Origin of the sequence: Streptomyces apricus, from assembly GCF_008369065.1 — a bacterium.
In the GTDB taxonomy this organism is placed as follows: Bacteria; Actinomycetota; Actinomycetes; order Streptomycetales; family Streptomycetaceae; genus Streptomyces; species Streptomyces apricus.
The window spans coordinates 102,954-184,175 of the sequence record NZ_VDFC01000047.1; the positions used below are offsets into that span (position 1 = coordinate 102,954).

General features: G+C 72.6%; 61 protein-coding genes. 35 read left to right on the forward strand and 26 right to left on the reverse strand.

Annotation, left to right across the window (positions count from 1 at the left end):
- Together FGF04_RS26930 and FGF04_RS26935 are read right to left on the reverse strand one after the other, a co-directional pair.
- On the reverse strand, positions 1 to 747 hold a 747-nt coding region (locus FGF04_RS26930; RefSeq protein ID WP_149514378.1), incomplete at its 3' end, for a class I SAM-dependent methyltransferase.
- Between the two features lie 153 nt (positions 748 to 900).
- Positions 901 to 2,391 carry a bifunctional phosphatase PAP2/diacylglycerol kinase family protein gene (locus tag FGF04_RS26935; RefSeq protein WP_149513947.1) on the reverse strand — a complete coding sequence of 497 codons (1,491 nt, stop codon included), beginning with the start codon at positions 2,389 to 2,391 and terminating at the stop codon, positions 901 to 903.
- A gap of 99 nt (positions 2,392 to 2,490) precedes the next feature.
- On the opposite strand from FGF04_RS26935, the gene FGF04_RS26940 reads away from it, so the two are divergent.
- Complete coding sequence (locus tag FGF04_RS26940; RefSeq protein ID WP_149513948.1) at positions 2,491 to 4,110, forward strand: ABC-F family ATP-binding cassette domain-containing protein; 1,620 nt, start codon at positions 2,491 to 2,493, stop codon at positions 4,108 to 4,110.
- Between the two features lie 141 nt (positions 4,111 to 4,251).
- Here the strand turns inward: FGF04_RS26940 and FGF04_RS26945 are convergent, their stop codons facing one another.
- The 4 genes from FGF04_RS26945 to FGF04_RS26960 form a co-directional block, all read right to left on the reverse strand.
- Positions 4,252 to 4,929, reverse strand: a complete 678-nt coding sequence (locus tag FGF04_RS26945; RefSeq protein ID WP_149513949.1) for a response regulator transcription factor — start codon at positions 4,927 to 4,929, stop codon at positions 4,252 to 4,254.
- The gene (locus FGF04_RS26950; protein ID WP_149513950.1) at positions 4,926 to 6,149 is read right to left on the reverse strand and encodes a sensor histidine kinase; all 1,224 of its coding nucleotides are present in this window, start codon (positions 6,147 to 6,149) and stop codon (positions 4,926 to 4,928) included. Before FGF04_RS26950 ends, FGF04_RS26945 begins: the two co-directional genes overlap by 4 nt.
- A gap of 6 nt (positions 6,150 to 6,155) precedes the next feature.
- The gene (locus tag FGF04_RS26955) at positions 6,156 to 8,402 is read right to left on the reverse strand and encodes an MMPL family transporter (protein ID WP_149513951.1); all 2,247 of its coding nucleotides are present in this window, start codon (positions 8,400 to 8,402) and stop codon (positions 6,156 to 6,158) included.
- Between the two features lie 209 nt (positions 8,403 to 8,611).
- Complete coding sequence (locus FGF04_RS26960) at positions 8,612 to 9,160, reverse strand: type 1 glutamine amidotransferase domain-containing protein (protein ID WP_149513952.1); 549 nt, start codon at positions 9,158 to 9,160, stop codon at positions 8,612 to 8,614.
- A gap of 355 nt (positions 9,161 to 9,515) precedes the next feature.
- Between FGF04_RS26960 and FGF04_RS26965 the strand changes: the two genes are divergently transcribed.
- From FGF04_RS26965 to FGF04_RS26980, 4 genes are all read left to right on the forward strand, one after another.
- Positions 9,516 to 10,325, forward strand: coding sequence for an RNA polymerase sigma factor SigF (locus FGF04_RS26965; protein ID WP_149513953.1), 810 nt, complete (start codon positions 9,516 to 9,518; stop codon positions 10,323 to 10,325).
- A gap of 204 nt (positions 10,326 to 10,529) precedes the next feature.
- The gene (locus FGF04_RS41875) at positions 10,530 to 11,426 is read left to right on the forward strand and encodes a hypothetical protein (RefSeq protein WP_223146409.1); all 897 of its coding nucleotides are present in this window, start codon (positions 10,530 to 10,532) and stop codon (positions 11,424 to 11,426) included.
- Between the two features lie 114 nt (positions 11,427 to 11,540).
- Positions 11,541 to 12,857: an aminotransferase class I/II-fold pyridoxal phosphate-dependent enzyme gene (locus FGF04_RS26975; RefSeq protein ID WP_149513954.1), complete on the forward strand. Its 1,317-nt coding sequence runs from the start codon at positions 11,541 to 11,543 to the stop codon at positions 12,855 to 12,857.
- Entirely contained in the window at positions 12,854 to 13,978 is a 1,125-nt protein-coding gene (locus FGF04_RS26980; protein WP_188114258.1) for an MBL fold metallo-hydrolase, read from the forward strand. Before FGF04_RS26975 ends, FGF04_RS26980 begins: the two co-directional genes overlap by 4 nt.
- A 153-nt stretch (positions 13,979 to 14,131) precedes the next feature.
- Here FGF04_RS26980 and FGF04_RS26985 read toward each other — a convergent pair whose 3' ends face one another.
- Positions 14,132 to 14,758 carry a DedA family protein gene (locus FGF04_RS26985; RefSeq protein ID WP_235882526.1) on the reverse strand — a complete coding sequence of 209 codons (627 nt, stop codon included), beginning with the start codon at positions 14,756 to 14,758 and terminating at the stop codon, positions 14,132 to 14,134.
- Positions 14,755 to 15,594, reverse strand: a complete 840-nt coding sequence (locus FGF04_RS26990; protein ID WP_149513955.1) for an MBL fold metallo-hydrolase — start codon at positions 15,592 to 15,594, stop codon at positions 14,755 to 14,757. Before FGF04_RS26990 ends, FGF04_RS26985 begins: the two co-directional genes overlap by 4 nt.
- 85 nt (positions 15,595 to 15,679) lie before the next feature.
- Here FGF04_RS26990 and FGF04_RS26995 point away from each other — a divergent pair, with 85 nt between their 5' ends.
- The 4 genes from FGF04_RS26995 to dnaK all read left to right on the forward strand — a co-directional run bounded on the left by FGF04_RS26995 (position 15,680) and on the right by dnaK (position 21,262).
- The gene (locus FGF04_RS26995) at positions 15,680 to 16,105 is read left to right on the forward strand and encodes a hypothetical protein (RefSeq protein WP_149513956.1); all 426 of its coding nucleotides are present in this window, start codon (positions 15,680 to 15,682) and stop codon (positions 16,103 to 16,105) included.
- Between the two features lie 255 nt (positions 16,106 to 16,360).
- Complete coding sequence (locus tag FGF04_RS27000) at positions 16,361 to 18,394, forward strand: alkaline phosphatase family protein (RefSeq protein ID WP_149514382.1); 2,034 nt, start codon at positions 16,361 to 16,363, stop codon at positions 18,392 to 18,394.
- A gap of 266 nt (positions 18,395 to 18,660) precedes the next feature.
- Complete coding sequence (locus FGF04_RS27005) at positions 18,661 to 19,086, forward strand: OsmC family peroxiredoxin (RefSeq protein WP_149513957.1); 426 nt, start codon at positions 18,661 to 18,663, stop codon at positions 19,084 to 19,086.
- 181 nt (positions 19,087 to 19,267) lie between these two features.
- Complete coding sequence (gene dnaK / locus FGF04_RS27010) at positions 19,268 to 21,262, forward strand: molecular chaperone DnaK (protein WP_149513958.1); 1,995 nt, start codon at positions 19,268 to 19,270, stop codon at positions 21,260 to 21,262.
- Between the two features lie 66 nt (positions 21,263 to 21,328).
- Here the strand turns inward: dnaK and FGF04_RS27015 are convergent, their stop codons facing one another.
- Positions 21,329 to 22,192, reverse strand: a complete 864-nt coding sequence (locus tag FGF04_RS27015) for a helix-turn-helix domain-containing protein (protein ID WP_149513959.1) — start codon at positions 22,190 to 22,192, stop codon at positions 21,329 to 21,331.
- Positions 22,193 to 22,573: 381 nt separating this feature from the next.
- Here FGF04_RS27015 and FGF04_RS27020 point away from each other — a divergent pair, with 381 nt between their 5' ends.
- Together FGF04_RS27020 and FGF04_RS27025 are read left to right on the forward strand one after the other, a co-directional pair.
- Positions 22,574 to 22,879, forward strand: coding sequence for a 4a-hydroxytetrahydrobiopterin dehydratase (locus FGF04_RS27020; RefSeq protein ID WP_149513960.1), 306 nt, complete (start codon positions 22,574 to 22,576; stop codon positions 22,877 to 22,879).
- A 7-nt stretch (positions 22,880 to 22,886) separates the two neighbouring features.
- Complete coding sequence (locus tag FGF04_RS27025) at positions 22,887 to 23,624, forward strand: class I SAM-dependent methyltransferase (protein WP_149513961.1); 738 nt, start codon at positions 22,887 to 22,889, stop codon at positions 23,622 to 23,624.
- 19 nt (positions 23,625 to 23,643) lie between these two features.
- Here FGF04_RS27025 and FGF04_RS27030 read toward each other — a convergent pair whose 3' ends face one another.
- On the reverse strand, positions 23,644 to 24,159 hold the full coding sequence (locus tag FGF04_RS27030) for a hypothetical protein (RefSeq protein ID WP_149513962.1): 516 nt from the start codon (positions 24,157 to 24,159) through the stop codon (positions 23,644 to 23,646).
- Between the two features lie 62 nt (positions 24,160 to 24,221).
- Between FGF04_RS27030 and FGF04_RS27035 the strand changes: the two genes are divergently transcribed.
- Together FGF04_RS27035 and FGF04_RS27040 are read left to right on the forward strand one after the other, a co-directional pair.
- Complete coding sequence (locus FGF04_RS27035) at positions 24,222 to 25,175, forward strand: helix-turn-helix transcriptional regulator (protein WP_149513963.1); 954 nt, start codon at positions 24,222 to 24,224, stop codon at positions 25,173 to 25,175.
- Positions 25,176 to 25,263: 88 nt separating this feature from the next.
- A complete protein-coding gene (locus tag FGF04_RS27040) occupies positions 25,264 to 27,159 on the forward strand; it encodes a rhamnogalacturonan lyase (RefSeq protein ID WP_149513964.1) in 1,896 nt (631 codons plus the stop codon).
- A gap of 69 nt (positions 27,160 to 27,228) precedes the next feature.
- Here FGF04_RS27040 and FGF04_RS27045 read toward each other — a convergent pair whose 3' ends face one another.
- Both FGF04_RS27045 and FGF04_RS27050 read right to left on the reverse strand, forming a co-directional pair.
- Positions 27,229 to 29,880, reverse strand: a complete 2,652-nt coding sequence (locus FGF04_RS27045) for a cellulose binding domain-containing protein (RefSeq protein ID WP_149513965.1) — start codon at positions 29,878 to 29,880, stop codon at positions 27,229 to 27,231.
- A gap of 140 nt (positions 29,881 to 30,020) precedes the next feature.
- Positions 30,021 to 32,933: a glycoside hydrolase family 48 protein gene (locus FGF04_RS27050; RefSeq protein WP_149513966.1), complete on the reverse strand. Its 2,913-nt coding sequence runs from the start codon at positions 32,931 to 32,933 to the stop codon at positions 30,021 to 30,023.
- A gap of 488 nt (positions 32,934 to 33,421) precedes the next feature.
- Between FGF04_RS27050 and FGF04_RS27055 the strand changes: the two genes are divergently transcribed.
- The 3 genes from FGF04_RS27055 to FGF04_RS27065 all read left to right on the forward strand — a co-directional run bounded on the left by FGF04_RS27055 (position 33,422) and on the right by FGF04_RS27065 (position 37,071).
- Positions 33,422 to 35,146, forward strand: coding sequence for a glycoside hydrolase family 6 protein (locus FGF04_RS27055; protein ID WP_149513967.1), 1,725 nt, complete (start codon positions 33,422 to 33,424; stop codon positions 35,144 to 35,146).
- A 196-nt stretch (positions 35,147 to 35,342) separates the two neighbouring features.
- The gene (locus FGF04_RS27060; protein ID WP_149513968.1) at positions 35,343 to 36,254 is read left to right on the forward strand and encodes a class I SAM-dependent methyltransferase; all 912 of its coding nucleotides are present in this window, start codon (positions 35,343 to 35,345) and stop codon (positions 36,252 to 36,254) included.
- A 115-nt stretch (positions 36,255 to 36,369) separates the two neighbouring features.
- Positions 36,370 to 37,071, forward strand: coding sequence for an SDR family oxidoreductase (locus FGF04_RS27065; RefSeq protein ID WP_149513969.1), 702 nt, complete (start codon positions 36,370 to 36,372; stop codon positions 37,069 to 37,071).
- A 16-nt stretch (positions 37,072 to 37,087) separates the two neighbouring features.
- Here the strand turns inward: FGF04_RS27065 and FGF04_RS27070 are convergent, their stop codons facing one another.
- The 4 genes from FGF04_RS27070 to FGF04_RS27085 form a co-directional block, all read right to left on the reverse strand.
- Positions 37,088 to 37,780 carry a glycoside hydrolase family 75 protein gene (locus FGF04_RS27070; protein WP_149513970.1) on the reverse strand — a complete coding sequence of 231 codons (693 nt, stop codon included), beginning with the start codon at positions 37,778 to 37,780 and terminating at the stop codon, positions 37,088 to 37,090.
- Between the two features lie 151 nt (positions 37,781 to 37,931).
- On the reverse strand, positions 37,932 to 38,720 hold the full coding sequence (locus FGF04_RS27075) for an aldo/keto reductase (RefSeq protein WP_149514383.1): 789 nt from the start codon (positions 38,718 to 38,720) through the stop codon (positions 37,932 to 37,934).
- Positions 38,721 to 38,973: 253 nt separating this feature from the next.
- Positions 38,974 to 40,800 carry an AMP-dependent synthetase/ligase gene (locus FGF04_RS27080; protein WP_149513971.1) on the reverse strand — a complete coding sequence of 609 codons (1,827 nt, stop codon included), beginning with the start codon at positions 40,798 to 40,800 and terminating at the stop codon, positions 38,974 to 38,976.
- Between the two features lie 130 nt (positions 40,801 to 40,930).
- Positions 40,931 to 41,797 (reverse strand): LysR substrate-binding domain-containing protein, encoded by an 867-nt coding sequence (locus FGF04_RS27085; protein ID WP_149513972.1) that lies wholly within the window; start codon positions 41,795 to 41,797, stop codon positions 40,931 to 40,933.
- A gap of 141 nt (positions 41,798 to 41,938) precedes the next feature.
- Between FGF04_RS27085 and FGF04_RS27090 the strand changes: the two genes are divergently transcribed.
- On the forward strand, positions 41,939 to 42,985 hold the full coding sequence (locus tag FGF04_RS27090; RefSeq protein WP_149513973.1) for a bile acid:sodium symporter family protein: 1,047 nt from the start codon (positions 41,939 to 41,941) through the stop codon (positions 42,983 to 42,985).
- Here the strand turns inward: FGF04_RS27090 and FGF04_RS27095 are convergent.
- The 7 genes from FGF04_RS27095 to FGF04_RS27125 all read right to left on the reverse strand — a co-directional run bounded on the left by FGF04_RS27095 (position 42,924) and on the right by FGF04_RS27125 (position 52,830).
- Positions 42,924 to 44,150, reverse strand: a complete 1,227-nt coding sequence (locus FGF04_RS27095) for a DUF4185 domain-containing protein (RefSeq protein WP_149513974.1) — start codon at positions 44,148 to 44,150, stop codon at positions 42,924 to 42,926. The two genes, FGF04_RS27090 and FGF04_RS27095, sit on opposite strands and share 62 nt — an antisense overlap.
- Before the next feature lie 10 nt (positions 44,151 to 44,160).
- Positions 44,161 to 46,116, reverse strand: a complete 1,956-nt coding sequence (locus tag FGF04_RS27100) for an exo-alpha-sialidase (protein ID WP_149513975.1) — start codon at positions 46,114 to 46,116, stop codon at positions 44,161 to 44,163.
- Positions 46,117 to 46,331: 215 nt separating this feature from the next.
- On the reverse strand, positions 46,332 to 47,195 hold the full coding sequence (gene fdhD, locus FGF04_RS27105) for a formate dehydrogenase accessory sulfurtransferase FdhD (protein WP_149513976.1): 864 nt from the start codon (positions 47,193 to 47,195) through the stop codon (positions 46,332 to 46,334).
- 7 nt (positions 47,196 to 47,202) lie between these two features.
- Positions 47,203 to 48,063: a 2Fe-2S iron-sulfur cluster-binding protein gene (locus tag FGF04_RS27110; RefSeq protein ID WP_149513977.1), complete on the reverse strand. Its 861-nt coding sequence runs from the start codon at positions 48,061 to 48,063 to the stop codon at positions 47,203 to 47,205.
- Positions 48,060 to 49,883, reverse strand: a complete 1,824-nt coding sequence (locus FGF04_RS27115; RefSeq protein WP_149513978.1) for an NAD(P)H-dependent oxidoreductase subunit E — start codon at positions 49,881 to 49,883, stop codon at positions 48,060 to 48,062. Before FGF04_RS27115 ends, FGF04_RS27110 begins: the two co-directional genes overlap by 4 nt.
- A 6-nt stretch (positions 49,884 to 49,889) precedes the next feature.
- Entirely contained in the window at positions 49,890 to 51,815 is a 1,926-nt protein-coding gene (locus FGF04_RS27120; RefSeq protein ID WP_149513979.1) for a molybdopterin oxidoreductase family protein, read from the reverse strand.
- A gap of 43 nt (positions 51,816 to 51,858) precedes the next feature.
- Positions 51,859 to 52,830, reverse strand: a complete 972-nt coding sequence (locus FGF04_RS27125) for a 2-dehydropantoate 2-reductase (RefSeq protein WP_149513980.1) — start codon at positions 52,828 to 52,830, stop codon at positions 51,859 to 51,861.
- Between the two features lie 362 nt (positions 52,831 to 53,192).
- Between FGF04_RS27125 and FGF04_RS27130 the strand changes: the two genes are divergently transcribed.
- The 5 genes from FGF04_RS27130 to FGF04_RS27145 all read left to right on the forward strand — a co-directional run bounded on the left by FGF04_RS27130 (position 53,193) and on the right by FGF04_RS27145 (position 57,395).
- Positions 53,193 to 54,524: an OFA family MFS transporter gene (locus FGF04_RS27130; RefSeq protein ID WP_149513981.1), complete on the forward strand. Its 1,332-nt coding sequence runs from the start codon at positions 53,193 to 53,195 to the stop codon at positions 54,522 to 54,524.
- On the forward strand, positions 54,496 to 54,657 hold the full coding sequence (locus FGF04_RS40245) for an MFS transporter small subunit (RefSeq protein WP_188114259.1): 162 nt from the start codon (positions 54,496 to 54,498) through the stop codon (positions 54,655 to 54,657). Before FGF04_RS27130 ends, FGF04_RS40245 begins: the two co-directional genes overlap by 29 nt.
- 239 nt (positions 54,658 to 54,896) lie before the next feature.
- Positions 54,897 to 55,835, forward strand: a complete 939-nt coding sequence (locus tag FGF04_RS27135) for a beta-ketoacyl-ACP synthase III (protein ID WP_149513982.1) — start codon at positions 54,897 to 54,899, stop codon at positions 55,833 to 55,835.
- A 150-nt stretch (positions 55,836 to 55,985) separates the two neighbouring features.
- Positions 55,986 to 56,666, forward strand: a complete 681-nt coding sequence (locus tag FGF04_RS27140; RefSeq protein WP_149514384.1) for a GntR family transcriptional regulator — start codon at positions 55,986 to 55,988, stop codon at positions 56,664 to 56,666.
- A gap of 48 nt (positions 56,667 to 56,714) precedes the next feature.
- Positions 56,715 to 57,395: a TetR/AcrR family transcriptional regulator gene (locus FGF04_RS27145; protein ID WP_149513983.1), complete on the forward strand. Its 681-nt coding sequence runs from the start codon at positions 56,715 to 56,717 to the stop codon at positions 57,393 to 57,395.
- Positions 57,396 to 57,462: 67 nt separating this feature from the next.
- On the opposite strand, the gene FGF04_RS27150 is transcribed toward FGF04_RS27145, so the two are convergent.
- The 3 genes from FGF04_RS27150 to FGF04_RS27160 form a co-directional block, all read right to left on the reverse strand.
- The gene (locus tag FGF04_RS27150) at positions 57,463 to 59,082 is read right to left on the reverse strand and encodes an FAD-dependent oxidoreductase (protein ID WP_149513984.1); all 1,620 of its coding nucleotides are present in this window, start codon (positions 59,080 to 59,082) and stop codon (positions 57,463 to 57,465) included.
- 53 nt (positions 59,083 to 59,135) lie between these two features.
- Complete coding sequence (locus tag FGF04_RS27155; protein WP_149513985.1) at positions 59,136 to 60,104, reverse strand: AurF N-oxygenase family protein; 969 nt, start codon at positions 60,102 to 60,104, stop codon at positions 59,136 to 59,138.
- A 79-nt stretch (positions 60,105 to 60,183) separates the two neighbouring features.
- The gene (locus FGF04_RS27160) at positions 60,184 to 61,719 is read right to left on the reverse strand and encodes a flavin-containing monooxygenase (RefSeq protein WP_149513986.1); all 1,536 of its coding nucleotides are present in this window, start codon (positions 61,717 to 61,719) and stop codon (positions 60,184 to 60,186) included.
- A gap of 403 nt (positions 61,720 to 62,122) precedes the next feature.
- Between FGF04_RS27160 and FGF04_RS27165 the strand changes: the two genes are divergently transcribed.
- From FGF04_RS27165 to FGF04_RS27225, 13 genes are all read left to right on the forward strand, one after another.
- Positions 62,123 to 63,304 (forward strand): ROK family protein, encoded by a 1,182-nt coding sequence (locus FGF04_RS27165; protein WP_149514385.1) that lies wholly within the window; start codon positions 62,123 to 62,125, stop codon positions 63,302 to 63,304.
- Between the two features lie 254 nt (positions 63,305 to 63,558).
- Positions 63,559 to 65,076, forward strand: a complete 1,518-nt coding sequence (locus FGF04_RS27170) for a sugar ABC transporter ATP-binding protein (RefSeq protein WP_149513987.1) — start codon at positions 63,559 to 63,561, stop codon at positions 65,074 to 65,076.
- On the forward strand, positions 65,073 to 66,092 hold the full coding sequence (locus tag FGF04_RS27175) for an ABC transporter permease (protein WP_149513988.1): 1,020 nt from the start codon (positions 65,073 to 65,075) through the stop codon (positions 66,090 to 66,092). The genes FGF04_RS27170 and FGF04_RS27175 overlap by 4 nt, the downstream gene beginning before the upstream one ends.
- Positions 66,093 to 66,248: 156 nt before the next feature.
- Positions 66,249 to 67,286 (forward strand): substrate-binding domain-containing protein, encoded by a 1,038-nt coding sequence (locus FGF04_RS27180; protein ID WP_149513989.1) that lies wholly within the window; start codon positions 66,249 to 66,251, stop codon positions 67,284 to 67,286.
- Positions 67,287 to 67,454: 168 nt separating this feature from the next.
- Positions 67,455 to 68,687, forward strand: a complete 1,233-nt coding sequence (locus FGF04_RS27185) for a Gfo/Idh/MocA family protein (RefSeq protein WP_149513990.1) — start codon at positions 67,455 to 67,457, stop codon at positions 68,685 to 68,687.
- 15 nt (positions 68,688 to 68,702) lie between these two features.
- A complete protein-coding gene (locus tag FGF04_RS27190; protein ID WP_149513991.1) occupies positions 68,703 to 69,707 on the forward strand; it encodes a sugar phosphate isomerase/epimerase family protein in 1,005 nt (334 codons plus the stop codon).
- Positions 69,708 to 69,844: 137 nt separating this feature from the next.
- A complete protein-coding gene (locus tag FGF04_RS27195) occupies positions 69,845 to 72,367 on the forward strand; it encodes a PQQ-dependent sugar dehydrogenase (RefSeq protein ID WP_149513992.1) in 2,523 nt (840 codons plus the stop codon).
- 35 nt (positions 72,368 to 72,402) lie between these two features.
- Positions 72,403 to 73,809 carry a ThuA domain-containing protein gene (locus tag FGF04_RS27200; protein ID WP_149513993.1) on the forward strand — a complete coding sequence of 469 codons (1,407 nt, stop codon included), beginning with the start codon at positions 72,403 to 72,405 and terminating at the stop codon, positions 73,807 to 73,809.
- 223 nt (positions 73,810 to 74,032) lie between these two features.
- On the forward strand, positions 74,033 to 75,214 hold the full coding sequence (locus FGF04_RS27205; RefSeq protein ID WP_149513994.1) for an inositol-3-phosphate synthase: 1,182 nt from the start codon (positions 74,033 to 74,035) through the stop codon (positions 75,212 to 75,214).
- Positions 75,211 to 75,393 carry a hypothetical protein gene (locus FGF04_RS27210; RefSeq protein WP_149513995.1) on the forward strand — a complete coding sequence of 61 codons (183 nt, stop codon included), beginning with the start codon at positions 75,211 to 75,213 and terminating at the stop codon, positions 75,391 to 75,393. Before FGF04_RS27205 ends, FGF04_RS27210 begins: the two co-directional genes overlap by 4 nt.
- 304 nt (positions 75,394 to 75,697) lie before the next feature.
- The gene (locus tag FGF04_RS27215) at positions 75,698 to 78,556 is read left to right on the forward strand and encodes a PQQ-dependent sugar dehydrogenase (RefSeq protein ID WP_149513996.1); all 2,859 of its coding nucleotides are present in this window, start codon (positions 75,698 to 75,700) and stop codon (positions 78,554 to 78,556) included.
- A gap of 17 nt (positions 78,557 to 78,573) precedes the next feature.
- A complete protein-coding gene (locus tag FGF04_RS27220) occupies positions 78,574 to 80,355 on the forward strand; it encodes a ThuA domain-containing protein (RefSeq protein WP_408055671.1) in 1,782 nt (593 codons plus the stop codon).
- 6 nt (positions 80,356 to 80,361) lie between these two features.
- Positions 80,362 to 81,222: sugar phosphate isomerase/epimerase family protein (locus tag FGF04_RS27225; protein ID WP_149514387.1), on the forward strand; the 861-nt coding region annotated here is incomplete at its 3' end.

Here is an 81,222-nt window from a genome sequence, read left to right on the forward strand (position 1 = left end):
CTCCCGCCACGCCCCGGCCACCGCGTCGAGCCGCGCAGCGCTCGCGTGCCCGCCCCCGACGGCCCGGTCCGCGTAGGCGGAGGCGACCGTACGGTCGGCCCACAGCCCGCTCCACCACTCCACCTCCTCCGCCGAGGAGTAGCACCAGGTGCTCGACGAGGCGGTGACGTCGGAGAAGCCGGCCGCCCGCGCCCACGACTTGAGGCGCCGCCCGGCATCCGGCTCGCCCCCGTTGGCGCGGGCCACCCGCCGGTACAGGTCGAGCCAGTCGTCCATCCCCGCGACCTGCGGGAACCACGTCATCGCCGCGTAGTCCGCGTCCCGTACGGCGACGAACCCGCCCGGCTTCGTGACCCGGTACATCTCCCGCAGCGCCGCCACCGGATCGCCCACGTGCTGCAGCACCTGGTGGGCGTGGACGACGCAGAAGCTGTCGTCCGGGTACTCCAGCGCGTGCACGTCCGCGACGGCGAAGTCGACGTTGTCCAGACCGCGTCCGGCGGCCGTGGCACGGGCCCGGTCCAGGACGTCCGGCGCGCGGTCGACGCCGGTGACGTGCCCCTGCGGGACCAGCGCGGCCAGGTCGGCGGTGATGGTGCCGGGCCCGCAGCCGATGTCCAGAATCCGCATGTGCGGCTTCAGCGAGCCGAGGAGGTAGGCCGCCGAGTTGGCGGCCGTGCGCCAGGTGTGCGAGCGCAGCACGGACTCGTGGTGGCCGTGCGTGTAGACGGCGGTCTCCTCCGGCATGGCGGCGTCCCTTCCCTCGTACGGGCCCGGCGGAGCACCTCCGTCGGGGGTACGCCTCAACCTACGCCGCCATGCCGAATGATGAGACCCACGTCTCGCGATACGGACGAACGATCGCCGGCGGCCGAGCGGCCCGGGCCGATCAGCGGCCGGTCAGCGCGGTCCGCCCGGACGGTAGACCGTCAGCGCCTCCGGCAGCTTCTGGATCGTCACGTCGCCCTCCACCTCGACGACCTCGCCGTCGTAGGCCAGCCAGGTGCCCGGCTCGACCCCCTGGACGCGCAGCCCGCCGACGCGCAGCGCCGCGTGCACGGGGGAGCGGGTCAGCGGTCCGGCCACGGCCGCGGCGAGGAGGCGCACGGCCGGGAAGCGCCCGCCGTGCACGACCCGCACGTCGAGCAGGCCGTCCGCGAGGTCGTAGCGGCGGGCGGGGATCGGCCCCATCCGGTGGTAGGTGCCGTTCCCGGCGAACAGGAGCCACAGCGGCCGCTCCCGGCCGTCGAAGTGTGCGCGCAACGGGTGCCGGCCCGCACGCACGACCCGCAGGGTCGAGACGACCCCGGCCGGCCAGCTGCCGATCCGCCCGGACCAGTGGTCGCGCTCGCGCACCAGCTCCGGATAGACGCCCAGGCTGCAGTTGTTGAGGAAGTAACCCTCCTGGTCGCCGGCGGAGAACCGACCCACGTCGACCCGGACCGCCTCGCCCTCCGCCAGGGCCCGGCTCAGGGTCCGTACGTCCTCCACGCCCAGGTCCTGCGCGAAGTGGTTGAGCGTGCCGCCGGGCAGCACGGCGAGCGGCAGGTCGTGGCGCAGGGCCACCGTGGCACCCGCGTTGATCGTGCCGTCGCCGCCGCACACCCCCAGCACCTGGGCGCGCGCCGCGGCCTTCTCCAGCTCGGAGAGCAGGTGCTCCGGTTCGCACTCCACGACCTCGGCCAGCGGCAGCGCGTCCGCGACGGCGCGCATCCGGTCCGCGGTGCCCGCCCCCTTGTTCACCACGAGTACCAGCCCCTCGCCGTCCGGCAGCGCGGGCACGTCCGCGCGCGGACGTCCGGGAGGCGGCAGCTGGTCGCGCGTGGGCACCAGCGCGCGTACGGCGAAGGCGGTGCCCGCGCCGAACGCCGCCCCGGCGAGCACGTCGCTCGGGAAGTGCGCACCCGTGTAGATGCGGGACAGCGCCACCCCCGCGGCGACCGGGGCCACCACCGCGCCGAGCGAGCGGGACTCCAGCGCCACCCCCGTCGCGAAGGCCGCGGCCGACGCCGAGTGGCCCGACGGGAACGAGGTGGTGATCGGCTGGCGCTTCAGCTGCCGCATCACCGGCACGGCGTCCAGCCGCGGGCGCGGGCGGCGCACCGAGCGCTTGCCCACCGTGTTGATGGTGGCCGAGGCCACGGCGAGCGAGGCGATGCCGCGCACGGCCGCACGGCGCGCCCGCGGCGAGCGGGTCGCCGCCAGGGCCGCCGCCGCGCCGAACCACAGCACCCCGTGGTTCGCGCTGCGGCTCAGCCGCGGCAGCAGCGGGTCGGCGCCCGGCCAGTGCCGGGTGGCGACCGCCTCGAAGAGGCGGTGGTCGAACGCCATCAGTCGGTCGAGCAGGCCGTGGGCGGCCCCGGTGGCGGTGAGGTCTACGTCTGCGGTCATGCTCCATCGTCTACCCCGGCGCCCGGGAACGTGACGGCAGGGCCCCGGCACGCATATCGGTTTGCCCCGCCGCTGGTGCGACCCGGAGAATGCGCGACCATGGGACATCTCGAAGCCGCGCACCTTGAGTACTACCTGCCCGACGGGAGGGCGCTCCTCGGGGACGTCTCCTTCCGGGTGGGCGAAGGGGCCGCGGTCGCCCTCGTGGGACCCAACGGCGCGGGCAAGACGACCCTGCTCCGGCTGATCTCCGGCGAGCTGAAACCGCACGGCGGCACCGTCACGGTGAGCGGCGGGCTCGGGGTGATGCGCCAGTTCGTGGGCTCGGTGCGGGACGGGACGACCGTGCGCGACCTGCTCGTGTCGGTGGCCCAGCCGCGCATCCGCGAGGCCGCGCAGGCGGTGGACCGCGCCGAGCACGCCATCATGACCGTCGACGACGAGGCCGCGCAGATGCAGTACGCGCAGGCGCTCTCGGACTGGGCGGAAGTCCAGGGCTACGAGGCCGAGACCCTGTGGGACATGTGCACCACGGCCGCGCTCGGCGTCCCGTACGACAAGGCGCAGTTCCGCGAGGTGCGGACCCTGTCGGGCGGTGAGCAGAAGCGGCTCGTCCTGGAGGCGCTGCTGCGCGGCACGGACGAGGTGCTGCTCCTCGACGAGCCGGACAACTACCTCGACGTCCCCGGCAAGCGCTGGCTGGAGGAGAAGCTGCGGGAGACCCGCAAGACGGTCCTGTTCGTCTCGCACGACCGCGAACTGCTCGCCCGCTCCGCCGAGAAGATCGTCAGCGTGGAACCGGGGCCGGCCGGCGCCGACGCCTGGGTGCACGGCGGCGGCTTCGCCACGTACCACGAGGCCCGCCGGGAGCGCTTCGCGCGCTTCGAGGAGCTGCGGCGGCGCTGGGACGAGAAGCACGCCCAGCTCAAGAAGCTCGTGCTCAGCCTGCGCCAGGCGGCCTCCATCAGCCATGAGCTGGCCTCGCGGTACCAGGCCGCGCAGACCAGGCTGCGCAAGTTCGAGGAGGCCGGGCCGCCGCCGGAGCCGCCGCGCGAGCAGGACATCACGATGCGCCTGCACGGCGGACGCACCGGGGTGCGGGCCGTGACGTGCGAGGGGCTGGAGCTCACCGGCCTGATGAAACCCTTCGACCTGGAGGTCTTCTACGGCGAGCGGGTCGCCGTGCTCGGCTCGAACGGCTCCGGCAAGTCGCACTTCCTGCGGCTGCTCGCGGGCGGCGACGTGGCGCACACGGGGCTGTGGAAGCTCGGGGCGCGGGTCGTGCCCGGGCACTTCGCGCAGACCCACGCCCACCCCGAGCTGGAGGGGCGCACCCTGCTCGACATCCTGTGGAGCGAGCACTCCCAGGACCGGGGCGCGGCGATGTCGCGGCTGCGGCGGTACGAGCTGACGGCGCAGGCGGAGCAGCGGTTCGAGCGGCTGTCGGGCGGGCAGCAGGCGCGCTTCCAGATCCTGCTGCTCGAACTGGAGGGGTCCACGGCGCTGCTCCTGGACGAGCCGACGGACAACCTCGACCTGGAGTCGGCGGAGGCGCTGCAGGAGGGGCTTGAGGCGTACCAGGGGACGGTGCTGGCCGTCACCCACGACCGGTGGTTCGCGCGGTCCTTCGACCGGTACCTGGTGTTCGGGAGTGACGGGCGGGTGCGGGAGACGGCGGAGCCGGTTTGGGATGAACGCCGGGTCGACCGCCAACGCTAGCGTTGACGGGTCTCCCGGCGTTCCGGGCCGGGGGCCGGAGCCGGGGGCCTGCGGCGTTCGTCGGGTGCCGGCCGGTGGGGGCTGGTCGCGCAGTTCCCCGCGCCCCTAAAAGACAAAAGATTGCGCCGTTCCCCGCGCCCCTTACGGGGCTGTGCGGGCCAGGCCCGTTTGGTAGGCGATTACTACCAGTTGGGCTCTGTCTCTGGCTTCCAGTTTGGTCATCGCGCGTTGTACGTGGGCGCGTACCGTGAACGGGCTCAGGAACATCCGCTCGGCGATCTCCTGGTTGGACAGGCCCGTCGCGACCAGCGCCACCATCTCGCGTTCGCGCGGGGTGAGCACGGCGAGCCGTTCGGGACGGTGCGACGGGACGTCGTCCGGGGTGGCCAGGAACCGGGCCACCAGGGAACGGGTCGCGGCCGGCGACAGGAGGGTGTCCCCGGCCGCGACCGTGCGCACGGCGTCCAGCAGGTCCTCGGCGCCGATGCCCTTGCCGATGAAGCCGCCGGCCCCCGCGCGCAGCGCCTGGGCCACGTACTCGTCGGTCTCGTACGTGGTGAGGATCAGGATGCGGGTGGCGCGCAGCTCCGGGTCCGCGCAGATCTCCGCCGTGGCGGTCAGGCCGTCCGTCCCGGGCATGCGGATGTCCATGACCACCACGTCCGGCCGCAGCCGGCGGGTGAGCCGCACCGCCTCCCGGCCGTCGGCGGCCTCACCGACCACGGTGATGTCGTCGGCGGTGTCGAGGAGCATCCGGAAGGCGCCCCTCAGCAGGGCCTGGTCGTCGGCGAGCAGCACCCGCAGCGCCGGCGGCGTCATGCCGCGTCCCCGGCCGCCGCGTCGCCCGTCCGCGCGGGCGGCAGGGGCAGCTCGGCGCGGACGAGGAAGCCGCCCTCCGGGCGCCCGCCCGCGGAGAGCCGGCCGCCGACGGCGGTGGCACGCTCACGCATCCCGATCAGCCCGTAGCCGGGCGGACGGTCCGGTGCCGCGGCCGTACCGGCGCCCCCTCCGTCGTCGGCGACGGTCACGGTGACGCGGTCGCGGCCCCAGGCGAGGCGCACCCGGGCGCTGCGGGTACCGGCGTGCTTGGTCACGTTGGTCAGGGCCTCCTGGACGATGCGGTACGCGGTGAGGTCAACCCCCGGCGGCAGCGGCCTGGCCGTGCCCTCCTCGTGCACCGACACCTCCAGCCCCGCGCGGCGGAAGGAGTCGACGAGCGTGGGGAGCCGGGACAGCCCGGGCGTCGGCTCCGCGGGCGCGGCCGCGTCCCCGGACTGGCGCAGCAGACCGACCGTGGCCCGCAGGTCGTCGAGCGCGTCGGCGGTGGTCGCGACGAGTTCCCCGAGGCTCTTGCGGGTCTGCTCCGGGCGGACGTCGAAGAGGTGGGCGGCGACCGTGGCCTGCGCGTTGGCCAGGGTGATCTGGTGGGCCACCAGGTCGTGCAGCTCGCGGGCGATGCGCACCCGTTCCTCGGCCACCCTGCGGCGCGCCTCGCTCTCCCGGCTCTTCTCGGCCCGCCGGGCCCGCTCCTCCACGGCCGCCAGGTAGGCCCGCCGGTTGCGCACCGAGTGCCCGAGGAGGCCGGCCACCAGCGGTGACGCCGCCATCGTGACCACCCTGCTCGCGTCCTGCCACGAGAGGTCCCCGGACAGCGGGACGGAGGAGGCCAGCAGCACCGCCGAGGCGAGCGACACCGCGCCCGCCGCGTGCCGTTCGGTGCGCGCGGCGAGCGCGTAGGAGTACGCGGAGATCAGGGCGGGGGCCACGATGAGCGGGCTCAGCAGGAGCCCCAGCGGCTGCACCAGCGCCCCGCACGCGGTCGTGGCCGCCAGGGCCGCCAGGGGCGCCCGGTGCCGCAGCGGCAGCACGGCGCAGGACACCACGGCGACGGCGTACGCGGCGGCGGAGGGCGCCGACAGGGTGTCGTCGACCTGCACCACACCGCCGAGCAGGCAGAGCACGAACGCCGCCGCCGTGACCGCGGCCTCCCGCCGCCCCGTGCGGCGCGGCGGCGGGGTGCCGTTCCCCGTGTCCGGCACGGCCGTTCAGTCCCGGCCCACGGGCAGCCGCGGTATCACCGCGTCCGCCGGTCCGGTCGCCGGGGCCGGGACCCGCCCGTCCAGTGCCCCACCCTCGATGTCCACGTTCGGCAGCACGCGGTTCAGGATACGGGGCAGCCACCAGGCCCGGTGGCCGAGCAGCGCCAGGACCGCGGGGGCGATCGCCATCCGCACCACGAAGGCGTCGAAGGCGACGGCGGAGGCCAGGCCGACCCCCATCGTCTGGATGGTGAGGCTGCTCATCCCGATGAATCCGGCGAACACGCTGATCATGATGACCGCCGCCGCGGCCACCACGCGTCCGCTGTGCCGGAACCCGCTGACGACCGCCTCGCCGGGGGACGCGCCGTGGACGTGGGCCTCCCGCATCCGGGAGAGGAGGAAGACCTCGTAGTCCATGGCGAGGCCGAACACGATGCCGATGACGAGGATCGGCATCAGTGACATGACCGGCCCGGTCTGCTCGATGCCGATCAGGTCCGCCGCCCAGCCCCACTGGAAGACGGCGACGAGGACCCCGAAGGCGGCCCCCACCGACAGCAGGAAGCCGAGCGCGGCCTTGACCGGGACCAGGAGCGAGCGGAAGACCACCGTCAGCAGGAGCACCGCCAGACCGATGACCACGCTCAGATAGGGGAGCAGGGCGTCGGACATGGCTTCGGAGATGTCGATGTTCAGCGCGGTGGTGCCGGTCACCAGGACGTCGGTGTCCGTGCCGGCCCCGGCGCCGGGGACCGTGTCCCGGATCGTCTGCACCAGGTCCTTGGTCTCGCCGCTGTTCGGCGCGGTCCGCGGGACGGCGGTGAGGACGGCCGTGTCCTCGGCCCGGTCGAACACCGGATCACCGACCGACGCGACCCCGTCCACCTCCCGTACGGCCTCGGCGACCCGGTCCGTGGCGGCCCGGGCGTCCTCGGTCCCCGACAGGTCCACGACCACGGTCAGCGGGCCGTTGAAACCGGGGCCGAACCCCTGCGACAGCAGGTCGTAGGCGCGCCGCTCGGTGGTGTGCACCGACTTGGACTCGTCCCCGGGAAGTCCCAGCTCCAGGCTGAGCGCCGGCAGGGCGACGGCCCCGAGCCCGAGCACGGCGACCACCAGCACGGCCACCGGCCGGCGCAGCACGAACCGCGCCCAGCGCACGCCCAGCCCGGCCCGGCCCGGTGTGCCGGGCACCGGGTGCGGGTGCCCGTCGCCCCGCCGGGCGGCCCTGCGGGCGGAGCGGGACAGGACCCGCCGGCCGAAGAAGCCGAACAGCGCGGGGACCAGGGTCAGTGCGACGAGCACGGCAAGGGCCACCGCGCCCGCGCCGCCCAGCCCCATCTTGGTCAGCTCGGGGATCCCGACGACCCCCAGCCCGGCCAGGGCGATGACGACGGTCGCGCCGGCGAAGACGACGGCGGAGCCGGCCGTGCCCACCGCCCGGCCCGCGGCCTCCTCGGGGCCGTGGCCCCGGGCGCGCTCGTCGCGGAAGCGGGAGGTGATGAAGAGCGCGTAGTCGATGCCCACGGCCAGTCCCAGCATCAGCGCCAGGATGGCGACGGTGGAGGTCAGGCCCAGCGGCACGGCCAGCGCGGAGACCAGGCCGAAGGCCGTGGCCACGCCCAGGAAGGCGGTGAGCAGGGACAGCCCGGCCGCGACCAGCGACCCGAGGGTGAGGACCAGCACCACCGCCGCCACCGCGACACCGATGATCTCCGTCGTTCCGCCCGGCTCCTCCTCGGACTCCAGGGCCGAGCCGCCGATCTCCACGGTCAGCCCCGCGTCCCGGGCCCGGTCCGCGGCGTCCTCCAGGGCGCTCTTCGCCGGCCCGGTCAGGTCCACGGCGTCCACGGTGTAGGTGACCGTGGAGTAGGCGATGGTGCCGTCCTCGCTGACGGCACCGGTCCCGTAGGGGTCGGTGGCCGACGCGACCTGCCGGCCGCCGTTCAGGGTGCCGAGAGCGTCCTCGACGGCCGCCCGGTTCTCCCGGGCCGTCACCCGCTGCCCGTCCGGGGCCCGGAACACCAGACGGGCCTCGGCGCCCTGGGAGTTGCTCTCGGGGAACCGCTCGTCCAGCAGGTCGAACGCCTGCTGGGACTCGGTGCCGGGCATGGCCAGCTCCTCCTCCTGGCCCGACGGCGCCACCGCGGCGGCGACCCCGGCCAGCACCAGGACGCCCAGCCACACCGCGCCCACCGGCCGGCGGCGGCGGAAGGCCCACCGTCCGATCCGGTAAAGAAAAGTCGCCACCTGTCGATCACTCCAGACACCGTCGGGAAGGGGAAGGACGCGTGTGATCCACGCGCCCTCCACACTCCCGTCCGGCGCCCCGCCGGGCATCGTCCCCCGTTGCCGTCCTGCCCTGGTGCACCCGGACCAGCCGCGGCCCGCCCTGGTGCGTACGCACCAGGCCCCCGCTCAGGACGAGCGGGGGCCTGCGAGGTGCGGAGCCGGAGGTGTCAGGCGGGGCGGGACTGCTTCAGGAACTCCCCGACGAACGTCTCGCAGAAGGCCTTCAGGTCGTCCGGCTTGCGGCTGGTGACGAAGGTCGAGGGCTGTGCGTCGCAGACCGACACCTGCTCGTCGACCCAGGTGGCGCCCGCGTTGCGGAGGTCCGTCTGCAGACTCGGCCACGAGGTGAGGGTGCGGCCGCGGACCACGTCGGCCTCGATGAGCGTCCACGGGGCGTGACAGATCGCGGCGACCGGACGGCCCTGCCCGACGAAGTCGCGGACGAAGGCCACCGCCTTCTCGTCCGTGCGCAGCGCGTCCGGGTTGGCCACGCCGCCGGGCAGCACCAGGCCGTCGAAGGAGTCGGCCGAGACCTCGCCCACGACCTGCTGCACGGGGAACGTGTCCGCCTTGTCGAGGTGGTTGAACGCCTGGATCTCACCCGCCTCCGTCGAGACCAGCACGGGCTCGCCACCCGCGTCCACGACGGCCTGCCAGGGGTCGGTGAGCTCGACCTGCTCGACGCCCTCCGGTGCCACCAGAAACGCGATACGCATGGGGTTCTCCCGTTCTTCCGTCAGGGCAGGCGCTGTTCCCGCCTCGGACATGTGTGCGGTGCGGGCGACACCCGCACCGGGTCCCGGAGTACCCCTGTGCCGCCGGGCCAAGCATCCGGCGGCTCGGCCGCGGACACCGCCGCGGTCGCGGACGCGGGCGCAGGATTCCCACGAGTCCGTACGGCCACACGTGTTTGCTCCGCCCGGACAGGGGCACGCGAACGGCAGTGCTTCGGACAGGAGGCACGTCCGTGGGAGTGGAACCGACCCCCCACGGGTGTGCCCGTCCGGATCAGGGTGCGCTCCCGCGGTTGACCGTCCGACCGAGCACCCCCTTGAGGGAGTTGTACGCCCTATGCCCACTCACGCCCCCACCCGGCACCATCCGCACGACGACGCCCCCGACACCGCGGCGGACTTCCACACCCTCGCCTCCCTGCCCCCGGGCCGCTCGCGCGAGGCCCTGCGCAACCAGATCATCGAGGCCTGGCTGCCCATGGCCGAGCGGCTGGCCGGCCGGTTCCGCAGCCGCGGCGAGAACCTCGACGACCTGCGTCAGGTCGCCGCCCTGGGTCTGGTGAAGGCCGTCGACCGCTACGACCCCGAGCTCGGCAACGCCTTCGAGAGCTACGCCGTGCCCACCGTCACCGGCGAGATCAAGCGCCACTTCCGCGACCACATGTGGACCCTGCACGTGCCGCGCCGGGTCCAGGACCTGCGCAACCGCGTCCGCTTCGCACGCCAGGACCTCTCCCAGACGATCTCCGGCCGGCAGCCCACCGTCGCGGAGATCGCCGCCCACGCGCAGATGAGCGAGGACGACGTACGCACCGGTCTGGGGGCCCTGGAGAGCTTCACGGCGCTCTCGCTCGACGCCGAACTGCCGGGCAGCGACGACGGGTACTCCCTGAGCGACGCCATGGGCTCCGCCGACCCGGCCCTGGACGTCGTCGTCGACCGCGAGGCGGTCAAGCCCCGCCTTGAGGCCCTGCCCGAACGCGAGCGGGCCATCCTCTACATGCGCTTCTTCGCCGACATGACGCAGAGCCGGATCGCCGAGGAGCTCGGCATCTCGCAGATGCACGTCTCCCGGCTGATCAGCCGCTGCTGCGACCGGCTGCGGGAACAGGTCATGCGCGACGCCGGGGCCTCTCCGGCGGCCTGACCGCGGGACCTGGACCGGGATCGGGGCCCGGCCCCGTCGTGTCACCCGCTCGGGTGTCCGCGTGGCACGAATGGTGTCCGGCCGCGCGCGCCCCGGCCGGGCGCGGGCTCTGATGGACCGCGGGGCATGCCGGTCGTGCCCCGCCTCCGCGGCCGTACCGGGATGTGGGGGTCCCCAGCCCACGGCCGAAGGAGACCGAGCCCCATGCCGTTGCGCCGTACCGCTCGCGCACTGTCCGCCACCGCCCTCACCACCCTCGCACTCGGCACCGCCGCGGGGGCCGCCGCCGCGGACCCGGCCGCCGAGGTCAGCCCGCGCACCGTGGCCCCTGGGGGCACCGTCACGGTCTCCGTCACCTGCGAACGGACCGGCGGGCATCCGCCCGGGACCGTCGAGGCCACCTCGCAGGCCTTCGAGCACGGCACCGTGCGGCTGCACAAGGACGGGCACGGGGACGGGGACCACCCCGGCCGGGACGGGGAGGGGCTGCGGGACGAGGAGGACCTGATCCCGGACGGGGACCCGCTGGGTGAGGAAGACCTGCTGGACGAGGAGGAGCCGCTCGGCGAGGACGAACCGCTCGCCGACGAGGGCCCGGCGGACCGGGAGGGCCCCACGGGCGCGGACGACCGGGCGGGCGCGGACCGCCTGACGGCCAAGGACGACGTGACGGGCACGGACGACCTGGCGGCCGCGGACGACGTTACGGGTACGGACGACCTGAAGGGCGTCCCGGGTCCGGAGGGCCGTGTCACCTACCGCGGTACGGCCCGTGTCGCACCCGCCGCGGACTTCGAGCATGGCGGGAACGGCCGCGAGGGTGGCGGGAACAGCGGTGGCGGCAGTGGCCCCTCCGAATGGAGCGTCGACGGCGTCTGCCCCGCGGCGCACGGCGGCACGGGAGAGCCGTGGAGCGCCTCCTTCACGGTGTCCCGCGACCCCTCCCACCACACCGGCACCCGGCACGGGGTGCACGCCGGCACGGGCGGCACCTTCGACGACTCCCCGGTCGCCCTCGCCGCCGGCGGCGTCCTGATCACGGGCGCGCTCGGCGCGGCCGTCCACCGGCTGCGCCGCCGGGAGCCGTCCCGGAACCGCTGAGTTGGTCGAACGGCTCCGTGGGTACTGGGACCCCAGGGGCGCGATCGGCGCCGTGGGAAGCACGACGGCCCGTGAGCCGGCAGGTCCGGGGGACCACTGCGCGGAGGTACACAGATGTGGCGGACCGATCCGGCGGGGCACGGCCCCGTCCGCTACGGGCCCTCGCTCCCGGACCACGGCCTGCCCCTGCCGCCCGGACTCGCCGCCGCCGCGGCCGGCGCGCACACCGAACCGGTCGGCGGCGGCCCCGCGCTCCTGGACGCCGCCCGCGGTTACTGGGCCCGGCGCGGCCTGCCCGCCCGCCGCGGGCGGACCGTCGCGGCCCCCGGCGGCCCCGCGCTGCTCCTGGCGCTGACCGCCGCGCTCGGCGGCGACGTGCTGGTGCCCCGCCCCTGCGCCGCCTGGTGGGCCCCGCAGGCACGCCTGCTCGGCAGCTCCGTCTTCCCCGTCGCGACACCCGCCGAGTGCGGCGGGCTGCCGGACCCCTACGCCCTCCTGGAGACCGTGCGCCGGGTGCGGGCCGAGGGCGGCGACCCGCGGCTGCTCGTCCTGTCCGTGGCCGACGACCCCACCGCCACCGTCGCGCCGCCCGAGGTGGTGCACGAGACGATCGAGGCGGCCGCGGGCGAGGGCCTGCACGTGGTCAGCGACGAGACCTGGCGCGACACCCTGCACGAACCGCACGAGAGCGTGCTGCTGAGCCCCGCCGAGATGCTGCCGGAGCGGGTCACGGTGCTGACCGACCTCTCCGGCCCCTTCCTCCCGGCCGGCTGGCCCGCCGCCGTCGCCCGCTTCCCCGACAACGACACCGGCGGCCTGCTGCGCGAGCGGGTGCTCGACGTGCTCACCGCGCTCGGCGCTCCCGTGGCAGCGCCGGTCGCCGCGGCCGCCGCGTACGCGCTCGGCGAGCCCGACGAGATCACCCGCCGCCTCGCCGGGTCCGTACGGCTGCACGCGGCCGTGGCCGCCGCCGCCCGCCAGGTCCTCGTCGGGGCGGGCGCCCTCGTGCGGCCCCCGCGGGCGGGGCGCCACCTGTACGCCGACCTGGACCCGCTGCGCCCCGCGCTCGGCGCGCTCGGGGTGGGCGACGCGCAGGAGCTGGAGGACCTCCTGACCGCCCGGCTGGGCATGCCGGCGCCCGGCGGCCACCGCTTCGGCGACGACCTCGGCGCCCTGCGCGTACGCCTGGCCACGGGGCCGTTCCTCGGCACGACCGACGAGGAGCGCAGGGCGTCCCTGCCGGCGCCGGAGCCCCTGGAACTGCCGCACGTGGCGGGCGCCCTGGGCCTGCTGCGGTCGGCCCTCGACGACCTCCGCGACGCGCACGGCGACCACGACCGGCGCGACGGCCACACACAGCACCACCAGCAGCATGCGCAGCACCACGCGCACGACGATCACGACGCTCGGCGACGGGAGTCCCCTCGATGACGCAGCAGTCCGAGTCGGCCACGGCCATGACGGCCACGACGGTCACGACGACGGCATCCACCACCCCGACGACGGACGCCGCGCTGTCCGCGGCCCTCTCCGCGCCCGCCACCGGTGCATCGGCTGTACCAGCTGTACCGGGTGCACCGCTCACCGAACCCCGTCCGCCGGGGGAACGGCGCGTCTGGCCGCGGTCCTTCGCCGACCGGCTCACCACACCGCTGCCCGGCCTCAGGGGCTACGCGCGGTTCGCCCGCGAGGGGGCGATCCGGCCGGGGCCCGAGGGCCTGGCCGACATCCCCCGACTGCCGTACGAGCCGCAGCCGCTGCCCCGGGCCGACGCGGACACCGTCGCCGTCTCCTGGGCGGGGCACGCCAGTTGGGTGGTCCGGATCGGCGGGCTCACCGTCCTCACCGACCCGGTCTGGTCCCGCAGGATCCTCGGCACCCCCACCCGGATCACGCCCGTCGGGGTGCCGTGGAGCGCGCTGCCGCGTATCGACGCGGTCGTCATCAGCCACAACCACTACGACCACCTGGACGCCCCGACCCTGCGCCGGCTGCCGCGCGACACCCCGGTGTTCGTGCCGGCCGGGCTCGGCCGCTGGTTCCGGCGCCGGCGCTTCACGCGCGTCACCGAGCTGGACTGGTGGGAGGCGGCGCAACTCGACGGCGTGCGCCTGGACTTCGTACCGGCCCACCACTGGTCCAAGCGCAGTCTGCACGACACCTGCCGCACGCTGTGGGGCGGCTGGGTGCTGACCGCGCCCGACGGGCGGCGCGTGTACTTCGCGGGCGACACGGGGTACGGGCACTGGTTCGCGCGGATCGGCGAGCGGTATCCCGGGATCGACCTGGCGCTGCTGCCGATCGGGGCGTACGAGCCGCGCTGGTGGCTGCGCGACGTGCACTGCGATCCCGAGGACGCGGTGCGGGCGTTCCAGGACCTCGGGGCGCGGCGGATGGCTCCGATGCACTGGGGGGCGTTCGTGCTGTCGGCGGAGCCGGTGAGGGAGCCGCTCGTGCGGGTGCGGGCCGCGTGGGAGGCGGCGGGGTTGGACCGGGAGCTCTTGTGGGATCTCCCCGTGGGGGGCTCCCGGACACTGCCTGCCGTGACGTGATCTGCGGGGCGGTGGGGGCTGGTCGCGCAGTTCCCCGCGCCCCTAAAGGATGCGCCGTTCCCCGCGCCCCCAAAGACAAAAGACTGCGCCGTTCCCCGCGCCCCTGAAGGGTGCGCAGTTCCCCGCGCGCCCAGCCAGGGGTGCGGGGCGTGGTCAGTGGGCTGTGCTTCTGATCTTTCGCCACAGGCCCGGGGTCACGCTGATCAGGATCGTCAGGAGGATCGCCGCGGCCACGCCCTCCCAGGGCTCCTTGAAGAGGGAGCCGCCCAGCACGCCGATGAGCTGGTAGGTCGCGGCCCAGGCCAGGCAGGCCGGGCCGTTGCCGTGGGCGAAGCGGCGTACCGGCCACTTCGCCATCAGGCAGGCGAGCATCACCGGGATGCGCCCCGCGGGGACCAGCCGGGACAGGACGAGCACCGCGACCCCGTGGTCGGCGAGCTTGCCCTGGGCCTGTTCGAGCCGGTCCTCGGGCGCGCGGTCGCGGATCGCGGCCAGCCAGCGCGAGCCGTTCTTCGACCGCATGCCGCGCCTGCCGAGCCAGTACAGCGCGATGTCCCCGAGGAACGCCGCCAGCGCCGCCACCAGGAAGACCATCGCCATCGAGAAGGGCGCCGTCTGGTGGAAGGCCACCACCGCCGCCGAACTCACCAGCGCACCGGTCGGGACCACCGGCACCAGCGCGCCGATCAGCACCAGCAGGAACAGCGACGGATAGCCGAGCGCCTGCTGCGTGGCGACCGTCGGCACGCTCGTCACCGCGGCGGCGAACACATGTGTCACCGGGCTTCGCCCTCCCCCTCGTCGTCACCCCGGCCGCCCGGCGCGTCCCCAGGTGAAGAGCGGTACCCCGCGACCTGCGGTCGCACACTTTCCCCCTGGTCGAGCAGGTGCACCCGCACCTCCGGCGCCCGCTCGGCGGACAGGCGCGCGAACTCGGTGCCGGGGGTGTGGAATTCGTGGGGGCGCACGGCGTCCATCCCGATGGGCCAGAACGTGCCGTAGTGCACCGGCACCGCGCTTCCCGGCCGCAGCCGGGCCAGCGCCTCGGCGGCCCGCCCCGCGTCCAGGTGCCCCTCGCCCAGGTGCGGCCCCCAGCCGCCGACCGGGAGCAGCGCCACGTCGACGGGCCCGACCTCGTCGGCCATCTCGTCGAACAGCCCCGTGTCCCCGGCGAAGTACGTCCGCGACTCGCCCTCGACCACATAGCCGAGGGCGGGCGCGCGGTGCGGTCCGACGGGCAGCCGCCGCCCGTCGTGCCGGGCCTGTACGACCCGTACGACCAGGCCGCCGAGGTCGATCCTGTCGCCGGGCGCGACCTCGGTGAGCCGCAGCCGGTCGAGCCTGCGCAGCCCCGGCACCGCGCGCAGGGCGCCGCGCGGGACCAGCAGCCGGGTGCCCGGGGCGAGCCGGGCCAGGGACGGGAGGTGCAGGTGATCGGCGTGCAGGTGTGAGACGAGCGTCACATCGGCGACCGCGGCCTCGGGGGGCGGCGGCGCACCCCGGCGCCTGCGCAGGTGCGCGAGCCGGCGCGCGAAGAGGGGGTCGGTGAGCAGGCGTACGCCCGAGTCCTCGACCGTACAGGTGGCGTGACCCCACCAAGTGATCTCCACCGGCACTCCTTTGCCTCCTTCGCGCGACTCCCCCCGAGCCTACGGGCAGGGGTAGGGTCGGCGACGAAACCCGGAGGTGAGGGGGGACGTCATGGGAGACACACGCCGTGCGTCCGGCATGCTTCGCGCGACGACGATCGCCAGCCTGACGCCGTTGGAGGAGCTCGACGACGACCCCTTCCTGGTGGACTCGCGCAGCCAGCACGCCATGTGCGCGCGCTGGGCGGCCGAGCAGGGGTACGTGGTCACGCGGGAACTGCTCCTGCGCGGCCTGCGGCCCGACCACTGCGCGCTCTGGGAGGACGCCGAGGCCGGTCTGGTGGACCTGTTCGTCGCGCCCAGCCGGCGGGTCCTGGAGCGGGCGATCGCCTCGGTCGACGAGTTCACCGCCGAGTGCGCCCGGCGCGGGGTCCGCGTCGAGACAGTCGGTCACGCGGAGCCCGCGTACGACGCGCAGATGAAGGCCCACGTGCATCGGCGGCTGTCGATGCCGACGGCCGGCTACGACGGTCGCTGAGCGCGACTCACGCACCCGCCGTCGCCCGTTCTCCGTCCGGTGGGGGCTTGTCGCGCCCACGCGGCGGAGCCGCACATGGATACAGCCCCGCGCCCCCTGCGGGGCGCCCCCACAGGTCGGCGGAGCCCGCTGTCGGCGTGTGGCAGGGTGGGCCCGGGTTCGTCGGCAAGAGGGCGGGCGCGGATGTGAGGCGGGTGTGACGTGGGCAAAGAACGCTGGCGGAGGGTGGGCAGCGCGGTCTGGCGGAGTGTCGCCGTGTGGGCGGTCTCCACGGTCACCATGCTGGCGCTGGCCGGGATCCTGCCCGACTTCCGGCTCCAGTCCGCCGACGGGGACAGCGCCACCACCATCGCCGCCACCGCCGCACTCGGCGCCGGGGCCTTCGGCGTGCTCTCCTCCGTCGTGTGGCCCCTCCTCGTGCGGGCCCTGCTCCTCGTCCCCGCCCTCGTCCTCGGCGTACTGGTCTTCTTCCTGAACGGCTCGCTCCTGCTCGTGGCCCTGCGCCTGGACCCCTCGGGACAGAGCGAGGCGGCCCCGGAGACCGCCGTGGTCGTCGCCGCCGTGATGTCGGCGGTCGCCTCGGCCACCGGAGGCGCCCTGGCCGTACGGGACGACGACGCCTACCGGCGCAGGCTGTACCGGCTGTCCGACCGCCGCCGCGACGCGGTGCCGCCCTCCGGCGCCCCGTCGACCCCCGGCACGGTCTTCCTCCAGTTCGACGGCGTCGGCCACGACGTGCTGGTGGACGCGGTGGCCCGCGGGCTCATGCCCACCGTGGCCACCTGGCTCGGGAAGGGCCCGGAGCCCGGCGCCACCCACCGGCTCGTCCCCTGGCGCACCGACTGGTCCAGCCAGACCGGCGCCAGCCAGCTGGGCATCCTGCACGGCTCCAACCACGACGTCCCCGCCTTCCGCTGGTACGAGAAGGACACCCAGGAGATCGTGGTCTGCAACCGGCCCACCAGCGCAGCCGAACTCCAGCGCCGGGCCGTCGAGCGCACCGGCGACGGCGGCCTGCTCACCCTGGACGGCGCGAGCCGCGGCAACCTCTTCAGCGGCGGCGCCGACCAACTCGCCCTGGTGCTCTCGGTGGCCGCCCGGCGCGGCCGGGAGAACCGCTCCCGGGCCGGCTACTTCGCGTACTTCTCCGACCCGGCCAACGCGGTGCGCACCGCCCTGTCCTTCGTCGCGGACGTCGGCCGGGAGATCGGCGAGTCCACCCGGGCGCGCCTGAAGAAGCGGCGCCCGCGCGTCGGCCGCGGCGGCCTCTACCCGTTCATCCGCGCCTTCGCGACCGTCGTCGAGCGGGACGTCGTCGTCGCGGCGGTCATCGGGGACATGCTGGCCGGACGCTCCGCGGTCTACGCGGACCTCGTCGCCTACGACGAGGTGGCCCACCACTCCGGCCCGCGCAGCCGGGACGCGGACAAGGTCCTGCAGCGCCTGGACCGCTCGCTCGCCCTGATCGAGAAGGTCGCCGAACACGCCCCGCGCGCCTACCGCGTCGTGCTGCTCTCCGACCACGGGCAGAGCCCCGGCGAGACGTTCCGCGCCCGCTACGGACTGGGCCTGGGCGAGCTGGTCCGGGCCGGCTGCGGGCTGCCCGTACCGCGCAAGGTCCGCCGCACGCACAGCGGCGCCGAGGCCAGGGTCGCCGTACGGGCCGCCCTGCGCCGGCCCGTCGAGGAGCGCGGCGAACCGCGGCGGCCGGCAGGGCCCGAGTCGGAACCCCTGGTGCTGGCCTCCGGCAACCTGGGCCTGGTCTCCTTCCGCGACGTCGCGCACCGGATGAGCCGGGAGGAGATCGACGCCCGGCACCCCGCGCTGCTGACCACCCTCGCCAACCATCCCGGCATCGGGTTCGTGCTCGTGCGCAGCGAGGAGCACGGCGGGCTCGTGCTGGGCGCGCACGGCGCGGCGATCCCGCTGGACGAACTGGACGAGAACCCGGGCCCGCTGGCGGACTTCGGCCCGGGCGCCGCCGACGCCGTACGGCGCACGCACGCGTTCCCGCACGTCGCGGACATCATGGTGAACTCCTGGTACGACCCCGAGGACGGCGAGGTCCTGGCGTTCGAGGAGCAGATCGGCTCGCACGGCGGACTCGGCGGGGCGCAGGGCAGGCCCTTCCTGATGTCGCCGCTCTCGTTCTCGGCGCCGGTCGGGGAGGGGGAGGAACTGGTGGGCGCGGAACGGGTGCACGGGGTGCTGCGCGGGTGGCTACGGGAGTGCGACGGGCCGCAGGTCCCCTTGGCGGCCGCCCCCACCGACGACGAACGGGTGGCTTGAGCCGGGACGTTCGTCCGCGGCCCGGTGGGGGCTTGTCGCGCAGTTCCCCGCGCCCCTCAAAGGCAGGGGCTATCGCCCCCGATGAAAGACAGGGGCGCAGCCCCGTCTTTCAGGGGCGCGGGGAACTGCGCGAACGGCCCCCACCGGCCCGCGGACGAAGAGCACGGGGGCCGGTCCTTCGCGTGCGGTGAGCCCGGGCGCGACCCGAGTGTGATCGGATGGTGCCACGGACCCCGGAACCGGGACCTCGTCGAAAGGGAATCATCGTGGCAACCACGCGCTCCGCACACACCGTCTGGGAAGGCAACCTGCTTGAGGGCAACGGCGTCGTCACCTTCGACTCGTCGGGCATCGGCGAGCAGCCGGTGTCGTGGCCGTCGCGCGCCGAGCAGGCGAACGGCAAGACCAGCCCCGAGGAGCTGATCGCCGCCGCCCACTCCAGCTGCTTCTCCATGGCGCTCTCGCACGGCCTCGCCGGTGCCGGCACCCCGCCCACCAAGCTCACCACCTCCGCGGACGTCACGTTCCAGCCGGGTGAGGGCATCACGGGCATCCACCTGACGGTGGAGGGCACGGTGCCGGGCCTCGACGAGGAGGCGTTCGCCGCCGCCGCCGAGGACGCCAAGAAGAACTGCCCGGTCAGCCAGGCGCTGTCGGGCACGACGATCACGCTGACGGCGAAGCTCGCCTGACATCTCGTCACCCTTCCGGTGCCGCGCCCTGCCACAGGGCGAGGCACCGTCGTGTCCGGGGCGGAACAGGGCAGTCCGGTGCACACACCCCATTGACAGCAACGCACTCAAGTTTTGTGATGGAACACGGTGATGGAGTACGGCGGGGAACGCAGGAAGGCCCGGGKGGAAGGGGACGGACATGGCACGTGCGGTCGGGATCGACCTCGGTACCACGAACTCGGTGGTGGCCGTACTGGAAGGGGGTGAACCCACGGTCGTGGCGAACGCCGAAGGGGCGCGCACCACCCCCTCGGTGGTGGCCTTCGCCAAGAACGGCGAGGTGCTCGTCGGCGAGGTCGCCAAACGGCAGGCCGTGACGAACATCGAGCGCACCGCGCGCTCCGTGAAGCGCCACATGGGGGACCCCGACTGGCGGTTCCCCGGCAGCGACGGCGGCACCATCGACGGCACCCGCTTCCGCGCGCAGGAACTCTCCGCGCGCGTCCTGCAGAAGCTGAAGCGCGACGCCGAGTCCTACCTCGGCGAGGACGTCACGGACGCCGTGATCACCGTGCCCGCCTACTTCGACGACACCCAGCGCCAGGCCACCAAGGAGGCCGGTGGGATCGCGGGCCTCAACGTCCTGCGCATCATCAACGAGCCGACCGCCGCGGCCCTCGCCTACGGACTGGACCGCGGCGAGGAGCAGACCGTCCTCGTCTTCGACCTGGGCGGCGGCACCTTCGACGTCTCCCTGCTGGAGATAGGCGACGGCGTCATCGAGGTCAAGGCCACCAACGGCGACACCCGGCTGGGCGGCGACGACTGGGACCAGCGCGTCGTCGACCACCTCGTCACACGCTTCAAGGGCCAGTACGGCATCGACCTCGGCCAGGACAAGATGGCGCTCCAGCGGCTGCGGGAGGGCGCGGAGAAGGCCAAGATCGAGCTGTCCTCGTCCACCGAGACGACCGTCAACCTGCCGTACATCACCGCCACCGGCGACGGCCCGCTGCACCTGGACGAGAAGCTGACCCGCGCCCAGTTCCAGGAGCTGACGGCGGATCTGCTGGAGCGCTGCAAGGCGCCCTTCCACCAGGCCGTCAAGGACGCCGGGGTGAAGCTCTCGGCGGTCGACCACGTCATCCTGGTCGGCGGCTCCACCCGGATGCCGGCCGTGACCGAGGTGGTCAGGGAACTCACCGGCAAGGACCCGCACAAGGGCGTCAACCCGGACGAGGTGGTGGCCCTGGGCGCGGCGCTCCAGGCCGGTGTCATCCGCGGCGACGTGAAGGACGTCCTGCTCCTCGACGTCACCCCGCTGTCCCTGGGCATCGAGACCAAGGGCGGCATCATGACCAGGCTCATCGAGCGCAACACGACCATTCCCACCCGGCGTTCGGAGATCTTCACCACCGCCACCGACAACCAGCCCTCGGTCGGCATCCAGGTCTTCCAGGGCGAGCGGGACATCGCCGCGTACAACAAGAAGCTGGGCGTCTTCGACCTCACCGGGCTGCCGCCCGCGCCGCGCGGGGTGCCGCAGATCGAGGTCGCCTTCGACATCGACGCCGACGGGATCATGCACGTCTCGGCGAAGGACCTCGCCACGGGCCGCGAGCAGAAGATGACCGTCACGGGCGGTTCCGCGCTCGCCAAGGACGACATCGACCGCATGATGCGCGAGGCCGAGCAGTACGCCGAGGAGGACCGCAGGCGGCGCGAGGGCGCCGAGACCCGCAACCAGGCGGAGCAACTCGTCTACCAGACCGAGAAGTTCCTCCACGAGAACGAGGAGCGGATCCCGGACGCCACCAGGGCGGAGGTCGGGTCCGCGATCGACGGGCTGAAGGCCCTCCTGGAGGACCGCGACGGCACCGACACGAACACCCTGCGCGCGGGTGTCGAGAAGCTCGCCGCCGTCAGCCAGCAGATGGGCCAGGCCATGTACGCCCAGGCCCAGCAGTCCGCCCAGCAGTCCGCCCAGCAGTCCTCCGAGCAATCCGCCCAGGAACCGCCCCCGCACGCCTCGCGGCCGGAAGGACAGGACGGGCCGGGCGGCGGGCAGGCGCGGGCGGCGGACGAGGAGGGCGTGGTGGACGCCGAGATCGTCGACGAGGAGAAGCCGGGGCCCGCGGGCCGGGACGCGCAGGACACCGGGGACGGCCGGGGAGCGGGAAGCGGTTCCGTCTGAGAGGCGCCGGGGGAGCGGTTCCGTCCGAGCGATGCCGGGGGAGTGGCTCCGCCTGAGCGGCGCCGCTCAGAAGTCCGCCCGGCGCTCCAGGATCAGGTCCCTGGTGCGCCGGGCGGAGGCCGCGCCGGTCGTCATGTGGTCCAGCACCTCCAGGTGCGCGGCCACTTCCTTGCGGGAGTCCAGGTAGAGGGCCCCCGTCAGGTACTCGCTGTACACCATGTCCGGCAGCTCGGGCTCCGGGAACCGGAACAGCACGAAGGGCGCGTACGTCCCCGGATGCGGACCGGACGCGAACTCGGCGATCTGCAGCGTGATGCGGTCGTTGTCGAAGGTGTCCAGGAGGCGGTCCAGCTGGTCCGCCATCACCTCGGAGCGCATGCTGACCGGCCGCCGGAGGACCGTCTCCTCCATGATCACCCACAGGTGCGGCGGGCGGTCCCCGGTGAGCAGCTTCTGCCGGGCCATCCGCAGGGAGACGTGCCGGTCGATCTCCTCGGACCCCATCCGGCCGACCGTGCCCGCCTCCAGCACGGCGCGGGCGTACTCCTCGGTCTGCAGCAGCCCGGGCACGAAGTGCGGCTCGTACGACCGGATGATCGAGGCCGCGCCCTCCAGGCTGACGTAGAGGCTGAACCAGTCCGGCAGGACGTCGTGGTAGCGCTGCCACCAGCCGGGCCGGTTCGCCTCCTCGACGAGCCGGACGAAGGCCGCCGTCTCGTCCTCGGGCACGCCGTACGTCGACAGCAGCAGCTGCACGTACGGGATCTTGAGCGCGACCTCGGCCGTCTCCATCCGCCGGACGGTCGCGCCGGCGACCCGCAGGATGCGTGCGGCCTCGTCGCGCCGCAGGCCGCAGGCCTCCCGCAGCTCCTGCAGCCGTCTGCCTAACACAACCTGCCCCACCGTGGGCGCAGGACGCCGTTCACTCACCCCACGCCTCCCCGAGCGCCTAGCAACGGCCAGAAGTGTGCCACGTCCGGGGGAACCGCGGAGGGTGTGCCCCGCCAGAAGTCCGCGGCACTGTCCGCGCAACCCCCACCGAACCTGCACAAGAGCACCATCGGAGGCGCCCTGTTCAGGCACCGGCGCGCCGCCGCGGGTCGCTGTCGGGCCACCGCCGACCGCAGGTACCCGGCCGTCGCCGGGTCGGCCGGCCGGGAGCGACCCTCCCCCCCCGGGAGCGACCCTCCTGACCAGGGACGGGGGAGCCGGTCTGTGGGACGCTGAGGGCGCCGGGAACGCGAAACCCCCGGACGCCGCCGAACGTCAGGGCCGGACCTCGGGACCGGACCTCAGGGAAGGAGCGCGACCATGCCCCTCGAACCGCTGTCGCAGAAGGACATCGAGGACCGGCTCGCGGAGCTGCCCGGCTGGTCGCTCGACGGCGACAGGATCAGCCGCACCTACCGGCTCGGCTCGCACTTCGCGGCGGTCGCGCTGGTCGTGCACATCGCCCAGGTGCAGGAGGAGCTGGACCACCACTCCGACCTCACGCTCGGCTACGACTCCGTCGTCCTGGCCGTGCACACGCACAGCGTGGGCGGTGCCGTCACCGAGAAGGACTTCGAGCTGGCCGTCCGGGTCGAAGGGCTCGCCGCCGGGCACGGCGCGAGCTGAGCGGCCGGTGTTCGACTACGACGAGGAGGCCGAGCGGTACGACGCGTCCCGCGGCGGCGAACCCCGGGCCGCCGCGGCCGCGGCCGCCGTGCTCGGGCTGATCCCCGAGGGCACGGCCACGCTCCTGGACGCGGCCTGCGGCACCGGCACCGTGACCCGCCGGCTCGCGGCGGCCGACCTCTGCGTGATCGGCGCCGACGCGGCGTGCGGCATGCTGCGGCGGGCCGCCGAACGGGTGCCGGGCCGGATCGTGCTCGCCGACGTGCGCCGCCTGCCCTTCCCCGCCGCCTCGTTCGACGCCGTGTCGGCGATCTGGCTGCTGCACCTCATGGACGACGCCGAACGGGCCGTCGCGGAGGCGGCCCGGGTGCTGCGCCCCGGCGGTGTCTTCGTCACCACCGTCGACAAGGCCGCCTCGCACGACGTGGGCAGCGACATCGACGCCGTGATGGCGCCGCGTCCGCGCCGCACCGCCCGCGACCGCCCGGACCTGGTGGCGTCGTACGCCGGCCGGCACGCGCTGCTCCCCGCGGGGGCGGCGAGCTTCCGCGGCCACGGCCAGGGCCGGACGCCGCTGCAGGCGGCGGCCGACGTGCGCCGCGGCTGGTACACCCTGCTGCCGCCGGGCGAATCGCTCACCGAACGGCTCGCGGCCCGCCTGGAACAGCTCCCGGACCCGCACGTCCCGCGCGCGGAACCGGAGTTCCGGCTACGGGCGTTCCGCAAGCCGGGCCCGCCCCGGTAGCCAGGATCCGGGCCGGCGGTCAGGGTCCGGGCCGTCGGCCCGAGCCCAGCCCGGCCACGCCCGTGTCTCCCGTCGTGCCCCCGGGCAGACTGTCGGCCAGGTAGGCGTCCAGGTCCGGGACGCCGGGCGCGAGCATGTGCCGTACCCAGGCGTCGCGTTCGTGCAGGATCGGCGGCAGCTCCCAGACACAGCCGATCCACGGCCGCTCCAGGACGACGAAGTGGGTGGGGTCGCGGTCCGGGCAGTCGAGCACGGGCTGCCCCGCCACGGCGGCCCGGAAGTGCAGGACGTTGTCCCACACCCAGCTGTACGCGTTGAGGTACGCGCCGTCGTCGCCGCCCCGGTGCAGGACGACGAACGTGGCGGGCGGGGTGCCGTCCGCCACCGGAAGCAGCTTCGGCAGCATCGCGTACGCCGCCCTCTCGACGTCGGGCGCGATGCCGGCCGGGTCGGCGGTGACGTGGTAGCGCTTGATCCGCCGGCCCGCCACCTCGACGGGCGGCGGCACGGTCAGCAGTTTCTCCTGGAAGGCCATGGGGGGACGCTAGGCCCGTTCCACTGACACCTCCTGTCAGTGGAACCTGTCAGGGTGGTGCGATGAGATCGGCCCGCCTCGTCTCCCTCCTGCTGCTGCTCCAGACCCGGGGCCGGATGACCGCTGCCGAGCTCGCGGCCGAGCTGGAGGTCTCGGTGCGCACGGTCTACCGGGACGCCGAGGCGCTGGGCGCGGCCGGTGTCCCGCTGTACGGGGACGCCGGGCACGCGGGCGGGTACAGGCTCCTCGACGGCTACCGCACCCGCCTGACCGGCCTCACCGCGGGCGAGGCCGAGGCCCTGTTCCTGGCGGGTGCGCCGGGTCCCGCCGCCGAACTCGGACTCGGCCCGCTGCTGGCCGCAGCGCAGCTCAAGGTGCGGGCCGCGCTCCCGAAGGAGCTGCGCGCGCACGCCGACCGGATCAGCGGCCGCTTCCACCTGGACGCGCCCGGCTGGTACGCCGACACCGGCGGCGCGGCCCTCCCGCACCTGCCGGCCGTGGCCGACGCCGTCTGGAACGGCAGGGTCCTGCACGTCCTGTACCGCCGCTGGCGCGAGCCGACCGACGTGCGGCGCCGCCTCAAACCGTACGGACTGGTCCTGAAGGCGGGCCGCTGGTACGTGGTCGCGGGCCCGGGACCGCGTACGTACCGGGTCGACCGGATCCTGCAACTGGAGGCGTCGGACGAGGAGTTCGAGCGGCCGGCGGGGTTCGACCTCGGCGCGTACTGGGCCGGGTACCAGCGGGACTTCCACGAGCGCCTGCACCGGGCCGAGGCGGTGGTCCGGCTGGCGCCCGGCGCCCGCCTCACCGGGGCGGCGGGGGAGGCGGTGCGCGCCCGCGGGGTCACGGAGGCCGACGGCTGGACCCGGGCGACCGTGCCGATCGAGTCCGTCGAGCACGCCCACGGCGAGTTCCTGCGGCTCGGTACGGACGTCGAGGTGCTGGAGCCGGCGGAGCTGCGCGCGCGGATCGCGGCCACGGTGGCGGCGCTGGCCCGCACGTACGGAACGTAGAGAGCGCTTGCCGAAAGGCGGCAACTCCCGTGCCCGCGGCGGCGACCGAGGGGACAGAACCCGTCTGCCCCCCAGGGAGGTACCCACCGTGCAGCACCCGCACCGCAGACACGGCACCACCCGTCCCCGCTTCCTCCTCTTCCCCCGTCCCCTCCTCTCCACCGTGCTGGCCGGCGCCCTCGCCGCCGCCGGGCTCACCACGCTCACCGCTCCACCGGCGCAGGCCGCGACCGCGCGCCAGGCCGAGAAGCTCGACCGGGGCGTCGTCAGCGTCCACACCGACGCGGGCAACCTGGTCGGTTGGCGCTGGCTCGGCACCGACCCGGACGACGTGTCGTTCAACGTCTACCGGGCCGGTACGAAGGTCAACGCGTCCCCGGTCACGGGCTCGACGAACTACTTCCACTCCGGCGGCCCCGCCCAGGCCGACTACACGGTCCGCGCGATCGTCGGCGGCGTCGAGCAGGCCGACTCCGTGCACGCGATCCAGTTCCGCACCGGATACAAGGACGTGCCGATCAGCCCGCCCGCAGGCGGCACCACCCCCGACGGCGTCGCGTACACCTACGAGGCCAACGACGCCTCGGTCGGCGACCTCGACGGCGACGGCGCGCTCGACTTCGTCCTGAAGTGGCAGCCCACCAACGCCAAGGACAACTCGCAGTCCGGCTACACCGGCAACACGATCCTCGACGGGATCAAGCTGGACGGCACCCGGCTGTGGCGTCTTGACCTCGGTCGGAACATCCGCTCGGGCGCGCACTACACGCAGTTCCAGGTGTACGACTACGACGGCGACGGCAGAGCGGAGGTTGCCGCGAAGACCGCCGACGCCACGGTCGACGGGACGGGCGCGGTCATCGGCAGCGCCTCCGCCGACCACCGCAACTCCAGCGGATACGTCCTGACCGGCCCCGAGTACCTGACCATGTTCAACGGCCAGACGGGCCGGGCGATGGGGACGGTGGACTACGTCCCGGCGCGGGGCACGGTCTCGTCCTGGGGCGACTCCTACGGCAACCGCGTGGACCGGTTCCTGGCCGGCACCGCCTACCTGGACGGCGCCCGCCCCTCCCTCGTCATGGCGCGCGGCTACTACACGCGCTCGGTGATCGCGGCCTGGGACTGGCGGAACGGGGCATTCACCCGGCGCTGGACCTTCGACACCAACTCCTCGACCAACACCGGAAAGGGCTACGACGGCCAGGGCTCGCACAGCCTCTCCGTCGGGGACGTCGACAACGACGGCAAGGACGAGATCGTGTACGGGGCGATGGCCGTCGACGACAACGGCAACGGCCTGTGGACGACGCGGACCGGGCACGGCGACGCCCAGCACCTGGGCGACCTCGACCCGGCGACGGCCGGCCTCGAATACTTCAAGGTCTCCGAATCCACCTCCCAGCCCGCCGAGTTGTACATCAACCCGGCCAACGGGGCGATCCGCTGGCAGCTCGCCGCCTGCTGCGACAACGGCAGGGGAGTGGCCGGGGACGTCTACGCGGGCAACGACGGCGCGGAGGTGTGGTCGGCCTCCGACACCTCGATCCGCGACGAGGCGGGCGCGACCAAGGGCCGCGAACCGTCCTCCGCCAACTTCCTGTCCTGGTGGGACGGGGACACCACGCGCGAACTCCTCGACGGCACCCACATCGACAAGTACGGCACGTCGTCCGACACCCGCCTGCTGACGGGCGCCTCGGTCCACTCCAACAACGGCACCAAGGCGACCCCGGCCCTTTCGGGCGACCTCTTCGGCGACTGGCGCGAGGAGGTGGTGTGGGCGACCACCGACAACACGGCCCTGCGCATCTACTCGACCCCGACCGAGACCACGACACGCATCACGACCCTGCTCCACGACACGATGTACCGCACGGGCATCGCGTGGCAGAACACGGCATACAACCAGCCCCCGCACCCGAGCTTCCACATAGGCAACAACATGCGAACGGCCCCCCGCCCGACGATCTACACGCCGTAGGAGGCAGAACACACAAGGAGGGCGCGGACCTGATCGGGTCCGCGCCCTCCCCTCCGTCCTGCCCGGGTGTCAGGGCGCCGGGCAGGACCGGTCTTCGAGTGTGAACGTCCGTGGTGCGGTGTTCGTGGTCGTCCAGGTGCCGGTGAAGCCGAAGGACACGGACGAGCCGGGCGCCACGTTCGCGTTCCAGCTCAGGTTCTTCGTCGTGACCGCCGTTCCGGATTGGGTGGACGTGGCGTTCCAGGCCCGGGTGACGGTCTGGCCGTCGGGGAACGACCAGCCCAAGGACCAGCCGGTCCACGCCGTCGTGCCCGTGTTGGACAGCCGGACGTCCGCCTGGAAGCCGCCCGGCCACTGGTTGGTGATCTCGTACGTGACCGCGCAGGCACCGGTCGGCGTCGGGTCCGTACCGCCGCCCTCGCCGTCCCCCGCGTCGCCGTAGACGACCCCGCGGCCGTTCGTCGACACGTACACGCGGCCGTAGACGCGCGGGTCGCCCGTGATCGCCGCGCCCGTCCAGCCCCACTGGTGGGCGTCGTCGTTGATGCGGGTCCAGGTCGCGCCCTTGTCGGTGGAGCGGAAGATGCCGCGCACCCCGCCGATCTTCGCGCTGGTGTAGAGCGTCTGGTACGAGGCGCCGGCCGCCGCCTTGCCGAAGCCGATCGTGTCCGCCTGCTCGACGCCCGGCAGCTTGGCGAAGGTCGCGCCGCCGTCCGTGGAGTGCCACAGCCCGTACGCCCCGTCGCTCGCCCCGCCCGCCAGCCAGACGTCGCCCTTCGTGCCGGGCAGCGCCTTGAAGCGGACGCTGTCGCCGCTCGGCAGCCCGGTCGCAGAGGAGGCGGTGAAGGTCGCGCCGCCGTCCGAACTCACGTAGAACTTTCCGGATTTGAAGCCGTAGAACGTCTTCGGGTCGGACCGGTCCGACTCCACGACCGCGCCGGCCGGGATGCCGCTGGACGCCGACCACGAGGTGCCGAACCCGGTCGTGTGGTGCACGCCCGCGCCCTCCGGGCTCCACACGAACCGGCTCCCGTCGGAGGCCGCGGCGACCGTGCCGCCGCCGCTCACGCCCGAGGGGTCGGTGCCCGCGAACCAGTTGGCGCCGTTGTCCGTCGAGAACGCCACGTGCGGCCCCGAGTCAAGGTTGCCCGCCCGCACCACGATCCCCGGGTTCGACTCCGCGAAGTCGAGGCTCGTCGTGGTGGTGAAGTTCGGCGAGGTGAACATCATCGAAGGGACCTCGGTGAGGTCCGTGTGCCGGAAGCCGCCGATGTCACCGAGCGCGCTGAGGAGTTGGGCGCCGCCGGACGGGGGAGCGGCCAGGTCGTTGACCGCCGTCTCCTCCAGGCCCCGCACCATCGGTTTGATGGTGAACCGGCCGCCGCTGTCCCACTGGCCCAGGTCCTCGGTCCCGTAGATCGTCGCCCCGGTTCCGTACATCATGCGGGAGGAGTCGAACGGGTCGATCTCCAGCGCCTCGGTCATCCACCCCAGTTTGGGCGTCTGCTCGGGTGGCGACGGATGCGCGTCCCACGTCAGCCAGGGCGAGGACGACACGTCCATGGTGTAGCGGTTCGAGCGGTCGGGGTACGAGGTGTAGTCCCAGGCCTTCGTCCAGGTGCCGCCGCTGTCGGTGGAGCGGAAGATCTGCGTGTCCGGCCACCAGGAGCTGTACGCCGTCGCCATCACCGTCCCCGGTTTCTGCCGGTCGACCGTCAGTCCGCTGAAGCCGTAGTAGGTGTCGGCCTCCGCGGCCGGGCTGATGTCCGTCCAGGCGCCGGTCGCCGTCGCGTACCGCCACAGCCGGCCCTTCCCGCCGTCGTACGGGCCGCCCTTGTCGCTGTACGCGAGGTACAGGTAGCCGTTCTCCGCGTCCAGGACGCCCTTGTGGGCCAGGTACCCGGTCGGCTGCCCGGCCAGCCGCGACCAGGTCACGCCCGCGTCGGTCGAGCGGTAGACCGCGTTGTCCTTGTCGGCCACCCCGACGTAGACGGTCTTCGTGGCGTCCGTGCCGGTGCTGCTCGACTCGTCGAAGGTGACCCAGGCGATGCCCTGGTTGTCGGAGGCGTATCCGCTCGTGTCGGTCGGATCCTGTACGTAGTTCCCGGGGTTCGGGAAGCTCGTCACCTGCGACCAGGAGGCCCCCGAGTCGGTGGACCGCCACAGGCCCTTGCCGCTCGGCGCGCCCAGGTACAGCACGCTGTTGCGGTGCGGATCGACCGCGAGCCGCTCGCCCATGCCGCGCCCGGGCATGTTGCCGCCCAGCTTGAAGGGCAGGTCGGCCTTCTGCCAGGTCGCGCCCCGGTCGGCGGACCTGAGCACGGCCCCGTCGTCCGGGTCCCAGCTGTTGGTGTACGTGCCGACGGCGGCGTACACCTTGCTCGGCGCCACCGGGTCGGAGGCGAGGCTCACCACCCCGGTGTGCCCCCAGCGCTCCCAGCCGACCGAATCCAGCAGCGGGGTCCAGCTCTTGGACGCCTCCTGCCAGCGGTAGGCGCCGCCGATGTCGGTGCGGGCGTACGCGAGGTTCTTCTCGGACCGGTTGAACACGATGCCGGGCACGAAGCCGCCACCGTCGATGCGGGCGTTCTTCCAGGTGTACGTGTCTGCGGCGACCGCGGCCGCCGGGGCGCGCCCCTCCACCGCCTGCGCGGGCGGCGTACCGGCCAGCAGCCCGGCCGCGAGCCCGAGCACGACGGTGAGGACGGAGGATCTTCGCACGGTGGGGGTCCCTTTCGTGAGGAGAAGGGCGTGGGACCGGACGGCCCCGTGGGGGTGGAGCCGTCCGGCCGGGTGCACCCGGGTCCCTCAGGGGCCCGGGTGCATACGGGCCCCTCAGGAGCGCTCGGCGGAGCGCCCGGCTATTCGAGGAGCTCCGCGTACGCGCCCATGGCGAGCGCGATGTCCGCCTGGGCCCAGAACCGGTGATAGGTGAAGGAGGGCGCGGCCCCGCCGGCCAGGTACGCCTCGATCTTCGACCACGCCGGGTCGTCCTCGTAGAAGGACCGGATCGAGTCGAACGTCGACGACGAGTTGATCGCGTCCCCGTTCGGCATCCTGCCGGACCACCCGCTCGGGACGTACACGGAGTCGTCGAACCGGTTGTAGTCGGCGCGGGTCTCCGGGACGGCCACGCCCAGCGCGTCCTGGTCGTTCGCCCACATGCCGTCCAGCAGCGCCTTGGCCGTCGTGCGCGCCTCGGTGTCACCGGACCGGTCGGCGTAGTACGTCAGGGTCTTGGCGTACGCGGCCGCCACCCCGACGTCGTTCGTGTAGTCGGCGACGGTGACGTGGAGTCCCGTGTTGCCGCCGGGACTCGACGCGTTCCAGGTGTCCGGCTTGCCCGACCACTGGAGGGTGCTGGGGATGCGGAAGGAGCCGTCGGGGTTGACCGTGGTCTCGGACAGCGCCCAGTCGACCCACTTGTCGAGGACGACCTTGGCGTCCGCGTCACCCGTCTGCTGGTAGTACTCCGCGACCCGCTCCATCGACCACGCCTGGAAGCCGAACCACTGGTTGGACGGCGGGTCGTGGTAGACCGGCTTCTCGTCGTAGAACATGCCGTAGAAGGTCGGCGTCCCCGAGGGCGGTGTCGCGTAGCGGCCCTGCCAGCTGTTGGTGGCGCCGCCCGCGATGGCCCCCTCGCTGGACTGCAGCCAGCGGTAGAACTCCAGCTGCCGGTCCAGGGACTTGGCCCAGTCGGCCTGTCCCGTCGCCGACTTGGGCTTCAGGTCGGCGTACGAGCTGAGGGCGTAGGCGGCCAGCGGGTTCTGGTAGCCGCCGTGGGTGTGGCTGGAACCGATGCGCCAGGCCCAGCCCGCCGAGGAGTCGGTGGCGCCGCCCCACGCGTAGTACCAGTTGAGCAGGTAGTGCGAGGCGTCCTTGCCGGTGCCCGCCGGGCAGGCCGTCGGCCCCACGCAGTTGCCGATCTTCTTGAAGTACTTGTCGTACATGGAGTAGCGGAGGTAGTCGCCCATCTTGGCGGCCTTGCCGACGGTCGCCGACACCTCGGAGCCCTTGCCCTGCGCCTCGGCCCAGACGTCCGCCCAGTACGCGGCCTGCACGGCGCGCGCGTCGGCGTCGGGGGCGTTGGTGAACTTCCACTGCCTGGCGTACGAGGCGTCCTTGGTGAACAGGTCCAGGTAGCCGTTGGTGCCGCCGTACTTGAAGGCGTCACAGGTCGGCTGCGGCACCGTCTCCCACACCGACTCCTGCACCCCGCGCTGGAAGGTGTTGATGTAGGAGGGGCCGGTGTCGGACGGGCCCGCCTCGCACTTGCCCGGCGCGTTGCCGTAGCCGTAGACGTTGTCCACGTCCTGCAGCCAGTGCATGCCGTACACGTCGTCCGTGCCGTACGCGCTCCTCAGCTCGGCGGCGATCGGGTCCGGGCCGACGGAGACCCCCGAGTCCAGCTGCGCCGGGTACTCGTTCGGGGTGTCCAGCTCGGGCGCGTACGTGGCCGGCTTCGAGGCGTTGTAGAACGAGTTGGTCGGCTGGTCGGCGTGCGTGGGGATCATGAACTTCTCCATGATCTCCCAGGCGCCGTTGAACTTCGACCAGTCGCCCGTCACCTTGCCGTACATGGCCTGCAGCCACAGCAGGTAGCTGTACGCCTCCGACGTCGTCTCGTGCCCGTGGTCGGGCGCCTCGACGATCAGGGTCTCCACCGAGTGGTACGGGATGCCCTCGGGCGAGAAGTAGCCGTTCGCCGGATCGGTGATCTTCCCGTAGAGCTCCAGGAAGCGGGCGTCGTACTCCTTGGACGCGGCGAGCTGGGTGACGGTGACCGCGGCCTTCGCGTGCCCGGTGGCCGTCGACTCGAAGACGGCCGATCCGGTGCCGGAGGCCGCGGCCGTGACCGTCACCTTCTGCGCCGTGTTCCAGTTCGAGGGGGTGAAGGTGAGCGACGCCCCGCCGGTGACGGACAGCCCCGTGTTGCCGCTCGCGCGGGCGGTCGCCACGGTCACGTTCGCCGAGGGCTGGGTGGAGAGCTTCACGTCGTACGTGCCCGTCTTGCCCTGCTGGACGCCGAGCTGGGTCGGCGAGACCACCACGGCGGGACCCGAGGCGACCGTGATGCCGACCGGGGTGGACTCCGCCGACGCGCCCAGGCTGTCGTACGCCTTCGCGAGCAGAGAATGACTGCCCACGGTCAAGCCAGTGGCCGAAAGCGAGTAGGGCGCGCTGGTGTCGGTGCCCAGCAGGGTCGTGTCGTCGTAGAACTCGACCTTGCCGATCGTCGCGCCGTCCGCCGCCGCGGCGGTCGCGGCGAGCGGGACCGCGGTGCCCTGCGAGTAGACGGCGCCCGCGGCGGGGCTGGTCAGCACCGTGACGGGCGGCTGGTGGGCGCCCGCGCAGGTCGTGCCGTTGATCGCGAACGAGGTGGGTGCGGCGTTGGTGCCGCTGTAGGTGAACTGGGCGCCGGTCGTCACAGCGGCGCCGGCCGCGATCGTCCCGTTCCAGGACGCGTTCCGTGCGGTCACCGTCTTCCCCGACTGCGACCAGGTGCCGCTCCAGCCGCTGCTGAGCTGCTGGTTGCCGGCGTAGGCGTAGGTCAGGGTCCAGCCGCTGATCGTCTCCGTGCCGCGGTTGGTGAGGGTGAGTTCAGCGGTGAAACCGGAACCCCAATCATTGGTTCTGTAGTCGACGCTGCACTGAACCGCCGCCGCCTGTGCGGGAGTCGTACCGGTCGTCAGCATCGCCAGCGGGAGCGCGAGGGCCGCCACCACGGCGGTCCACATCCGCCGTGCACGGCGGTGATGTCTGGGTGCCATGTTCTGGTTCCTCTTCCTTGCGCCTCGGAGACGGGGGGAGGAGCGACAAGCCTTGAACCAGTGGGAGCGCTCCCATATTGAAGAAGGGGGTGCAAGGGGTCAAGGTGCTTGAAGAGTCGAAATGATTCGATAGATCAAGAGTGCACCCCCTCTGTCGCTCCGCTTCACTTGGCGCTACCTTCATCCGCACAGTGGGAGCGGTTCCACCAGTCGACGCGTCCGTCACGGCGCGACCGGACTGCGAGGAGTCCGCTCAGGCGACACCCCCGCGCACGCCTTCCCGAGGGTCGGCGGCGCCGCACTCCTGCACCGGCCGTGTCATGACGTGCCTCGGCATGCGCACCTTCCTGCCCGGGCCGGACCCGGAACACCTGGGACAGCACCACCTCCGGACCGGCCCCGAGCTCCCCCGCGACGGCACCTCCACGTCGTTCGGCACCGGGCCGCGCGTACCCCCGCGCGCCCCCGACGGATAGGACACCGTGCACATGAGCCGTACCAGAACTGCACTCCTCGCCGCCCTGGCGCTGGTCGCCGGGACGGCGGGCGCCGCCGCCGCGGCGCCGCCCCCGGACGCCGGCGCGGTCGCCGCCGTCCCCTGCACCGTGGAGTACAAGGTGCAGAACCAGTGGGACACCGGCTTCACCACCGCGGTGACGGTCACCAACAACAGCGCGACCAAGTCGAGTTGGTCCGTGAAGTGGTCGTACGCCGGCAACCAGAAGGTCACCAGCGGCTGGAACGCGAAGCTCAGCCAGAGCGGGACCGCCGTCACCGCCGCCAACGAGAACTACAACGGCTCGCTGGGGACCGGTGCCTCGGTGAGCTTCGGCTTCAACGGCACCTACAGCGGCACCAACGCGCTGCCCACCTCCTTCACCCTCGACGGGGTGGCCTGCAACGTCGACGACGGAGGCACGGACCCCACCGACCCCACGGACCCGACCGATCCGGGAACGGGCAGCAGGGTGGACAACCCGTACGCCGGCGCCAAGGTGTACGTGAACCCGGAGTGGAAGGCGAACGCCGCCGCCGAACCCGGCGGCAGCCGGATCGCCAACCAGCCCACCGGCGTGTGGCTCGACCGGACCGCCGCGATCAACGGCGTGAACGGCGGCATGGGCCTGCGCGCCCACCTGGACGCGGCGCTGGCGCAGAAGGGCTCGGACGAACTGGTCGTCCAGCTGGTCATCTACAACCTGCCCGGCCGTGACTGCTCCGCCCTGGCCTCCAACGGCGAACTCGGCCCGACGGAGATCGACAAGTACAAGACCCAGTACATCGACCCGATCGCGGCGATCCTCAAGGACACCAAGTACGCGGGTCTGCGCATCGTGACCACCGTCGAGATCGACTCGCTGCCCAACCTCGTCACCAACGTCTCGCCGCGGGCGACCGCCACCCCCAACTGCGACACCATGAAGGCGAACGGCAACTACATCAAGGGCGTCGGCTACGCGCTCAACAAGCTCGGCGACGCGCCCAACGTCTACAACTACGTGGACGCCGGACACCACGGCTGGCTCGGCTGGGACGACAACCTGGCGCCGTCCGCCGCGCTCTTCAAGGAGGCCGCCTCCGCCGAGGGGGCGACCCTCGCGGACGTGCACGGCTTCATCGTGAACACCGCCAACTACAGCGCCACGAAGGAGAACCACTTCACGATCAACGACACCGTGAACGGGGCCTCGGTCCGCACGTCGAAGTGGATCGACTGGAACCGCTACGTCGACGAGCAGTCCTACGCGCAGGCCATGCGCACCCACCTGGTCTCCATCGGCTTCCCCTCCGGCATCGGCATGCTGATCGACACCTCCCGCAACGGATGGGGCGGCACGGCGCGGCCCACCGCCGCCGGGCCGACGACCACCGTGGACACCTACGTCGACGGCGGGCGCTACGACCGCCGCATCCACCTCGGCAACTGGTGCAACCAGTCCGGAGCGGGCCTCGGCGAGCGGCCGCAGGCGGCACCGGCGACCGGGATCGACGCGTACGTGTGGATGAAGCCGCCGGGGGAGTCGGACGGGTCGAGCAGTGCCATCCCCAACGACGAGGGCAAGGGCTTCGACCGGATGTGCGACCCCACGTACACCGGCAACCCGCGGAACAACAACAACATGTCCGGCGCGCTGCCGAACGCGCCCTTGTCCGGGAAATGGTTCTCGGCGCAGTTCCAGGAGCTCATGAAGAACGCGTATCCGGCTCTGTGACCTTCGCTTTTCGCGCGGTCACCTGAAAGATCAAAAGATTGCGCAGTTCCCCGCGCCCCTAGGGGGGCGCAGGGTGCGCGGTTCCCTGCGCCTCCGGACAGGAGGCGTGGGGAACCGTTGCCATTTTGGCAAGGTGGGTGGCTGTTTCCGGGATGTGTGTTGCAGGGTGGGCGTATCCGAACGAGAGGCCGCCGCCATGGGACACGAGCACCGGCACGACCACGGTCACAGCCATGACCACGCCCCCACCCACTCCCACGACCACACGCACGTCGACTTCGCCGGCATGCTCCCCCTGCTGGAGCAGGAGGCCGAGCTGTTCACCCCGCTCTACGCGCAGGCGGCGGGATGGCTGAGGGAGCTGCGGCCCGATCCCGAACTGGTCGTGGACGCGGGCAGCGGCCCCGGTGTCATCTCCTGCCTGCTCGCCGACACGTTCCCGGCGGCCCGGGTCGTCGCCGTGGACGGGGCCGGGCCCCTCCTGGAGGCGGCCCGCGCCCGGGCCGCCCGCCACGGGATCGCCGACCGCTTCGGCACGCTGGAGGCCGAGCTGGGCGACGGGCTCGGCGACCTGGAGTACCCGGCCGACCTGCTGTGGGCCAGCCGGTCCCTGCACCACGTCGGTGACCAGCGGGGCGCCCTCGCCGGCTTCGCCGAGCGGCTCGCGCCGGGCGGGGTCCTCGCCCTGCTGGAGGGCGGCCTGCCCGCGCGCTACCTCCCGCGGGTCATCGGCATCGGCCGCCCGGGCCTGCAGGCCAGGCTGGACGCGGTCCAGGAGGAGTGGTTCGCCCGGATGCGGGCCGAGCTGCCCGGCGCCGTCGACGAGGAGGTCGAGGACTGGCCGGCCCTGCTGACCTCGGCCGGCCTGCGCCACGCCGGCACCCGCACGTTCCTGCTCGACCTCCCGGCCCCCCTGTCCGACGAGGGGCGGGCGTTCGTCGCCACCCAGCTGCGGCACCGCCGGGACGGACTCGCGTCCTCGCTCGACGCCGACGACCTCGCCACCCTCGACCGGCTCCTCGACCCGGACGACAAGGCGGGCGTGCTGCACCGCCCGGACCTCTTCCTGCTGACCGCGCTGACGGCGCACGTCGGAGTGAAGCCGTAAGTCCCTTACGTACCAACCCTGTTGACATCGAGTGCGCTCCAAGTGATGGACTCCGGGCACTTCGGCCACCCGCGGTCCGTCCGCGGGGGCACCCGACTGTCCACAGGGGGACCACATGAGCGACGCACCGGTCGCACTCATCACCGGCGGCGGCAGCGGCATCGGGGCGGCGGTGGCCCGGCGCCTGCTCGACGCCGGGCACCGGGTGACGGTGACCGGCCGCGGGGAGGAGCGGCTGCGCGGGTTCGCCGAGCAACTGGGCCGTCCCGAAGGGCTGCTGACCATTGCTGGGGACGCGGCCGACCACGAGCACGTGCGGGCCGCGGTCGACAGGACGGTGGAGTGGTTCGGGCGGCTCGACACCGTCGTCGCCAACGCCGGCTACGCCACGCACGACACCGTCGCCGAGGGCGATCCGGCCGGCTGGCGCGACATGGTGCTCACCAACGTGCTCGGGCCCGCGCTCCTCGTCCGCGCGTCGATCGACCGGCTGAAGGAGACCCGGGGCCGGATCGTGCTCGTCGGCAGCGTCGCCGGGCACGTCCACACCCCCGGCAACATCTACGGGGCGACCAAGTGGGCCGTCACCGGACTGGCCGAGAACACCCGCCGCCAGGTCACCGAGTACGGCGTGGGCGTCACCCTCATCTCGCCCGGCCGCACCGAGACCCCGTTCTGGGACACCTACGGCAGCCTGCCGCCCGGCCACCTGCTCACCGCGGACCAGATCGCGGAGTCGGTGGTCTGGGCGATCCGGCAGCCGGCCGGGCTCGACGTCAACACCGTGGTCGTACGACCGGTCGGGCAGCCGGTCTGAGCGGCCGTACGGGCGTTCAGCCGCCGCGCAGGAACCGCCGCGCCGACTCCTCGCCGAGGGCCTGCGCGGCAGCCCTGCTCTCGATCGGGGTGACCCGGGAACCGGTGAAGACGAGGTAGGTGACGCCCGATGAGGCTCCGCCCTTCACCGGGTCCGGGTCGATGCCCAGGGCCCGGGCGGTGGCGTACGAGGCCTCGCCGATGAGGTCGGCGGGGCCGGTGTCCCCGACCACCGCGTACCGCAGCCTGCCCTCGTACATCACCGCGGCCACGCTGCCGCCCCGGACGCCCGAGTCCGCGTATCTCCACAGGCGGCCGGGGGAGGGGACGACGACGTAGGGGAGCTTCTCCGAGTTCAGCGGCCTGCCGTCGGACTGCGGGAAGGCGGTGCCGGCCTGGAACCACGGGTCGGAGCGGCGGTTGCACCGGGCGGTGACCTGGCCGTCGCAGTCGACGTCCAGGTTGGCCTTCCAGAAGACCGCGCCCTTCCTTCCGCACACGGGGACGGTGGCCCGCTTCCCGGCGTCGGTGCGGTAGCGGCCCTTCGAGACCTGCGCGCACCCGGTCAGCTCGGCCAGCAGGGCCGCGGCGGTGACCGCGGGGCCCCGCTGCTCCTGCGGGACCTGCCCGGGAGCGGCGCCCGCCGGGAGCGCCGGGGCGAGCAGGGCGGCGCCGGCGACCGCGGCGAGGATCGGGGTCCGCATGTGCATACGAGGCTCCTCCGGTGGGTTCGTCCCGGTATGCCTGCCACCGGACGCGCTCATGACGCACACATGTGCCGGATCGGCCGAACGCGACGGAGCCGCCGCCCGCATCCGTGCGGGCGGCGGCTCCGTCGTGCCGTACTGCGGGCGGCCGCGGTCAGTCGTTGACCGTCGCCGGGTCGGAGCCCAGGCGGCGGTCCTCGTTCAGGGCGCTGATCGCGGCGATGTCCTCGTCGTCCAGCGTGAAGCCGAAGACGTCGATGTTCTCCTTGATCCGGGACGGGGTCACGGACTTGGGGATCACCACGTTGCCCAGCTGGATGTGCCAGCGCAGGACGACCTGGGCCGGGGTGCGGCCGTGCTTCTGGGCGATGGCCACGAGCGCCGGGACCTCCAGCAGGCCCTTGCCCTGACCCAGCGGGGACCAGGCCTCGGTGGCGATGCCCTGCTGCGCGTGGTACTCGCGCAGCGCGGCCTGCTGCAGGTGCGGGTGCAGCTCGATCTGGTTGACGGCCGGGACGACGGACGTCGCGTCGATCAGCCTGTCCAGGTACTCCTGGTGGAAGTTGGAGACGCCGATGGCCTTGGCGCGGCCGTCCGAGTAGATCTTCTCGAAGGCCTTGTACGTGTCGATGTACCTGTCCCGGTCCGGCATCGGCCAGTGGATGAGGTACAGGTCGACGTAGTCCAGGCCCAGCTTCTCCAGGGACTCGTCGAAGGCGCGCAGCGTGGAGTCGTGGCCCTGCTCCGAGTTCCAGAGCTTGGTGGTGACGAAGAGCTCCTCGCGGGCGATGCCGGAGGAGGCGAGGCCCCTGCCGGTGCCCTCCTCGTTGCCGTAGACCGCGGCGGTGTCGATGCTGCGGTACCCGGCCTCCAGCGCGGTGGCGACGGCCCGCTCCGCCTCGTCGTCCGGCACCTGCCAGACACCGAAGCCCAGCTGGGGCATCTCGACGCCGTTGTTCAGGATGATCGAGGGGACCTTGCTCACGAGCGGTTGATCCTTAGGTCGTCGGGTGTGTCACGGATGACTCCATCGTCGACGATCACCGGCCGGCGTGCATTCCGGTTGCGTGTGTTCGTCGGACGAAAGGGAGATCGGCCGGAAAGTACCCCTTCTGACAGGTCTGAACCACTGGACGCGGACCCGGCCCGGCTCCTGCGCCGGACCCGGCATGGCTCCTGCGCCGCACCCGGTCCGGCTACGCGCGGTACAGCGCCGCGACCTCCGCCGCGTACGCGTTCTCGATCGCCTTGCGCTTGAGCTTCAGGGACGGCGTCAGCAGGCCGTGCTCCTCGGTGAACTGGTGGGCCAGTATCCGGAACGTGCGGATCGACTCGGCCTGGGAGACCAGGGTGTTCGCGGCCACCACGGCCCGGCGCACCTCGGTCTCCAGGTCGGGGTCCCGCACCAGCTCCGCCGGGCCGGGCACCGCCTTGCCCCGCATCTGCAGCCAGTGCTCGACGGCCTCCCCGTCCAGGGTGACCAGCGCCGCGATGTACGGCCGGTCGTTGCCGACGACGATGCACTGCGCGACCAGCGGATGGTCGCGCACCCGCTCCTCCAGGACCCCCGGCGAGACGCTCTTGCCGCCGGAGGTCACCAGGATCTCCTTCTTGCGCCCGGTGATGGTGAGGTAGCCGTCCTCGTCCAGCGCGCCCAGGTCGCCGGTGGCGAGCCAGCCGTCGTGCAGGGCCGCGTCGGTGGCCTTGGTGTCGTTGAGGTAGCCCTGGAAGACGTTGTCGCCGCGCAGCCAGATCTCGCCGTCGTCCGCGATGTGCACCGTCGTGCCGGGGATGGGCTGGCCCACGGTCCCGTAGCGGGTGCGCCCGGGCGGGTTGGCGGTCGCGGCGGCCGTGGACTCGGTGAGCCCGTACCCCTCGTAGATCTGCACGCCCGCGCCCGCGAAGAACAGGCCGAGGCGCCGGTCCATCGCCGAGCCGCCGGACATCGCGTGCCGCACCCGCCCGCCCATCGCGTCCCGGATCCTGGAGTAGACGAGCTTGTCGAAGAGCTGGTGCTGCATGCGCAGTGCGGTCGAGGGGCCGGGGCCGGTGCCCCACGCCTTAGCCTCCACCGCGTCCGCGTAGCGCACCGCGACCTCGACGGCCTTCTCGAACGGGCCGCCCCTGCCCTCCTTCTCGGCCTTGCGGCGGGCCGCGTTGAAGACCTTCTCGAAGATGTACGGCACGGCCAGGAAGAACGTCGGCCGGAACGCGGCCAGGTCGGGCAGCAGGGCGGCCGCGTTGAGCTGCGGCTGATGGCCGAACTTGACCTTGCCGCGGACCGCGGCGACCTGGACCATCCGCCCGAAGACGTGCGCGAGCGGCAGGAACAGCAGGGTGGCCGCCTCGTCGCCGCGCCGGGAGTGGAAGAGCGGCTCCCAGCGCCCGATCGCCGTGTCCGTCTCGAACATGAAGTTGGCGTGCGACAGGACGCAGCCCTTGGGGCGGCCGGTGGTGCCGGAGGTGTAGATGACCGTCGCCGTCGACTCCGGGGTGACCGCGCGCCGGTGCCGGTGCACCACCTCGTCGTCCAGGTGCCCGCCCGCCTCGTACAGCTCCTGCACGGCGCCCGCGTCGAGCTGCCACAGCTTGCGCATCGCCGGCAGCCGGTCGATGACGGTGGCCACGGTCATCGCGTGGTCCTCGTGCTCCACCATCGCCGCCGACACCTGCGCGTCGTGCAGCATCCAGAAGACCTGCTCGGCCGACGAGGTCGGGTAGAGGGGCACGACCTGCGCGCCGACGGACCACAGGGCGTAGTCGAAGAGGGTCCACTCGTAGCGCGTGCGGGACATGATCGCGACGCGGTCGCCGAACCGGACGCCGTGGGCGAGCAGCCCCTTCGCAAGTGCGAGGACCTCGTCGCGGAACTCGGCGGCCGTCACGTCCCGCCAGGTGCCCGACTCGTCCTTGCGGCCCAGCGCGATGCGCAGGGGGTCCTCCTGGGCATGCTCGAACACGGCGTCTGCCAGGCCGCCCACCGGCGGTGCCGACGCCAGGGGAGGGTTGGTGAACTCGCTCAATCCCGCTCCTCGTGTGCTCAGCGGCGCCGTGAAAGCTACCTCACCCGAAGCTGTCCTTACTCTTACGTAAGTTCCGGTTCCGCAATCTCCACGGAATCTGTACGGCCCGCGCACGCTGCGCGGGGCCGCCTCAGCGGGTGCGGTGCAGCCGGTCGCCGGACGACAGGATCGAGGCCGCCAGCGCGTCGGCGGCGCCCCGCGCCGCCGTGTGGCGCCTGCCGTGGAGCAGCACGAACTCCACCTCGCCCAGCTCCGGCAGGCCCGCCCGGTCGGGTACGCGCACGAGCCCCGGCGGGATCAGGCCGCGCGAGTGGGCCATCACGCCGAGCCCCGCCCGGGCCGCCGCGATCAGGCCGTTGAGGCTGCCGCTGGTGCAGGCGATGCGCCAGGACCGGCCCTGGCGCTCCAGCGCCTCCAGGGCCAGGGCCCGCGAGATGCCCGGCGGCGGGTAGACGATCAGCGGCACCGGCCGGTCGGGGTCGAGCCGCAGGCGCTCCGCGCCGATCCACACCATCCGGTCGTGCCGCACCGGCTCGCCGCGCGGGTCCCCGGGGCGGCGCTTGGCCAGCACCAGGTCGAGCCGCCCGTCGGCCAGGTGCTCGTGCAGGGTGCCCGACAGCTCGACCGTCAGCTCCAGGTCGACCTCCGGGTGGTCGTGGCGGAACCCCTCCAGGACCTCGCTGAGCCGTGTCAGGACGAAGTCCTCCGAGGCGCCGAACCGCAGCCGGCCGCGCAGCCGCGTCCCGCGGAAGAACGCCGCGGCCTGCTCGTGCGCCTCCAGGATCCGGCGCGCGAAGCCGAGCATCGCCTCGCCGTCCTCGGTCAGCTCCACGGAGTGGGTGTCCCGCGTGAACAGCTGCCGGCCCGCGGCGGCCTCCAGGCGGCGCACGTGCTGGCTGACCGTGGACTGGCGCAGCCCGAGTCGCCGGGCGGCCTGCGTGAAGCTCAGCGTTTGGGCGACGGCCAGGAAGGTACGCAGCTGCGAGGGGTCGTACACGGGCCCGAGGCTACCCGGTCATCGTGCTCCGTGATGGCAGTCAGAACGGTGTACCGGATTCCCGATCAAGGGCCGGAGGAGGACGATGGAGAGGGCACGTACCGTCCGGAGAACACCGGCAAGACCCCGCAACGGAGCACCGTGAAACGCCTCAAGTGGCCGTCCTGGCTGCCGATCGACCCGTACATCCTGCTCCTGCTCGGGACGGTGGGCCTCGCCGCCCTCCTGCCGGCCCGGGGCACCGGCGCCGAGGTCGCCTCCGGCGCCTCCACCGCAGCGATCGCCTTTCTCTTCTTCCTCTACGGGGCGCGGCTGTCCACCCGCGAGGCGATGGACGGCGTACGCCACTGGCGCCTGCACCTCACCGTGCTGGCCTGCACCTTCCTGGTGTTCCCGCTGCTCGGCCTGGCCGCCCGCGGGCTCGAACCGGTCTTCTTCGACCACTCCCTCTACACCGGGCTGCTCTTCCTCACCCTGGTGCCCTCGACCGTCCAGTCCTCGATCGCCTTCACCTCCATGGCCCGCGGCAACGTGCCCGCCGCGATCTGCGCGGGCTCCTTCTCCTCCCTGGTGGGCATCGTGCTCACCCCGCTGCTGGCCGCCGCGCTCCTCGGCGGCAGCGGGGGCGGCTTCTCCGCGGACTCCCTCGTCGAGATCGTGCTCCAGCTCCTGGTGCCGTTCCTGGCCGGACAGCTGCTGCGCCGCTGGATCGGGGGCTTCGTCGCGCGGCACAAGAAGGTGCTGGGGCTCGTGGACCGCGGCTCGATCCTGCTGGTCGTCTACACCGCCTTCAGCGAGGGCATGGTGCACGGCGTCTGGCAGCGGGTCAGCCCGCTGCGCCTGGGCGCCCTGCTCGCGGTGGAGGCCGTCCTGCTCGCCGTCATGCTGGCCCTGACCTGGTACGGCTCCAAGGCGCTCGGCTTCGGCCGGGAGGACCGCATCGCCATCCAGTTCGCCGGCTCGAAGAAGTCCCTGGCGTCCGGGCTGCCCATGGCGAGCGTACTGTTCGGCGCGCAGGCCTCGCTGGCCGTGCTGCCGCTCATGCTCTTCCACCAGATGCAGCTCATGGTCTGCGCGGTCATCGCCAAGCGCCGCGCCCGCGACCCCGGGGCGCGGGAGCCGTCGCTCACCCCGGACCCAGCCGGAGCGTCACGAATCTCGGTCGGTACAGGGAGACGTTCCGGCTGAGGTGCGCCTGCGCGGTCACCCCGCCGTCCGCGTCCAGCCAGTTGACGTCGTAGCTCAGCACGAGCCGGCCGTCCCCGAGCGCCGGATGGGCCTGCGGGTTGTACGCCGCCACCCCTGCCCCCCGCTCCGGCAGCGGCGCGCCGAAGCCCGTGCCGGGGCCGTGCCAGGGCCCGGTCGGGGAGCACGCCCAGTACGAGGTGACGGTCGTCAGCCCCTCGGCCCCGGCCGCCATCGTGAACAGGACGTACGTGCCCCGGTCCCGGACCACCGTGAACGCGCTGCCCGCCCCGCCGTCCCCCAGRACCGGCCGCATGTGGGAGGGGATGCTCCACCGCTCGCCGTCCCAGTACCGCCACGCCGACGGGTCCGCGAGCCGCCCGAGGGGCACGCGCGCCACGTACGCGTTCGACGCGGGCCGGGCGGCGGCCCGCGCGTCGTCGCCCCCGAAGACGTACGTCCAGTCCTCGTCGTGGGTCAGCGCGGTGGTGCCGAAGAGCACCCGCCGCGCCGGGTCCGCGACCCCCTGCTGGTCGAGGACGCGCGTGACGCCCTCCAGGCGCAGCCCGGGCAGCGACAGGGTGGCGACCTCGGTGGCGGTCGGCACCCCGTAGATCCAGGGGTACGCGCCCGCCGTGCGGGTCCACAGCACGACCCGCACGACCTGCTCGGACGAGCCGGGGGAGCGGGGCTCGACCCGGGCCGCCACCGGCCAGCGCCACTGCCCGGGCGCCGGGTCCGCGAAGAGCGGCGCGGGCAGCGTGCGCCGCAGCCGGCCGTCCTCCATGACCACGGCCGAGTTGCGCACCAGCGGGGCGGTCGTGTCCCGCCAGGCGTAGGACTCGCCCGCGGGGTTGGGCGGGCGGTGCACCTGGCCGAGGTAGGTGTCCGAGAAGAGCCACAGCACCCGCCCGTCCGGCAGCTCCACCGAGTGCGTACCGTCGCCGCCGGTCCAGTCGTCGGCCCGCGAGGCGTCGTCCCCGTACCGCGCGAACTCCTGCGTGACGTCCGGGTCCGCGGCCCAGGAGGCGACCGTGCGGGCCCGGCAGGCGTCCTGCCCGCCGTCGCCGTCCGGGACGGCGGTGAGCAGCACCGCACCGAGGACCAGGGCCAGGAGCAGACCGACCCCGGTCCCCGTGCGCTGTCGTGCTCGTGCGTCGTCGGGCACGCCCGGGACGTTAGTGGTTCAGGCGCACCCGGTCCATGGGCAGCCACAGGACGGTGTCCGGCGTCGCCGCGCCCGCCGCCCCGCGCAGTGCGGCCACCTCGTCGTCGTCCAGCGCCCGGTCGTGGACCCGGACGTCGTCGATCGCGCCGGTGAGGTGGGCGCGGCTGTCGAGCTTCTGGCCGACGTGCACCCCGAACGGGGAGTTGCGGCTCACCGACCCGGGTACGTCGGCCGCCGTGCCCGCCACGGCCCCGTCGACGAACAGCGTGAGCTGTCCCGCTCCCCGGCGCAGCGCCAGGTGGTGCCACTGCCCGTCGTTGTACGCGCCCGCCGTGCGCACGGACGCGGAGCGCGGGGCGCCGCCGCCCTCCCGGGCCGTGATCAGGCCCTGGAGCCGGCCGTTCGCGGGCTCGCCGCGCAGCCACACCTGCGGCTGCGTGGTGCCGACCCCGCCCATCCACAGCAGCGGCTGCTCACCCGCCGTCGCCGTGTACCGGAACCACAGCGACGCCGTGAAGTCCCCGCTGCCCAGCGGCAGTCCGGAGCGGTACGGCAGGCGGACGGCGTCGTCGGCGCCGTCGAACGCGAGGGCGCCGCCGTGCACGCCCGCCGTCTCCCGCGCGCCGCCGAGGACCTTGGCGCCGGGCGCGCCCGGGGCGAGGTCGGCGGTGGTCGGGTCCGGGCCGCGGCGCGGGGCGAGCGAGTCCTCGGTGAACCGCGCGAAGCGGATCTCGTCGCGCGCGTCCACCGCGCCGCCCTCGTACAGCAGGCCGGCCGCGCCGCCGCCGATGTCCACCAGGTCGGAGTAGCCGGACCAGTCGGTGGTGACCACCGTGCCGCGGTCGACGCTCTCCCAGGTGCGCCCGCCGTCGTAGGAGGAGCGGATCATCATCGTGCGGCGGCGGTCCGGGTCGGCCGGGCAGGCGAGCAGGAGCCGGTTGCCCAGGCGCAGTGTGGAGCCCTGCACCTGGGGCGTGTAGAGGTCGGGCAGGGCGCGGAACGGCGCGGCGAAGCTCTCGCCGCCGTCGGTGCTGAACGCCTGGCTGCGGTGGCCGAGGTCGGTGCCGTCCTGCTCGCGCCCGCTGACCAGGACCGTGCCGTCGGCGCGCTCGGTGACGGTCACCTCGGACGGCTTCTGACGGAACGTTCCGTCAGCCGCTATCGGGTAGGAGTCCGTCGCCCCGATCCGCCAGTGGTCCCCGCCGTCGTCGCTGACGACGAGCGCCGCGTGGTTGGCGCTGACCCGGGTGCCGTCCCAGGTCTCGGTGTTGACGCCGAACACGAGCCGGCCGGCGTGCTTGCCGCGGGTCAGCTGGATGCCGTGCACGGGCCCGGTCGCGTACCAGGAGTTCCAGTGCGCGGGCAGGATCTCGTTGCTCAGGTCGCGCGGTTCGGACCAGGTGCGGCCGTCGTCGTCGCTGTGCTGCAGGTGCGGGGTGCGGTCGCACGGGACGGCGCAGTTGCCGCCGTCGGTACGGCCCGTGTTCCACGTCTCGGCCAGCACGATCCGGCCCGTCCTGCGGTCCACGACCGGGGCGGGGTTGCCGTGGGTGTCCCCGGCGCCCTCGTTGATCACCTGGAGCGGGCCCCAGGTGCGGCCGCCGTCGGTGGAGCGCTTGAGCACGAGGTCTATGTCGCCGGCGTCGCTGCAGTCGTTCACCCGCCCCTCGGCGAACGCGAGCAGCGTGCCCTCGACCGTCCGCACGACCGCGGGGATCCGGAAGCAGGCGTACCCGGGGTCCTGGGAGGCCTTGAACAGCACCTGCTGTTCAAAGGGGGCGGCAGCGGCGGCCCGGCCGGGCGCGGGTGCCGACACGGGGACGGGCACCGGCCGGGCGTGGCCGGTGCCCGGCAGTGCGAGCAGTGCGGTGATGGTGAGGACCGCCGTCACCAGGGCCGGTAAGGCGGTCCTCCCGGGTCTGAACGGCAAAACGGCTCCGGGACCTGCGCGAAGACTCGACGACATGGTGCGACCTGCCCTTCATGCGTCCTGACATCTGGACATCCCACGTCCTATGTGCGCGTCACAGACGCTACTGGGCACCCAGGCACCTCACAAGAAGCGCGCACGGCCGCGCCGCGAGAACTTCGCCCGCGGCGGGGTCGAGGCGGGGCCCCTCCGGCGCAGGGGGCGCRCCCCGCCGGATCGGGGCCCCGCCGCCGTGCAGCGGGGAGGACCGGTCAGCCCTGGGCGGCCGCGGCCTGCAGGGCGACGCGGTGCTCGCCCGCGTACACGTTCATGGAGGTGCCCCGCAGGAAGCCGACCAGGGTCAGGTTCGACTCGGCGGCCAGGTCCACCGCCAGCGAGGACGGCGCCGAGACCGCGGCGAGCACCGGGATGCCGGCCATCACCGCCTTCTGCGCCAGCTCGAAGGAGGCGCGCCCCGACACGAGCAGCACCGTGCGGGAGAGGGGCAGCGAGCCGTTCTGCAGGGCGCGGCCGACCAGCTTGTCGACCGCGTTGTGCCGGCCCACGTCCTCGCGGACGTCGACGAGTTCGCCGTCCTCGGTGAACAGGGCCGCCGCGTGCAGGCCCCCGGTCCGGTCGAACACGCGCTGCGCCGCGCGCAGCCGGTCGGGGAGGCTCGCGAGCAGTTCGGGTCCGAGCCGGACCGGGGGAGCCGTGTCGCCGTGCGTGTCGTCGATCGTCCAGCGGGCCGTCGTGCGGACCGCGTCCAGGCTGGCCTTGCCGCACAGCCCGCAGGACGACGTCGTGTACACGTTGCGTTCGAGGGTGATGTCGGGGATGACGACGCCGGGCGAGGTCCGCACGTCGACGACGTTGTACGTGTTGCTGCCGTCCACCGTCGCGCCCGCGCAGTAGACGATGTTCTGCAGTTCGTCCGCCCGGCCCAGGACCCCCTCGCTGACCAGGAAGCCCGCCGCGAGCGCGAAGTCGTCGCCCGGGGTGCGCATCGTGATCGCCAGGGGTTTCCCGTTGAGCCGGATCTCCAGTGGTTCCTCGGCGACGAGCGTGTCCGGGCGGGCGGAGACCACCCCGTCCCGGATGCGGATCACCTTGCGTCGTTCCGTGACTCGTCCCATGTCCTGATCAGTCCCGGTTCTGTACGTGCTGGTAGCCGAAGCGGCCCTTGATGCAGAGGTTGCCGTGGGTCACCGGGTTGTCGTGCGGCGAGGTGACCTTGACGATCTCATTGTCCTGTACGTGCAGGGTGAGATTGCAGCCCACTCCGCAGTAGGCGCAGACCGTGGTCGTCTCGGTCTGCGCCGACTCGTCCCACGTACCCGCCGCACGCATGTCGAACTCCGATTTGAACGAAAGCGCACCCGTCGGGCACACCTCGACGCAGTTGCCGCAGTACACACAGGCCGAATCGGTGAGCGGGGCGTCGTGCTCGACGGCGATCCGGGCGTCGAAACCGCGGCCGGCCACCGAGATCGCGAAGCTGTTCTGCCACTGGTCGCCGCAGGCGTCCACGCACTTGTAGCAGAGGATGCACTTGCCGTAGTCGCGCACGTAGAGGTCGTTGTCGACCCTCGGCTCCTCGTCGACGCGGGCCGCGTTCGGACCGAACCGGTCGGGCTTCGCCTCGTACTCCTTCAGCCAGCCGGCCACCTCCGGCGTGGTGGACAGGTCGACCGAGGAGGCGAGGAGCTCCAGGACGACCTTGCGGCTGTGCCGGGCCCGCTCGGTGTCCGTGCGCACCTCCATGCCCGCCTCCGCCTTGCGGGAGCAGGCCGGGACCAGGGTGCGCGCGCCCTCCACCTCGACCACGCAGACCCGGCAGGCGTTCTTCGGGGCGAGGGTGTCGCCCTGGCACAGGGTCGGCACGTCCTTGCCCGCCGCCCGGCAGGCGTCGAGGATCGTCGAGCCCTCCGGCGCCCGCACGGGCTGGCCGTCGAGCGTGAACTCCAGCAGGCGGCGGGGGATCCCCAGCGGTGTCACGGTCATTCGTACGCCCCCAGGCGGTCGATGGCGGATTCCACGGCGTTCCACGCGGTCTGCCCCAGACCGCAGATCGAGGCGTCCTTCATGGCCCGCCCCACCTCCCGCAGCAGCGTGATGTCGGCGGCGGCGTCCGCGCCGGTCCGCTCCACGATGCGGTGCAGGGCCTCCTCCTGGCGCACGGTGCCGACCCGGCAGGGCACGCACTGCCCGCACGACTCGTCGCGGAAGAACTCGGCGATCCGCAGCAGCAGGCGCGGCAGCGGCACGGTGTCGTCGAAGGCCAGCACGACCCCCGAGCCGAGCGTGGTGCCGGCCGCCCGCGTCCCCTCGAAGGTGAGCGGGATGTCCAGCTCGTCGGGCCGTACGAAGCCGCCGGCCGCCCCGCCGAGCAGCACCGCGCGCAGCCGCTCGCGCACCCCCGCCAGGTCCAGCAGCTCGCCGAGCGTCGCGCCGAACGGCAGCTCGTAGATGCCGGGCCGCTCCACGCTGCCCGACACGCAGAACAGCTTCGGCCCGGTGGAGGCGCCGGTGCCGATCGCCGCGTACGCCGGGGCGCCCAGGGTGAGGATCGGCAGGACGTTGACCAGCGTCTCGACGTTGTTCTCCGCGGTGGGCTTGCCGAACAGGCCCTTCTCCACCGGGAAGGGCGGCTTGGAGCGCGGCTCGCCCCGGTACCCCTCGATGGAGTTGAACAGGGCGGTTTCCTCGCCGCAGATGTAGGCGCCCGCGCCGCGCCGGATCTCGATGTCGAAGGCGTACCCCTGGCCGAGGACGTCGTCCCCGAGCAGCCCGCGCGCGCGGGCCTGTCCGATGGCGTGCTCCATGCGGCGCAGGGCCCGCGGGTACTCGCCGCGCAGGTACAGGTAGCCCTTGTGCGCGCCGACCGCGTACGCCGCGATCGTCATCGCCTCCACGAGCGCGTACGGGTCGCCCTCCATGACCACCCGGTCCTTGAAGGTGCCCGGCTCGGATTCGTCGGCGTTGCAGACGAGGTAGTGCGGGTGGTCGGGCTGGGACGCCGTGGCCTGCCATTTGCGGCCGGTGGGGAAGGCGGCGCCGCCGCGCCCGACCAGGCCCGCGTCGGTGACCTCGCGGATCACCCCGGCGGGGCCGATCGCGAAGGCCCGGCGCAGGGCCGTGTAACCGCCGTGCGCCCGGTAGTCGTCGAGCGAGGCCGGATCGACGACGCCGACCCGGCCCAGCAGCATCAGGGCGGGGTCCCCGGCCTGCGGGACCGCCAGCGCGGCGGCCGGCTCCTCGGGCGCCGAGTCGGGTGCGCTCGCCGCGAGCACGGCCCGCCCGACGGTCGCGGGCGCCGACACGGCCGTACGCACCGGATCGCCCGCCTTGACCGCGAGCGCGGCCGGGGCCCGTTCGCACAGGCCCAGGCAAGGGCTGCGCTCGACGCTCACCCCGCTGCCGGGGCCGAGCCGGGCCTCGACCCCCGCGCACAGCTCCGGTGCCCCGGCCGCCGCGCACGCCAGGTCCGTGCACACGTGCAGGACCGTCGCCGGGCGCGGCCTCAGCGAGAACATCGCGTAGAAGGTGGCGACCCCGTAGGCCTCCGCCGGCGGCACGGTGAGCCGCCGGCACAGGTAGTCGAGGGCACCCTCGCTGATCCAGCCGATCCGGTCGTTGACGGCGTGCAGCCCCGGCAACAGCAGGTCGCGACGGTCCCGGGCCGCCCGCCCGCCGCGCGCCCACCTGAGATCGGCGTCGGACCGGTCGGCGCCCTCCCAGGAGGTCTCCGGAGGACCCAGCAGCGCGTCGACCGCCGCCCGTTCCTCGTCCGTCGGTTTGCTGTCACCGAAGTGCAGGTCCACGTGACATCACCTCACTTGAGTAGCGACCGGCAGCTTTTCGATCCGGATCGCCGACGCCTTGAACTCCGCCGTCCCCGCGATCGGGCAGTTCGCCTCGATGGTCAGGGAGTTGGTGTCCACCTCGTCGGGGAAGTGCATGGTCATGAACGCGAGCCCCGGCCGCAGCGCGGTGTCGATCCACACCGGCGCCGTCACCGCCCCGCGCCGCGAGGAGACCTGGACCCGCTCGCCGACCACCACGCCGTAGCGCTCGGCGTCCTCCGGGCACAGCTCGACGTACTCGCCGCGCCGCAGCGGCGAGGCGAAACTCCCGCTCTGCACCCCGGTGTTGTACGAGTCCAGCCGCCGCCCGGTGGTCAGCCGGATCGGGTACTCCTCGTCCGTCAGATCCACCGGCGGATCGTGCCGGACCAGCCCGAAGGGCGCGGGGCGCCCCCGCGCGGCCGGGTCGGACTCCCACAGCCTGCCGTGCAGGTACGTCGGTTCGAGCCGGTCGGTGTCCGGGCAGGGCCACTGGATGCCCTGGTGCTCCTCCAGCCGCTCGTACGTCATCCCGTAGTGGTCCGGGGACACCGACCGCAGCTCGTTCCAGACGGCCTCGGAGTCCGCGTACTTCCAGTCGTGGCCGAGCCGGGAGGCGAGGTCGCAGAGGATGTCGATGTCCTCGCGGGCCTCGCCGGGCGGGGTGACCGCCCGGCGCACCCGCTGGACCCGGCGCTCGCTGTTGGTGGTCGTGCCTTCGGTCTCCGCCCAGCCGGCGGTCGCGGGCAGGACCACGTCCGCCAGCTCGGCCGTTTTTGTCAGGAAGATGTCCTGGACGACGAGGAAGTCGAGCCCCTGCATCCGGCGCACGGCCTGCCCGCTGTCGGCCTCCGACTGCGCCGGGTTCTCCCCGATGCAGTAGACCGCCTTGAGCGAGCCCTCCTCCATGGCCTCGAACATCTCCGTCAGGTTCATCCCGTAGTGCGGCTCGATGACCGTCTCCCACGCGGACTCGAACTTCAGCCGGGTGTCCGGGTCCAGGATGTCCTGGAAGCCGGGCAGCCGGTTGGGGATGGCGCCCATGTCGCCGCCGCCCTGCACGTTGTTCTGCCCGCGCAGGGGCTGCAGGCCGGAGCCGAAGCGGCCCACGTGCCCGGTCAGGAGCGACAGGTTGATGAGCGCGCGCACGTTGTCGGTGCCGTTGTGGTGCTCGGTGATGCCCAGCGTCCAGCACAGCTGGGCGCGCTCGGCGCGGGCGTAGGCGTGCGCCAGCTCCCGTATCGCGGCGGCCGGCACGCCCGTCACCTTCTCCGCCAGCGACAGCGTCCACGGCTCGACGAGCTGCCGGTACTCCTCGAAGCCGGTGGTCGCCCGCTCGACGAACGCCTCGTTCACCAGGCCCGCGTGGATGATCTCGCGGCCGATCGCGTGGGCCATCGGGATGTCCGTGCCCACGTTCAGCCCGAGCCAGCTCTCGGCCCACTCCGCCGTGGAGGTGCGGCGCGGGTCGACCGCGTACATCCGGGCGCCGTTCCTGATGCCCTTCAGGACGTGCTGGAAGAAGATGGGGTGCGCGAAGCGGGCGTTGGAGCCCCACATCACGATCAGGTCGGTGTGCTCGACCTCGCCGTACGAGGAGGTGCCGCCGCCCGAGCCGAAGGCCGCCGACAGGCCCGCCACACTGGGCGCGTGGCAGGTGCGGTTGCAGGAGTCGACGTTGTTGGTGCCCATGACCACGCGGGCGAACTTCTGCGCCACGTAGTTCATCTCGTTGGTGGCCCGGGCGCAGGAGAACAGGCCGAACGCGCCGCGTGCCGCGCCCAGGCCCCGGGCGGCCCGGTCCAGGGCCTCGTCCCAGGTGGCGCGTCGGAAGGGCGCGTCCCGGGAGTCACGGACCAGTGGGTACTGAAGTCGCTTGTAGACGGGGGGAGTTCGCTCTCGCTTCTTCATGCGGCGGTCCTCGGGTTCTGCACGGTGATCCTCCTACGGCTCCTCATGCGGCGGTCCTCAGGGCGAGCAGGTCCGAGATGGCGTGGACGGTGCGGAGCGTGGGCACCGGGACGTCGGTGATCTCCGCGAGTTCGACGACGGCGGCGAGCAGCACGTCGAGTTCGAGCGGCTTGCCGCGCTCCAGGTCCTGGAGCGTGGAGGTGCGGTGGTCGCCGACGCGCTCCGCGCCGGCCAGGCGCCGCTCGATGGACACGCCCACCCGGCAGCCCAGCGCCTCGGCGACCGCGAGCGTCTCGGTCATCATGATCTCGATGACCCGCCGGGTGCCGCCGTGCAGGCACATCTGCCGCATGGTGGCGCGGGCCAGCGCGCTGATCGGGTTGAAGGAGATGTTGCCGAGCAGCTTGAGCCAGATGTCGTTGCGCAGGTCGGGCTCCACCGGGCACTTGAGTCCGCCGGCCACCATGGCCGCGCCGAACGCGCTGCAGCGCGCCGAGACCGTGCGGTCGGGCTCGCCGATGGAGAACCGGGTGCCTTCGAGGTGGCGGACCACTCCGGGCCCCGCCAGCTCGGTCGCCGCGTAGACGACGCAGCCGACGGCCCGGGAGGGCGCGATCACCGCACTGACCGCGCCGCCGGGGTCCACGCTCTCGACGCGGTGCCCGTCGTGCGGGCCGCCGTGCCGGTGGAAGTACCACCAGGGGATGCCGTTCTGGGCGGCCACCACCGCCGTGGAGTCGTGCAGGAGCGGCTCGATGAGCGGCCCGCACGCCGCGTACGAGTTGGCCTTCAGGCCCAGGAGGACGAAGTCGACCGGGCCGACCTCGGCCGGGTCGTCGGTGGCGTGGGCCCGGGCGGTGAAGTCACCGCGGGGGCTGAGCACGCGCACTCCGTGCTGCCTCATGGCCGCCAGATGCGGTCCACGGGCGATGAGGTGCACATCGGCACCCGCGCGGTGCAGCGCGGCTCCGACGTAGGCGCCGATCGCACCGGCGCCGAGAACTGCGACCTTCACTTGAGGGCTCCGTTCGGTCGAGGGTACCGAGGAGACGCTGATCAGCGATGAACCGGGAACGACGAGCTCTGGAATCATGTCGACTGAATATTGTCTACAGTATGGGAGTTGGGGCAGCAAGGGTTCGCGCAGCACCTGGAACGCCGCGCCCACCGGCCGCCCGCGGCCTCGAGCCGACTCCAGGGCTCGCTGAGGGTCGCCTCCCGAACACCCTTGGTGCAGGCGCGGCGGATGGCCGGAAACACCGTTCGTCGGCCGGGACCGACCGTTCACCGCACCCCGCATACCGTTCACCGCATACGGTCGACGAGTAAGGGTGACCCGCCTTCCCATCGGGACAACCGGTTCCTATCGTCCGGATCATGAGTCCCCCTGTAGCCCCACCGGGCTGGAGCCGCTGGCTGGTACCGCCCGCGGCCCTGTCGGTACACCTCTCCATCGGGCAGGCCTACGCCTGGTCCGTGTTCAAGCCGTCCCTGGAGTCCGCGCTCGACCTCAGCGGCACCCAGAGCGCCCTGCCCTTCCAGCTCGGCATCGTGATGCTGGGCCTGTCCGCCGCGTTCGGCGGCACGCTCGTGGAGCGCAACGGCCCGCGCTGGGCGATGACGGTCGCGCTGATCTGCTTCTCCTCGGGCTTCCTGCTCTCCGCCCTCGGCGCCGCCACCGAGCAGTACTGGCTGATCGTGTTCGGCTACGGCTTCGTCGGCGGCATCGGCCTCGGCATCGGCTACATCTCGCCCGTCTCCACGCTCATCAAGTGGTTCCCGGACCGGCCCGGCATGGCCACCGGCATCGCCATCATGGGCTTCGGCGGCGGCGCGCTGATCGCCTCGCCGTGGTCCGCGCAGATGCTGGACTCCTTCGGCTCGGACAGCTCGGGCATCGCCCTGGCCTTCCTCGTGCACGGACTGACGTACGCCGTCTTCATGTCGCTCGGTGTGTTCCTGGTGCGCGTGCCGCGCCCCGTGAAGACCGCGGCCGACGGCACCCCGGCCCCGCTGGAGGGCGTGCAGGTCTCGGCGAACAGCGCCGTGCGCACCCCGCAGTTCTGGCTGCTGTGGATCGTGCTCTGCATGAACGTGACCGCGGGCATCGGCATCCTGGAGAAGGCCGCGCCGATGATCACGGACTTCTTCGCGGACACCTCCACCCCCGTCTCCGTGTCGGCGGCGGCCGGCTTCGTCGCGCTGCTCTCGGCGGCCAACATGGCGGGCCGCATCGGCTGGTCCTCCACCTCCGACCTGATCGGGCGCAAGAACATCTACCGCGTCTACCTGGGTGTCGGCGCGCTGATGTACGCGCTCATCGCCTGGGTCGGGGACTCCTCCAAGCCGGTCTTCATCATCGCCGCGCTGGTGATCCTCTCCTTCTACGGAGGCGGCTTCGCGACCGTCCCCGCCTATCTGAAGGACCTGTTCGGCACCTACCAGGTCGGCGCCATCCACGGGCGGCTGCTCACCGCCTGGTCCACGGCCGGCGTCCTCGGTCCGCTGATCGTCAACTGGATCGCGGACCGGCAGGAGGAGGCCGGGAAGTCCGGGGCGTCCCTGTACGGGCTGTCGCTGGTCATCATGATCGGCCTGCTCGCGGTCGGCTTCGTCGCCAACGAGCTCGTCCGCCCCGTCGCCGCCCGCCACCACGTCACCCCGCAGAAGGAGGCCGCCGATGTCCCCGAGCCAGAGCAGTCCGCCTGACGGCGCCCTGCCGGACGGGCCGGTGCCCGACCGGCGCCCTCTGATCGTGTTCGCCTGGGTCTGGGTGGGAGCTCCGCTGGCCTATGGTCTGTACGAGCTCGTGCAGAAAGCCACGCAGTTGTTCACGGGATGAGCGCGCCGCCGTCCGCGTGACGACCGCGCCGCTGTCCGTGTGACGACCGCGCCGCCGTCCGTGCGACGACCGCGCCGTGGATGCCCGAACGCCCGCAGGGTAGGTGTTCGGGCGTCCGAAGGCCTGACGGAAGCCGACAAGGGTGAACCGTCAATCCTGTGACTTTACGCGTCCCCGTACCCGCGAGTACCTGCACAGACTGGTGAGTCCCGCTACCCAGGCAACCAGGGGGACCGCCCATGAACGGCTCGCGCATCACCGCCGTCGGCCACTACCAGCCCGCCAGGGTCCTGACCAACGAGGACCTGACGCGGCTGGTCGACACCAGCGACGAGTGGATCACGAGCCGGGTGGGCATCCGCACGCGCCACATCGCCGGTCCCGACGAGCCCGTCGACGAGCTGGCCGCGCACGCCGCCGCCAAGGCCCTGGCGGCCGCGGGCCTCGCCCCCGAGGACATCGACCTCGTCCTGGTGGCCACCTCCACCGCCGTGGACCGCTCGCCCAACATGGCCGCCCGGGTCGCCGCCCGCCTCGGCATGCCCTCGCCCGCCGTCATGGACCTCAACGTGGTCTGTGCGGGCTTCACCCACGCGCTGGCCACCGCCGACCACGCCGTACGGGCCGGCGGCGCCACCCGCGTCCTGGTGATCGGCGCCGACAAGATGTCCGACGTGGCCGACTGGACGGACCGCACGACCTGCGTGCTCGTCGGGGACGGGGCGGGCGCCGCCGTCGTCGAGGCCGCCGAGGAGAGCGCCATCGGGCCGGTGCTGTGGGGCTCGGTGCCCGAGATGGGCAACGCGGTGCGCATCGAGGGCACCCCCGCGCGCTTCGCCCAGGAGGGCCAGAGCGTCTACCGGTGGGCCACCACCAAGCTGCCCGCGATCGCCCGCAAGGCCTGCGAGCGGGCCGGGCTCGCACCCGAGGACCTCGCCGCGGTCGTGCTGCACCAGGCGAACCTGCGGATCATCGAGCCCCTCGCCGGGAAGATCGGCGCCGTGAACGCCGTCGTGGCCCGCGACGTCGTCGAGTCCGGCAACACCTCCGCCGCGAGCATCCCGATGGCCCTGTCCAAGCTCGTCGAACGCGGCGAGATCTCCACCGGCGACCGCGTCCTCCTCTTCGGCTTCGGCGGCAACCTCTCCTACGCGGGCCAGGTCATCCACTGCCCCTGACCTGCAGGTTCGCTGTGATGTGACCGGATCGACCCCTCCCCGGCCTGGCCATTGTGCGCCGTAGACTGTAGACGAAAGACAATCGATACTGGTGGCCGGACCGCCGTGCCGCCGGTGCGTCCGCCGTCGCCGCCCAGGAGGGGGACCGTGATGTTGTCGACCGGACTGCCGCAGGGTTCGGTACCGAAGCTCGAACGGCCCGGCCCGCTCAGGGACCGCGTCTACGAGGCCCTGCTCGAACTGATCACCACCCGCGCCCTCCAGCCCGGCCAGCACCTCGTCGAGAGCGAGCTGGCCGGGCACCTCGGCGTCTCCCGGCAGCCCGTGCGCGAGGCGCTGCAGCGGCTGAACACCGAGGGCTGGGTCGACCTGCGGCCCGCGCAGGGCGCGTTCGTGCACGAGCCCACCGAGGCCGAGGCGGACCAGCTCCTCACCGTGCGCACCCTCCTGGAGGCCGAGGCGGCCCGGCTCGCGGCGGCCAACGCGGGCACCTCGGGCATCGCCGCCCTGGAGGAGCTGTGCGCCCTGGGCGAGGAGGCGGTCGGCGCCGACGACGTGGACGCGGCGGTCGCGACCAACGCCCGCTTCCACGCCAAGGTCATGGAGCTCGCCGGCAACACCGTCCTGGCCGAGCTGGCCGCCCAGGTCGACCGGCGCGTGCGCTGGTACTACACCCCGGTCGCCCGGCAGCGCGGCCGGCAGTCCTGGATCGAGCACCGCGACCTGATCGCCGCGATCTCGGCGCGCGACGAGCAGCGCGCGACCGAGGTCATGCGCGCCCACACCGAGCACACCCGCCGGACGTACCACGCGCGGCCCCGTGACCAGTAGTGGTTCGTCGCGTCCGTGCCCCCGCCGGGACGTCGATAGTGTGGCGGGATGGCTGACGGAACCGGCGGCGAGCCGCAGACAGACGGGCGCTCCACCCGCTGGGACGACCACAAGGCGCGGCGGCAGGTCGACCTGGTGGACGCGGCGGTGGCCCTCATCGAGGAGGAGGGCACGCGCTTCAAACTGCAGCGGCTGGCGGAGCGCGTGGGCCTGCCGCGGTCGGTGCTCTACCGGCACTTCAAGGACCGGGCCACGCTGGAGGAGCTGATCCGCCGGCGGGTGGTGGAGTCGTTCATGCGGGGCATCGAGCCCACCCTCGCCTTCGAAGGGACGATCGAGGAGTCCGTACGGCGCGTGGTGGGCGCGCATCTGGACTGGGTGGCCCAACKCCCCCGCCTGTACGCCTACATGGGCGTCGGCGAGCATGCGATGGGGGACGGGTCGCTGGTGGCGGACACCAAGGCGGCCATCGCGCTGATGCTCAGCGACCGGTTCGGGGACGTGCTGAAGGCGCTCGGGGTGCCCGAGGCGCCGATCCGTTCGGTGGCGATCGGCATCGTCGGGTTCGTGGACACCTGCGTCAACCAGTGGGTACGCGACCAGCAGCGTGAGCTGTCCGAGGACGAGCTGCGCGAGATGCTGTGCCGTTCGGTCTGGGCGGTGCTCGACGCGACGCTGCGGAGTCTGGGCGTGGAGCTGTCGCCACAGCAGCGCGTGGCGGATCTGTAGGAGTCTCCGGGTCTCCGGGTCTCCGGCCGCGCGCTCCCCGGACCGTGCGGCCGTCAGCCGCGGGCCGTCACCCGCGGGCCGCCGGGGCGGACCGCGCGGTCTGCGCGGCACGGTGCAGCGACACGGTGTCCGTGAACTTCACCCGCGGACGGCCCTGGGCCTCGCCCGCGGCCCGTTCCGCCCGGTCTATCGCGCGCCAGGCGTCCACTCCCAGCGCCTGCGCCGTCGTGCCGGCACCGCCGTGCACCGGCCGCGTGAGCCGGCCGGCGGCGAAGTCGTCCAGGAGGGACTCGACCGTCTCGTGGGCGCAGGACTTGTTCGTCCCGATGAAACCGGTGGGCCCGCGCTTGATCCAGCCCGCGACATAGACGCCGGGCTCGACCCGGCCGCCCTCGTGGGGGACGGTCGCGCTGTCCTCGTCGAAGGGCAGACCGGGGACGGGCCGGGCGCGGTAGCCGACCGAGCGCAGGACGAGACCGGTCTCCAGTACCTGACTCCCACCGGTGGGCAGGGCCCGTACGGTGCCGTCCGCGTCCGTGTGCAGCGTGGTGGCGGTGACCTCCAGGGCCCGGACGGAAGCGTCTCCGGTGAGCCGCACCGGGCTGGTCAGGAAGCGCAGCACGATACGGCGGCGGCCCTCCGCCGGCGTCCGGGCGGCCAGCCGCGCCAGGAGCCGGGTCTTCTCGGTGGCGTCGGGGTCCAGGTCGTCGGGCCATCCCTCGACCGTGACGTCCACGTCCTTGAGGGCGGCGAGCGCGAGGAGTTCGGGCAGGGTGAAGGCCGCCTGGGCGGGTCCGCGCCGGCCCAGCAGGACCACCTCGCGGATGCGGCCGGCGCGCAGCGCGGCGAGCGCGCGGTCGGAGATGTCGGTACGGGCCAGGACGTCGGGGTCGGCGGTGAGGATGCGGGCGACGTCGAGGGCGACGTTGCCGTTGCCGATGACGACGGCCCGCTCGGTGTCCAGGTCGTACGCGTCGTGCGCGCGGTCGGGGTGGCCGTTGTACCAGGCGACGAAGTCCGTCGCGGAGACGCTGCCCCGCAGGTCCTCGCCCTCGATGCCGAGCCGTCTGTCGGTCGCGGCGCCGACGGCGTAGATCACCGCGTGGTGCTCGCGCAGGAGATCGGCGTGGGTGAGGTCGGTGCCGACCTCGACACCGAGGCGGTAAGCGAAACCCGGCTGGGATTCGATGGTCCGGAAGAGCTGGGTGACCTGTTTGGTGTCCTGGTGGTCCGGTGCGACGCCGGCCCGGGCGAGACCGTACGGCGTCGGCAGGCGATCGTAGACGGTGACGCGCACCCCGGGGTGGCGCAGCAGCTCGTCGGCGGCGAAGAGACCGGCGGGGCCCGCACCGACGACGGCGACGGACAACTCGCCCGCCGGAAGGGCCCGTTGACGGGGCACGACGTACATGGGGGTGCGGTCGGCGTGCGGATTCTCCTTGTAGTACGAGGCGTTCAGCTCCAGGAACGGCAGCTCGCCCTCGCCGAGCGCCGTGTGGGGCTTGAGCGCGTCCACCGGGCAGGCGGTCGTGCAGGCGCCGCAGTCCACGCAGGTCTGCGGATCGACGTACAGCATCTCGGCCGTGGCGAAGCCGGGTTCGCCCGGCGCGGGGTGGATGCAGTTGACCGGACAGGCCAGCACGCAGGAGGCGTCGGCGCAGCAAGATCGGGTGACGACGTACGGCACGGCGGGCTGGTCTCCGTTCGGGGATGAGAGCGATGCGCGGAGCCGGTGGCGGCTCAGTCGGTGTGCAGGACGGGCTCACCGCGGAAGCGCGCCGGGCGGCCGTCGATGCGCAGGGCCTTCCACAGCAGCCGGGACACCTTGTTCATCAGGCCGATGTCCTCGGCGAGCATCCGTACGTCGGAGAAGAGATCGTGCAGCATCCGCTGCCCTGCCTCGGACTTCCAGAAGACGTCCTTGACCACCCAGGCCGGGATGCCGACCTGCGCGGCGGACTTCCGGTCGGGAATCATGATGACGTCGCACAGGGTCCGCATGATCAGCGGGAAGAGGAGGGACAGAGCCCCGCGGCGGACCTTGCCGAAGCGCGGGACGCGCAGGCGCAGGAACTCATGGGCGAAGGAGATGTGCCGGGCCTCCTCGGCGATGTGGATCTGCATGATCCGCTGCGGGAGGGGATGCACCGGCTCCCCGCTGCGCAGGGCGCCCTTCTGCAGATGGTCGATGGGCTCCTCACCGGCCAGGATGCCGGTGAAGAACGCCTCGGGGTAGAGGGAACCGGCCAGCGGCAGGATCCGGCTGAGCTGCCGGAACCAGCGCTTGCCGCCCGCGGTGTCCACGCCGGTGCGGTTGACCAGCTCCTGGAACATCTGGGTGTGGTGGGTCTCCTCGGTGATCTCGTGGGTGAGATACCTGAACTCCTCGTTGCGGTTGCCCAGTTGGTAGATGTAGTCCAGGGCTCCGCGCATCAGGAGGTTCTCGAACTGCATGCCCACCTTGGCGATGACCGCCCAGCGCCAGATCCCGATCCGGATGCGGGCTTCGAGCGACTGCTCCCGGTACCAGGGGTGGGCGCCCAGGGCGTCCGCGCTGGTGAGCACCCAGCGCGGGTCGTCGGGGTCCACGGCGAACTCGGGATCGTCCCACTTGATGTCGACGAACGCGTTGAAGTTCACGTTCACGGAGCCCTCGGAGAGGGTCCGCAGGCGCTCGTCGTAGAGCTTCCTGGTCAGGTGCGCGGTCATCTTCGTCCTCGCTTGTCTGCTGGGCCGCCATGGGGGGGGGAGGAGGCGGGTGCGCGGGCCGGTGGTACGGGCCGGACGGTCAGGCGACGCGGGGCGCTTCCCGGGCGTCGGCCGCGCTGTCCGTGGTGGGGGTGGGTACGGAGGTCCGCGGCCCCGCCTGGGCGAAGTGCAGCGGGCCGTCCTCGACGGGGGCGTCCCGGAGCATGGCGCGGTCGCGGTAGTAGTTGTTCCACAGCCGCCACGGGGCGCGGGTGCCCTGGCGCGGCATGACCTGGTCGGCGCGGGTGATGTAGCCGGAGGTCAGCGCCTCGCCCATGACCGAGGCCGTCGAACGGTCACCGTCGGACGCCACCGGGGTGGCGACGTCGTGCCCGTGGCGCCGCATGTACGCGATGAGCCGTGCGGTGTAGTCGGCCGCCAGGTCCGCCTTCAGGGTCCAGGAGGCGTTGGTGTAACCGATGACGAGGGACATGTTCGGGACGCCCTCCAGCAGGACGGCCTTGTAGAGGACGCGGTCCTTGACGTCCACCGGCTCGCCGTCGACGGTGAGTGCCATGCCGCCCAGGAGGCGGACGTTCAGTCCCGTGGCGGTGACGACGATGTCGGCCTTGAGCTCCTCGCCGGACCGCAGCCGGATGCCGTCGGGGGTGAAGGTGTCGATGTGGTCGGTGGCGATCGACGCCTTCCCGCTTCTGAGCGCCTTGAACAGGTCGCCGCCGGGGACGACGCACAGCCGCTGGTCCCACGGCTTGTACGCCGGGCTGAAGTGACGCATGTCGACGCCCTTGCCGGCCCGGACCCGCACCAGCCCGAGCAGGATCCTGCGGGCGAGGCGGGGGTACTTGCGGCAGAAGGCGTAACTCCCGCGCTGCAGGGCGATGTTGCGGGCGCGGACGAGTTTGTGCGTCAGCCGGGCCGGGGCGCGCAGCAGCTGCAGGACGCGGGTGAGCGGGTCGGTCTCGGGCAGCCCGAGGACGTAGGTAGGGGAGCGCTGCAGCATGGTGACGTGCGCCGCGTCGTCGGCCATCGCGGGCAGCAGGGTGATGGCGGTGGCCCCCGAACCGATGACGACCACGCGCCGCCCGGTGTGGTCGAGATCCTCCGGCCACTGCTGCGGATGGACCAGGGTGCCCCGGTAGTCGGCCTCGCCGGGGAACCGCGGCCGGTAGGGGGAGTCGTAGTCGTAGTAGCCGGTCGACCCGATGAGGTACCCCGCGCTGTACGACTCGCGCTCACCGGTGCCCTCGTCCTCGACCTCGACGGTCCAGCGGCCGGTGGCGTGCGAGAAGTCCGCACCGATCGCCCGGCGCCGGAAGCGGACGTGCTCCAGCACGCCCTCGTGGGCCGCGGTGTCCTCGACGTACCGCCGGATCCGCGCGCCGTCGGCGAGGATGCGCGCGTCGTGCCAGGGGCGGAACCCGAAGCCGAAGGTGTGCATGTCGGAGTCGGAGCGGACACCGGGATACCGGAAGAGGTCCCAGGTGCCCCCGACGCGGGCCCGGCGTTCGAGGACGACGAGCGAGGCCCCCGGAACGGCACGCAGTACGTGGCGGGCGGCACTGACACCGGAGATGCCGGCGCCGATGACCAGGACGTCGACGTGCTGCTGCTCCATCGCGAAGGATCCTCACTGACGGCTGACGATGACTCGGGAACGTGGTGCGACTTCAGCGCGCTGTGGGCAATTTACCTGCGACACCATGTTTCAGATACCCCCGGTAACGTGTCGTAGATCACATCAGGAGTCTCAAAGGTGGTCGATTCGCACCGGTCTGCACCCCATCAGGGGCGCGGGGAACTGCGCGACCGGCCACGACGCACCCGCAGCCGAAAAACCACCCCGGGCGGAGCCCGAACTGCCCCGTGCGCCACCGGCGCACGCTTCTTTGTCCACTCAGTGGAAAAAGTCGTAGGTAATTCCTGCGCAACTTCTTCCCACTCCCGGCAGCCACTGCTACGTTCCCCTCGAAAGACAACGACGGCGGTGCCGATGAGGCGGGGAGGGGCCCGTGAGACGTATGACTGCGCGACCCGGGAACGCCCATCAGGCGCGGCTGCTCACCCTGCTGCGCGACGGCGGCCCCAACTCACGGGCCCAACTGGGGGACCAGGTCGACCTCTCGCGGTCCAAGCTGGCCGTGGAGGTCGAACGCCTCCTGGAGACCGGCCTCGTGGTGGCCGACGGCCTCGCCGCCTCGCGCGGCGGACGCCGGTCCCACAACATCCGGCTCGCCCCCGCGCTGCGCTTCCTGGGCGTCGACATCGGGGCCACCTCGATAGACGTCGCCGTCACCAACGCCGAGCTGGAGGTGCTGGGACACATCACCCAGCCCATGGACGTACGCGAGGGACCCGTCGCGGTCTTCGAGCAAGTCCTGTCCATGGCGCAGAAGTTGAAGGCATCGGGACTCGCGGAGGGGTTCGACGGCGCCGGCATCGGGGTACCCGGACCGGTTCGCTTCCCCGAGGGCGTCCCGGTCGCCCCGCCGATCATGCCGGGCTGGGACGGGTTCCCGGTGCGCGAGGCGCTGAGCCAGGACCTCGGCTGCCCCGTCATGGTCGACAACGACGTGAACCTGATGGCGATGGGGGAGCAGCACGCGGGCGTGGCCCGCTCCGTGGGCGACTTCCTCTGCGTCAAGATCGGTACCGGTATCGGCTGCGGGATCGTCGTCGGCGGTGAGGTCTACCGCGGTACGACGGGCAGCGCCGGCGACATCGGCCACATCCAGGCCGTACCGGACGGCCGCCCGTGCGCGTGCGGCAACCGGGGCTGCCTGGAGGCGCACTTCAGCGGCGCCGCCCTGGCCCGCGACGCCCTGGAGGCCGCCCAGCAGGGGCTCTCCGAGGAACTCGCGGCCCGGCTGGAGGCGGCGGGCGCCCTGAGCGCCGTCGACGTCGCCGCCGCAGCCGCCGCGGGCGACGCCACCGCACTCGACCTGATCCGCGAGGGCGGCAACCGCACCGGCCAGGTCATCGCCGGACTCGTCAGCTTCTTCAACCCGGGCCTGGTGGTGATCGGCGGCGGGGTGACCGGCCTCGGCCACACCCTGCTCGCCGCGATCCGCACCCAGGTCTACCGCCAGTCGCTGCCCCTCGCGACCGGCAACCTCCCCATCGTGCTGGGGGAGCTGGGACCCACCGCCGGAGTCATCGGCGCGGCCCGGCTCATCAGCGACCACCTGTTCTCKCCCGCGTAACACCCGCCTCCGCAGCCGCGTCCACGCCACTCCTCCGACCCGATCCGACCCACCCGGACCGTCCCGGCCACACCCGGAGCGACCCGGACCCGTCCCGCAACGGCGAGCACGCCGTCCAGAGCCGCACCACCGCACCCGCCGCGCAGCCGCCGCGGCACCCCGTACCAGTACCCCGGGCTCCGCCCCCGCCCTACTCCGCCCTGCCCTGAAACCGGCCCACACGCCGACCGGCCCGCATGCCGAGGGGAACCGTCATGGCACCAGAACCACCCCTTCTCACGATGTCCGGCATCACCAAGTCGTTCCCCGGTGTCCGGGCCCTCGACGGCGTCGACCTCGACGTCCTGCCCGGTGAAGTGCACTGCCTCCTCGGCCAGAACGGCGCCGGAAAGTCCACGCTCATCAAGGTCCTGGCCGGCGCCCACCAGCCGGACGACGGCGCCATCGGCTGGCGCGGCGAGCAGGTCACCCTCCGCTCGCCGATCGCCGCCATGCGCCTGGGCATCGCCACCATCTACCAGGAACTCGACCTGGTGGAAGGCCTGTCGGTGGCCGAGAACGTCTACCTCGGCCACGAACCGACGTCCGCCGGATTCGTCGTACGCGGGAAGGACGCGCGGGCCTCGACCGCCGCGCTCCTCAAGCGGCTCGGCCACGCCGAGATCGACCCCGGCCGGCTGGTCGGCGAACTGTCGGCCGCCCACCAGCAGATCGTCTCCATGGCCCGGGCGCTCTCCCACGACGTACGCCTCATCGTCATGGACGAACCGTCCGCGGCCCTGGACCCGGACGAGGTCGACAACCTCTTCCGCATCGTCGGGGACCTCACCGCCGAGGGCGTCGCCGTCGTCTACATCTCGCACCGCCTGGAGGAGATCCGCCGCATCGGCGACCGGGTCACGGTGCTCAAGGACGGCCGCGCGGTGGCCAACGGCCTGCCCGCGAAGTCCACGCCCACCCGCGAGGTCGTCGCGCTGATGACCGGACGCAACGTCGAGTACGTCTTCCCGCCGCGACCCGGGCAACGGGACCTGCCCGCACCGGTCCTGGAGGTCCGGGGCCTGGCCCGGGACGGCGAGTTCGCGCCGCTCGACCTCACCCTGCACCCCGGCGAGATCGTCGGCCTCGCGGGACTCGTCGGCTCCGGCCGCTCCGAGATCCTGGAGACCGTCTACGGCGCCCGCAAGCCCACCGCCGGCCAAGTCCTCGTCGACGGGAAGCAGTTGAAGCCCGGCAGCGTCCGGGCGGCCGTCGCCGCCGGCCTCGGGCTCGCCCCCGAGGAGCGCAAGGCGCAGGCCCTGCTGATGCTGGAGTCCGTCACCCGCAACGTCTCCGTCTCCTCCATGTCCCGCTTCTCCTACGGCGGCTGGCTGGACCGCACCGCCGAACGGGACGCGGCGCGCAAGGCGACCCGCGAGCTGTCGCTGCGCCCCGACAACCCCTCCGCCCTCATCCGCACGCTCTCCGGCGGCAACCAGCAGAAGGCGGTCCTGGCCCGCTGGCTGCTGCGCGGCTGCCGGGTGCTGCTGCTCGACGAACCCACCCGCGGCGTCGACGTCGGCGCCCGCGCCGAGCTGTACGCCGTCATCCGCCGCCTGGCCGACGAAGGCCTGGCCGTGCTCATGGTCTCCAGCGAAGTGCCCGAGGTCCTCGGCCTCGCCGACCGCGTCCTGGTGCTCCGGGAGGGTGAGGTCGTCCACACGGCGCCCGCCCAGGAGCTCGACGAACACCGCGTACTCGACCTCGTCATGGAAGGAAGCCCGGCGTCATGACGCAGCCCGTGTCCCCGCCCAGGGACGACATACCGAAGCTGTCATCGCAGGCGGAACCCAGCCCGTGGCGGGCGGTCGTGGCCCGCGCCGACGTCCGCACCCTGTCACTGCTCGGGGTGCTCGCCGCCCTGATCCTCATCGGAGGCATCACCAAGCCCGACGAGTTCCTCGACACCCGCAACCTCCAGCTCGTCCTCACCCAGGCCTCGGTGATCGGGGTCGTCACCGTCGGGATGACCTTCGTCATCACCTCCGGCGGCATCGACCTCTCCGTCGGCGCGATCGTGGCCCTCGCCTCGGTCTGGGCGACCACCGTCGCCACCCAGGACTTCGGCTTCATGGGGGTCCTCTTCACGGCGGTGCTCGTCGGTGTCGGCTGCGGCCTGGTGAACGGGGTGCTGATCGCGTACGGCGCCATGGTGCCGTTCATCGCGACCCTCGCCATGCTCGCCTCGGCCCGCGGCCTCGCCCTGCAGATCACCGACGGCAACACCCAGGTCGTCACCATCGACGGCATCCTCGACCTCGGTGAGCGCGACTCCTACATCCTCGGTATCCCGCCGCTGGTCCTGATGTTCGCGTTCGTGACGATCATCGGCTGGCTCGTGCTCAACCGCACCACCTTCGGGCGGCGCACGGTGGCCGTCGGCGGCAACGCGGAGGCGACCCGGCTGGCCGGCATCGACGTACGCCGCCAGCGCCTCTACCTCTACCTGCTCTCCGGACTGTGCTGCGGCATCGCGGCCTTCATGCTGATCATCCTGTCCGGCTCGGGCCAGAACACCAACGGCAACCTGTACGAACTCGACGCCATCGCCGCGGCCATCATCGGCGGCACCCTGCTCAGCGGGGGGCGCGGCACCATCGTCGGCTCGGTGCTCGGAGTCCTGATCTTCACCACGATCACCAACATCTTCGCCCTGAACAACCTGCAGAGCGACGTCCAGCAGATCGCCAAGGGCGCGATCATCGTCGCCGCGGTGCTCGTCCAGCGCCGCACGGCGAACACCACGTAGTGCCCTGACCGGGCAGCCGCCCCGCCCCGCAGCCGTCTCGCCGCCGCTGCCGCCCGCCACGCGACCGCGTGGAGCCGTACGCGCAGTACCCCACAGCACACCCCGTACGACCTCGTACGACCTGAGGGACACGCCTTGAGGAAAGGGACCACCGCCATGCCAGAGCTCACGAGCCGCAGAGGACTGCTCTTCGGCACCGCCGCCGTCTCGGCCGGTGTCCTCCTCACCGGTTGCACCAGCAACGAGTCCAAGGACGAGCCGGCCTCCAACGACCAGCCCGCCGCCGACGACAAGAAGGGCAAGCAGGTCACCATCGGCTTCGCCGGCCCGCAGGCCGACCACGGCTGGCTCAACGCGATCAACGACAACGCGAAGAACCGCGCCAAGAAGTACGAGGACGTGACGCTGGAGATCACCGAGGGCTCCAACGACACCGCGGCCCAGATCGGCCAGATAGAGACGCTGATCAACAAGAAGGTCGACGTCCTGGTGATCCTGCCGGCCGACGGCAAGGCCCTCACCCAGGTCGGCCTCAAGGCCATGCGCGCCGGCATCCCGGTGGTCAACCTCGACCGCATCTTCAACTCCCCGCAGGCGTACCGCTCCTACATCGGCGGCGACAACTTCGGCATGGGCCTCAACGCCGGGCACTACATCGGCGAGCAGCTCAAGGACAAGAAGAACGCCAAGGTCATCGAACTGGCCGGACTCGACAACCTGGAACTCACCAAACAGCGCACGGCCGGCTTCGACGCGGCCCTGAAGAACTACCCGAACATCAAGAAGGTGGCCCGCCAGGCCGCCGAGTTCACCGTCGAGTCGGGACAGGCCAAGATGTCCCAGCTGCTGCAGGCCCAGTCGAGCTTCGACGCCCTGTGGAACCACGACGACGACCAGGGCGTGGGCGCCCTGCGCGCCATCGAGCAGGCCGGCCGGGACGACTTCATCATGGTCGGCGGGGCGGGCGCCCTGTCCGCCATGCAGGCCATCGAGGCGGACAACAGTGTCCTGAAGGCCACCGTCCTGTACCCGCCCACCATGGCCGCCTCGGCGATCGACCTCGCCCGCGCGCTCGGCCAGGGCAAGGGGGTCAGCGGCCTCGCCGAGTTCGAGATCCCCTCGTCCCTGACCCTCTACTCGGCGGTCGTGGACAAGGAGAACGTCAAGACGTACCTGCCCACCGGCTTCAAGTAGGCAGAGTGCCCGCTCTTTTACGGGCGCCCGGCAGGGGCGCTCGACCGGGGCGCCCCCCAGGGGCGCGGGGAACTGCGCGACCGGCCACGACGGACCCGCAGCCCCAGAACTCGCCGCGACCCGGCGGAGCGCCCCCCACCGCGCCACGACGACGAGGAGGAATCCCCGATGGGACAGCCGCAGCAGCCCGACGAGGCACAGGCCGGGGCACAGCCCGAGGCGGCGGTCGGCAGACCCCCGCTGGGCGTCGGCATGGTCGGATACGCGTTCATGGGCGCCGCCCACTCCCAGGGGTGGCGCACCGCGGGCCGCGTCTTCGACCTGCCGCTCCGACCGGTCCTCGCCGCCGTCTGCGGCCGTGACGCGGAAGCCGTACGAGGGGCGGCCGACCGGCTCGGCTGGGCGGCCGCCGAGACCGACTGGCGGGCCCTGATCGCCCGCGACGACGTCGACCTCGTCGACGTCTGCKCCCCCGGCGACAGCCACGCGGAGATCGCCATCGCCGCGCTCGCCGCGGGCAAGCACGTGCTGTGCGAGAAGCCCCTCGCCAACACGGTCGAGGAGGCCGAGGCGATGGCGGAGGCCGCCGAGGCCGCCGCCGCGCGCGGCCAGGTGGCGATGGTGGGCTTCAACTACCGCCGGCTGCCCGCCACCGCGCTGGCCCGGCAGATGGTCGCCGAGGGCCGCATCGGCGCCCTGCGCCACGTCCGGGTGACGTACCTCCAGGACTGGCTGGTCGACCGCGAGTTCCCGCTCACCTGGCGGCTGAGCAAGGAGACGGCCGGCTCGGGCGCGCTCGGCGACCTGGGCGCCCACATCGTCGACCTCGCGCAGTACCTGGCGGGGGAGCGGGTGACCGGGGTGTCCGCCCTCACCGAGACCTTTGTGCGGGAGCGGCCGGTGCTCTCCGGGGCGTCCAGCGGCCTCTCGGCGGAGGGCGGCGGGGAGCTCGGGGCCGTCACGGTCGACGACGCGGCCCTGTTCACCGGACGGTTCGCCTCCGGAGCCCTCGCCTCCTTCGAGGCCACCCGGTTCGCGACCGGCCGCAAGAACTCCCTGCGCATCGAACTCAACGGCGAGAACGGCTCGCTCGCCTTCGACCTGGAACGCCTCAACGAACTCCACTACTACGACGGCACCGAACCCGCCGCGCAGGCCGGCTTCCGCCGCATCCTCGTCACCGAACCCGACCACCCCTACCTGCACGCCTGGTGGCCGCCGGGCCACGGCCTGGGCTACGAGCACACCTTCGTGCACCAGGCCCGCGACCTGGTCCACGCCATCGCGGAGGGCGGGCGGCCACTGCCGTCGTTCGCCGACGGACTGCAGGTGCAGCGCGTCCTCGCCGCGGTCGAGGAGAGCGCCGAGAAGAACTCCGTCTTCACCCCCATAGCCAGCTGAGGAAGGCCAGTCCCCATGCCGCGCACCTTCACGCTGTTCACCGGCCAGTGGGCCGACCTGCCCCTGGAAGAGGTCTGCCGCCTCGCCCGCGACTTCGGCTACGACGGACTCGAACTCGCCTGCTGGGGCGACCACTTCGAGGTCGACAAGGCCCTCGCCGACCCCGGGTACCTGGACTCCCGGCGGGAGCTGCTCGACAAGTACGGCCTCAAGTGCTGGGCCGTCTCCAACCACCTGGTCGGCCAGGCCGTCTGCGACGCCATCATCGACGAACGCCACCAGGCGATCCTGCCCGCCCGCATCTGGGGCGACGGCGAGGCGGAGGGCGTACGGCAGCGGGCCGCCGCCGAGATGGCCGACACCGCGCGCGCCGCGGCGGCCTTCGGCGTCGACACCGTCATCGGTTTCACCGGCTCGGCGATCTGGCACCTGGTCGCGATGTTCCCGCCGGCCCCCGAGTCGATGATCGAGCGCGGCTACGAGGACTTCGCCACCCGCTGGAACCCGATCCTCGACGTGTTCGACGCCGAGGGCGTGCGGTTCGCGCACGAGGTCCACCCCAGCGAGATCGCGTACGACTACTGGACGACCCAGGCCGCCCTGAAGGCCGTCGACCACCGGCCGGCCTTCGGGCTCAACTTCGACCCGTCGCACTTCGTGTGGCAGGACCTCGACCCGGTCGGCTTCCTGTGGGACTTCCGCGACCGGATCTACCACGTGGACTGCAAGGAGGCGCGCAAGCGGCTCGACGGCCGCAACGGCCGCCTGGGCTCGCACCTGCCCTGGGGCGACCCGCGCCGCGGCTGGGACTTCGTCTCCGCGGGCCACGGCGACGTCCCCTGGGAGGACGTCTTCCGGATGCTGCGCTCCATCGACTACAAGGGGCCGATCTCGGTCGAGTGGGAGGACGCGGGCATGGACCGCCTCCAGGGCGCACCCGAGGCGCTCACCCGGCTGAAGGCCTTCGACTTCGAACCGCCGACCGCCTCCTTCGACGCGGCCTTCGGCGGCAACGACTAGCCACCCCCCCTCGCAGAGTTCACCGAACTCATCGAACTCGTCGAACTGATCGAGTTCCTTGAGTTCCTTCCGGGGTGACGGCGCACCCCGGCGTATCGCATCCGCATGACACCACCAGCCCCATCCTGGAGGCACCCGTGCACGCGAACGACCCCACCGGCACCACCAGCCCCACTAGAACCGAGCATCACAGAGGCCGCCCGAAGATACGGTTCCGCAAGGCGCTCGCCCTGCTCACCGGCGCGCTCCTCGCCGGTGCCTCGCTCACCCTCGCCACACCCCCCGCGGGCGCGGCGACCGCGGACCCGGGCGCGGCCCCCGCCCCGGTCGCCGCGGAGGACTTCCAGCAGGTCACCCTCGCCAAGGGCGAACCGGAGGTCGGCGAGCCCATGTCGCTCGCCGTCCTCCCGGACCGCTCCGTGCTGCACACCTCGCGCGACGGCGAACTGCGGATCACCGACAGCGCGGGCAACACCCGCCTCGCCGGCAAGCTCGACGTCTACTCGCACGACGAGGAAGGCCTGCAGGGCGTCGGCGTCGACCCCGGCTTCGCCGACAACCGCTTCATCTACCTGTACTACGCCCCGCCGCTCGACACCCCGGCCGGCGACGCCCCGGAGACGGGCACCGCGGCCGACTTCGCGCCCTTCGACGGCGTCAACCGCCTCTCCCGCTTCGTCCTGAACGCGGACGGCACCCTCGACAACGCCAGCGAGAAGAAGATCCTCGACGTCCCGGCCACCCGCGGCATCTGCTGTCACGTCGGCGGCGACATCGACTTCGACGCGGACGGCAACCTCTACCTGTCGACCGGTGACGACTCCAACCCGTTCCAGTCGGACGGCTACACGCCCATCGACGAGCGCGCCGACCGCAACCCGGTCTTCGACGCCCAGCGCACCTCCGGCAACACCAACGACCTGCGCGGCAAGATCCTGCGCGTCAAGGTGAACGCCGACGGCTCGTACACGGTCCCGGAGGGCAACCTCTTCGCGCCGGGCACCGACAAGACGCGCCCCGAGATCTACGCGATGGGCTTCCGCAACCCGTTCCGCTTCAGCGTCGACAAGAAGACCGGCATCCTCTACGTGGGTGACTACGGCCCGGACGCCGGCGCCGCCGACCCCGCGCGCGGCCCCGCCGGACAGGTCGAGTTCGCCCGCGTGACGAAGCCCGGCAACTTCGGCTGGCCGTACTGCACCGGCGACAACGACGCCTACGTGGACTACGACTTCGCGACGAAGACCTCCGGCGCCGCCTTCGACTGCTCCGCGCCGAAGAACACCTCGCCGAACAACACCGGCCTCACCGACCTGCCCCCGGCCCAGGCCGCCTGGATCCCCTACGACGGCGCGTCCGTGCCCGAGTTCGGCACCGGCTCCGAGTCCCCGATGGGCGGTCCGGTCTACGACTACGACGCCTCGCTCGACTCCCCGGTCAAGTTCCCCGAGGCGTACGACGGCGACTTCTTCGCCGGTGAGTTCGGCCGCCAGTGGATCAAGCGCATCTCCTCGGACGGCAACGGCACCGTGGAGTCCATCGAGGACGTGCCGTGGACCGGCACCCAGGTGATGGACATGGCCTTCGGCCCCGACGGCGCCCTCTACGTCCTCGACTACGGCCTGGCCTGGTTCGGCGGCGACGAGAACTCCGCCCTGTACCGCATCGAGAACGCCACCGACGGCCACTCGCCCGTGGCGCAGGCCGCCGCCGACAAGACCTCCGGACAGGCCCCGCTCAAGGTGACGTTCTCCTCCGCGGGCTCCACGGACTCCGACGGCGACGCCCTCACGTACAGCTGGGACTTCGGTGACGGCTCCACGTCCACGTCCGCCAACCCGACCCACCGGTACAGGACCAACGGCACCTACACCGCGACCCTGACGGCCAAGGACCCCGACGGCCGCACCGGCAGCTCCAGCGTGCAGATCGTCGTCGGCAACACCGCGCCCAAGGTGACCCTCGAACTCCCCCAGGACGGCCAGCTGTTCGCCTTCGGCGACGCGGTGCCCTTCAGGGTGAAGGTCACCGACCCGGAGGACGGCACCATCGACTGCGCCAAGGTGAAGGTCACCTTCGTCCTCGGCCACGACAGCCACGGCCACCCGGTGACCTCGGCCAACGGCTGCACCGGCACCATCCAGACCAGCGCCGACGGCGGCCACGACGAGGACGCCAACATCTTCGGCGTCTTCGACGCGGAGTACACCGACGGCGGTGGCGGCGGCCAGCAGGCGCTCACCACGCACGACCAGTCCGTGGTCCAGCCCAAGCACCGCCAGGCCGAGCACTTCGGCAAGTCCGCCGGCGTGACCGTCACGGAGCGGACCGGCGCGCACGGCGCGAAGACCGTCGGCGACATCCACAACAAGGACTGGATCTCCTTCGACCCCTACGTCCTGAGCAACGCCACCAAGCTCACCGCGCGGGTCTCCTCCGCGGGCAAGGGCGGCAAGCTGGAGGTCCGCGCCGGCTCGGCCACCGGCCGTCTGCTGGGCAGCGCGACCGTTCCGGTGACCGGCGGCTGGGAGACCTTCCAGGACGTCACCGCCTCCCTGTCCAAGGCACCGCGCGGCACGACCACGCTCTACCTCGTCTTCAAGGGCAGCGGCACCGGCGCCCTGTACGAGGTGGACGACTTCACCTTCACGACCCGCTGACCGCCGATGCGCCGAATCGCAGAAAGGAGTCCGTCATGCAGGCAACGGGTCGCACACTGACCGCTGTCCTCGGCGCCGCCCTGCTCATCGGGTGCGTGTCGGGACCGGCCGCCTCCAAGCAGTCGCAGGGACCGACGGGAGCACCGACGGGGGCGACCGGCTCCAAGGGGTCCTCCGCGGACGAGCGGGTCCTGGTGTTCTCCAAGACCGCAGGGTTCCGGCACGACTCCATCCCCGCGGGCGTCGCCGCCGTGAAGGCCCTGGGCGTCGAACACGGCTTCGCGGTGGACGCCACCGAGGACGCGCGGGCCTTCTCCGCGCGCAACCTCGCCCGGTACGACGCCGTGGTGTTCCTCTCCACCACCGGGGACGTCCTGGACAAGAAGCAGCAGCACGCGTTCGAGCGGTACATCGGGCAGGGCGGCGGCTACGTGGGCATCCACGCGGCCGCCGACACCGAGTACGACTGGAAGTTCTACGGCGGTTTGGCCGGCGCCTACTTCAAGTCGCACCCGGCGATCCAGCCCGCCCGCGTCGAGGTCGAGGACCGGGGTCACCCGGCCACCTCGCACCTCGGGGAGTCCTGGAACCGCACGGACGAGTGGTACGACTACCGCTCCAACCCGCGCGACCGGGCCCATGTCCTCGCCTCGCTCGACGAGTCGTCGTACACCGGCGCCACGATGGGCGGCGACCACCCGATCGCCTGGTGCCAGGAGTACCGGGGCGGCCGCTCCTTCTACACGGGCGGCGGCCACACCCAGGAGTCGTACGCCGATCCCGCCTTCCGGCAGCACCTGCTGGGCGGCATCCGCTGGGCCGTCGGCGCCGCACAGGCCGACTGCCGCCCGGAGAAGGGCTACACCCCGCTCTTCGACGGGAGCGCCGAGTCGCTGGCGCGGTGGAAGCAGGCGGGACCGGGCTCGTTCTCGCTCGCGGACGACGGGACGCTCACGTCCTCCGGCGGCCTGGGCCTGCTCTGGTACGGGGCCTCGGAGTTCGGCTCCTACTCGCTCAAGCTCGACTGGAAGATGGCGAGTGCCTCCGGCGACGACAACTCCGGTGTGTTCGTGGGCTTCCCGGCCTCCGACGACCCGTGGTCGGCCGTGGACAACGGCTACGAGATCCAGATCGACGCGACCGACGCCCCCGACCGCACCACCGGGGCCGTGTACAGCTTCCAGTCCGCCGACGTGGCCAAGCGCGACCGTGCGCTGAACCCGCCGGGGGAGTGGAACACGTACGAGATCCGCGTGGAGGGCGAACGGCTCCGCGTCTGGCTCAACGGCGTGAAGGTCAACGACTACACCAACACCGATCCGGCACGCAGTCTGCGGGACGGTCACATCGGCATCCAGAACCACGGTGCCGAGGACCGGGTCTCCTTCCGCGACGTCCGGATCAAGCAGCTGCCGGCGCGAGCCGCCGCGCAGGGCGATTGAGCGACGGCGGGCGGGGGACGCCGGACCCCCGCCCGCCGTCTTGTCCCCTCCTCCCCTCCGGCACCGTCCTTCCAGCGTTTTCCCGCATCTTCCCCGCAGGTCCCACAGTTCCCGGAACGCGTACGACCGCGCCTCCGGTCCGTGCATGGGTCCACGCGTGAGCGCACGCGTGAACGCACGCATGAGCACCCCCATGAGTTCGCGTATGAGAGGGAGGCCGCCCATGTCCGCCGAACCGTCCGTTTCCCCTTCTCGGGTCGGGGTGTGGCTGATCGGAGCCAGGGGCTCCGTCGCCACCACCGCCGTCGCGGGCTGCGCGGCCGTCACTGCCGGGCTCCATCCGCCGACCGGCATGGTGACCGAGACCGGCGTCTTCCAGGACGCCGGCCTGCCCCCGCTCTCCTCGCTCGTCTTCGGCGGCCACGACGTGGTCGACTGCCCGCTGCCCAAACGCGCCGAGGCCCTCGCCGCCGGCGGCGTCCTGCCCCACGACCTGCCGTCGGCCGTGGGCGCCGAACTGGAAGCCGCCGAGCGGGAGATCAGGATCGGCGGCCCGCTGCGCGGCGACACCCGCAGCGAGGACGAACTGGTCGAGGACCTCGCCCGCGACATCCGCGACTTCGTCCGCCGCGGCGCCCTGGACCGGGCCGTGGTGGTGAACGTGGCCTCCACGGAACCCGTCCCCGAGGGCGACGCCCTCCCCGCCAGCTCCCTGTACGCGGCCGCCGCGCTGCGGGCGGGCTGCCCGTACGTCAACTTCACCCCCTCCGCAGGCCTGCACCACCCGCGTCTGGCACCGCAGGCCACCGCGTCCGGGCTGCCGTACGCCGGCCGCGACGGCAAGACCGGCCAGACCCTGCTGCGCTCGGTCCTCGGCCCGATGTTCGCGCAGCGCGCGCTCGCGGTCCGCGCCTGGTCCGGCACCAACCTGCTGGGCGGCGGCGACGGCGCGGCCCTCGCCGACCCGGCCGCCGCCGCGGCGAAGAACGCCGGCAAGGAACGCGCCCTCGCCGACACCCTCGGCACGGTCCCCGAGGGCGAGACCCACATCGACGACGTACCGTCCCTCGGCGACTGGAAGACCGCCTGGGACCACATCGCCTTCGACGGCTTCCTCGGCACCCGGATGGTCCTCCAGACGACCTGGCAGGGCTGCGACTCCGCCCTGGCCGCCCCCCTGATCCTGGACCTGGCCCGCCTGGTGGCCCGCGCCCACGAGGCCGGCCTGTCCGGCCCGCTGTCCGAACTCGGCTTCTACTTCAAGGACCCGGTGGGGGACGGACCGGCCGCCCTGGGCGAGCAGTACGCGGCCCTGGTCGACCTGGCCGGCCGACTCCGGACCGCCGGGGACGCGGAAGATCCGGGTCCGGGAGACGTGAAGGGTCCCGCCGGGGAGCACCGGTGAGCGCGCCGCAGGGGCTGCGCGGCCTGGGTGCCCTCACCGCGCTGAGTGGGCTGATACGGGCCGAGCGGCGTGGGGTGTCCCGGTGGCGGGGGCAGGCCTGGCTGCGCGCGTGGCACGCGTGCTGCCGGGTGGGACCGGAGGCGATCGCGGAGATCGCGGCGACGGTCCGCTCCGCGTAGCCCTCCGGGGTACACGGGGTGGGATGACGACCTGCGGGTGCGTCGTGGCCGGCCGTGTGGTTCCCCGCGCCCCTGAAGGGCCACGGACGCCGCACGGCCGTCACTTTGTCCTGCGTATGGAAAAAGTATCGAGAAGTTGCGCTCGGCGGGTTACGGAGTTCTACAAAGGTCGCTAACTTCCTTGAAATGAACCGGTCACAGCGCGGCTGTGACCGGGCTGAACGGCGCGACGGCGCGCGCCTGTGCACCGCTCGACAGTCCGGTGAGGGCTGTCGTCATCCCACCCCACTTACGGGAGAGCTCTGTGCGCAAGAACCCGCTCGGACACAGACGTGTCCACTACCTGCTGACCGCCCTGGCCTGCGCCGTCGGCTGTCTGCTGCCCCTGTCCCCGGCCGCCGCCGGCACCGCAGCGCAGGCGGGACCGGAGGGCGGGCGGAAGGCGGCCGCCGTCGAGTACCAGCAGGTCACGCTCGCCAAGGGCGTGGCCGAGACGGGCGAGCCGATGACCCTGGCCGTGCTGCCGGACCGGTCGGTCCTGCACACCGCCCGGGACGGCACGGTCCGCCTCACCAACGCCGCGGGGACGACCTCCGTCGCGGGCAGGCTCGACGTCTACAGCCATGACGAGGAAGGGCTGCAGGGCGTCGCCGTGGACCCCGGTTTCGCCTCCAACCGGTTCGTCTACCTCTACTACGCCCCCAAGCTCAGCACCCCCGCCGGTGACGCCCCGGCGGACGGCTCGGCCGCCGACTTCACGCCCTTCGACGGGGTCAACCGGCTCTCCCGGTTCACCCTGAGGACCGACGGCACCCTGGACCTGGCTGGCGAGAAGAAGATCCTCGACGTGCCCGCCTCCCGCGGTCTGTGCTGCCACGTGGGCGGCGACATCGACTTCGACGCGGCCGGGAACCTGTACCTGTCCACCGGCGACGACACCAACCCGTTCGCCTCGGACAGCTACACCCCGATCGACGAGCGCGCCACCCGCAACCCCGCGTTCGACGCCCAGCGTTCCGCCGGCAACACCAACGACCTGCGCGGCAAGGTCCTGCGGATCAAGGTCAACGCCGACGGCTCGTACGCGATCCCGAGCGGCAACCTCTTCGCGCCCGGCACCGCGAAGACGCGTCCCGAGATCTACGCGATGGGCTTCCGCAACCCCTTCCGGATGAGCGTCGACAAGGCCACCGGCACCGTCTACCTCGGCGACTACGGCCCCGACGCGGGCACCGCCAGCCCCACCCGCGGCCCGGGCGGGCAGGTGGAGTTCAACCGGATCACCAAGGCCGGCAACTACGGCTGGCCGTACTGCACCGGCAGGAACGACGCCTACATCGACTACAACTTCGCCACCGGCGCCTCCGGCTCGGCCTTCAACTGCGCCGCTCCCACGAACAATTCGCCGCGCAACACCGGCCTGACCACCCTGCCCGCCGCCCAGCCGGCCTGGATCCCCTACGACGGCGGTTCCGTCCCGGAGTTCGGCAACGGCTCCGAGTCGCCGATGGGCGGCCCGGTCTACCGCTACGACGCCGCCTCCACCTCCGAGGTGAAGTTCCCGCAGGAGTTCGACGGGGACTTCTTCGCGGGTGAGTTCGGGCGCCGCTGGATCAAGCGCGTCGAGGCCGGCGGCGACGGCACCGTGCAGTCCATCAACGCCTTCCCCTGGAGCGGCACCCAGGTGATGGACATGGCCTTCGGCCCGGACGGCGCGCTGTACGTCCTCGACTACGGCACCGGCTACTTCAGCGGCGACGAGAACTCGGCGCTGTACCGCATCGAGCACGTCACCGACGGGCTCGCCCCGACCGCGCAGGCGAAGGCGAACGTCACCTCGGGCAAGGCGCCCCTGGCCGTGTCGTTCTCCTCGGCCGGCAGCACCGATCCCGACGGCGGCTCCCTCACCTACTCCTGGGCCTTCGGCGACGGCGCCACCTCCACCGCCGCCAACCCCTCGCACACGTACACGGGCAACGGCCAGTACACGGCCACGCTCAAGGTCACGGACGCCACCGGCAAGACCGCGACGGCCTCCGTGCAGATCACGGTGGGCAACACCGCACCCACCGTGCGGCTGGACCTGCCGCTCGACGGGGCGATCCACGACTTCGGTGACGCGATCCCCTTCAAGGTGACGGTGACCGACCCGGAGGACGGCACGATCGACTGCACCAAGGTGAAGGTCACCTTCATCGTGGGCCACGACAGCCACGGCCACCCGCAGACCTCCACCACCGGGTGCACCGGCACGCTGCAGACCCTGGCGGACGGCGAGCACGACCCCAACGCCAACATCTTCGGGGTGCTCGACGCCGAGTACACCGACAAGGGCGCCGCCGGGCAGCCCGCGCTGACCGCGCACGACCAGCACGTCGTCCAGCCCACCCACCGGCAGGGCGAGCACTACGGCGCCTCGTCCGGCGTCGACGTCGTCTCGCACGGTCCCGCGCACGGCGGCAAGACCGTCGGCAACATCGACAACGGCGACTGGATCAGCTTCTCCCCGTACGCCCTCGGCAACACGACCCGGTTCACCGCCCGGGTCTCCTCCGCGGGGGCGGGCGGCACCATCGAGGTCCGTGCCGGATCGCCGACCGGCACCCTGCTGGGTACGGCGACCGTGCCCGTGACCGGCGGGTGGGAGACCTTCCAGGACGTGACGGCCGGCCTGAGCAACCAGCCCAGCGGCTCCACCTCCCTCCACCTGGTCTTCAAGGGCGGCAGCGGCGCGCTCTTCGACCTCGACGAGTTCTCCTTCGCCACCTCCGGGGGCGGCGGGCGCTCCGGTGAGGTGAAGGGCGTCAACGGCAAGTGCCTCGACATCGACAACGCCCAGACCGCCGACGGCACCAAGGTGCAGATCTGGACCTGCAACGCGTCCGCCGCCCAGAAGTGGACGGTCCCCGGCGACGGCACCCTGCGGGCGCTCGGCAAGTGCCTGGACGTCTCCGGCGGGGCCTCGGCGGACGGCACGAAGATCCAGCTGTGGACGTGCAACGGCTCCGGCGCCCAGACCTGGGCCCCGCAGTCCGACGGCACCGTCCGCAACCCGCAGTCGGGCAAGTGCCTCGACGCGTCCGGCGGCACCTGGAACGACGGCACCGCCGTCCACCTGTGGACCTGCCACACCGCCGCCAACCAGAAGTGGACCCTGCCGTAGGAGGGAGGAGACCGACCATGCGTAACCTCATGCGCAACCCCGTGCGCACCAGCCTGAAAGCGGCCCTCGGCCTGTTCGCCGGTGCCGCGCTCTGCCTGTCCCCGCAGGCCGTGGCGCTGCCCGGCGCGACCGGCCAGTCCGTCACCGCGGAGGCACGGCCGTCGGCCGCCGCGGACCCGGCGTACAAGATCCTCGTCTTCTCGAAGACGGCGGGCTTCCGCCACGACTCGATCGACGAGGGCATCACCGCCCTGCGCGGCCTCGGGAGCGCGAACAACTTCACCGTGGACGCGACCGAGGACGCGGCGGCCTTCACCACCGGCAACCTCGCCCAGTACAAGAGCGTCGTCTTCCTGTCGACGACGGGCGACGTGCTGAACGCCGCCCAGCAGACGGCCTTCGAGAGCTACGTCAAGGGCGGCGGCGGGTACGTCGGCATCCACGCCGCCGCCGACACCGAGTACGACTGGCCCTTCTACGAGGGGCTGGCCGGCGCGCTGTTCCACTCGCACCCGGCGATCCAGTCCGCCACCGTGAAGGTCGAGGACCGGGCGCACGACGCCACCGCGCACCTCGGTCCCACCTGGCAGCGCACCGACGAGTGGTACAACTACCGCACCAACCCGCGCACCACCGCCCGGGTGCTGGCCTCGCTCGACGAGTCCAGCTACTCCGGCGGGAACATGTCCGGCGACCACCCGATCGCCTGGTGCAAGGACTACCAGGGCGGCCGGTCCTTCTACACCGGCGGCGGGCACACCGAGGACTCGTACGCCGACGCCGCGTTCCGGCGCCACCTCCTCGGCGGCATCCGCTGGGCGTCGGGGATGACCGACGCCGACTGCCGCCCGGAGACCGGCTACACGTCGCTGTTCAACGGCTCGTCCACCAGCGGCTGGAAGCAGGCCGGGCCGGGGCAGTTCAGCCTCGCGGACGGCACGCTGACCTCGGTGGGCGGGATGGGGCTCTTCTGGCACTCCGCGCAGGAGCTGACCGGGGACTACTCCCTGAAGCTCGACTGGCGGATGGCCGGGGACGACAACTCCGGTGTCTTCATCGGCTTCCCGGCCTCCGACGACCCGTGGTCCGCGGTGGACAACGGCTACGAGATCCAGATCGACGCGACCGACTCGGCGGACCGCACGACGGGGTCCGTGTACGGCTTCAAGTCCGCCGACCTCGCCGCGCGGGACGCGGCGCTGAATCCGCCGGGCGAGTGGAACACGTACGAACTCCGGGTCACCGGCGAGCGGTTGGAGATCTTCCTCAACGGCCGGAAGATCAACGACTTCACCAACACCGATCCCGTACGGAGCCTGCGGCAGGGGTACATCGGCCTGCAGAACCACGGGGACGGGGACGACGTGTCCTTCCGCAACATCCGGGTCAAGCGCGGGGGCGGCCAGGAGCCCGGGCCCCGCACGGGTGAGGTGAGGGGCGTCAACGGCAAGTGCCTGGACATCGACAACGCCCAGACCGCCGACGGCACGAAGATCCAGCTCTGGACGTGCAACAGCAGCGCCGCCCAGAAGTGGACGGTCCCCGGCGACGGCACCCTGCGGGCGCTCGGCAAGTGCCTGGACGTCTCCAACGGAGGGTCGGCGGACGGCACGAAGATCCAGCTGTGGACGTGCAACGGCAGCGGCGCCCAGACCTGGGCCCCGCAGTCCGACGGCACCGTCCGCAACCCGCAGTCGGGCAAGTGCCTCGACGCGTCCGGCGGCACCTGGAACGACGGCACGGCGGTCCACCTGTGGACGTGCCACACGGCGGCCAACCAGAAGTGGATCCTGCCGTGAGCTGAGGTGGAGCGGGGCCCCTCTTGGGAGGGGTCCCGCTTTCCCGGCCTGACCGACCTGCGCCTCGACGACGCCCTCTCCCTCCTCGCCGACCTCGGCTACGACGGCGTGGGACTGACCCTCGACCACATGCACCTCGACCCGTTCGCCCCCGATCTCGCGGCCCGCACGAGCCGGATCGCCCGCAGACTGGGCGAACTCGGCCTGGGCGTGACCATCGAGACCGGCGCCCGCTACGTGCTCGACCCGAGGCGCAAGCACGGCCCCTCCCTCCTCGACCCGGACCCGGACCGGCGGGCCCGGCGCGTCGACCTCCTCGTCCGGGCCGTCCGGATCGCGGAGGAACTCGGCGCCCACGCGGTGCACTGCTTCAGCGGCGTCCTCCCGGAGAAGCCGCCCGGCGGCGCGGCCGGCGCACAGGAGGCGAAGGCCCGGCAGGACCTGGAGGACTCGCAGGACTCCCGGAACCTGAAGGACCCGCAGGACCCGGACGGGACCGTCGCCCGGGACGCCGCCTGGAAACGCCTCACCGAAGCCCTCACCCCCGTCCTCGACGTGGCCACCGCCGCCGGCGTCCCCCTCGCCGTCGAACCCGAACCCGGTCACCTCCTCGCCACCCTCGACGACTTCCACCGCCTGCGCACCGTCCTCGGGAGCCCGGACGCCCTCGGACTCACCCTCGACATCGGCCACTGCCAGTGCCTCGAACCGCGCCCGCCCGCCGACTGCGTACGCGAGGCCGCGCCCTGGCTGCGGCACGTCCAGATCGAGGACATGCGCCGCGGTGTCCACGAGCACCTGCCCTTCGGCGACGGGGAGATCGACTTCCCGCCCGTGCTCGAAGCCCTCGCTGCCGTCGGCTACCGC

Bases quoted from the DNA above. Each gene is read 5' to 3' on its own strand.
- FGF04_RS27030 (WP_149513962.1), bottom strand. From the start codon at position 24,159: ATGGCCTTCCAGGAGAAACTGCTGACCGTGCCGCCGCCCGTCGAGGTG.
- FGF04_RS27035 (WP_149513963.1), top strand. From the start codon at position 24,222: ATGAGATCGGCCCGCCTCGTCTCCCTCCTGCTGCTGCTCCAGACCCGG.
- FGF04_RS27220 (WP_408055671.1), top strand. From the start codon at position 78,574: ATGCGTAACCTCATGCGCAACCCCGTGCGCACCAGCCTGAAAGCGGCC.
- FGF04_RS26935 (WP_149513947.1), bottom strand. From the start codon at position 2,391: ATGACCGCAGACGTAGACCTCACCGCCACCGGGGCCGCCCACGGCCTG.
- dnaK (WP_149513958.1), top strand. From the start codon at position 19,268: ATGGCACGTGCGGTCGGGATCGACCTCGGTACCACGAACTCGGTGGTG.
- FGF04_RS27130 (WP_149513981.1), top strand. From the start codon at position 53,193: ATGAGTCCCCCTGTAGCCCCACCGGGCTGGAGCCGCTGGCTGGTACCG.
- FGF04_RS27060 (WP_149513968.1), top strand. From the start codon at position 35,343: ATGGGACACGAGCACCGGCACGACCACGGTCACAGCCATGACCACGCC.
- fdhD (WP_149513976.1), bottom strand. From the start codon at position 47,195: ATGGGACGAGTCACGGAACGACGCAAGGTGATCCGCATCCGGGACGGG.
- FGF04_RS27065 (WP_149513969.1), top strand. From the start codon at position 36,370: ATGAGCGACGCACCGGTCGCACTCATCACCGGCGGCGGCAGCGGCATC.
- FGF04_RS27050 (WP_149513966.1), bottom strand. From the start codon at position 32,933: ATGGCACCCAGACATCACCGCCGTGCACGGCGGATGTGGACCGCCGTG.
- FGF04_RS27200 (WP_149513993.1), top strand. From the start codon at position 72,403: ATGCAGGCAACGGGTCGCACACTGACCGCTGTCCTCGGCGCCGCCCTG.
- FGF04_RS27205 (WP_149513994.1), top strand. From the start codon at position 74,033: ATGTCCGCCGAACCGTCCGTTTCCCCTTCTCGGGTCGGGGTGTGGCTG.
- FGF04_RS26975 (WP_149513954.1), top strand. From the start codon at position 11,541: ATGTGGCGGACCGATCCGGCGGGGCACGGCCCCGTCCGCTACGGGCCC.
- FGF04_RS26945 (WP_149513949.1), bottom strand. From the start codon at position 4,929: ATGACGCCGCCGGCGCTGCGGGTGCTGCTCGCCGACGACCAGGCCCTG.
- FGF04_RS27070 (WP_149513970.1), bottom strand. From the start codon at position 37,780: ATGCACATGCGGACCCCGATCCTCGCCGCGGTCGCCGGCGCCGCCCTG.
- FGF04_RS27160 (WP_149513986.1), bottom strand. From the start codon at position 61,719: ATGGAGCAGCAGCACGTCGACGTCCTGGTCATCGGCGCCGGCATCTCC.
- FGF04_RS26980 (WP_188114258.1), top strand. From the start codon at position 12,854: ATGACGCAGCAGTCCGAGTCGGCCACGGCCATGACGGCCACGACGGTC.
- FGF04_RS27020 (WP_149513960.1), top strand. From the start codon at position 22,574: ATGCCCCTCGAACCGCTGTCGCAGAAGGACATCGAGGACCGGCTCGCG.
- FGF04_RS27120 (WP_149513979.1), bottom strand. From the start codon at position 51,815: ATGAAGAAGCGAGAGCGAACTCCCCCCGTCTACAAGCGACTTCAGTAC.
- FGF04_RS27155 (WP_149513985.1), bottom strand. From the start codon at position 60,104: ATGACCGCGCACCTGACCAGGAAGCTCTACGACGAGCGCCTGCGGACC.
- FGF04_RS27110 (WP_149513977.1), bottom strand. From the start codon at position 48,063: ATGACCGTGACACCGCTGGGGATCCCCCGCCGCCTGCTGGAGTTCACG.
- FGF04_RS26995 (WP_149513956.1), top strand. From the start codon at position 15,680: ATGGGAGACACACGCCGTGCGTCCGGCATGCTTCGCGCGACGACGATC.
- FGF04_RS26965 (WP_149513953.1), top strand. From the start codon at position 9,516: ATGCCCACTCACGCCCCCACCCGGCACCATCCGCACGACGACGCCCCC.
- FGF04_RS27170 (WP_149513987.1), top strand. From the start codon at position 63,559: ATGGCACCAGAACCACCCCTTCTCACGATGTCCGGCATCACCAAGTCG.
- FGF04_RS40245 (WP_188114259.1), top strand. From the start codon at position 54,496: ATGTCCCCGAGCCAGAGCAGTCCGCCTGACGGCGCCCTGCCGGACGGG.
- FGF04_RS27175 (WP_149513988.1), top strand. From the start codon at position 65,073: ATGACGCAGCCCGTGTCCCCGCCCAGGGACGACATACCGAAGCTGTCA.
- FGF04_RS26940 (WP_149513948.1), top strand. From the start codon at position 2,491: ATGGGACATCTCGAAGCCGCGCACCTTGAGTACTACCTGCCCGACGGG.
- FGF04_RS41875 (WP_223146409.1), top strand. From the start codon at position 10,530: ATGCCGTTGCGCCGTACCGCTCGCGCACTGTCCGCCACCGCCCTCACC.
- FGF04_RS27135 (WP_149513982.1), top strand. From the start codon at position 54,897: ATGAACGGCTCGCGCATCACCGCCGTCGGCCACTACCAGCCCGCCAGG.
- FGF04_RS27140 (WP_149514384.1), top strand. From the start codon at position 55,986: ATGTTGTCGACCGGACTGCCGCAGGGTTCGGTACCGAAGCTCGAACGG.
- FGF04_RS27075 (WP_149514383.1), bottom strand. From the start codon at position 38,720: ATGCCCCAGCTGGGCTTCGGTGTCTGGCAGGTGCCGGACGACGAGGCG.
- FGF04_RS27100 (WP_149513975.1), bottom strand. From the start codon at position 46,116: ATGTCGTCGAGTCTTCGCGCAGGTCCCGGAGCCGTTTTGCCGTTCAGA.
- FGF04_RS27190 (WP_149513991.1), top strand. From the start codon at position 68,703: ATGCCGCGCACCTTCACGCTGTTCACCGGCCAGTGGGCCGACCTGCCC.
- FGF04_RS27055 (WP_149513967.1), top strand. From the start codon at position 33,422: ATGAGCCGTACCAGAACTGCACTCCTCGCCGCCCTGGCGCTGGTCGCC.
- FGF04_RS26960 (WP_149513952.1), bottom strand. From the start codon at position 9,160: ATGCGTATCGCGTTTCTGGTGGCACCGGAGGGCGTCGAGCAGGTCGAG.
- FGF04_RS27180 (WP_149513989.1), top strand. From the start codon at position 66,249: ATGCCAGAGCTCACGAGCCGCAGAGGACTGCTCTTCGGCACCGCCGCC.